Here is a 114,018-nt window from a genome sequence, read left to right as displayed (position 1 = left end):
ACTCCCCGATCTCGTCGAGGAACAGGGTGCCGCCATCGGCCGCTTCAATCTTGCCTATCTTGCGGCTCTGTGCACCGGTGAAGGCGCCCTTGACGTGGCCGAACAGCTCGGACTGGATCAGCTGATGGGGCATGGCGCCGCAGTTGACGGCCACAAAGGGACTGTCTTCGCCGAAGGTGCTGTAGTGCAGCTCCCGGGCCACCAGCTCCTTGCCGGTTCCGCTGGGCCCGGTCACCAGCACGGGCAGGCGACAATGTTGCAGCCGCATGATCTGCTCGCGCAACTGGCGAATGGCGCTGCTCTCACCCTGGATGAAGCGCAGCTGAGCCGGCATCTTGGGGCGATGGCGCCGGATGAGCTGCGCCATCCCCAACGCATGACCCAGGCAGTGGGAGAGTCTTTCCTGATCGAGCGGGAAGGTGTGGAAATCATGGAAACAGGCTGCAAGCAGGTTGCGCAGGGCCTCGCTGGCCAGGCAATCACGCTCGATCAGGCCAATCCACAGGCTGCTGGAGTGTTGGCCAATCAGGGAATACAAGGCGTCATGCTGATCCGGCTTGATGGCCACCAGCACCAGGGGATAAGTCTTTTCCTGCAATTTCTGTTCTGCCACCGCCAGGGAACTTGCCTGCTCCACTTGCCATTCGCTTTTTATCAGCAGGCTTTCCAGCACGGCACATGAATTGATGAGTAACAATGCTGTTTCTGTCATAGGGAAAACTCCTTGTTATAGCCTCTGCACGAGAGAGTCTGACCATTGCTCTTTGAGGCTCACTCCTTCATCTGGACAGAGCATGACGTTCATCAAATGACGCCAACTCAAGGTAGCCAGACGATGATAACTATAAACCATCCCGCATTTAGACTGATGACACCACAATAATGAGACAGCAAAATTAACGGTGAGAAAAAATAAAGTCATTGATAAACAATGTGTTGATGAATCATATAAAAGTTCATTATCAAAGCTGAGACTTAAACACAAATAACTCAAATACAAAAACAATACATATCAACAAGTTACCAATTGGCACACTCATTGCTCTCTCTAATAAGCCCTCCTGGCATATGGAGACAGAGAATGAAAACATATATTGCACTGGCAATTATTCCTCTTTCCGCATTCGCACCTCAGTCACAAGCAGAGAATCGGGTTGATCTCGGCTCGCAAGCACTCAGCAACATTCGTGGCGCCATGGGTGTCAATATGGTTGCCGGTAATAACAACCAGCAGGGCAACCTCGCCGCCATCGCCCTATCAGGGCCGGCCATCGTTCAGTTTAGCCAGCAGAATCAATCCACTACCAATCTCAATGGCAACCAGAGCGTGGCCATTCTGGGCTCGGCGCTGAGCCAGAGCCAGGGGCTGGTCGGGATCAATCAGGGCGCAGGTGAAGCCAACCAGCAGCTGAATGCCTTTGCCTTGTCGCTGGATGACAGCGGCATCGGCGTGGTGACCGACATCAACCTCAGCACCAGTGTTGCAAAGACACCTTCAGGCAAGGTGCCCTCCAACACCACCACCAGCATCTATCTGGATGACAACGCCCTGACGGGCAGCAAAGGCGTCATCCAGGTGAACCAGGTCACGGGACAGGGAAACCAGGCAGTCAACATGGTCTCCCTGCCTCTGGCTGGCGCAGTAACGACATCCCCATGATGTCGCAGGGATCGGAAGCCGAGTCCGGGGGCTTAGATTCAGCCGATGGGCAAATCTTCCACAGAAAGTTCAATGGAGAGACTCATTATGCGTGGACTTATTTATAGCTCATTAGCCGCTGCGGTTGTCATGGCCATGTCGGGCACCGCCTCCGCCGATTACCGCGGTGACAGGGATGAGACAGGGGCAACCTTGACCAAGAAGGTCAAGGCAGAGGTCGATGTGGAGTACGAAGGCAGAGTCAATGTCGGCGGCTACATCAACGTCAACAAACTCGGCATGGCGGTGGTGGACAACCAGCAATCCAGCTCCATGATCGGCACTGCTAACTCAAGAACAGAAAACACGAGCAAGATTGACGGCTCGTTCAAGGGTGCATCCGGTAACGTCGGCGCCAACGTGGCGGCCGGTGACTCCAACGTACAAGGCAACAGCGCTTCTCTGGCAGCCTATGACGAAGTCGATGCCGAGTTCATCATGGGTCGTGGCCAACAACATGGCATGGCCGGTGGTTCTTCGGATGCCGAGATCTTCTCCTCCCAAAGCGCCAGCAATAACTGGACTGCCAACCACGGTCATCAGAACAAGGCCGGGATCGGCGATGGGGCATTCAAGGATGCCGCTGGCAACATAGGTGCCAACGTGACGTCTGGCTCGGGTAACGTTCAGGCCAACAACATGGCGGCCTCGGTGTCCACCGGCAACATGGCCGTGGCCACGGTGGCAAACAGCCAGAGCGTGACCCAGAACATGACAGAGAACAAGAGCCTGAGCGCCACCAAGACCGTGGACTACAACCCCATCTTCCTCAAGCTCAAAGCCGAGGGTGAGTACGAAGGGACGAGCAAGCAGACCAACAACGTCTATCCGGAAATCTGGAAGGATGGTGATCATCCCAATGGCGGCAGTCTCTGGGGCCACATCGACTATGACAATCAGGACGATGATGGCAGCAAGGACTCCAAGTTCAAGTTCGAGGAAGAGGGTGATATCAAGCTGAGCGGTTATGCCACTGGCTTCATACCCGTGGTCAATACCTACACCAGCCGCGAAACCTTCAACCGGGCAACCATCGATGGCGGCGCCTTCAACGGTGCCGTGGGCAACATCGGGGTGAACGTGTCGTCGGGCACCAACAACCTGCAAGCGAACAACCTCTCGCTGGCCGCAGGCTTTGCCAAGTAATGCACTTCAGAGGGGGCCTTTGCGCCCCCTTTTTTTCAGGACATGGAGGTCTCAATGCGCTGGCTACTGCTGTTGTTATTCTGCCCTGCTGCCTGGTCGGCCAATATGCCATTGGGAGAACATCTCCCGGCACTGGGGGATCTCAACAAGCCGGTACAGAGCATTCTGGAGCGCCGTTATGCCAATATCGAGCGCCAACATACGGATTTCAGCTGTGGGGCCGCCGCAGTCGCCACCATCTTGCGCTACGCCTACGGCCATGCAACCAATGAACGCTGGGTCATGGATGGCATGCTTGCCATGGCAGACCCGGAGCAGGTCAAGCACTACGGCTTCTCCATGCTCGACATGAAGCAGTACCTGCAAATGCTCGGCATGCGGGTCAGAGGGTATCGACTGGGCGATGAAAAACTGCGCCAGGTGAGGGTGCCCACCATCGTCCTGCTCAACATTCGCGGCTATCAGCACTTTGCCGTGCTGCGCGCCATCGATCGCCACGACCGTGTCTATCTGGCAGACCCCGCCCTCGGCAATCGAGTGATCACCTTCAAGGAGTTCAAGGAGAGCTGGAACGGCATACTGCTTGCCGTGATCGGCGCTGGCTATCGGCCTGATGCGCCCCTTGCCAACCCCTCTCCCCCGCTCTCTGTCAGAGGCAAGGATGGGCTGTTCGCCCCCCTCAATGAAACATCCCTGCTGGAATTTGGTTTTCAGCACAAAGAGCTAATGTGAGGTCATCATGAATACCCGACCCGCCATATGCCTCATCTGCAGTCTGGGTGGCTTTGCCTCTCCGCTGCTGGCCGCCTCGGATCCTCTGGCACTGCTGTCAGACAGCTTTGCCCCCGAACTGGCCGATGGGGAACTGGCCCATCTGCGTGGCCGCTACGTCAGCAGCCACGGGATCAGCTACTTCGGCATCGAGTTCATCTCATCCCTGACCACGGCCCAGGCCCAGCAAACGGCCGCCATGAACCTGGCGCTGAGCGTGGTGCAAAACAAGCCCAAGCTGGATGTCCGCATCAAGGATGAGGTCAAGACTGTCACAACGACGCCCCAGAGTGCCTCCGTACAAGGCGCAGGCCTGGTGCAGGTCGTGCAACTGGAGGGGAGCGGCAACAGCTCGGTGAACCAGGCGGGTATTACACTGACGCCCCCCGCAATGACGGGACAGATTGTCTCCGCGGGCAATTACGAGCACCAGGGGGATCTTGGCACAGCCAGTTACCGCGTGTCAGGCAATTATGCGGGGTTGCAACTAAACTCCTCCGACGGACGAGTCCTGCTGGAACAGAGCCTGAGAGGCACCGACTTCAGCCGCGGTCTGTTGCAGTTCAACAAGGTCAGGGGAGACGGATTGCAGACCCTGAATCAGACCCGGATCTGGTTCTCTCGCTAACAGCAGGTGAATCCCATGGGTTGAACTATAAAAAAGGATAATAAACAACAAGGACGTATCTAGATGAAACAGTCGACCATGCTGTTGATTGCACTGACCCCCTTCACCTGCTGGGGCGCAACTGCAGAAGAAGAGGCCCTGCAACAACAGCTGGATCAGTTGCGTCAGCAATTGATCCAGCAAAACCAGGCACTCCATCAGTTACAGGCTCGCCTGGAGGCCGTCAAGGCCTCGGGAGCCACGCCTGCCGCCACAGCAGGAGGAGCAAGCGGGGCCGCCGTCGCAGCCTCCTCCCAACCCGATACGGCACGGCGCACGCCGGAAGTCGGTCGCAGTACCGAAGACCTGATGATCGAACAGCACAATGTGTTCGACCGCGCCCTGACCGTCGATGTGGGCCTCTCCTACCAGCACTACAACCGCAAGGATCTCGCCCTGCGCGGCTTCCTCGCCCTGGACGCCATCTTCCTTGGCGAAATCAACCTGGATCGGGTGCGCTCCGATCAGTGGACGGCGGATGTCATCACCCGCTACACCCTCAACGATCGCTGGCAACTGGAGCTGGCCCTCCCCTACATGTTCCGCAACACCAACTACCAGAGCACCGGCAAGGAGAACTCCAGCCGCGACTTCGAGGAGCAGAGCGTCAGCGATGGCGGTCTGGGGGATCTCAGCCTCGCCATCTACTACAGGGTCATGGCAGAGAGCGAGGATTGGCCGGATCTGGTGTGGAACTTCCGGGCCAAGGCGCCGACCGGCAAGGATCCTTACGGCATCGAGATCAACACCTCGGAATCGGGCAACCTGGTGACCCCCAAGGAGCTCGCCACCGGCAACGGGCTCTGGCAGCTCTCCACCGGCTTCTCCCTGGTCAAGACCATGGATCCCGCCATCCTGTTTGCCAGCCTCAACTATGGTCACAGCCTCAAGCAGGACTTTGACGATATCTCCTACCAGCCCGGCAACCAGCCCGGCAGCATCCAGCTGGGAGACTGGTATGAATATGGCCTGGGGGTCGCATTCGCTCTCAACGAACGCTTCAGCCTCTCCTTCAACATCAACCAGCGCGTCACCATGGAGTCCGAGCAGGGGTCCGAAGGCTTTGCCATGGAGAAGGTCACCGGCTCCGATGCCAACGCCGCCAGCTTTGGCATGGGGTCGACCTGGGCCATCACCGACAACCTCTCCATGGCGGTCAACTGGTCTGCCGGGCTCACCACGGACGCACCGGACTACACCATCGGGATCCGCTTCCCCTACCGCTTCTAGCCCCATCAGGGCCCCGGCAGGTTGACGACAAAAAAACGAGGGAGGCATAACGCCTCCCTCTTCTTGTTGCCGCCAGCCTGCCTGGCGGGCCACCTTGTCATCACACCCCCAGGCGATCGCGCAGGGTGTACCAGGCGGCGCCGGCGGCGGTGAAGGGGATGCGCAGCAGGCGGCCACCCGGGAAGGGGTAGTGCGGCAGCCTGGCGAACGCATCGAAGCGCTCCGCCTGACCGCTCAGCACCTCGGAGAGCAGCTTGCCCGCCAGATGGGTACAGGTGACGCCGTGGCCGCTGTAGCCCTGCATGTAGTAGATGTTGTGACCGATGCGGCCAAACTGCGGCAGGCGCGACAGGGTGAGCAGGAAGTTGCCGGTCCAGGTGTACTCCACCTTGACGTCGGCCAGCTGCGGGAAAGTCTTGAGCATCTTGGGGATGATCAGCCGCTCGATGTCCGCCGGATCCCGCGCCCCGTAGACCACGCCGCCGCCATAGATCAACCGGTGATCGCCGGAGGTACGGTAGTAGTCGAGCAGGTAGTTGCAATCCTCCAGACAGTAGTTCTGTGGCAAGAGTGAACGGGCCCGCTCCTCTCCCAGCACCTCGGTGGCGATCACCTGGGTGCCGCAAGGCATGCTCTTGCCGGCGAGCTCGGGCACCAGATTGCCGAGGTAGGCGTTGCCGGCCACCACGATAAAGCGTGCCTTCACCGCCCCCTTGGCGGTCTTGACCAACGCCGGCTGACCCGGAGTAATGCTGGTGACGGCGGACTGCTCGAAGATAAGCCCCCCCTGCATGCGGATGGCTTCCGCCTCCCCCAGCGCCAGGTTGAGGGGATGGATATGGCCGCCGCTCTTGTCCAGCAGGGCGCCGACGTAACGATCGCTCGCGACCACCTCGCGCACCCCGTCGGCATCGAGCAGCTCCAGCTGGTCGTTGCCCCACTTCTCCCAGCGCGCCTTCTGCGCCTTGAGTTCGTGAAGCTGCTTCTCGGTCTCGGCGGCAAAGACCCCGCCCTCTTGCAGATCGCACTGGATATTGTAGCGTTTGATCCGCTCGCGGATGATCTGGCCCCCCTCAAACAGCATGGAGCCGAGCAGCCTGGCCTGATCCGGCGGGCAGTTCGCTTCGATGGTGTCGATGTCGCGGCTGTAGGAGTTGACGATCTGGCCGCCGTTGCGGCCGCTGGCGCCAAAGCCGACCCTGGCCGCCTCCAGCACCACCACCTTGTACCCCTTCTCCACCAGATGCAGCGCACTGGAGAGGCCGGTGTAGCCTGCGCCTATGACGCAGACGTCGCACTCCAGCTGCTCGGTGAGCGTGGGATAGGGCGCGTGTTTGTTGGCACTGGCTGCGTAGTAACTCTTTACATGTTCGGTCATGATCCCTGTTTCCTTACCGGTTCGTTTCCAACACAACGGGTTGTTCACATTAAAAGCTGGCCGGGGTGTGGGCGCTGACGATGCGGCAGACCTGCCCCGAGGGATTGCTGAAACTGTGGGGCTCGCCGGTGTCGATGACATAACTGTCCCCGGCGCACAGTTCATAGGTCTGGCCGGCCAGGGTCAGCAACACCGACCCTTCCAGCACGGTGCCCACCTCCTCCCCCTGATGCTTCACCACGCCGCCGGTGTCGGTGCCGGGGGCATAGGTCTCCAGCATGAAGCCGAGCTGGCGCCGATTGTTGCCGTTGTGCACCAGCTTCATGGAGACCCCCTGGCTGCCAAGCTCGATGAGCTGCTCCGCCTTGATCACCACGCTGGGCGTGCTCGCCACCTCCTCTTCGGCGAAGAAGCGCGACAACGGCAGCTCGTAGACGCTCAGCAGCTTTTGCAGGGAGGCCACCGAGGGGCTCACCTTGTTCTGCTCTATCATGCAGATGGCGCCGTGGGTCAGGCCGCTCAGCTCCGCCACCCGGCGCTGGGAGAGCCCGAGCTCCCTGCGGATCCGGGCAAGCCGCTCCCCCATGTTTCTCTCGTGCTCCGCCAGGGGATTGTCCGTCATGGTCCGCCACCGGACCTCGCCACGGGATTGCTCCATCGCCCACCTCCTTCCATGGTCATTCGAATACCTGGGGCCGACTGGTCAATATAGTGCGTCAGACACGTCAGCCCCGTTCACTATCCTGCACAACCCAGAGCGTTCATTATTTTGCACACCCTGCGCAATGAAAACCGCTACAATCGCGCTAATAGCCCCATTTCTAGCATGTGACGCCCAGTTCACTCAAATATATTTAACACTTGAAAAACATTTCGGCTCATTTTATGGTCGTTACGTGCTTATTATTCTATACGGCGGTGCCCACATAAACGCGCCACCCAGACCCACTATCGAGGCCCCTTACTTATGTCAGCATCACAACCTGCTCTCTCCCTGATCAAATCCCTGGCCTATGTCGACGGCCGCTGGTGCGAGTCCCTGGGCGGGCGCCGGTTCGAGGTCCTGAACCCGGCCACCGGCCAGGTCATCACCCAGGTGCCCGACATGGACGGGGAGGATACCCGCCTCGCCATCGCGGCCGCCCACGCGGCGCAACCCGCCTGGGCGGCCCTCACCGCCAAGGAGCGCAGCAGCAAACTCTACGCCTGGTTCGAGCGCATCATGGCCAACCAGAAGGAGCTCGCCCGTATCATGACCTGCGAGCAGGGCAAGCCGCTGGCGGAAGCCAAAGGAGAGGTGGCCTACGGCGCCAGCTTCATCCAGTGGTTCGCTGAAGAGGGCAAGCGTGCCTATGGCCGCACCATCCCCGGCTTCTCCGCCGATCGGCGCCTGGCCACCATCAAGCAGCCGGTGGGGGTCGTGGCCGCCATCACCCCCTGGAACTTCCCCATCGCCATGATCACCCGCAAGGCGGGTCCGGCGCTGGCCGCCGGTTGTACCATCGTCATCAAGCCCGCCGCCGAAACGCCCCTCTGCGCCCTGGCGCTGGCGGTACTGGCGGAGCAGGCGGGCATTCCCGCCGGGGTCATCAACATCGTCACCTCCCATCAGGCGAGCGCGGTGGGCAACGAGCTGTGCAGCAACCCCGTGGTGCGCAAGCTCTCCTTCACCGGCTCCACCCGCATCGGCAAACTGCTGATGCGCCAGTGCGCCGACACCATGAAGCGCCTCTCCCTGGAGCTTGGCGGCAACGCCCCCTTCATCGTCTTTGACGACGCCGACCTCGACGCCGCCGTGGCCGGGGCCCTGGCGTCCAAATACCGCAACGCCGGCCAGACCTGCGTCTGCGCCAACCGCATCCTGGTGCAGGCCAGCGTCTATGACGCCTTCGCCGAGAAGCTCGCCGCCGCGGTCAAAGCCTTCAAGGTGGGGGACGGCATGGGCGAGGGCGTCCAGATCGGGCCCCTCATCAACCCGGCCGCCGCCAGCAAGGTGGCCGAGCTGGTGCAGCAATCGGTCGCCGCCGGTGCCCGGGTGCTGGTGGGGGGCGACGCCCACCCCGCCGGTCCCCTCTTCTATCACCCCACCATCCTGACCGGGGTCACCCGGGGCAACCCCATTCTGGACGAGGAGATCTTCGGGCCCGTCGCCCCCCTGGTGCGCTTCGAGACGGAAGCCGAGGCCATTGCGCTTGCCAACGACACCCCCTATGGCCTGGCCGCCTACTTCTATGGCCGCGACATCGCCCGGGTGTGGCGGGTGGCCGAGGGGCTCGAATACGGCATGGTGGGGATCAACGAGGGGATCATCTCCACCGAACTGGCCCCCTTTGGCGGGATCAAGGAGTCGGGACTGGGCCGGGAAGGGGCGGCCGAAGGGCTGGAGGAGTACCTGGAGACCAAATACCTCTGCTTTGGCGGCATTCGCTGAGGGAAATGAAAGGGCTATCGCATCGTTAAAACAGATGCGTTATGACCTAGCCTATCGCTTTTACAGATAGAAACAGGGGGTCGCCGGTCACGACCGAGCGCCTTGTGGGCCCTGAGGACACGCCCGGGGCCCCCTTTTGCGAACAGGCCGCCCTGCCCGAGGGCAGTTGGCGGCACACATATGGCCAGATGGCACAGGAACAGCGGGGGCCCATGCCCCTCAGGGAGGAAAGATGAGTCATTCAAGCAACAACCAGCAGTGGCAGGCCCGCCGCGAAGCGGCCGTGGTCCAGGGGGTCGGCACCCTGCTGCCGGTCTTCATCGACCGGGCGCACAACGCCGAGCTGTGGGACGTGGAGGGCAACCGCTACATCGACTTTGCCTCCGGCATCGCCGTGCTCAACACCGGCCACAACCACCCCAAGGTAGTGGCGGCGGTGCGCGAGCAGCTCGAGAAGTTCAGCCACACCTGCTTCCAGGTCACCCCCTACTCCGGCTATATCGAGCTGGCGGAGAAGTTGAATGCCCTGGTGCCCGGCCCCACCCCCAAGCGCACCCTCTTCCTCTCCACCGGCGCCGAGGCGGTGGAGAACGCCATCAAGATCGCCCGCGCCCACACCGGTCGCAGCGGCACCATCGCCTTCAAGGGGGGCTTCCACGGCCGCACCATGATGGGCATGGCCCTCACCGGCAAGGTAGTGCCCTACAAGACCGGCTTCGGCCCCTTCCCGGGGGAGGTCTATCACCTCCCCTTCCCCGCCGACTACCTGGGAGTGAGTGAAGACGATGCCCTGGCCGCGCTGGATCTCTGCTTCAGCGCCGACATCGAACCCACCCGGGTAGCCGCCATCATCATCGAGCCGGTGCAGGGGGAAGGGGGCTTCTACCCCGCCTCCGCCAGCTTCATGCAGCGCCTGCGCCAGGTGTGCGACCAGCACGGCATCCTGCTCATCTGCGACGAGATCCAGACCGGTTTCTGTCGCACCGGCAAGACCTTCGCCACCGAATACAGCGGTGTCGAACCCGACATCATGACGCTGGCCAAGAGCCTGGCCGGCGGCTTCCCGCTCTCTGCCGTGGTGGGCAAAAGCGAGGTGATGAACGCCGCCAAGCCCGGTGGCCTGGGGGGCACCTATGCGGGCTCCCCCATCGCCTGCGCCGCCGCCCTGGCGGTGCTGGAGGTGATCGAGGAGGAGCGCCTGAACCAGAAGGCCCTGGCCCAGGGGGAGCAGATCAAGGCACGCCTGCACCAGCTGGCGACACGGTTTGACTGCATCGGCAACATCCGCGGCCCCGGCGCCATGGTGGCCATGGAGCTGGTGAAGGAGGGAGATGCCGCCAGACCGGACCCGGATCTCACCAAGCGGCTGGTGGCCGAGGCGGGCAAGCGGGGGCTGGTGCTGCTGGCCTGCGGCGTGCGTGGCAACGTGATCCGTTTCCTCGCCCCCCTGACCGCCCCGGCGGCCATCGTCGACGAGGGGCTCGACCTGCTGGAGCAGGCCCTGTCCGCCTCCCTGGCCTGATCCGGAAGACCGCGTTCGCCCACGTGCAAAAAAATGCGTTTTTGCTCCCTTGATATGCTTGTCAAGGGGGCATCACGAATGCACAATGCGCCGCCGTATTCAAGGACCGTCCGCTCATCGGAGCCCGGTTCTTTTTTTGCGCCAAACAAATCCATAACGAGGCCGGAACAGACCGGAAATGATAACGAGGTGGCACGCCATCTCACGACACCCGCTTCTTAGTGAGGAACTCCATGGGGCATATCATCGCTTTCCTGCCGGCCCGCGCCGGTCTGCGCCATCCGTCCGCATCCCGGACTGGCGCCCCCACCGTGCAGGATGACCTCACCGTCAGCCTGATCCCGTCAGCCTGCCTGCGGGGGATCGCCTGATGCACCCGCACCCCGCCGGTCTGAAAAAAGGTTCTTCGCGGGATCTTGGGGAAGTGGAAGTTGACAGACAGGGTGCTGGTAAACTGGCTGTCTCCAAACACACCACCACCATCACCCTGCTGTCGCCGTGCATCATATTGATATTGCCTCCTTCTGGCCAGGTTATACCGTCATCGCCCAAGCGCTTTCTGCCAACCATCACACCCTGTTTACCCTTGAGCCTCGCGCCGACCTGTTGCCCCGTTGTCGCCGATGCCTGCAACCCACGCCATTGATCCACGACCAACGTATCCGCCGGGTGCGTGAGCGAGACCTATTTGACCGACAAGTCTGGTTACAACTGCCTGTTCGCCGCGTCGACTGTCTGCGCTGTGGTCGCGTCAGTGAACATATCGACTGGCTCCCCTCTGGCTCCCGCCTCACCCGGCGCATGCAGTGCTGGATTGAAGCGCTCGTTCAGTACCTCCCCATCCGCCATGTCAGCCAGCTCACCGGGGTCGGTTGGCACACCATCAAGGAGATCGACAAGCGCCGTTTGCAGACCAGTGTGGGCACCATCGAACTTGGGGAGGTGCGGCGGCTGGTGATGGATGAGTTTGCCCTGCACAAGGGACACCGCTATGCCACCGTGATCATGGATGCCGAGCGAACCCGCGTCCTGTGGGTGGGGCACGGCAACAGCCGGGCCGCTATCCGTCCCTTCTTCGAGCAGCTCGGCGAGCGATGCCAGCAGATTGAAGCGGTGGCGATGGACATGAACACGGCGTTCGACCTGGAGGTGAAGCAACACTGCCCGCAGGCGGAGGTGGTCTACGACCTGTTCCACGTGGTGGCTCGCTATGGCCGAGAGGTGGTGGACCGGGTGCGAGTGGAGCAGGCGAATGCACTGAAAAGCGATAAACCGGCGCGAAAAGTGGTCAAAAGTGCGCGTTGGTTGCTGCTACGTAATCGGGCGAAGTTGAGTGAAAAACAGGATGTGAAGTTGCAGGAGCTGTTGGCGGCGAATCAACCGCTGGCGATGGTGTACGTGCTGAAAGAGGGGTTGAAGGGCATCTGGTATGCGCCGAGCGTGTGGGAAGGATGGCGACGATGGCGGAGCTGGATGCGGCAGGTGAAGGAAAGCGGGCTAGCGCCGCTGCAACGATTTGGTCGAAATTTATCGAAATATATGCGGGGGATCCTGGCGAGTGCAAACTACCCGATGCACACGAGTGTGCTGGAAGGGGTGAACAACAAGATCAAAGTGATAAAGCGTATGGCATATGGATTTAGGGACTCAGAATACTTTTTTCTGAAAATCAAGGCGGCCTTCCCCGGAAAGCCGCGATGAACCTGAAAAAAAGCCTGAAACTCTGGCACGTGGTCATCATGGGGCTGGCCTATCTCACCCCCATGGCGGTGTTCGACACCTTCGGCATCGTCACCGAAATCACCGAAGGCCATGTGCCGACCGCCTACCTGCTCGCCCTCATCGGCATGCTGTTCACCGCCATGAGCTACGGCCACCTGGTGCGCAAGTTCCCCTCGGCAGGCTCCGCCTACACCTATGCCCAGAAGGTGTTCCACCCCTATGTGGGTTTCATGGTGGGCTGGGTCTCCCTGCTCGACTACATGTTCATGCCCATGATCAACATGCTGCTGGCCAAGATCTACATGGAGGCTCTCTTCCCCGGCGTGGCCCCCTGGACCTACATCCTGGCCCTGGCCGCCGTCATGACCTTCCTGAACCTGCGGGGCATCAAGCTGGTGGCGAACTTCAACAGCCTGATCGTCATCATGCAGTTCAGCATCATCGCCGTCTTCATCGGCCTCATCGCCTGGGGCGTGAGCCACGGCGAGGGGCTCGGCACGGTGGCGAGCAGCCGCCCCTTCTTCTCCGAGCAGATGCACATCAATCCCCTGCTGACCGGCGCCTCCATCCTCTGCCTGTCGTTCCTCGGGTTTGACGCCATCACCACCCTGTCGGAGGAGACCCCGAACGCGGATCGGGTGATCCCCCGCGCCATCGTGCTCACCGCCCTCATCGGCGGCGTGCTCTTCATCTCGGTCTCTTACTTCCTGCAGCTCTTCTTCCCGGACATCTCCCGCTTCCAGCAGCCGGATGCGGTGCTGCCGGAGATCGCCCTCTATGTGGGTGGCAAGCTGTTCCAGGCGGTGGTGCTGGTCTGCACCACGGTGGCGGTGCTCGCCTCGGGGCTCGCCTCCCACGCCGGGGTGTCGCGCCTGCTCTACGTGATGGGCCGGGATCGCGCCCTGCCGAGCCGCGTCTTCGGCTACATCCACCCCACCTGGCAGACCCCGGCTCTCAACGTGCTGCTGGTGGGCATGCTGGCCCTCTCGGCGGTGGCCTTCGATCTGGAGATGGCGCTGGCGCTCATCAACTTCGGCGCCCTGGTGGCCTTCACCTTCGTCAACCTGGCGGTGATTGCCCACTTCTATCTCAGGCTGGGTCACAACAAGACCCTGAAGGATCACCTGCTGTTCCTCGCCTTGCCCCTGTGCGGCGCCGCCTGCATCGGGGTGCTCTGGCTCAACCTGGAGCCCGCCTCCTTCGAGCTGGGGCTGATCTGGGCCGCCCTCGGCGCCATCTACCTGCTGCTGCGCCTCACCGTGTTCCGGGTCCGCCTCGGCCGCCCCGAGCAGGACGCCTCCTGAGCGAAACCGGCGCCCCCAGGGCGCCGGTTTCACATGGCGGCAAAGCAGGGCCCCGCCTGATGACAAGGTTGTCATCGACTTTCCGGCAGCGGTGGCGAAGTGATCGCTCACGGGGGGAACAAATTCCCCGCTGGCGGCCTTTTTCGCTTGTCTCCTCCCCCCCCTGAGGGCACAATACGGCGCCCCTTGAGAGCCGATGTTTCAACAACATCGGTTCTTTGCTTTTCTGGGGCACACCACCATTCACCAAGAGGCCGGCCATGTGCCGGAATTGATACCCAGATTGCCAAGCAATCTCCCGACGTTGTGAGGAAAAACATGGGGCATTTCACTGCTTTCCTGCCGGTCCCCGCCGGCGTGCGCCACGCATCTGTGCCACAGATGGGCGCCCCCTGTGTCCAGCGACGCGTTCCCGCGTCCCTGATCCCGTCCCATCTCGCCCACGGGGCCTGTGCAGAGGAGAAAGCGTGATGGCCGGTGCCAAGCTGCTCAAGACCCTCACCCTGTTCCAGGTCGTGGTGATGGGTCTGGCTTACCTCACGCCCATGGCGGTATTCGATACCTTCGCCATCGTCGGTGACATCACGGATGGTCGCGTGGCCACCGCCTACCTGCTGGCGCTCGGCGGCATCCTGCTGACCGCGTTCAGCTACGGCCACCTGGTGCGCCGCTTCCCGTCCGCAGGCTCCGCCTACACCTATGCCCAGAAGGTGTTCCACCCCTACGTGGGCTTCATGGTGGGCTGGTCTTCCCTGCTGGACTACATGTTCATGCCGATGATCAACATCCTGCTGGCCAAGATCTACCTGACCGCCATGTTCCCCACCGTGGAGCCCTGGATCTTCATCTTCGGTCTGGTGACCGTGATGACCTTCCTGAACCTGCGCGGCATCAAGCTGGTGGCGAACCTCAACGGCTTCATCGTCTTCATCCAGATCGCCATCATCGTCACCTTCCTCGGCCTCATCGCCTGGGGCCTGAGTCACGGTGAAGGGGCCGGCACCCTGATGAGCAGCCGTCCGTTCCATGTGGAGTCTGCCAGCATGCTGCCGCTGTTTACCGGCGCCACCATCCTCTGCTTCTCGTTCCTGGGCTTCGACGGCCTGAGCTCCCTCTCCGAAGAGACCCCGAATGCCGGCAAGGTGATCCCCCGCGCCATCGTGCTGACGGCCCTCATCGGCGGCATCATCTTCGTCACCGTCTCCTACAGCCTGCAGCTCTTCTTCCCGGATCTGGCCCGCTTCAAGGAGCCGGACGCCGTGCTGCCGGAGATCGCCCTCTACGTGGGTGGCACCCTGTTCCAGAGCGTGGTGCTGGTGTGCACCACCGCGGCCGTGCTCGCCTCCGGCATGGCGGCCCACGCCGGCGTGTCGCGCATCCTCTACGTGATGGGGCGCGATCGCATGATCCCGGAGCGGGTGTTCGGCTATATCCACCCCACCTGGCGCACCCCGGCCATCAACGTGCTGCTGGTGGGGGCCCTGGCCCTCTCCGCGGTCTCCTTCGATCTGGACATGGCCCTGGCCCTGGTGAACTTCGGCGCCCTGGTGGCCTTCACCTTCGTCAACCTCTCGGTGATCGGCCAGTTCTGGGTGCGCGAGAAGCGCAACAAGAGCCTCAAGGAACACCTGCTGTTCCTGGTGCTGCCGCTGCTGGGGGCCGCCACCATCGGCGCCCTCTGGATCAACCTGGAGCAGAGCTCCCTAGAGCTTGGCCTCATCTGGGCGGGGATCGGGGTCACCTACCTCTTCCTGCGCCTCGCCGTGTTCCGCATCCCCTTCCGTCAGTACGAGGAAGCGGCCGACGGCCAGTAAGTCGGCACACACGCCCAAACAGAAGGGGAGCCCATGGCTCCCCTTCTTGCATTCAGACGTCCGGTGCGCGGACCCTCACCCCTGATTGAGCACGGCCGTGGCGGCCGCCTTGACCGGATCCCTGGTCACGGCGTTGACATCCTTGCGGGTCTGGTTGACCTTGTCCTGCGCCTGCTTCACACCGGCACTCTGCTTGTTCAGGGCCGCATTGGTGTGCTGCCTGGTCTCTTTCAGTCCCGCCGTCTTCTTGTCCAGCACGTCCGTGGTGTGTTTCTTCACCTCGGCATTGGCCTTCTCCTTCTGCTTGCGCACCAGCTTGTCGGCATCGCAGTTGCCCTTGACCCCCAGGGTGGCGTTCATCGCCTCGTTCCTGACCGCCTTGTCGAGGTTGCACTCGGACTTGAACACGCTGGCCTGCGCACCGGCAGACAGCAGACCCAGGGAGAGGCACAAAACCCATGCACGCATCATCGCTTCCTCAGTTTCAAGACAGGAAAGTCCGGCAGCATATAACCCTGGGATCCCAGTGCAAGGGCGGGGGCCGGTGATGAGCCGGATGGCGTCATATCGGCGTTTGCTCCGACACCTTTTGTCTGCGACGCCCCCTGCCGCCCTGTCACCAAAGCATCATAAAAGTGTCACGTTGTCATATTTCTGTCATGGAGCCTTGTTGTAATGCGCCCGTCCATTTTCAACGCAGAACGACCCCAAGAGGCCATATGCACAGCACCGCATCTTCCGCACCCCAGCAGATCCGTCGTCCCGGCCCCCTGTTCAACTGGCTCGCGGTGATCACGCTGATCTACCTGATCCTGGTCGCCGTTGGCGCCGTCTCCCACGGCTTCAAGGGCTTCTCCGGCGGCGCCGAGGGCGCGGCCCAGATCTTCGCCTTTGCCAACAACCCCTTCGTCGCGCTGCTGCTCGGCATCCTGGCCACCGCCCTGGTGCAATCCTCCAGCACCGTCACCTCGGTGATCGTCGGCCTGGTGGCAGGGGGCCTGCCCATGGCCATGGCCATCCCCATGGTGATGGGGGCCAACCTCGGCACCACCATCACCAACACCATCGTCTCCCTGGGGCACATCCGGGACAGAGGCGAGTTTCGCCGCGCCTTCGCCGCCGCCACCGTGCACGACTTCTTCAACCTGCTGGCGGTCTTCATCTTCCTGCCCCTGGAGCTGATGTTCGGTCTGCTGCAAAAGAGTGCGGAAGGGATTGCCAGCCTGCTGCTGGGCTCCGCCGACATGTCGATGAAGGGGATGGATTTCATGAAGCCCCTCATCTCCCCGTCCCTGGATCTCATCGACGGTGCCGTCGCCTTCCTGCCGGGCAAGGGGGGCGCCATCGCCACCATTCTCATCGGGATTCTGCTCATCCTGTTCTGCGTCACCGCCCTTGGCAAGGTGCTGCAACAGGTCATGGTGGGCCGTGCCAAGGAGCTGCTGCACAAGGCCCTGGGCCGTGGCCCGCTCACCGGCATCGCCTCCGGCACCCTGGTCACCGTGATGGTGCAGTCCTCCTCCACCACCACCAGCCTGATGATCCCCCTGGCGGGCGGCGGCGTGTTCAGCACCCGCCAGCTCTACCCCTTCACCCTGGGGGCCAACATCGGCACCACCATCACCGCCCTGCTGGCCGCCACCGCCATCAGCGGTGCCGGTGCCCAGCTCGCCCTGACCATCGCCCTGGTCCACGTGCTGTTCAACCTCTTCGCCGTGGTGCTCATCTACGGGGTACCCTTCCTGCGGGAGCTGCCCATCAAGGCCGCCGAAGCCCTGGCCCGGGTCGGCAGCGAGAACAAGCTGCTGGCGCTGGGTTACGTGGCCGGGCTTTTCTTCGCCCTGCCCGCCCTGATGATGGTGGCCGTCAAGTAAATCCGAACCGGGGGCATCATGCCCCCGGTGCCTTGCTCGTCCGGTCACATCCTCCGGCATCCCCCCTCGCCCTCTCCCCCTGGCTGGGATAAGATGCCCCTTCATTGCACTCTGATTTCAAGGAACAGGAAAACCCGATGAAATTCATTCTGATAGCCCTTCTTATCGCCGGCGCCGCCTACTACTTCTACTCCAGCAGCAACAACCGGAAGCTGGCGGAAGAGAACGTGCGCAAGGGGGCCGAGTTCCTCGCCAGCAACCAGGAAAAACCCCTGGTGACCACCACCGCCTCCGGCCTGCAGTACGAAGTGCTGACCCCGGGCACCGGCACCGTTCACCCCACCGCCACCAGCAAGGTGAAGGTGCACTACGAGGGCAAGCTGCTGGACGGCACCGTGTTCGACAGCTCCGTCGCCCGTGGCGAGCCCATCGAATTCGGCCTCAACCAGGTGATCAAGGGCTGGACCGAAGGGGTGCAACTGATGGTGGAAGGGGAGAAGACCCGCTTCTACATCCCCGCCAACCTGGCCTATGGCGATCGCGCCGCCGGCAAGATCCCGCCGGGCTCAGTCCTCATCTTCGACGTGGAGCTGCTGGGCATTCAATAAACCCGCCCGGGGCCCGCGTTGAGCTTGGAGGTGGCGCTGCGGGGCATCCCGTCAGAGGCCACGTCCGACGGACCCTGATCACAACGCCGGCGCACTGCGCCGGCGTTGTCGTTTCTGCCCCGGTCTCCCTCGCCCTGACGCCAGACTATCAACCAAAAGTGAAGAGTGCTTATCCTTAAAGCCTGATTGTTAACCCATCAATAGGGGCAGATAATGACCACATCGTCAGCGGCATGTCGCCCTGGCCTCGGGTTGTCGGTGCGCCGCGCGCATCGGCACAACGCATATGGAGTCTGTCATGTCTATCGCCCCTGTCTGGTTCATCTCCCACGGCGCCCCGGATCTGGTCCTGCGCGATCAGCCCGCGACCCGGTTCCTGAAGCAACTGCGCCTCGAGGATGCCAGAGGGCTGGTGGTGATCTCGGCCCACTGGTTCAGCCGAAGCGAGCTGCAGATCAACGTCGAGCCCAGCCCGGCCCTGATGTACGACTTCTACGGCTTCCCCGAGCCCCTCTACCAGATCCGCTGGCCCGCGACGAGCCCGCAATGGTTGCAGGAAGCGGTGAGCGATCAGCTGCTGCTGGCCGGCCTGCCCGCCACCCCGGTGCGCCGCGAGCTGGATCACGGAGTCTGGTCCCCCCTCTCCCTGATGGATCCGGACAGTGAACTCCCCCTGGTGCAGATCGCCATCCCGGCCAGCTTCACCCCGGCCCAGCTGTGGCAACTGGGGGAGGCATTGCAGGGGCTGCGCGAGCAAGGGATCGGCATCCTCGCCTCCGGCGCCATCACCCACAACCTGCGTGCCCTCGGGCCGGACGGCTCGCCGGTTCCCCAGTGGGCGAGCCAGTTTGCCCGCTGGCTGGAGCAGACCATGGCAGAGGGAGACAGGGGGGCGCTGGAAGAGTACCGTGCCCGGGCGCCGGGCGCGGTGGAATCCCATCCCCACGACGATCACCTGCGCCCCCTGTTTGTGGCGCTCGGCGCGGCGGGGGCCGACAGACCCCGAAAGCTGCACGACAGCTGGGATTACGGCAGCCTCTACATGGGGGCCTACCAGTTCGGTTGAGGGCGGGGCGGCCAGGCCGCCCTGCTTGCCGTGCTGCCGCCGACGCGCGTGGAGAAATAGCGGACTCGTTATAGCCATTTTCCGGTAGAATGGCCGCCATTGGATGAGGCTTGGCAGGGATGGCTGTCGCGTCGGGTGGCTAGATGAACCTATATCGAACACTGATCCTGCTCTGTCTGCTCTGCCTTCAACCTGTGCAGGCCCTGACCCTGCATAGCCGCTACGATCCCGCCCCGCTGCCTCCCCGCTGGTCGGAGGCGGAGCTCGGATGGCTGCGCCAGCAGTCCCAACTGCGGGTCGGCATCCTGCAAGAGGACTACCGCCCCTTCACCATGATCGCTCGCCAGCGCGTCGAGGGGCTCAGTGCCGACTACATCGACCTGCTGGCCCGGATGCTGGACAAACCCGTTGCCCTGAGCGCCTTCCCCGACAAGGCGCACCTGCTCCGGGCCCTGGCACGGGGGGAGATACACCTCGCCAGCCTCGGCAATCTCACCTTGGCGGACAGTGACACCCGGGCGATCCGCCTGAGCAACCCCTATTTCAGCAGCCCCCTCGTCTTCTCCGTGCCCAGACGTTATCGGGGGGCCCTGCTCACACCGGGACAGCGGGTAGCCGCCGTCCAGGATCAGATAGACAGGGCGCGCTTTGGCCGCTACTACCCCACTCTCACCCTGGTGACCTATCCCTCCAACATGGAGGCGTTCGATGCGGTCTTCTTCGGCCGCGACGACATCCTGCTGGGGGATGCCCACGCCACCCACTACCTCAACAGCGAGCGCTTCGACAACCTTCGCCAGCGGGGCGAGGCCCCGCCCGAGCTGGCGCCTGCCGAGTTCCGCTTTGCCGTCCCGGCCACCGAGCCCGCCCTGCTCAGCCTGGTCAACCGGGGGCTGGCGGCCATCGACGACCGGGCGCGCAACACCCTCTTCACCCAGTGGAACGGGCCCATCCGCGACATGAACGAGCGAAGCGCCGATCTCTATGATGCCGCCGAGCGGGCCTGGATGCGGCAAGCGCCCCCCATCAGGGTGTGGCTGATGGACAACCTCTACCCCTATGGCGCCCTGGATCATGACGGCCAGCTGGTCGGCATGACGGTGGACATGCTGGACAAGATCCGCACACGCACCGGCCTCACCTTCGAGTTCGTGCGGGCAGACTCCGAGCGTCAGCTGGCAAAAGCCATGCAGTCAGGCGCCATCGACCTCATCGGCGCCATCTCCCAGCAGGTGGCTGAACACTACGGGCTGCGCACCTCGGTGCCCTACGCCACCGACAACATCTATGTGATCCTCACCCGCCAGGAGGGACAAGGGATCGACACCATCCGGAGTCTGGCGGGCAAGACGGTGGCGATGACGCGCCATGTGCCCCTCGCACAGAGACTGGAGGGCAGCCGCATCACCGAGGTGGAGAGCGCCGCAGAAGCGATGGAGGTGCTCGCCCAGGGACGGGTGGATGCCGCCATCGTGCCCCTCTATTTTGCCCGCCATGCGCTGGACAATGATCCCCAGAGCCCGCTGCGCATCGCCGGCCCCGCCGATGACGAGCCGATCCGGATGGGGTTTGCCAGCCTCCCCGGACAGGGGATGCTGATGGGGATCCTCGACAAGACCATCCTCGCCATCCCCCCCAACGAGCTCGCCATGATGAGTTACGAGTGGCGCAATCGCAAACTGCCGGTGCCCGGCTTCATGGATCGCCACGCCCACATCGTCTACCTGGTGTTCGTGGGGCTCCTCACCCTGGCGCTGGTGCTGCTCTATCGCAACCGCATGTTCAAGCGGATGGCCAGCGCCGAACAGGCTTCCCGCCAGCAACTGGAGGCCCATGTCAGGTTCATCCGGGCGCTGGGGGAGAGCCTGCCCCACCCCATCGTCGTGCGGGACAAGAGCGGCAAGGTATTGCTGTGCAACAGCAAATACCTGACCCAGCTCGACGCCGAGCCAAAGGCCATCCTGGGTCAGCCCTTCGCCCAGGGGCTGTCAGGGGTGCTCGATGCAGACAGCATCGCCGTACTGGAGCAGGACTTTGCCAGGGTATTGCAGGAGGGGCAGCCCATCTTTGCGGATCGCCTCTTCCATCACAGGGGCACCCAGAGCGACATCTATCACTGGATGGTGCCCTATTTCGACGGGGAGGGGGCCATCAGCGGGGTGATCGACGGCTGGATAGACATCACGGACCGCAAACGGCTGGAAGAGGCGCTGCGCGAGGCCAAACAGCAGGCCGACAGCGCCAGCCGCGCCAAGAGCGACTTCCTCGCCACCATGAGCCACGAGATCCGCACCCCCATGAACGCCATCCTCGGCATGCTGGAGCTGGCCACCGAGGATCCCGCTCTCAGCCGTCACAGCGGCGAGCTGCTGCGCATCGCCGCCGACTCCGCCAACGGCCTGCTGGATCTGCTGGGGGACAGCCTGGATATCGCCTCCATAGAGGCGGGCCAGATGACCCTGACTCCCACCCCCTGCGATCTCGCTCCCCTGCTCTCGTCCGTCACCCGGGTCTTTGCGGGCATGGCCGAGCAGAAGGGGCTGATCTATGAGGTCAGGCTGCCCGACACCCCCATGCCAAGGGTGCTGATCGATCCCCTTCGCCTGCGCCAGATCCTCTTCAATCTCATCGGCAACGCCATCAAGTTCACCGAGCAGGGCCGGGTCGCCATCACCGCCACCCTGACCGGGGGCGAGCAGCCTCCTGTGCTGCACCTCACCATCACCGACACCGGAGCCGGCATTCCCGCGGACAAGCTGCCCCGGCTCTTCACCCCCTTCTATCGCGCCCACGGCCAGGGCCAGTTCCCCGGCAGCGGGCTGGGCCTCAATATCGCCCGCATCCTGTGCCAGATGATGGGGGGGGAGATAGCCGTTCACAGCCAGGTCGGCGAAGGCACCCGCCTCGAGATAAGGCTGCCCCTCACGCTCGCCCAGCAACCCCCCGCCCCGATCACGGCAATGCCGGCGCCCCAGCCCCACCAGGCTCAACCCCTCCCCCATCGGCTGCATATCCTGGTGGTCGATGACAATCACGCCAACCAGATCCTGCTGCGCCAGCAGCTCAAGCACCTGGGACACGACGTCAGTGTACGCAGCAATGGCCTGGAGGCCCTGCGCGCCCTCTCCAGCCACCCCTTCGATCTGGTCATCACCGACTGCCAGATGCCGGTGATGGACGGCTTCGAGCTGACCCGCAGCCTGCGTGCCCTTGGCCATGGCCTGCCCGTCTGGGGCTTCACCGCCCATGCCCAGCCTCGCGAGCGGGAGCTTTGCCTCGCCGCCGGCATGAACGACTGCCTGTTCAAGCCCATCGGCCTCGCCCGTCTGCGCGCGGCGCTGGCCACCCTTGGGCCTGCGCCCTGAGTACCGCCAGCCCTTCCTCCCGTCATGTCGCACGGGCGCGGCTGAGAATGCGGCTGAGAGTGCGGTTGAGAGTGCGGCTGAGAGTGCGCCGGCGTTTGCCGCATAAAGGGTCGCCCACAGGGACAAGAGACAACGTGGACCAGCCATGGATACAAGGCCGGTGGCGGTTCGAGCCCCATAAAAAAACCGACACCAGGGTGTCGGTTTTTTTATATCGGGAGGTGCGCCCTGCCTGTCACGCCAGTCTGGCGCCGGGTGAAGCGGGCGTCACGGGGAGGATCAGTAGAAGATCCGCTCCCCTCGCTCGCTCATCTTGAGCCAGACCGGCTTGGTGCTGGTCTTGCTCCAGATGCGGTGCAGGTAACTGTAGAAACGGGCGCGATCCCGGCGAAACAGCATCACCGGGAAGGCGAGCAAACCCGCCACCAAGACGAAGATGCGGCGAAGGATTATCTGAGTCAGGGAGAAGGGATGAAACATGATGTAACGCCTCACTGGTAAGACCACTGAACAAAGATTACGCCAATCATTGTAGGATTACTACACCGACAGCGCCATTTTTTGATAAAAAATGGGGCTAAAAGCCTAAAAATGAAACCGGGTTACATTATTTAACTAAAAAACAACAAAGGTGGCAAAACGCGGCCCCTGTTCCAGAGTTAACGAGGACTGGACCAGAACGGGGGAACACAGGATGAAACTTGCAGATGCAGCGCTGCTGGGGGCATTGGGCGTGCTCGCCTGGAGCCAGTGGCAGGAGTGGCGGCTCAATCGTGACGATGCCATCGACATCCCCTATCACGGGGTCCCCACCGCCAGCCTGTGGCAATGCGGTTTGCTGATAAAGGAGATGGCCGCGCTGGCAGAACAGGGGGGCGAAGAGAGGTCCGGATCCAGGGGCGAGGCATTGGCCGAGATGGATCAGCATCTGCACAAGACGTGGCAACGGGAGGGTTGTTCACGGCTGACTGACATGCAATGAAGCATCATCCTGGGCCGCCATGTCGGATGGACAACGTCAGTGATGTGGATAACAGGGAGAAGATGGAGGCACGTTCCGGAGTCGAACCGGACTAAACGGATTTGCAATCCGCTGCATAACCGCTTTGCTAACGCGCCATGCTGACAAGGCATTGCCTTGAGAGTGATGTCCATGGTTGGTGCCATGAAGTATTGGAGCGGGAAACGAGACTCGAACTCGCGACCCCGACCTTGGCAAGGTCGTGCTCTACCAACTGAGCTATTCCCGCATTACTGCTTGCGTGCCAGTTGCCTGACAACGAGGCGCATTATACGTACCCCGAGCCCGGGCACAACCCTTTTTTCTCACTTTGAGCCCTTTCCCGTGCTGTTTGCTCACCCTTTAGACGCCTTGGTCGAAAATCCCCCCGCGCCCTGTGACCCGACGAGCGAATTTAAGATAAAGCCATTGAAATAGTTAGCCTTTAGTCAGAAACTCATCGCGCTTAGTAACTGGATTCTCAATTGAAAATCATGCGATGAAATGGAACTTCAGGCCTCGGGGGCTCAGACCGCAGCTGATGCTGGCTTTTTTCATGTTGGGCCTGGTGCCCTTCCTGGTCGTCACCCTGTTTTTCCTCTATAGCCACGGCAAGGATCTCACCACCCAGACCTCCAACCATCTGGTCTCGGTGCGCAACATCAAGAAAAACCAGCTGCAAGACTACTTCGGCAACCTCAAGGAGCAGATCATCAACTTCTCCCAGCAGGACTTTGCCGGCAACAGTATCGGTCGCTTCTACGGTTTCACCGGTGCCTTCGAGAAGCTCGGCACCACGCCGCAGGAGGCCCGCGCCCGCGCCCAGGCCCGCTATGTGCCGGGCTCCTGGGACAAGCTGCAACAACCTGACAGTCAGGTGGAGATAGAGCCCTCCATCAGCGCCCTCATCCTGGCGGACGAGATGTATGGCCGCGTCCACCAGCGCTTCCATCGCGGCTACGCCGACATGGTGCGCAAATCGAACTACAGCGACATCTTCCTGGTCGACCTCAACGGTGACGTGGTCTACTCGGTCACCAAGCAGGCCAACTTCGCCACCAACCTGCTCTCGGGCCCCTACCAGTCCAGCGGTCTTGGCAACACCTTCGCCAAGATCAAGCGCCGCCTCGATGGCGGCCAGAAGCCCCAGCAGATCTTCGAGTTCACCGATTTTGGCCGCAACGAGCTGACCGGCCAGGTGGTCGCCTACCTCGCCGCTCCCGTGATGCAGTACGACTATGTGCGCGGCGTGGTCATCTTCGAGCTGCTGCCGGACAAGCTCAACCAGATCATGGCGGAGCGGGAGGGGCTCGGCGCAACCGGCGAGACCATTCTCATCGGCCCGGACAAGCGGATGCGCGCCAACGCCTGGCTCGCCCCCGAATTCAGCGTGGAGAACAGCTTCAGCCCCGACTTCCGACCGCTGCAGACCCCCCTCATCATCAAGGCCCTCTCCGGGGAGCAGGGGGTCGGCCCCTTCCTCTCCTACCACGATGACGAGGTGCTGGCCGCCTATACCCAGGTGAAGGTGTTCGATACCGAGTGGGCCTTCATCGCCGAGATCTCCACCAGCGAGGCCTATGCCCCCATCCGCCAGCTCGAGACCCTGGTGATCCTGCTGGGAGCTGGCTCACTGCTGCTGCTGATCCTCTTCTCCCGCTGGCTCTCCCACTCCATCACGGCGCCCCTGCGATCCCTCACCGCCGCCGCCGAACAGGTGGCGGACGGCGCCCTGGATCACCCCATCACCATCCCCCGCACCGACGATGACATCGACCGGCTGGCACAGGCATTTCGCCACATGCAGCGCTCGGTGAAGGACAAGATCGAGCTCATCGAACGCCAGACCCAGGAGCTGCAACAGCAGGTCAAGCTGACCCACAAGCAGAACCTCAGCCTGCAACAGGCGGACAAGCTCAAAGACGAACTCCTGGCCAACACCTCCCACGAGCTGCGCACCCCCATCCACGGCATCAAGGGGATGGCCGAGTCCATGCTCGCCAGCCAGCAGGACCTGACCGAAGGGCAGCAGAAACAACTCGGCCTCATCATCAAGAGCGCCGACGGTCTGGCCCGCCTCGTGGACGACTTGCTCGACTACCACCAGATGCGCTACGGCCAGCTGGAGATCCACCCCCAGCCGGTCTCCTCCAAGGGGGTCATCCGGCTGGTGCTGGATCTCTGCCAGCACCTGGTGCAGGCCAAGCCCCTCACCCTGGTGGACAAGAGCCCCGCCGAGCTGCCCCCTGTGCTGGCGGACGAGCAGCGCCTCGAGCAGGTGCTCTACAACCTAGTGGGCAACGCCATCAAGTACACCCCCCAGGGCAAGGTGGTGCTGAGCGCCCTGGTGGAGGGCAACTTCCTGCGCATCAAGGTGACCGACACCGGCATCGGCATCGCCAGGGACCATCTGGAGCACATCTTCGAGCCCCTGGTGCAGATGAGCCCGGAAGTGAGCAAGCAGGGAGCAGGCCTCGGTCTCTCCATCACCCGCCAGCTGGTGCACCTGATGGGGGGGGAGCTGTTCGTGGAGAGCGAGCCGAGCGTCGGCTCCACCTTCGCCTTCACCCTGCCGCTGGCCAGCGGCAAGGCGGGCAGTCTGACCCTCGACAGCCGCCAGATAGAGCACCAGCTGGTGCGCCAGCAACCCGTCATCCTGCCGGACTGGGAGAGCGAGGATCTGCCGCCCCCGCCGCAAGATGCCCCCGTCATCCTGGTGGTGGATGACGAGCCCATCAATTTGCACATACTGCGCCACCTGCTGCAGCCCTGCGGTTATCGCATCCTGCCCAGCAGCGACGGCCACGACGCCCTGACCAAGCTGGCTCAGGAGCCGGTGGATCTCATCCTGCTTGATGTGATGATGCCCACCCTCTCGGGCTTCGACGTCTGCCGCCGTCTGCGCCAGCAGCACCCCAAGGAGAAGCTGCCGGTGCTGCTGCTCACCGCCCTCAACCAGCCCAAGGAGATTGAAGAGGGTTTCAACGCCGGGGCCAACGACTATCTGGTGAAACCCTTCTGCAAGGAGGAGCTGTTCGCCCGGGTGAGAGCCCTGCTGGAGGCCAGCGCCGGGCGCGCCTCCCTGGTGGAGAACCGCCTGCTCAAACAGGAGATAGAGCACCGTCTGCTGCTCCAGGAGCAACTGCACCAGGATCAGGAGCGGCTCCTCGCCCTGCTTGGCGAGGGGGCCGACCCCATGGTCTTCCTCGATGAGCAAGGAGGGGTGCTGTTTGCCTCCCGGGCCCTGGCGCGCCTGCTGGGTCAGGAGCCGGAAGCCATGGAGGGGCAGATGCTGGACGAGTGGCTGGCCGCCCCGCTGGCAAGCCAGTGGCCCGACATGACCGCGCAGCCGGAGCGGGAGCTGGACTTCCTGGTGGCGGGCCAGCGAGACACCCTCAACGCCCGCGCCCTGCCCATCAACCTGGGGGGGCAGCACGCCTATGCGCTGACCCTTGGCACCGAACCGCGTCAGGACGACAATCGCATGGCTGCACTGGAGAACGCCCTCAAGAGCCTCTCTCGCCAGGCCATCATCGAGGATGGCCAGTTGCTGGGGGAACTGAGCCGGCTGGGAGGGGAGTTCAGGTCGCTGGCGGACGATCTCATTCGCCAGCAGGATGACGAACCTCTGCGCCGCGCCCTGGTGGACACCATGCGTCTCACCCTGGAGACCTGGCAGCAGAGCACCGGCAAGGGCAAGATAGTGCTGGCGGAGAAGAGCAAGCTGTGGCGGGTCTACATGGACCGCTCCAGTCCCCAGACCCGCACCCTCGACAAGTACCTGAACCTCGACACCCTGCCCAAGGCACCGCGCTGGAAGACGGTGGTGGCCAGCGCCGAATACGTGCTCAAGCACTGCCCCCTGAACGAGGTGCAGCACCAGAGTCTGCACCAGAGCACCCAGCGCCTTCGCCAGCTCGCCAGCCGCAAGGCATGAGTCTCCAACTCGCAGCCACGTTGCTCTGATGATGGCTGCGGGGTAGAAAACCAAGCACCAATAGCGAGCTCTGGACACATCTACTCGCAGGCTTTCTGCGCCTATCAGGGGGATCGCGATGGCTGAGCTCGCGGGGGCGGCCAGATGACCCTGCAGGTGCGGGCCTATTCCCCATCACCATGTTGGTGATGAGCCCGGGAGATCTGTCTGGGCCGGCAAGTGGCTAATCAGGTGAATAGACATTCGAGAGAATGGGTGAGGCTTCGCGACCCCGTGACCACTGGCCCCAAATCGGAAAAGACATTGGGAGATGGCTGAGGCGGGGGATGGACAGAGATGAGATAGAAATGACAAACCCGCGACGGACGCGGGCTTGAGGGGAATAAATGGCGGAGAGACAGGGATTCGAACCCTGGGTGGCATTGCTGCCACAATTGATTTCGAGTCAATCCCGTTCGGCCACTCCGGCATCTCTCCACGGGCACTCATATTGACCCAACCCTAGCCGGGAAATCAATGTAAATCTCGTTGCAGATCAGACGACTGGCGATAAAACCGCCATCCGGCGATCCCGCCCCTCCCAACGCCAGTGACTTTCACCCGGCAGCGCCTCCTCGCTCACTGTCTCCACCCTGTACCCGGTTCCCGGCGGGTGAATACGGCGAGCCTGATGGGCCAGTGACACCCTGTGACGCGCTCGCCACCGCCCTCCCGGCAGTCATGGTGCCGGACTGGTAATCCCCGCGGGATTCGTTGACAATCTCTGCTCATTTTTTGGAAGGGAACCCGTCCCTCGCCCCAGCCGATAGGAACAACCATGCTCAACACTCGTATCGTCTCACTGCTGCTGGCCGCCGCCAGCCTCTGGGCCGCACCTGTCTGGTCCAACACCTATCCCCTGCCGCCAGCGGACAGCCGTCTCATCGGCGCCCTGGAAGATTACATCGTACAGCCTGGCGATCATCTGGAACTGGTCGGCAAGCATACCCGGACAGGCTTTCTGGCACTGCTCGAAGCCAATCCCGGCGTAGACCCCTATCTGCCCACCCCGGGCACCCGGCTCACTCTGCCGACCCAGATGCTGCTGCCCGACGTGCCGCGAGAAGGCATCGTCATCAACCTGCCTGAACTTCGCCTCTACTACTTCCCCAAGGGCAAGCAGGAGGTGATGGTGCTGCCCATCGGGATCGGTGACATCGGCCGCGAGACGCCGGAGATGACCACCACCGTCATTGCGAAAAATCCCAACCCGACCTGGGTGCCCGGCCCCATGGTCCGCAAGTCCTGGCTGGAGCAGAAGGGGATCGATCTGCCCGCCGTGGTCCCCCCCGGCCCCGACAATCCCCTCGGCAAGTTCGCCATGCGTCTTGGCTATGGCAACAAGGACTACCTCATCCACGGCACCAACAAGGATTTCGGGGTCGGTCTGCGAGTCAGCGCGGGTTGTATCCGGCTGCGCCCGGATGACATCGAAACCCTGTTTGGTCTTGTTCCCGTCGGCACCCCGGTCCGGGTCATCAACCAGCCGGTCAAGATGGCGGTGGAACCCGACGGTCGTCGCTGGCTGGAGGTACACTCCCCCCTCTCCCGCACCGAAGCGGAGATGGCACAAGGGGCGCCGCTGGTGCTCTCCCCCGAAGCCGAGCAGTTCATCGCTGCCCCCGACATCGACAGTGCCCGGGTGACCGCCCTGCTCGAGCGCAAGAGCGGGCTGCCCAAACCCGTGAGCGGCTGAAGGCCTGACCACCATGAACAGAATCAGTCATGTGGTTTGCCTGTTGCTTCTGCTGCCTGGCTCCGCGGCGATGGCGGACATCCTCTGGATGCACAACGGCGATCGCCTGAGCGGGACCATAGAGGAGATCACGGACGAGCAGATCCGCATCAAGCCCGCCTACAGTCAGGCCATGACGGTCCCGCGCCGCGCCATCAAACGATGGCGTCTGGACAAGCAGGAAAAACCCAAGCCGCTCACCAAGACGGGGATCCCCCTGCTGGACTCTCCTGACGAGGCCAATGCCTGGCTGCTGACAGGGAACGGGGATCTCAACATCAAGCTCAAGGAGAACACCAAGAAGACCAACAACGTCAATCTCAAGGTCTCCACCGAGTTTGCCAATCTGGACTGGCGTTACAGCCTGGATGGCGAGTACATCTACGAAACGGCGAACAACATCACCGACAGCCACGAATACAAGCTCAAACCCAAGCTCGACTTCTTCTTCGACGATCACTGGTTCCTGCGCTCTTCCGTCGACATCGATTACAACATGATCGAGGCAGGCTATCTGGAGATTGACTATGCTTCCGGCCCCGGCTACCGCTTCTGGAATGACAGGCAACGCCGGCTGGAGCTCATTACCCAGCTCGGTCTGGAGCGGGCCTATTTCAGGCCGGAGGTGTGGAGCAATTCCGACCTGTTTGACGACAGGATCATCAATTACCCCTTCGTCAGCCTGGGTTGGGACTACCGGCAGCCCTGGACCCTCTGGGAAGAAAAATTCGAGCTGTTTGGCAAGGGCAGTTATGAAAAATTCGTCGATCAACCCTCCCCCTACCTGACCAGAAAACAGTCCGTCAGCGGCAGCCTGGGCCTCAGGTACTATTTCAACGATCACCTGCGCCTCTCCTGGTCAAGCGAACTGGATTGGGACGATGCCTGGCTCGACTACCACGGTCTGCAAAGGGATGTGAGCGAGAAAGAGTGGCGTCACCTCATCACCCTGGGAGCGAGTTTCTGACCCGCCAGAAACGGCACAGGCCCACCGAAGTGGGCCTGTGTTCATGGACGCAAGACGAGCGCGTCAGAAATAGATCCGGGTGACCGACTCGATGACGCAGCCGGGGCGACGGATCCCCTCGATCTCTATCTTGATCTCCTTGAGGAGCTCGATCCCCCCCTTGATGGGCGTGACACGCGACAGCTTGGTGCGGGCGCGGATGTTGCTGTCCACCTTGATAGGATAAGGGAAGCGGACCTGCTCCAAGCCGAAATTCACCACCATGCGAGCGGTCGGGAACTCCGGCGTGCTCTCGTCCACCGAACCGGTCAACTGGGGCAGCAGGGCCAGAGTCAGGAAGCCGTGGGCAATGGTGGTCTTGAAAGGAGACTCGGCTGCCGCACGCTCGGGATCGGTGTGGATCCACTGATGATCGCCGGTCACGGTCGCGAACTGGTTGATCAACGCCTGGGTGACCTGCAACCACTCACCCACATGGGTCTCTTCACCGATGCGGGTCTGCAACTCGGCATAGAGTGCCGCCGCTTCACCTTCGAGCTCCACCACGGGATCCTGCGCCAGGGCAGGCTGGCCATTCGCGACCTGGGTGACTCTGGCAGCCTCTTGCTGGCGGGCATCCTGGGACTCCCCCTGCAGATCCAGCACTCTTCCCAGCAAGGGATGAAGGTGTGCCTTTTGCTGAAACTCACGCCAGTAGTCGCGGATCGCCGGAGAGAGCCAATCCTTGAGCTCAAAGGGGTGTTGCGCCAGAATTTCGCGCTTGTGCTTCAGAAAATCGACAACTTTCATTTACCGATCCCTATTCGATTCAAAGCCTGTAAAGAGGTCTAACCAGTCCTATTTTATGAAAGTTTCATCAGCAAGTACAAAAAAATCTCGGCGTACACCTGTACCAGGCGCGAAAGTGGTCACTAACATGCGAGCAAACACGGGCAGGAAAACGATTGAATGGAAGGCTGCAAACGAATCAACATCTGATCCGAAAAAGAGACGGGGCCCGTGTCGCCACTGAGCCCCGTCCTCGATCATCTCCCCTGGGCGGTCCACCAGCTCTTGCGCTGCCCATCGTCCAGGAAACTCCAGGCGAGGATCCGGCTCACCTTATTGCCTTGCGCCATGTCGAGCACGCGAACCTCCCGCGCCCCCACCCGAGCCAGCGCCTTTCGTGCGGCAGGCAGATTTTCCTTTTTCGACACCAGCGAGCTGAACCAGAGGCATTGGCTGGCAAACTCCTTGCTCTGCTCTATCATGGCCGCCAGAAACGCCGCCTCGCCCCCCTCGCACCAGAGCTCAGCCTTCTGACCGCCGAAATTGAGCACGGGCGCCCCGGCCACTGCCTGGCCCTTGCCCAGGTTGCGCAGCTTGCGTTCCGTCCCCTTGCTCGCTTCCGCCAGAGAAGCATGAAACGGCGGGTTGCACAGAGTCAGGGCAAAGTGCTCCTTCGGCCCCAGGATCCCGTGAAAGACATGCTTGGGGTTACCCTGATGACGGCATGTGATCTGGTTGCCCAATCCATTGCTGGTGGCCAGCAGGGTTGCCGCCTTCACCGACACAGGATCGATGTCTGAGCCCACGAAGCGCCAGCCATACTCCCGGGCGCCCAGCAAGGGATAGATGCAGTTGGCCCCGACACCGACATCCAGCACTCGAACCTGCTTGCCCGTCGGTACGCATCCCGCGCTCTCGGCCAGCAGATCCGCGGCTCGATGCAGGTAGTCTACCCGGCCCGGAATGGGCGGGCAGAGATAGCCGGGGGGCAGATCCCAATGCGCAATGCCATAGTGCAGTGCCAGCAATGCCCGGTTGAGCGTCTTGACGGCGGCCGGATCGGCAAAGTCCAGGGTTCGGGTGCCGTGCTCGTTGGTGAACACGAAAGGCGTCAACGCCGGGGTACGCTGGCAGAGCGCGTCGAAGTCGTAGGGTGCCTGATGGCGATTGCGCGGGTGCAATCCGGTTTTCTGCTGGGGTGTCATGCTGGACCTGCCGAGGATCAAGGGGGCCACACTATAGAGAGTCGACCAGGGAAAGTCTAAACGAGGGTCATAAAAAAACCGGGCCCTGAGGGCCCGGTTCAAGTGAGGTTGGAAAAACAGTCCGTACTGCGAGCCGTTTGTCCAGCCTGACTCAGATGTCTATCCGGCGTGCCTGCCAGAATTTGCTGCGCCAGTAACTGCTGTCGAGCTTGGAGCGTGTCACCCCGGCGCGGGTGGAGGCATGGATGAATTCGCCATTGCCGACATAGATGCCCACGTGATTGAGGCGGCGGTTGATCTTGAAGAAGACCAGGTCTCCTTCGACCAGATCCTGTTTGGAAACCCGGGTGCCTTCATGGACCTGGGAGCGGGTATCACGGGGTAATTCGATGCCGACGGCATTGCGGAACACTTCACGGGCAAAGGCGGAGCAATCGATGCCTCGCTGGCTGCTGCCTCCCATCCGGTAAGGAACGCCGCGCCACTCTTTGTATACGGTCAGGATTTCGTTGACGTCAGGGGTTGGTGAAACTTCGGGTTCAATCACGGGTTCCATCATGGAAACCTCGATCTTGCTCGCGACCTCGGGTTGGGGTGCCGATGCACAACCCACCATTCCGAGCGCGACCAGCAGTAGCATCAGGTGGCGCAATCCTTTATCCCCGCAAAAAGAGTGAAACTTGTTAAAATGCAGCCCGAAAGGGCAATTTATAAGGCAACAGCACCCGACTATATCCAAGAATTCTATCGAGGCAAGCGAAAATCCCAATCGACCTCACATTTTTGCAAGGAAATGCTCTGTTTAGCGCAATTTATGTGATCATGCCCAAACAATATACAATCTTGAAAGCATCGGTTTTGAGCGCATCAAACGGACTGTTATCGCTATTTCACCCCCATTTTTAAGTGAAATATTATGCTATCTGCGGATCTCTATTTGTTAAATACGGCAAGCGTTGATGCAGACCTGGTGATCAGGCTGGCATCCGAACTCGCCCCGGATGAACGCCGTCACTGGCACGAGATCCACCAGGCGGGTCGCCAGCATGAGTACCTGCTCGGCCGGGTGCTGCTGCGCCGCCTGCTGGCCGAGCGACTCCACTGCCGGGCCGATGCCCTGACTTTTGGCATCGGTGCGCATGGCAAGCCGACACTGCTCAGTCATTGCTGGCAGTTCAACCTCAGCCACAGCGGAGAGTGGCTGGTGATCGCCCTCTGTGAGGAGGGCCCCCTCGGGGTGGATATCGAGATGGGCTTGCGTGACCGCCCCATACTGCCGTTGGCCAAACGCTTCTATGCGCCAAGCGAATACCAATGGTTGAGCGCCCAGCCCCTAGAGGAGCAACATTCGGCCTTCTATCGGCTATGGTCTCGCAAGGAAGCTGTGCTCAAGGCGCATGGCGACGGCATTGCCGCCGGACTCGACAAGATCAGCTTCCTTCCGGAGCAGGCATGGCAGCTCAATAATCACCTCGACAATCGCCACTATGAAATCCGTGACTGGCCCGCGGGCAGCGGATGGCTCAGCCTGGCTGCCCCGACCCGCCGGGTCGATGCCCATCTGCTGGATGCGCGCTTGAATTCCACCCCGCTGGACCCCATGTTGATCCACACCATTTTTCGAGAGTCAGCCTCATGATCGTCGACATCACTCCCCAGAACTTCCACGCAGAATTGCTCGATGCGTCCATGAAAAAGCCGGTCGTCATCTATTTCCACGCGCCCCAGATGCCGGAGTGCCAGGCCATGACCCCGCAAGTGGAAGCGCTGGTCGGCCCGGCCAATGCGGCGGTGACCCTTGCCAAAGTCGACATGAACGACCCCCAGTTGCAACCTCTGGCCAGCCAGCTTGCCCTGCGCGCACTGCCCGCGCTGGTGCTGTTCCATCAGGGGCGCCCGGATGAACAGGCCATTCTGGAAGGGCCGCAGGATGAAGCCACATTGCGCCAGTATTTCGCCGCCTTTGCCCCCAAAGAGGAGGAGTTGCTGCTCGATCAGGCAAAGCAGGCGCTGGAGAACGGGCAAGCCGATGTGGCGCACACCCATCTTGGCCAGGCCCATCGCCTCGCCCCCGAGCGTCACGACATCACGCTCTGGCTGATACAGGCCACGCTGGATCTCAATCTCCTTGACGAGGCGCAGAGCCTGCTTTCGACCATCCCCATGGTGGCACAGGATGATCATTACCAGACCCTGAGCTCCCGCCTCTCGCTGGCGCTGCAGGCCAGCGACAGTCCTGAGCTGCGCGCCCTGGAGCTGCGCCACGCTGAACAGCCGGATGACCATGCCCTCGCCCAGGAGCTGGCGGTGCTCTACAGCCAGGTTGGTCGACAGGAAGAGGCATTGGCCCTGTTGTTCACCATCCTCAAACGTGATCTCGCCTTTGGCGATGCCAAGAAGATCTATCTCGATGTGCTGGCAACCATGGGCGCGCACCCGGCGGCGCAGAGTTATCGTCGCAAGCTCTACAGCCTGCTCTATTGAGCGACAGGAAAATCAGAAGAGGGGATGCCGATTCGTCGGCATTGCCTTGTCAGGCGGGTTTCAGCGGGGAAACGCGGTAATTTGATGAATTTCAGGCAAAAAAAATGGCGCATTGAAATGCGCCATTTTTTCGCATGGATTACTTCTTGTAGGAAGTAGCCATGTTGTCGATGCGCTGGTTAGCACGCATAGCTTCTTGCTTGGCTTCTGCAACATCAGCAGCGATCTTGGACTGATCAGCACGAACAGCGCTAACATCTTGAGCCAGTTGGTCAACTTTGTTAGACAGATTCTGAACGGAAGTTTCCAGTTCGCTGGTGTTTGCACAACCGCCCAGCAGAGCGGACAGACCAACAACACCTACCAACAACATTTTTTTCATTTTTAAAAGCTCCCTTTAACTCGCCAGACGTTTAGCAAGCGGCGTGATTATGGCACAAAAAAATCATAGTTTGGATAGGCCTCATCACAGATAAATGCGTTAAAACCCTCATTTTTTTTTAGTTGCACACTTTACGTACAAACTTTAAGCAAAAATGAGTGTCCCTGGATGAGGTTCGCACAAAGCGTAACCAAAATTTGGGCTTATTACAATTTCGTATGAGGCTCAGGCTGAACGTTCTGACAGCAATTGACGATATTGCACCAGATCTTCGATGGTCAGGACCGGCATCCGGTGCTGGCGACCGAAGGCCACCAGGTCCGGCAACCTGGCCATGGAGCCATCTTCCTTGGTCAACTCGCACAAAACTCCGTAAGGTTTGAGCCCGGCGAGCTGCATCAGATCGACGGTCGCTTCGGTGTGACCACGGCGGGTCAGTACCCCACCCGTACGGGCGCGCAGCGGGAAGACATGGCCGGGTCGATGCAGATCGGAGGGCCGGGCTCCGTCGGCGATGGCCGCGCGGATGGTGGTGATGCGATCGGCAGCGGACACCCCGGTAGTCACCCCCTGCGCCGCTTCGATGGTCACGGTGAAGGCAGTCTGATAGTGGCTGGAGTTGGCCTCCACCATCATCGGTAGCTCGAGCTGGCGAACCCGCTCGTCGGTCAGACAGAGGCAGACGATGCCGGAGCACTCGCGGATCATCATGGCCATCTGCTCGTTGGTCATGGTTTCTGCGGCAAAGATGAGATCGCCTTCGTTCTCGCGATCTTCATCATCGGCCACCAGCACACCCTGACCGGCACGCAGGGCGGCCAGCGCGGCTTCGACGCGAGCAATGGGATCACCGAATTCACTGAGTAGAGACTGATTCATGGTAAGACTCCTAAAAAAGACAAGGACCAGAATCAGGGCATGGAAAGGCAGACAGAAGTAGCCATGCGGCAGCCAACCCGGCAGGGTCTGGACAGCAATATCTGTCTTATCCTCTTTCATCCGGACTATGACCGTCGGCTCCGGCATCTCACCGGATCTGCTGACCCCGTCCCGGATGAATGCCGGGTCGGGCGCTCGCGGGCTCCCCGAGTCACATCGGGATACCGCCGGTGGGGAATTTCGCCCCGCCCTGAGAATAAGCGCAGACAGCCTAAAGAAAAAAGACGCAGGATGCCAGCCAAAAACCCATCAAAGACAAACCGGGTGCTGGCTGCACGGCAATTTTCGCGCGAGCACCACCCGATACACGGCGCGCTGTCCTTTCTGATTTCGTTTGTGGCATAGTGCCAGCAAAAACGCGCGCGCCCGCGCAGACCGCGGTGCCAACATCACAAACGGAATCATGACAGAGATGGAAAAGAAAATACTGCTGACCGATTGCCCCGACGCCAAGGGTCTCATCGCCAAGATCACCAACATCTGCTACAAGCACCAGCTCAACATCAACAAGAACGACGAGTTCGTGGATCACGAAAACGGCCGCTTCTTCATGCGCACCGAGCTGGAAGGGCGCTTCAACGACGAGACCCTGCTGGCCGACCTCGATGATGCCCTGCCTGCCGGCGCCCAACGTCGCCTCGTCAAGGCGGGCAAGAAGCGCATCGTCATCCTGGTGACCAAGGAGACTCACTGCCTCGGCGACATCCTGATGAAAAACTATGCCGGCGCCCTGGACATGGACATCGTCGCTGTCATCGGCAACTACGACACCCTCGCCGAGCTGACCGGCAAGTTCGACATCCCCTTCCACTGCGTGAGCCACGAGGATCTCAGCCGCACCGAGCATGAGGAGCAAGTGCGCACGCTCATCGATGGCTACCAGCCGGATTACGTCATCCTGGCCAAATACATGCGTGTGCTGACCCCAAGCTTCGTGGAAGCCTATCCGCGCAAGATCATCAATATCCACCACTCCTTCCTGCCTGCCTTCATCGGCGCCCGCCCCTATCGTCAGGCCTTCGACCGCGGGGTCAAGCTGATTGGTGCCACCGCCCACTTCGTCACCGACGATCTGGATGAAGGCCCCATCGTCGAGCAGGACGTGATCCACGTCGATCACACCTTCAGTGCCGATGACATGGCCAAGGCCGGACGCGACGTGGAGAAATCCGTGCTGAGCCGGGCGCTGGAACTGGTGCTGAACGAGCGGGTCTTCGTCTACGGCAACAAGACCGTCGTGTTCAAATAAGCGGCTGCGCGCCCCCAGAAAAAAGGCTCCCGAGGGAGCCTTTTTCATTGCGCGGCACTCACGGGTGCAGCGGCAGACCATTGACGGTCACGGCCCCTTTGTCGAGCTTGAGCTCGGCCTGAAGCTGTGACTCCTGCGCCTTCAGATATCCCATGGCAGTGAATTGCTCCAGCATGGGGGCCAACTGGGGTACGGCCTGGCCCAGCTTCTCCCCAAGGTGGGCATGCAGCAGACCGGAGAGTGCCTGCATCCCCTCCTCGCTGCCCATCAACTGTGCCAGGGTGGTGGGCGCCAGCTTGGCCTCCCCTTGCAGGCTGACAAGCTCACCGTTCAATCGCGCACTCAGATCCGCCAGTTCCAGTGTGGCCCCTCTCTGGAGCATCTTGTCCAGCGCTTCCTGGATGGCCGCTTCGTCCACCCGTTTGCTGCTGGCCTCTTGCAGCGTCTGATACCCCTCGAGATCCAGCCCCTTGAGGGAGAGATCCAGATTTCCCTGGGTCAGCGCGAGCCGGTCTTCCTCGCTCTCCATGTTGAGGGTCGCCACCTTCATCTGATAGCGAGTGGAGAGCGTCTGAAGATCGTCCCCCGCCAGCTCGGTGGCCGTGGTCAGCCCCTCCAGCGTGATCTTGACGTTCCCCGGCTGGGTCAGGGAGAAGGCCGTGAGGGTCGCATCGCTGCGGGGAGAGAGCCAGAGCCCGCTGATCTCGGCCATGTCGGCACTGCCCTTGAGATCCGCCAAAGCCAGATCTGTCTTGCTCTGGGCATCGTGGACCGTCATCCCCAACCAGTGGGCGGTGAGATGGCCATTGCCGTCGAGATCCCCGCGATAGTCGCCGTTCAAGGGCAGGAAGGTGAACTCGTTGAGCCCCTCCTTGACCTTGAAGTCACTCACCCAGAAGCGGGAACTGTTGCTCATGGTCCAGAGGCTGCTCGCCGATTCGGCCCCCAGTTGCCACTGCTGCATCCCCAGAGAGGTCAGGATGGGCGCCAGCGTGCCCTGTGCGGTATCAAGCTGGAGGTGACTCTTGATATAGAGCGGCAACAGGCGGCTGTTGAACGCGAACTGCATCTCGATGGGTTCGCTTCCCGCCAGCTGGGGATCAAAACTCGCCAGCGTCTGGGGCGGCACCACCACCTTGAGCACGCCGTCGCGGGTAAACAGATTCTCCGTCTCCGGGCTCCAGGTGACTTCGATTCCGCTCTCCTGCTGCGCCCTGGCGATCTGCTCGGCCAGGATCCGGTCGAACGTATTGCCCGTGTACCAGCAGGCGCCAAGCCCTCCCACCACCAACACGGCTCCGACGGCCAAGGCCACTTTTTTCTTCATCAGTTCTGTTTCTCCACAATGGTTCAATGGCGGGTGCATGGGCGCACTCTACGGGGAGGATGGGCATCAACACAAGCCAGACAACGGCTTGGGTTCCACGCTCTGGCTGTCACAGCAGGGGGCTGAACAGGTAGAAGATGTTCTCAAGCAATTTTTTGTACCAGGGGCGGGCACGCCACCTGGTCAGTGACATGGGGGTCGCCTCCAGCATGTAGCCCTGCACCAGCTGGTTCATCTCGGCGACAAACACCGGGTTGTCGATGAGCAGGGTGATCTCGAAATTGAGCCAGAGACTGCGCCGGTCGAGGTTGACCGTGCCCACCAGGGCGAAATCATCGTCCACCAGCACGCTCTTGGTGTGCAGCAGTCCGGCATCATAGCGGTATATCTCCACTCCTGCCGCCAGCAGATCCTCCATGAAGGAGTTGCTGGCGTGGTTGGCCATCAGGGAGTCGTTGCGCGCAGGCAGAACTAACTGCACCAGCACGCCGCGGGCCGCCGCCGAAGAGAGGGCCGCAGCCAGCGGATCGTCCGGCACGAAATAGGGGGTGGTCAGCACCAGATGATGACGAGCCTGGTAGATGGCGAGCAGCAGGCTCTGCTGGATGCAGTCACCGCCGACGAAGGGGCCGGAGGGAATGAGCTGGGCCCGATAGTTGGTCTGTGGCCAGGCTTCCGGCTCATGTTGCAGACTGTCGAGCAGCCGTTCGCCGGTCTCCATCTCCCAGTCCCAGACGAAGGTGGACCACATCAACGGCACCACGGGGCCCTGCACCCGGATCATGATGTCGACCCATTGGCCGACCCCGGCATCCTGCTTGAAGAAACGGGGATCCACCATGTTCATGGAGCCGGTGTAACCAACCTTGTCATCGATCACCACCAGCTTGCGGTGCATGCGCAAGTCCTGACGCTGGAAGGGGATTCGCCAGGCGCCGACCGGCAACACTTCCACGACTTTGACACCAGCGGCACGCAAGGTTTTGGGCCAGGAGGAGCGGAAGAAGGTCTTGCTGCCGATGGAGTCGAGCAAGACACGACAATCCACGCCGCGTGCCGCCACCTCCATCAACGCCTCGCACACCTCGTCCACATCCCCGCCGGGGTGCCAGATGTAGAACTCCAGATAACAGGATTGGGAGGAGCCCCGGATGTCGCGCACTATCTCCTCTACGATGCTCTTGGGCTTGTGCAGCAGGGTCATCCGGTTGCCCGAGAGCATGGGCATGGCCAAGCGCCCCTGGATCAGATCGTGGAGCGGGCGTGCCTTGCTGCCCACCTCGCAGCAGTGCTGGGGGAAGAGGCGCGCGAGCTGGCGGATCCAGATGGCGTAAGGACGGTACATGGCCTGGGCCCGCTCCGCCCGCTTGCGACCGAGGCGTATCTCGCCAAACAGCACGTAGAAACCGACCCCGGCGAAGGGGATGGCATAGATGAGGGCCAACCAGGCGAGGGATACCCCGATGGGACGTCGCTTCATCACCACCCGCAGGGAGATCCCTGCCACGATCACGGTGTGAAACAACAGCAACAACCAGCCGAGAAAGCGGGAAAACAGCAACTGAATGTCGTATTCCAGACCGTCGAGCAAGGCAACTCCTTGGTGTATTGGACAGATGGCACGGGCAGACCCCACAGGGTCGGGATGGTATGCTACGGGGCACACCCATTCTATCAGGTCGTTAGCATGATCCTGCAATCTATGCTGCTGAGTCTGGCCATGCTAGGTCAAGGCTCATATGACATCAATGAGCAGCAGATAAATCAGTACCTGCAATCCCAGGTGCAAGTGGACAAACAGCTGGAATTGCCCGGCATCATCAAGGCCCATGTGCAACTCGAGCAGAGCGATGTGCAGATTGGTCGCCAGAGCCCGGATACCGCCAGGGTGTTTGGCAAAGGCAAGTTGAAAATCGCGCTCCCGGATCAGACCGAGTACGACGCGCGCCTCAACATGACCTATGAGGCGAGGCCCCGCTACGACAAGGCCAGGAGTGCGCTCTTCCTCGACAACATGAAGCTCATCGATTACAAGCTGGAGCCTGCTGCGGCGGAACAGAAGTTTGGTTTCATGCTGAGGATGCTGCTGCAGAGCATGGAGAAACGGCTGGAGACCCAGCCTGTCTACAAGCTGGATGACAAGGACCCCAATCAGGCCTGGCTCAAGGAAAATCTGCTGGGGCTGGAGCTGTCACCAGGCAAGATCCACCTGCTGACCAAACCCCAATAAGACGTCAGTTGAAAACAGGCGCCTTCGCCTGACGCACCAGCAGCTCGATCTGATAACCCTGTTCGTGCTGCTGGTGATAGTGGGAGTGAAGGGGTCCGTCGAGTTCATGCAGGGGAAGGTGGTCAAATCCCGCCTTGAGGTAGAAGGGTTTCTCGAACGGCAGGGCGTGACAGATCACGGGCTTGTCGGAAAGATCGCGGCAGGCATGCTGCAGCAGGCGGGACCCCAGCCCCAGAGACTGGTAGTGAGGGAGCAGACGAAAGCCGCACAAGTGGTAGTAATCCTGTTCATCGCGCAGGCGCACCGCCCCCACCAGCCAGTGTGCATCACGAACCACAAAAATCCGTTCTGCCAAATCCGGCACATAGTGGGAAAACGTCGTCTCGTAATAGTCTCTGATGAGGGAAAGATCCGCATCACAGTACTCTTCGAATCTGAGCTCCATCGCTCGCCTGCTTGTCATGCCCATTTCGCTCTGGCCATACCGGCCCCCTCCTGCTCGCTCTCTGGCTCCACGAAGAGATCTGACCAGAGTGGAGCAACAGCAAGATAACACGCCTTTAACTTACAAAAAAGCCAATAACTAGATGGAAAAGACGAGGTTGCGATCATGCGTCCCTTGACGCCATGAGCCGCGCCCCTTGTCCTGAGTGAGCACACAGGTGGGACGTCCCTCTGCCATCACATTTCCAGCCTCCCCTGTTCACGGGCACTTGTTCTGCGCCATCCCGAATGCTTTACTCAACGTGGCTAACGAGGCTTAAGGAGCAAGCCGTTGAAAGCATGGATGTTGCTGGGCATGATGCCGCTGTTTTCCCACGCAGCCCCGGCTCAGATACCGCCACCGGCAGAGGTGGTGATCCTGACCCCGGAGACGGCTGTCTCCTCCCCGGTTCCCACGCCGCGTACCGTGGCACTCACCACGGCGCCGCTCCCCTCCCCTGAACCCGCTAAGCCTGCAAGCCGTCAGATCCAGGTCTACAAGTCGGTACAAAAGAACGGGGTCATACGCTATTCCGACATGATGCCGGAGCAGGGTCACTACGAACTGCTGCTGTTCAACGACTGCTATGCCTGCGATCCGGCGTCCAAGGTCAACTGGCACACGACAGGCCTCTTCCTCTATGACTACGCCAGCACCATACAGGCGGCAGCCAAGGCTTATCAGGTCGAGCCTGCCCTCATCCGGGCGCTGATCCATGCCGAGTCCGCCTTCAATCCCCTGGCCGTCTCCCGCAAGGGCGCCATGGGACTGACCCAGCTGATGCCCGCCACGGCGCGCGAGCTCGGGGTCGGCAACGCCCTGCTGGCGGAGCAGAACATCTTTGGCGGGGTGAAATACCTGGCGGGTCTGCTCAAGCAGTATGACGGCAATGTGGCCCTGGCCACCGCCGCCTACAATGCAGGCGCCGGTGCGGTGCAAAAACACGGCGGCATACCGCCCTATGCCGAAACCCGGGCTTATGTGGAACGAGTCAAGCTGCTGCATCAGCGCTACAAAGAGATGCTGAGCGCCAAGGGGTTGTAGGACCGGTACGGTACAAGCACGGCGGCATCCCTCATTGGCCGAAACCCGGGCTTATGTGGAACGGGTCAAGCTGCTGTATCAGCGCTACAAGGAGATGCTGAGCGCCAAGGGGTTGTAGGACCGGTACGGTACAAGCACGGCGGCATCCCTCATTGGCCGAAACCCGGGCCTATGTGGAACGGGTCAAGCTGCTGCATCAGCGCTACAAAGAGATGCTGAGCGCCAAGGGACTGTGATCATGCCGCACCCTATCGTCAGCATGGCGCCCTGCCCGGTATTCCTTCAGACATAAAAAAACACGCCCGGGGGCGTGTCGATACCACACGTTAACTAGCAACACATCACTCTTTCGTGGCGATCACACGATAGGCCAATGCACCCAGAATGGCACCGACAATGGGGGCAACCCAGAACAGCCAGAGCTGGCCCACGGCCCAGTCACCGACAAAAAGCGCCACCCCAGTGCTGCGCGCCGGGTTGACCGAGGTGTTGGTCACCGGAATGCTGATGAGGTGAATGAGGGTCAGGCACAGACCGATGGCGATGGGAGCAAACCCGGCCGGCGCACGGCTGTCGGTGGCACCCATGATGACAAACAGGAAGAAACCGGTCATCACCACTTCACACACCAGCGCGGCCAGCAGGCTGTAACCACCGGGGGAATGCTCGCCATAGCCGTTGGAAGCAAAGCCGGCGCTCACATCAAAACCCGCCTGTCCGCTGGCAATGACATAGAGCACGCCACCTGCCACGATCCCGCCAAGCACCTGGGCCACGATGTAGGGCAGCACGTTGGAGGCCGGGAAGCGGCCACCGGCCCAGAGCCCGACGGTCACGGCCGGGTTAAGGTGGCAACCCGAGATATGACCGATGGCATAGGCCATGGTCAGCACGGTCAGACCAAACGCCAGGGCGACGCCCAGCAGGCCGATCCCCACATTGGGGAAGGCGGCAGCCAGCACGGCGCTCCCGCAGCCTCCCAGTACCAGCCAAAAGATTCCCATAAATTCAGCAGCAAAAGGTTTCACTCTTGTCTCTCCCATGATGATTAACACGAGAGCCAGAAAGGCTCATACGGACACTGTTATTGAACAGGCGCCATATTATGGGAGTGTGGCGGAGCAAGACGAAACCGACCCGGCTCATCGCGGATATGTGATGAAGGTCACAAGTTATTGATAAAGTAGAAAGATATTCACCCGCCCGGTACGCTTCTCCACGGGAGTCCCATCGAGGGACGCGACAGATTGTGACCCGACCAGCGATTCTGTCAGCAGCTCCGGCCCCCGGCGCTCCCCTGCCAACACCGATAGCCCTCCTCCAGGGATCAGCGATAACGGCCGCGCACCGATCCGCTGGCCCGCCCGGCCATGCGAATGAGGCTCTGGCGGGTATGGAAGTGGCAGAGCGCCACCCCGAGGGCATCCGCCGCATCCGCCTGGGGGGTGGCAGAGAGCTTGAGCAGGTGAGTCACCATGTGTTGCACCTGCTCCTTGGCGGCGCCACCGGTGCCCACCACCGCCTGCTTGATCTGGGTGGCCGAGTACTCGCTCACCGGCAGCAGGGCGTTGACCGCCGCGACGATGGCGCTGCCACGGGCCTGGCCGAGCTTCAGGGCAGAGTCCGCGTTGCGCGCCATGAAGACCCGCTCTATGGCGAACTCGTCCGGCTTGAACTGGGTAATGATCTCGCTCACCCCGTCATAGACCTGCTTCAGGCGAGACGGCAGCTCCCCCAGATCGGTGCGGATGCAGCCCGATCCCAGATATTCCGCCTTGCCCGCGACGATGCGAATGACCCCGTAACCGGTGATGCGCGAACCGGGATCAATCCCCAGAATGATGCTCATGAACGGAATACCCCGCCCACTGCGGTCAGCCATCTCATCTTCGACACCTTCTTCATTGCGATCTCTTGCCCTGCAGCTCTTGATGGCCGCCAAGATAACAAACCCGCCTTCGCTTGGCTCGCTCGCTGGCACCTTTCCCGGCTGACTGCGCAAGGAGCCACCATCTCATACAGTGCTCTGCCGATTCTCTGGCCAGTGATGCCTGCCGGTGTCACCCAGCCCCTTGCATTCGGGTCATCCCTTTGCCAGGGCGACGAGGCGCTCTGCCAGTCGATGGCTTTGCAGGTAGCTCTCGACCAGCGCCCCGTCTGTCCGCCCGGCGTCAATCTGCCCATACCAGTGCTCGAGCATGGCGACAAAGCCTCGGCTCGCCAGCACGGGCTGCCAGTCGCCCGGAGCCAGAGTCTGCACTGTGTTGTCTCGCGCAAGCAGGCCACGGGTGCAATTCTCGATATGCAGAGTGAGGTTGTCGCCATAGGCATCGATGCGCTCCTCGGTCATGCCGGCGCTGCGATTCATGCTGCCGCTCACCGCCATCTGCCCGCTCTGCCAGGCGATGCTCACCCCGGCCAGCAGTTCGGGCTGCTCACTGCTGCGTCGCAGCACCGTATGCAGCTCCCCATCCGGCTCGCCGCCATAACAGCAGAGGCTGTCGAGCACATGGATAAAGTCGTCGAACAAGAACTGACGAGGCGCCCCTGGCATGGCGTGCCTGTGCTTTTGCCAATGGAGCTCGGTCAGCGGCTGGCCGCGTGCGGCGGCCATGGCGGGCAGATAGCGACGGTTGAAGCCCACAAACAGCGGGCAGTCCCTGGCGATGGCGAGATTGGCGAGCGCCTCCACCTCTCCTGCGTTGTCACACAGCGGCTTGTCCACAAAGGTGGGAATGCCGGCACGCAGGCACAGCTCCGCCAGTTTGCCGTGCACGGCGGTGGCAGCGTGGATCATCACCGCATCAGGTCGGCTCGCCAGCAGCGCATCGACCTCGGTAAAACACTCGCCAATCCGGTACTGGCGCGCCAGTTTGCCGAGCACCGAGGGACTCCGGGTACAGAGCAGCGGGGTGACTCGCTCGTCGTTTGCCAGCAGCGGCAGATAGGCCTTCCGGGCGATATCGCCAAGGCCAATCAGGGCAATGCGCATGGGCACTCCTCTCAAGGGGATAACCAGATAACTGCCTGCACGATCTCAGGATTTCCCTCGCAGATCCAGCCTTGGCGCCATCTCGCTCCAGGCGCCTTCTGATGCAATGCGGCATCGCCCCGCGACACCCTGGCCACCTTCCTCCATCTAAGCGACCCCCGGCGGCGCGGCGCTTGAGCGGCAAACCGCGATAGCAAAACAGGCAGGGCGACAACTGTCGCCCTGCCTGTTACACCCGCACACACCGCCGCACTCGGGCGATTGGCGCTCTTCTCACGTCGAGTTACTCTGCCGATCCGGCCTGCTCTTTGGCATCCCACCACTTGCCAATCCTGGCGCCCAGCTCGGCGCAAAGCATGGCGCTGACCATGGCACCTATCATCCGGGTCATATCTGACATCTCTGTTGCAACCGGAAGCAGGAGCACGATCAGGTTAAAGGCGATGAGCCCCATCACCAGCCCGAGCCCGCTGCCTACCTTCTCTCTTCGGGATCGCGTTGTTATCGCCATCTGATTGCTCCTGACTTGAACGTTCCACGTGACTCGCCCTTGCCAACGTATCCAGCAAGATAACAAAGCCTTTCTTCATTTGGGACAGCCATCTTTGTGTACGAATTGTTCCATTGGAGGAACCATATCACCCACTCTGTTTCACTGATGCAAAAATCACCTGCTCAAGCAACACCCACGGTGTCGCCGCATTGTGAGAAAGGGCCTGTTGACAAAGGACCGATAGCCCCTCTTCCCCAACCCGCCTTATCAGGACTGCCATCTTTTGGAGAAAGCCCTCATCCAGCGCCCAGCACAATTCGTCATCCAGTATTTGCGATGGCATTTGTGAAACTCGGGGGATTAAAGAGAATGTCTTGGCATCGATGACGCCAATTCAGATGCGATCACACAGGCGGGGAGCTGGCGCGATACCGGACGTTGTTATGATGCGAGCATTCATCACTCAAAGGGATGGTTGATGACACCGTCGCTGGCCACAGTGCCAGGCAAACTGCTGACAATGCTCTTTGTCACCCACCACTCTGATGCCCTGGCGCCGAAACAGCGTCACTTGCTTGAGCCAGCGCACCTCGTCCACCCCCAGCCGCGTCAGGATGGGGGCAAGACAAACTGGGATATGGCCCCGTTTGTCCACTCGGATGGCGCGGCCTGTCCAGTCCACCAGCATCAGGTAATCCGCAAAGGTATATAGCAGGCTATCGGGTCGCGCTTCGTGCGCGAATGGCAACAGCAACGGCGGCAATGGGGCGGCGGACTGCTCGCCATCGAGACGCTGCTTGAGGCTGGTGTAATCGCTCTGCTCGGGCCGGTCGGACAATCCCGCTCGTATCGGATTGAGATCAACATAGGCCATGCAGGCCAGCAGGGCTGATTCGGTGAGCAAGGCCTGGCTCTTGAAGCGCCCTTCCCAGAAATGGCCCTTACAACCATCTTCCCGATTGGCCTGCCGAGCCAGGTTTTCGTTGAGCAACCGCACAAACCAGCTGATGGAATGTAACCGCTCCCGCCACTGCCCTATCAGTTGTTGCACCACGGCCAGTTCGGGCTCAATCAGGGATTCCCCCTGATACCAGCGTCGTACCAGCAGCGGCCACTGGAACAGCGCAGCCCAACGCTCGGCCACCTCCCGCTCGCTCCAATTGGCAGCGGTATCCGACTCGACCTTGAGCACCAGGTGATAGTGATTGCTCATCACCGCATAGGCACAAACAACGATGGCAAACAGTCGCGACAATTGGCCTAACTTGTCCACCACCCACTGGCGCCGATGCTCGTAACTCTGGCCGGTGTGGGCATCTTCCCCGCACAGAAACGCCCGCCGCACACAACGACTGACCACATGATAGTAAGGCGTATCCTGCAAACTGATTTGACGTGAACGGGCAATAGTCATGGCTCACCCCCTGGGCAGTGACACCTCAAGCCAAGTACAGGACTACGCCGCTGTCAAAAAGGTGGGTGTCCCAGATCCCCCGCCTCAAGCCAAGTACAGGGCTACGTCGCTGTCAAAAAGGTGGGTGTCCTAGATTTCCCGATTCGGTGAGCAGGGCCTGGCTCTTGAAGCGCCCTTCCCAAAAATGGCCCTTGCAACCATCTTCCCGATTGGCCTGCCGAGCCAGGTTTTCGTTGAGCAACCGCACAAACCAGCTGATGGAATGCAGGCGCTCCCGCCACTGTCCTATCAGTTGTTGCACCACAGCGAGTTCAGGCTCAATCAGGGATTCCCCCTGATACCAGCGTCGTACCAGCAGCGGCCACAGGAACAGCGCCGCCCAACGCTCGGCCACCTCTCGCTCGCTCCAATTGGCAGCGGTATCCGACTCGACCTTGAGCACCAGGTGATAGTGATTGCTCATCACCGCATAGGCACAAACACCGATGGCAAACAGTCGCGACAATTGGCCCAACTTGTCCACTACCCACTGGCGCCGATGCTCGTAACTCTGGCCGGAGTGGGCATCTTCCCCGCACAGAAACGCCCGCCGCACACAGCGACTGACCACATGATAGTAAGGCGTATCCTGCAAACTGATTTGACGTGAACGGGCAATGGTCATGGCTCACCCCCTGGCAGTGACACCTCAAGCCAAGTACAGGGCTACGTCGCTGTCAAAAAGGTGGGTGTCCCAGATTTTCTTTCCTGCAAACTGATTTGACGTGAACGGGCAATGGTCATGGCTCACCCCCCTGGGCAGTGACACCTCAAGCCAAGTACAGGGCTACGCCGCTGTCAAAAAGGTGGGTGTCTCAGATTTCCTTTGTGATCAGATCCCCACATCCTCAGTTAGTTCCATTCAAGCCGCATCGATTTGGGAAGCAACGCCTCAGATCACTGGTATCAACAGGTTAACTAGTGTACGCTTCTGATGTTTTCTAATGGCACTTTATGATTTTTTTTGTCAAAAAATGCCAATCAAAGGAATTTTCATATGTTCTTATCACTTTCCATGCAAAACTTTCGATCTTTTAAAGACGAAACCAAGCTTAATTTCAGTGTTACAACCCCTAAGTCGCACATGCCTAAATAACTGATCCCAATAGTGCTACACCTTCGCTGTGCCATAGCCATTCCCCGGGAAAGGAGACACGGTATCCATGAAGTGTTTCACTCGGGCCAGCAGGTTTGCCATCCCTCTGCATTGATGATTGCGCGTGATGGTTTCATGTAACTTGTGCCATAGCCGTTCTATGTGATTAACCCAAGGGCTGTAAACTGGCTGGAACACCAGGCAGAACTTGGGATTCTTCTTCAACCATCGCTCGGTCTGTTTGCTTTTGTGAATGATGTAGTTATCGAGGATCAACGTGATGGTTTTGGCTCGTCGGTAGTGGTGGCGCAGCTTTTCCAGCATGGCAATAAACAGCGATGAGTTTTTCTTGATCCCGCTGACGTAAAGTACCCTTCCGTTGCCTGCGTGGAGAACGCCTGCCAGATAATGCTTGGCATTCTGCCCCGGTGTGACAACCCGCTTTTGCTGCGCTCTGAACATCCAGTCGGCTCCTAATTTGGGATTGAGGTCTATATCGACTTCATCCTCATAAAACACCGGATTATCGGCATCACAGCGGGCCAGCGCGGCGTCGATATTCGCCATTTTTTCCTGATAGGCTGGGTCTTTTATCCGCAAGGTCGGCACGGGCCTGCGCCAGACAATGCCCATACGAGGTAACCATCGGCGGAGCGTGGAGGCTGCCACATTGAGCCCTGTTAACCGATTGATTTTTATAGCCAATAGTTCAGTACACCAACGGCTGCGCTGATAACCAAAATCTTGCGGAGAAAACTGCATGAGCAGCACCAGTAAGGTGACAATCTTGGCGATAGGTAAGACTGGGGCACGGCCAGCCGGTAAGGCTTCTAGCGCATCTATGCCTTCATCTCGATACCACCGAAGCCAACGACCGATGGTCGAGCGCGCAGCGCCGGTAAGGTGATGAACATCGGTGATCGTGCGTCCTTCATGTAACAGCAAGATGGCCATCAAGCGACGAGCATGTCCTTTATCACGGGTGGCATGGATGATTTTGTGAATGCGGCGCCGTTGTGGTCGTGGCAGAGGTGGTAGGATAGGCATCAACTCAGTCCTTTGGGTGTGGCTTGTTTTGTTTAGCGACTAATCAGATCGCACAAACTGGACTGAGTTCCCTTCCTCCGGTGATCTACTATTCGGAACAGCTATTTAGCCATGTATCTATGCTTGATAACGCAAGTATTGGAGCACTGAGGTCTGTTGGATTTTATGGTGCTAATGCATCTGGAAAATCCAATGCGCTCATGGCATTAACTGCTATACAGTATTTGGTTTGTAGTTCAGGTGATTTAAGAGATGGTAAGAATATACCATGCTATGAACCTTACCGCTTATGCTCTGATACAATTGATGCTCCGATAAAATTTGGTGTCGAATTTATCATTGATGGCACAAGGTATGTTTACAACATTTCCTTTAAAAAAAATGAAATCCTGAATGAAAGTTTGGATTATTACCCATCAAGGGTTAAAGCAAACTTATTTACAAGAAAAGAAGGGGACTCTTGGCAAGATATTAAGTTTGGTAACTTATATAAAGGCGGAACTAGAAAAATTGCATTTTTTGCAAACAACACATATTTATCAAAAGCTGGTAACAATGCATCCTCACCGCAAATAATTAGGGATGTATATAACTTTTTCAACGATAACATAGAATTTATTCGCGTAGGGCAATGGATCGGATGGAATAAATACATTGATGACCTAGACATGATTGAAAAGGCGTCAAAAATAATTTCCTGCATCGATATTGGCATATCTAAAATCATAAAGGTTGATGCGGAGAGAGAATTGAATCTTAGTCAGGAAATACCTGATGAAATAAAAGACATGATTATTTCTGAAAATTCATTTTCCTTCGCTCATCTATCCGAAAATGGCAATGAAGAAATTTTCAAAAAATCAGAAGAATCCGAAGGTACAGGACGGTTCTTTGATATGATACCAATGCTTGTCGAAGCATTTAGAAAGCAATGTGTTATTGTATTTGATGAATTAGACAATAACATTCATCCACATATGGCTGATGTGATTGTTCGACTTTTCAACGATGGAGAAGTTAATAAATATAACTCGCAGTTGATTTTCACGACACATAATATGCAATTAATGTCTCCAGAGAAGATGAGAAGAGATCAATTATTTTTCTTTGAGAAAAGACAAGGAAAATCAATAGGATACTCTTTGAATGATTTTGATAAAACTCGGGTTAAGTCGACTACGCCATTTGGCGTTTGGTATGATCAAGGGCGCTTTGGTGGTGTGCCGAAAATAAATTACCCAGAAATTGTCACTCTACTTTCTGGTGAAAAATTTATAGAGCAGTCTACATTTGACGATTTATTCGGTGAGTATAATGACGATGAGGTAAAGTCTGATGAGTAAAAAGGTTTTACCTAAAATCTTCATATTTTGTGAAGGCGAAAAAACTGAACCTTATTATATTAAGGATTATGTTGCTTCTTGTTGCCCGCAAAAAGCAAGTGTAATCATCATTCCTCCATCTAAAAAAAACACTCCCGTTCAATTAGTTGACGAAGCAATACAAAAAAAGAAGAGTAAAGATGTATCTCCTGACGATCATTTTTGGGTCGTTTATGATAGAGAAAGCAAAGCAAAATATAGCGATAAACTTCATGATCAAGCACTAAAAAAAGCAAAGTCAAACAATATTAACGTTGCACTATCTAATATTTGTTTTGAATATTGGCTATTGCTTCATTTTGAGAGTACAACTAGGCCATATTCATCATTTGATAATTTAATGGCAGAATCAAACTTTAAAAGCCATTTAACGAAGATTGGAATAAAAAATTACGATAAAGGTTTTGATGGGTTATTTAGAAAAATCCAACCTGGAGTGAAAAGGGCACGGAGTAGAGCAGAGCAATTAAATATATCCGAAGAGCAAAGCTCTGCATTCCCCATCAAGGATAAACCATACTTGGCTGGGTGTTATGTTCAGATACATAAACTGCTGGATGCAATTGACAATCTCTAGATTGTCGCAATTTTAGATAAATGTATCTCGTAATACTCAAATAAAAATAGCGACCATCTGGTCGCCATTTTTATTTATCGCCCTCCCCCGGGAAATATCACCGAGCCGGTCGCTTGGCGCCATTGCCTTTGGCAGCAGGCTTGCCGCCCTGAGTGGCAGGTTTGGTACCCGGCTTGGCTGAACCCGCGCGGGTTGGGGCTTTGCCCTTGTGAACGGGTTTCCCCTGCCCTGCCGGTTTTCCATGTCCAGCACCCTGTGCAGCAGACTTGCCGTTGGCACCTGCCCCTTTGCTGAGCTGGGAGCCTACTGGCTTGCCATTGCCCGCCTTGCCGCCAGCGGTCTTGCTGTCCGCCCCATTGCTGCGCTGATGGGTGATGGCGCTGTGGCGGGTCAACGCGGGCTTGAGGCCCTTGCTGCGGCTGCGCTCGGCCTTGGCTTCGCCACGGCCTTCCGGCGGCACCAGGCAGTCGGGGCCGTTACCGATGAGGTGGCCTTTGCCCATCTCCAGCAAGGCTTCGCGGATCATCGACCAGCCGGCCGGATCGTGATAGCGCAGCAGCGCCTTGTGCAGGCGACGGCGACGCTCCCCTTTCACCACGAACACGTCCCCGCCCTGGCGGCTCACCTTGTTGAGCGGGTTTTTCTCGGTGTAATACATGGTGGTGGCATTGGCGAGCGGCGACGGGTAGAAGTTCTGCACCTGATCGAGCTTGAAGCGGTTTGCTTTAATCCAGAGCGCCATGTTCACCATGTCTTCATCCGTGGTGCCCGGGTGGGCGGAGATGAAGTAGGGGATCAGATACTGCTGCTTGCCCGCCTCTTTGGAATACTTGTCGAACAGCTCCTTGAAGCTGTAGTAGCTGCCCATGCCCGGCTTCATCATCTTGGAGAGCGGGCCCTCTTCGGTGTGCTCCGGCGCGATCTTGAGGTAGCCGCCGACGTGGTACTTGGCCAGCTCCTTGATGTAGCGCGGATCTTCCACCGCGATGTCGTAACGCACCCCGGAGGCGATCAGGATCTTCTTGATGCCCTTGAGGTCGCGCGCCTTGCGATAGAGGTTGATGGTCGGGCTGTGGTCGGTATCCATGTGCGGGCAGATGGTCGGCCAGACGCAGGAGGCGCGCCGACAGGTCTGCTCGGCCTTGGGGCTCTTGCAGCGGAGCTTGTACATGTTGGCGGTGGGGCCGCCCAGATCCGAGATGACGCCGGTAAAGCCCGGCACCTTGTCGCGGATCTCTTCGATTTCTTTCAAGATCGACTCTTCCGATCGGCTCTGGATGATGCGCCCTTCGTGCTCGGTGATGGAGCAGAAGGAGCAGCCGCCGAAGCAGCCGCGCATGATGTTGACCGAGGTCTTGATCATGTCGTAGGCCGGGATCTTCTCGTTGCCATAGGCCGGGTGCGGCACCCGCTGGTACGGCAGGCCGAACACCCCGTCCATCTCGTCGGTTTCGAGCGGGAAGGCAGGCGGGTTGACCCAGATGATGCGATCGCCGTGGGCCTGGGAGAGGGCGCGGGCGCAGCCCGGGTTGGTCTCGTGGTGCAGGATGCGGGACGCATGGGCGTAGAGCACCTTGTCCTCCTTCACCCGCTCGAACGCCGGCAGCTTGACGTAGGTCTGCTCCCACGGCTTTTGCTTGGGCGGCTGCACCAGGATGGGCTTGGCCTCCTGCGCAGCCGGCGCGGAACCCTCGTCATCGCTGCATGGCGCCCCTTCCATATAGGGGTTGGGGATGGGATCGATGCGGCCAATCTGGTCGAGCTTGCTCGAATCCACCCCGCGCCAGCCCGGCAGCGGCTCCTTGCGGATCACGGCGGTGCCGCGAATGTCCTGCATGGTGTCGATGGTCTCGCCGCCTGCGATGCGGTGAGCCACTTCCACCAGGGGGCGCTCGGCGTTGCCGTAGATGAGGATGTCGGCCTTGGCGTCGATGAGGATGGAGCGACGGATGGTCTCGGACCAGTAGTCGTAATGAGCGATGCGGCGCAGGGATGCCTCGATGCCACCGATGACCACCGGCACCTCTTTATAGGCCTCTTTGCAGCGCTGGGTATAGACCAGGGTGGCACGGTCCGGCCGCTTGCCGCCCACATCCCCCGGGGTGTAGGCGTCGTCGTGACGCAGCTTCTTGTCGGCGGTGTAGCGGTTGATCATGGAGTCCATGTTGCCCGCCGTCACCCCGTAGAAGAGGTTCGGCTTGCCCAGACGCATGAAGTCATCTTTCGATGACCAGTCGGGCTGGGCGATGATGCCGACCCGAAAACCCTGGGATTCGAGCATGCGGCCGATGACCGCCATGCCGAAGCTCGGGTGATCCACGTAGGCGTCGCCTGTCACCAGCACGATGTCGCAGCTGTCCCAGCCGAGCTTGTCCATCTCCGCACGAGACATGGGCAGGAAGGGCGCTGTGCCGTAGCACTCGGCCCAGTAACGGGGATAGGAGAAGAGGTTGGTAACCGGCTGCATTTTGACCACCTGGAACAATTCGGGTCGCGCATTATACCGGCAGAGCAAGGCGGGGGCGACGGCTTTTTGCCCCTACAGAACGCGAGGGGAAGGGGCGCCTTCGAGCGGGCCCGACGGGCCGGCGTGACAGACTCCGATCTCATCAACAAGCAGGGCGCCCATTGGCGCCCTGCTTGCTGTCATCCGGGTCGGCACGCTAGGCCGCCGGTTTGTCACTCCCCTCGGGGGCCACCGCCCCCGGCACCGTGGAGGGACTGGCCGGGATTGCCGTGGCCAGTACCTCGTCCACCAGTCGGTCCCGCGCCCCCGTCATCCCCGCGCGTCTGGCGATCAGGTGATAGATGGCGGGCACCACCAGCAGGGTCACCAGGGTCGCCAAGGACAAGCCGAAGAAGACCACGGTTCCCACGGCCATCCGGCTCTCGTACCCCGCCCCCATGGAGAGCATCAGGGGCACGGCGCCGATGATGGCGGTGAGCGAGGTCATCAAGATGGGGCGCAGGCGGCGCACCGACCCCTTGATGATCGCCTCCTCGAACCCTTCACCCCGCTGGCGCAACTGGTTGATGAACTCGACGATGAGGATGCCGTTCTTGGTCACCATGCCGATGAGCATGATCATGCCTATCTGGCTGTAGATGCTGAGCTCCTGCCCCGTGAGCCAGAGGCCGAGCAGGCCGCCGAAGATGCCGAGCGGCACCGTCATCATCACCACCGCCGGGGTCAGCAGGCTCTCGAACTGGGCTACCAGCACCAGATAGACCACCAGCAGGGCCAGGCCGAACACCAGCGCCATCTCCCCCTGGTTGTCGCGATAGTCCTTGGACTCGCCAGCATAATCCACCGACATGCCGGTGGGCAGGTGATCCGCGGCCCAGCCATCCAGGAAGTCGAGCGCCTCCCCCAGGGTGTGGCCGGGGGCCACGTCCGCGGTGAGGGTGACCGCCTTCTGGCGCTGGTAGTGGTTGAGGCGCTGGGGACTCGCCACCTGGGTGACGGTCGCCAGGGTGGAGAGGCTCACCATCTCGCCGCTCGCGGCCTTCAAATAGATGCGGCTGATGTCGGAGATGCCATTGAACTGGGTCTGGTTGGCGCGCAGGTAGACGTCATACTCTTCGCCCCTGTCCACATAGGTGGTCTGGCTGACGCCACCGAGCAGGGCCTGCAGGGAGCTAGCGATGGTGGAGACCGGAATGCCGAGCTGGGTGGCTCGCTCCCGCTCTATGGTCACCTGCAGCTCCGGGGTCTTCTCGGCATAGTCGAGATCCGGGCTCTGCATCAGCCCGCTTTGGGCCGCCGCCTCCTTGAGCGCCAGCCCCTGCTGGTTGAGCTCGCCGTAATCGGAGCCTTGCAGCACGAACTGCACCGCCGCGGTGGAGCCGCCTCTGAACCCCGGCTGGAAGGTGCGGATCATCACGTCGGGGATGCCGGCGAGGCGACCGCTCAGGGAGCGGCCAAACTCGGTGGCCGTTTCGTCCCGCACCGCCCAGTCACTGAGCTGGATGATGGCCATGCCGGTCTGATCGCCGCCGCGCCCGAAGGCCGGGGTGCTGAAGCTCATGGCCTGCACCACCCCCTTGCCGAGCAGCGGCAGGATGGCGGCCTCCACCTGCTGCATGTTGCGCTTCATCCGCTCGATGCTGGTGCCCTCCGCTCCTTTCACGAACACATAGAGCACGCCCCTGTCCTCGGTCGGGGTGAGGCTCGCGGGCAGCTTGCCAAAGAGGGCGCCAATGCCGCCAAGGCAGAGCAGCAACACCAGGGGCATCCAGACGGCGCGGCGCAGCACGGCCCCCAGCACGCGGCGATAACGCTCCTCCACCCAGCCAAGTCCCTTGTCCAGGGTGGCGGTCAGGGCGTTGGGCTTGTCCACGGCACGCATCAGCCAGGAGCCCATGGCCGGGGTCAGGGTGAGCGCCACCAGGGAGGAGAAGAGCACGGCCAGGGAGAGCAGGATGGCGAACTCGGTGAAGAGGCGCCCCACCATGCCATCCATGAAGGCGATGGGCACAAACACCATCACCAGCACGGCGGTGGTGGCGATGACGGCAAAGCCCACCTCCCGGGTGCCGTGCCAGGCCGCCATCAAGGGGGACTCGCCCCGTTGCAGGTGGTGGTGGATGTTCTCCACCACCACGATGGCGTCATCCACCACCAGGCCGATGGCGAGGATGAGGGCCAGCAAGGTGATGAGGTTGATGGAAAAGCCCAGATACCAGGCACCGATGAAGGCCGAAATCAGGGAGACGGGCACCGTGATGGCGGGAATGAGGGTAGTGCGCCCCTGCCCGAGGAAGAGATAGAGCACGGCGACCACCAGCAGGGCGCAGATGGCGAGTGTCTCGTATACCTCGTCGATGGCCTGCTTGATGAAGATGGTGGAGTCGTAGTCGACCTCAAGGGTGGCCCCCTCCGGCAGGAAGCGCTGCATCTCCACGAGCTTCTTCTCGATGCCCTGGGCCACCGCCAGGGGATTGGCGGTGGACTGGGCGACGATGCCAATCCCCAGGCTCTCGCGGCCGTTGCGCTGATAGGCGCTGTCTTCGTTCTTGGCCCCCACCTCCACATCCGCAATGTCCGCCAGATAGATGCTCTGACCATTGGTGGCGGTTTTCACCGGCAGGGTGCGAAAATCTTCTGCACTGTGATAGAGCCGTGCGATCTGCACCGCCATGGTCATGGTGTTGTTGCGGATCTCGCCGCCCGGCAGCTCGATGTTCTCCCGCTTGAGGGCATCCTGCACGTCGGCCACCGTGATGCCGCGGGCCGCCATGTCGGCGGGGCGCAGCCGCACGTACATCACCTGGGTCAGGTCCCCGGAGAGAGACACCTCGCTCACTCCATCCACCAGGCTCAAGGGGTCTACCAGCATGCGATTGGCGTAATCCGTCATGGCGGTACGATCCATCTGGGTGCTGCTGAAGTTGAGCCAGATGGCCACATCCCCGTTGCCGTTGTCCTTGGTCACCATGGGCTCGTCCGCCCCGTCTGGCAGCTTGGGTCTGGCCCGGGAGATGGCGTCACGCACGTCGGAAGTGCCCTCCAGCATGTTCCAGCCGAGCTTGAACTCCACCGTGATGGAGGAGCGCCCCTTGCGGGTCACCGAGTTGATGTTCTTGATGCCGCTGATGCCGGAGAGCTGATCCTCGATGGGCTTGGTGACCTGGCTCTCCATCACCTCGGGGGCCGCCCCCTCATAGGTGGTGGTGATGGAGACGGACGGGGTCTGCACATCCGGCATCTCCCGCACGGTGAGTTTGCTGAAGGCCACCAGGCCGAACACGGTGAGCAGGGCGCTGATGACCACCGCCACCAGGGGACGGCGTACTGAGATATCGGAGAGCCACATCAGCCTTTCACCTCGCCCAGATCACGTACCTGGGCGCCGTCGCGCAGATTGACCAGCCCCTCCACCGCGATGCGATCGCCGACGTTCAACCCCTTGAGCACCCAGACGGCCTCGCCATGGGTGTCGCCAAGCTCCACCGGCACGCGCTTCACCCGTCCGTCCGCCTCCAGGCGATAGACGAAGCGCTGCTCGCCGGCATACTCCACCGACTGGGCGGGGATCAGGGTCATCTTCTGGGGTGGCAGAGAGAGATCCACGTTCATCAGCATGCCGGGACGCAGCTGGCCACCGGTGTTGGGCAGGATGACGCGGGCCTTGATGTTCTGGGTGTCGCTGGAGATCCGGCTGTCGAGGGTCTCCAGCACGCCGGAAAAGGATTGATCCGGCCAGGCCGAGCTGGTTGCCGTCACCGCCATGCCGGGGCGCAGCAGGGAGAGGTAGCGCTCGGGCACCGCCAGATCGAGCCGCAGTTTTGCCAGCTCGTCCAGATGCAAGAGCACGTCGCCGCTGTTGACCAGGGCTCCTTCGCTGAGATCGATGAGGCTGACGGTGCCGTCGAAGGGGGCGGCCAGGGTGCGCAGGGAGAGCTCGTAACGGGCCGCATCGACTCGGGCCTGGGCCTGGGCAACAGTCGCCTCCTGCCCCTCCAGCTCCGAGGTGGTGACGGCGCCTCGCGCCACCAGCTTGCGCATGTCCCGCAGCTTGCGAGCCTCGTCGCGCACGCTGGCGCTCTGCTCGGCCAGCTCCGCCTGCTGCTTGCCCGCATCCAGGGCGATCAGGGTCTGCCCCTGTTTGACCTGCTGGCCGGAACTCACCGCGATGGTGGCAATTCGGCCGGTCACCTCGGGGCTGATGGCCACGGAGCGATTGGCCGCAAGCTTGCTCACCAGCTTGATGGAGGGCTCGGCCAGACTCTGCCTGACGGTTTCGGCCCTGATGTTGATCTCTCTTGGTGCTGGCTTGCTGGCGGGTTCAGCCTGCCGCAGATGCCAGGCGCCCGCCGCCAGCAATAGAAGAAGAGGGAAAAGCCACAGCCACACGCGCGTTTTCATCACAAGATCCATGCAGTCAAAGAGAGAGGAAGAAGAGATAGCTTCATCAAGGATGGCACCATGTTACCCCCTGACTATGCCGTGACTATGTATAAATGTGACAAAACGTAACAGTCCGGTGAGAAGATCATCAAAAACGCATCTTGTCGGCACGCGCGTCAGGGTTCTGCCTTACACTGATGCCGACTCTCGCCATCTTCCGGTACGCCCATGTCCATTCCCTCCCCCGCCTTTGCCAGATACCGATTGCAGTGGCTGCTGCTGGGCCTCGGCCTGCTGCTGTTGCTGCTCGCCCTGCAACATGCGTTTCGCCAAGTTACCGAGATCAACAAGCGTGACACCATCAACGCCGCGACCCAGCTCAGCAGCCAGCACCAGCGGATGGAGACCTTCCTTGAGGCCATGCGCGGCCAGGCGGAGGAGCGCCTGCGCAGCAATCCCCAGTCCGTGCTCTCTCGCCAGCTCTATCAGGCGCTGCAATCCGACGGGGAGCACGGCATCAATCTGGATCGCATCCCCGTCGATCTGCCCCCCGCCCTCATCGGTAACCTGACCGGGCAGGGCCCGCTGCCCCATGACGGCAGCGAGCGGCAAGCCAGAATACATCTCGCACTCAGCCTCTCCCCCCTGCTCGCCACGGCCAGCAAGCTGTTAGACAGGGACGTGGCCTGGATCTACTTCACCGGTACGGACAATTTCATCTACCTCTATCCCTGGGTGCCATCCAGCCAGTTTCGCTTCGATCCCGTGATTTACAGCAAGGCCTACTGGCAGGAGGCGATGGCCAGGCATCCCCACCTGGAGCACGCCATGCTCTCGCGCCCCTATCAGGATTTTGCCGGACGGGGACAGATGATCACCCTCTCCCAGCCCATTACCCAGGGCGGCCAGATCATTGGCCTGCTCAGCATCGACATCCAGACCGTCACGCTGGCGCAGACCCTGCACCGCCTCGCCCCCCGGATTGGCACCCTGTTCCTGCTCAACGCCCATCAGCAGATCCTCGCCAGCAGCCAGTCCGGTACCGCGCCGCCCCCGGTCAGGACGGCGCAGTCAGCGGAATATGAGTGGCAACAGGGCGCCTTGCAGCTCGTCTATCCCATCCCGGAGACACCGCTCTCCCTCATCCATCGCATCCCGCTGCTGCCTCTGCTGCAGACACTGTTGTGGCAATCGGCGACGGCGCTCATCACTATTCTCTGTCTGGTGGTGGCGACCGTCTCCAGCCTGCGTGCCCAGCGCCTCAACCGGCGCCTCAACTACCTGTCGCGCCACGATGCCCTGACCGGCGCCTTCAACCGCCACTACTTCGATGCCTTCGAACACCGCCAGGCCCTGGCAGGCCGCCAACGCATCGGCGCCATCATGTTTGACTGCGATCACTTCAAACAGGTCAACGACCGTTTCGGCCACGGGGTGGGCGATCAGGTCCTCATCCGTCTGGTGCAGCTCTGCCAGTCCCTGCTGACACGGGAGTGCCACCTGATCCGCTGGGGCGGCGAGGAGTTCCTGCTGCTCGTCGCCGATGAAGCGATCCCTCTGGCCCCCTTGGCCGAGCGGCTTCGCCTGTGCATAGCAGAGCATCCCTGGAGCGCGATTGCGGCCGAGCTGAAGGTGACCGTCAGTCTGGGCCACTGTCGCCAGTCACCGGCCATCTCCTTGCAGGAGGTGATCCGCCGCGCCGATATCGCCCTCTATCAGGCCAAGGCCAACGGCCGCAATCGCAGCGAAGCGTGGCGGGATGACGGACAGGAGAAGCCGGAGTAAGCTGGACTCCCACTTCATGTCAGGAGACGCAACTGTGTCACGAAAACCCCGTCTGGGATTGGCCCTGGGTAGCGGTGCGGCCCGAGGATGGGCCCACATCGGCATCATCCGTGCCCTGGAGCGACTCGGCGTCAAGCCGGATCTGGTGGCTGGCTGCTCCATCGGCAGCTTTGTCGGCGCCGCCTATGCCGCTGGTGAACTGGACAAGCTGGAGAGCTGGGTGCGCGGCTTCAGCCGCCTGCAGGTCATGGGGCTGCTCGATCCTGCCCTCTCCGGCGGCCTGTTTCGCGGTGACAAGGTGTTTGGCATCGCCGCCGGCCATCTGGGGGATCCCGCCATCGAAAGCCTGCCGCTGCCCTTTGCCTGCGTCGCCACCGAACTCGATACCGGCCGCGAGATCTGGTTGCAGGAAGGGCCGCTTCGCCAGTGTGTGCGCGCCTCTTGCGGCATGCCCGGCCTGCTCACCCCGACCCGGGTGGAGGATCGCTGGCTGGTAGACGGGGCCGTGGTCAACCCGGTCCCCATCTCCCTGGCCCGCGCCATGGGAGCCGAGGTGGTGATCGCCGTCAACCTCAACACCGACATGCACCAGCCCTGGACCGACGAACCGGACGAGCCCGTGCAGGGGGGGCTGCTCAGCCAGTGGTTGAACCGGGGCGAACGCGAACCCAGTACCCCCGGCATGTGGGGGGTGATGACGGGCTCCATCAACATCATGCAGGAGCGCATCACCCGTGCCCGGATGGCCGGGGATCCCCCCGAGATCCAACTCTGCCCGCGCCTTGGCAACCTCTCCATCATGGATTTCCACCGCGCGAGCGACGCCATCAACGAGGGGGAAGCCTGTGTCGAGCGCAACCTGGAGCAGCTCAAGGAGGAGCTGTCACGACTCTGCCTGATATGAAGGCATATCGGGGTAAAAGACAAAAAGAGCGCCAATAGGCGCTTTTTTGTTTCGGGTTACGCGGCTCAGAACAGCCCCAGCCCCTTGAGCATCACCACCAGGATCAGCAGCGGCGACACATAGCGGATGATGAAAAACAGGGGGCTGAGGATGGGCAGCGCCAGCTTGCCTCCATTGGTCAGCGCCGTCGTCATCCGCTCGAATCCCCATACCCAGCCCACAAAGAGGCAGAGGAAGATGCCGCCAAGGGGCATCAGCACGTTGGAAGAGACGAAGTCGAACAGATCGAAGAAGGTTTTCCCACCAACCTGCACATCCGCCAGCGTGCTGCTCGAGAGCGCACAGGTCGAGCCGACCGCCCCCAGCACCAACAGGTTGATCAGGGTCGCCCTTGTGCGGCTCATGTGAAAGCGCTCGGAGAGCACCGAGACCGGCACCTCCAGAATGGAGAGCATGGCCCCGGTGGCTGCGATGGCGGAGAGCACGAAGAAGAGCACCATGAAGAGGTGTCCAAACGGGATGCTGGCAAACACCGCGGGTATGGTGATGAACAGCAGGGAGGGGCCTGCGCTCGGCTCGAAGCCAAAGGCAAACACCGCCGGGAAGATGGCGATCCCCGCCAGCATGGAGACGAAGAGATCCGCGCACATCACCCGTACCGTGGTGAGAGGGATGTGCTGATCATCGCGAAAATAGCTGCCATAGGTCATCATGCAGCCCATCCCGATGGAGAGCTTGAAGAACGCCAGCCCCATGGCCGTCAGCACGACGCCTGCGGTCACCTTGGAGAAATCCGGCGAGAACAGGAAATGCAGTCCTTCGCTCGCTCCGGGCAGAGTCAGGCTGCGCACGCCTATCACCAGCAGCAGGATGAAGAGCAGTGGCATCAACCGCTTGGTGACCGCTTCGATCCCCCTGGAGACCCCCATTAGCAAGATCCCCCCCATCAGGGCCAGCACCAGCCACTGCCAGAGCAGACTCTGCAAGGGATCCGTGATGAGTGAATTGAAGGCAGCCCCCGTGACGGCGGGATCGGTGGAGAGGATCTCGCCGCTGGCCGCCTTGAAGATGTAGGCAAACACCCAGGCCGCCACCTCGGAGTAGAACGACATGATGAGGAAGGCCGCGCTCACCCCCATGGCGGCGATCAGCCACCAGGGTTGCCCCTTCGGAGCCAGCTTGATGAGCCCGCTGACCGCATCCGTCCTGGCCTCACGCCCCAGCATGATCTCGGAGATCATCACCGGCAATCCCACCAGCAGGGTGGCGATGACATAGACCAGCAGAAAACCGGCGCCACCGTTCTCACCGGTCAGATAGGGAAACTTCCAGATATTGCCGAGCCCGACGGCAGACCCCAGGGTCGCGGCCAGCACGCCAAAGGTGCTGGTAAACCCATCTCTGGCTTTGGTAATGGATTGGCTCATCGTTGTCTCGCTGTGTGGATCACCGCCTGAATTAAAAGGGTCGGAGTGTTCCGTGGATTAATCCAGCCCGACAAGATGATTTAGTGAAAATCGCCGCTGGCCGCACACAACGCATTATTTAATTAAATAATCATCCATTTTGATAAATAAAAAATGCCGCCTCGAGGGCGGCATTTTTATCAAGGTTGAACTGAATCAAGCCTTGGCAATATCGTCCGGACCGATCTGGCCGATTTCGGCGACTTTCTTGTCAGCCAGCAGCCAGAGGGTGAACTTGTGCAGATCGGGGTGGTGGGCCAGGGCAACCAGGAAGGCGCCTCCGACTTCACGGTAACCCAGTTCATAGTTCTTCAGGGTGGTTGGGGGGACGCCCAGCAGATCGGCAAACTTGGGACGGCTCAGGCCTACCGCTTCGCGGATCTGACGGATCTTCTTGCCAACAGTTACGATATTTGAATTCATGTGTTCCATACTCCGTTCGGCGGATTGACTCCACCTTTATTTTTCGCGACGACTCGTAGTCAAGTGTATCAGTTTTGAACGGACTCGTTATGGTCGAGCCTCTATCTATAATCAGCGTCTTTCGACGACAACCCTTCACAAACCTCGGGGATGGTAATCGCTGCGTCGCCTCAGGTAAACAGTCTCGAAAAGAAACCTTTCTTGTTGCCCGGCCATCCCTCGTATAATTCGCCGGTTATTTCCAAGAGAGTCATCAACATGGCATTTCCCGGCATCATTTCCCGTCTTCATTCCGACCCGGACTCCCTCCCCCGTCAGCTCGCCCAGGGTCTGCAGACCCGGGCCGAAGCGTTCTGGTTGCCCATGGCCATGCAGGGGGACGCCACCACCGTGCTGGCGGCCCTCCCGGACAGCTGCAGCCTCTATCTTGAAGGCCAGGCGACGCTTCCCCTGCGCAGCCACGACGGCGTCGTGGCAGAAAACGGCACCCTGGCACTGGGCAATGGTCATACGATGACGCTGGCCAGGGAGAAAGGCGATGGCGGCATCGTGCCGGAAGAAAGCCTCGCCGAGATGGCCCAATGGCTGGAAGCGGGTCATCGGCACTTCATCTGCTCCACCGCCGTCCAGCCCGTGGCGCGGGCCATCCTCAACATCTGGCCTCTCGATCCCTACCTCGCCCGTCACTTCTTGCTCAGTTTCACACCCTTGCTGTGCGAAGCAACTGAGGCGGACTATCTTGCTGTCCTCTCGGTCAGGGCGGGTGACGCCACCCCGCGGCACGCTTGGGCTGAGGCTTATATGAAGCTTGAGAAGAAACTGCATCGCGCCTACTTGGATCACTAATAAATCCCAAGAAACAGCCAGTTATCCCTACGACACAATTTGCCCCATCCCTTATCTGTGAGCTTGATCATGTTTTGAAATGGGCATAAAGTGCGCCACGTCATCGGAATGACGTCGGCTGTTCGTGGCGGAGTATGCATTGTCGACAGTGCAACCCGCGCACTTGTGCACCCAGATACGTGCCTCCTGGATGGATCTAGGATCCCTGTTCGCACCAACGTCGTTGGTCGACAGAGCCAGCAGCTTACATAAATTACAAAGTGCGAAGCACGTGAACAACGTGCCATCTCAACGAGGATTATTTTATGATGAAAATGGCTCCTTCCCTGATCGCCATCGCTATGGCCACCATGGGTGCAACTGCAGCTCACGCCGCTGACGACATCTACTTCGGCGCCGGTGTTGGTGCAACTCACTTCAACGGTCTGAACAAGATCGAAGGCGTGAACGTTGGCGAAGAAGATGCGGCTGCTGCCAATGCCTTCGTTGGTTACAACTTCAACGAATACTTCGGTTCCGAGCTGGGCTACCAGTACACCGGCCGTGGCAACACCGACGGCAACCGTTACGAGAGCCAGGGTGCCACCCTGTCCGGTATCGCTCGTCTGCCGCTGGGCAACGATTTCTCCCTGTTCGGTGAAGCTGGCGCCTACTGGGGCCACACCGACGGTCTGGGCACCAGCGATACCAAAGTATCCCCGCTGGCCGGTGCCGGTGTGACCTACAAGGTCAACGACGCGCTGGATCTGCAAGCTCGCTACCGCTACATGTGGGACGTGGCTGACCTGCACGCCGACAACGTACGCTACAAGTCCAACCAGAGCGTTGCGACCCTGGAAGCCGTTTACCACCCGTTCCGTACTTCCTACGTAGCGCCTGCACCGGCCCCGGTTGTTGAAGAAGCACCGGCCCCGGCTCCGCAAATCGTTGAGAAGAACTTCGCCCTGAACTCCGACGTGCTGTTCGCCTTTGGCAAAGACAGCCTGAAGGCCGAAGGCGTGCAAGCCCTGAACGCTCTGTACCAGCAAATCGTTGAGTTCCAGCCGAAAGACGGCAACGCCGTTGTTGTTGGTTACACCGACCGTATCGGTTCCGACGCTTACAACCAGAAGCTGTCTGAAGCTCGTGCCCGCACCGTTGCCAACTTCCTGGTCAGCAAGGGTATGGCTGCCAGCAAGGTTGCCATCGAAGGTCGCGGCGAAGCCAACCCGGTCACCGGCACCAAGTGTGACGGCGTCAAGGCCAAGGCTCAGCTGATCTCCTGCCTGGCTCCGGACCGTCGCGTAGAAGTTCGCGTATCCGGCGTACAAGAAGTTCAAAAGTAATCTGACTTCGCTCAGGTAACGTAAAAAAGGGGATGCCACGGCATCCCCTTTTGCTGTCTCTCTCCTCCCCCCAGCGACACTCTCTGTCTCACCTTTTCTCCCCTTTACCCCCGTATTGCGGCCCCGCGACACCGGTGTCGGCGCTGCATATCTGTGCAGAAACTTGATCACGCTGATTCAAAAGAATACAGTAGCAACGCTTGTAAGACATTGGATGAACTATTAAAAGTGCTCAGTGCCCGGTTAGTTGTCCATGGAGAAACAGCTTCATGAGAATCCAGGTTTCCATCCATTTTTTATTCAAGCCGTCCGTGATCCGCTCACGGTGTCGCACATGAAGTGTCATCTGCGACCGGTATAACAAAGAGTGCGCAGTACGCCCATAGCACGGCAACTCAACGAGGATAAAACGATGAAAATGAAAATGGCACTAGATTGGCCCCTTGAAGATCCAGACACTTCGCCCCTCTTAATTTAAGAGGTAGTCTTGGAACTATGTTCAGTACTAGTCGCAACGAGAAAATGGTCGAAGTGTTAACAGGGGCTGAGCGCCGTCGACGCCGGACTCCGCAGGAAAAGATCTCCATCGTGCAGCAGACCTTTGAGCCCGGAATGACCGTATCTCATGTCGCTCGCTTGCACGACGTCAACGCCAACCAGCTTTTCAAATGGCGTAAACAATTCCAGGAAGGCTCTCTCACGGCGATCACCGCCGGTGAGGATGTTGTTCCAGCCTCCGAGTTGGCTGCTGCCATCAAGCAGATCCGAGAGCTCCAGCGTCTGCTCGGGAAGAAGACCATGGAGAACGAGATCCTCAAAGAAGCCGTGGAGTATGGTCGAGCAAAAAAATGGATTGCGCATGCGCCCTTGTTGCCGGGGGACGACGATTAAGTGCTGTGAGCCAGGCCCTTAATGTATCGCGTGCGCAGCTATCCGTTCGTGTTCATCGCAAACCAGGTTGGCAAGATGGTCGTCATCATCGCCAGCGTGATGATGCAGCCTTACTTGGCCGTATCATGGAGGCGATGGCAGAACTTCCCTCCTATGGCTATCGCCGGGTCTGGGCGCTGTTACGGCGTCAGTCAGAGGCAACAAGACAGCCTGTAGTAAACGCCAAACGGGTATATCGCGTCATGAGAGAGCATGGCCTGCTGCTGGAAAGAAAACCGGCTGCACCATTGGCCCAGCAGGCACATAAGGGGCGTGTTGCCGTCAAAGATAGCAATCGACGTTGGTGCTCGGATGGCTTCGAGTTTCGCTGCGATAACGGTGAAAAACTACGAGTCACGTTCGCCATGGACTGCTGCGATAGGGAGGCGTTGGACTGGGCTGCCAGCACCGGGGGTTACGACAGTGACACGGTGCAAGATGTCATGCTGAGATCTGTCGAACGACGCTTCGGGGATGCGTTGCCGGCATCACCGGTGGAGTGGCTGACTGATAATGGCTCGGCGTATCGAGCCCATGAGACCCGCGCGTTTGCACGAGAAATCGGGTTGGAGCCCAGAACGACGGCGGTGAGAAGCCCACAGAGCAACGGTATAGCGGAGAGCTTCGTGAAGACGATGAAGCGAGACTATATCGAGATGATGCCGAAACCAGATAGCCGAACAGCGGTAGGCAATTTGGCCATCGCGTTTGAGCATTATAACGAACACCACCCGCACAGCGCCTTGGGATACCGTTCACCTCGGGAATTTCTGCGCAGTCGGGTATCACAACCCTAAGCGGGAAAAAGTGTCTGGATCTATGGGGTCAAATCCAGCTTCCCGAACCCCGAGACCAAGGTCGATCTCTCCAAGAAGTTCGGCTGCACCCCGGAGCAGGCACTGCCGTTGCTGCAACTGGCCCAGGCCAAGGGGATCAAGGTGATGGGGCTGTCGTTCCACGTCGGCTCCCAGGTGCCCCACGCCCGTCGCCACGTGCAGGCCATCGACGCCTGCCGCGAGATCATGGAGCAGGCCTGGGAGCTCGGGCTCAAGCCCTGGGTGCTGGACATCGGCGGCGGCTTCCCGGTCGACTATGACGGCGGCGAGTTCGACATCGACGGTTTCTGCGCCCCGATCCGCGAGGCCCTGGCCAAGCTGCCCGCCACGGTGCAGAAGATTGCCGAGCCGGGCCGCTTCATCAGCGCGCCGGCCATGACCTCGGTCTCCAGCGTGATGGGCAAGGCCCACCGCGGCGACAAGATCTGGTACTACCTGGATGACGGTCTCTACGGCAGCTACAACGGCCAGCTCTACGACCACGTCACCTACCCGGTGAGCACGCCCTATGCCCACGGCGAACTGCACAATGCGGTGCTCTCCGGCCCCACCTGCGACAGCGTGGACGTCATCCGCGACAGCATCATGCTGCCGGATCTCGAGATCGGCGAGCTGGTGGTGGGTCGGGTGATGGGGGCCTACACCTGGGCCTCCGCCTCCACCTTCAACTTCTTCCCCAAGGCGAGCATCCTGATCCTTGACAGCGCCCAGAAGCAGAAGCTGGTTGCCGTGGCCTGAGACCAGGACCCGCGCACAAAAAAGAGGGGACGCCGCGGCGTCCCCTCTTTCATTTCATCGTCAGACTAGATGAACTGGCTCGTCAGCAGCCAGCCTGTGTAGGCGACGAAGCAGGCGAGCAGCACGCCCCCCTCCAGCCGGTTGATGCGCCCCTGCCCCTTGCGGCCCAGACACATCACCAGCAGCAACAGGGTCAGCCCCATCATGATGCTCCAGTCGCGGGAAAGCACTTCGGGCGCCACCTCGAGCGGGTGGATGCCAGCGGCGATGCCCACCACGGCCAGGGTGTTGAACAGGTTGGAACCCAGCACGTTGCCAAGGGCCAGATCGTGCTCGTTCTTGCGAATGGCGATGAGGGACGATGCCAGCTCCGGCAGGGAGGTCCCCACCGCGACTATGGTCAGGCCAATCACCAGATCGCTGATGCCAAAGCCCTGGGCGATGGTCACCGCCCCCCACACCAGCAGACGGGAAGCCCCGATCAGCAGCACCAGGCCGACGATGAGCCAGAGGATGGCGCTCTTGAGAGACATCCCCTCGGAGACGATGTCCTCCTCGGTATCCGTATCCAGCGCATCCCCCTTGCCGTTCATGCCGGCCCAGATGGACCAGCCCATCAGCACTGCGAACACGGCCCCCAGAATGGCGGCATCCATCCGGCCCAGATTGCCATCGATGAGCAGGGCGCCGGAGAGCAGGGTGATGCCGAGCAGGATGGGGATCTCCTTGCGCACCACCTGGGAGGCGACGGCGATGGGGCTGATCAGGGCGGTCAGACCCAGGATCAGGGCAATATTGGTGATGTTGGAGCCATAGGCATTGCCGAGCGCGAGCCCGGGATTGCCCTGGGAAGCCGCCAGCGCGGAGACCACCATCTCGGGGGCCGAGGTACCAAAACCGATGATCACCATGCCGATCAGCAGCGGCGGCATACCGGCGTAACGGGCGGTGGCGGCGGCGCCGTCCACGAACTTGTCGGCACTCCAGACCAGCAACGCCAGTCCGGCAATCAGGGCAACAAAAGCCAGGGTCATATTGTTCTATCTCATCCACGGCAAACACGAGAGCCAGGCAAGTTGCCTGGCTCCATCCAAACGCGGCCTCAGTGTAACGGGGCCGCTTGCTATTTCAAGGTGTAATCAAACACCGATTAATCTTTCACAGCGCCGCCAGCAGGCTCTGGGCATCCGACACCTCGAACTTGCCCGGCGCCTCCACGAAGAGCCGCTCCACCACACCGTCGTTGGCGATGAGGGCAAAACGCTGGGCCCGCACGCCGCCGAAGGCCCCGGTCTCCTTGGCAAGACCCAGTGCCCGGGTCCAGCTGCCGTCGCCGTCCGCCAGCATGGTGATGTCAGCGGCGTTCTGTGCCTCCTGCCACGCCTTCATCACGAAGGCGTCGTTGACCGACAGACAGCACAGTTCCACCCCCTTGGCCTTGAACTGATCGGCCAGCACCACGTAGCCCGGCAGGTGGGCGTTGGAGCAGGTGGGGGTGAAGGCGCCGGGCACCGCAAAGAGCACCACCCGCTTGTCGGCAAACAGGGCCTGGGTATCCTTCACCTGCTTGCCCTCGGCGGTGATAAAGGTAAATTCCCCTGCGGGCAGGGATTGACCGACCGTGATCATGATGACGCATCCTTCTGTGGTTCAAAGAGGCCCAGTCTACCCCATTCCACCAGAAGGCGAAGGGGTCCATCGAGCAGCAACAACGCGATTGGGGAGCGAACGCCTGTCGCCCCTATTTCTGGCCTGATGGCAGGCGCCTTGCCTGCCAGGTGGCGATGGCGAGCAGGGAGTCAGGCGTGAACTCGTCCGCCCGATCGGCTATCTCGCCCAGGCTCATCCAGTGCACCTCGCTCACCTCTTCGGCCTGCAGTTGCAGCGGCCCCTGATAGTGACAGCTGAACAGGCCGCCCCAGACTTGGTAGCGGCTGCCGCTCGCCTCCCCTTCGGCATAGAAGGTGCCGTAATCCTGCAGGGGCACGTCGCGGATCCCCAGCTCCTCGGCCAGCTCCCGCCGGGCGGAAAGGGCCATGGCCTCCCCCGTGGTCACCACGCCACCGGCGCAGGCATCCAGCATGCCGGGGCAAAAATCCTTGCTCGGGGTGCGCCGCTGCACCAGGATGCGCTCAGCCTCATCCAGCACCAGGATGTAGCTGGCACGATGGCGCAGGTTTTCCTGACGCACCCTGGCGCGCTCGGCCACCCCGATCACCCTGTCCTGCTCGTCTACTATGTCCACCCACTCCACGTGCGGCACCTTTGTCATGTCTGCAATGGCCGCAGTATATCGGGCCCCGGACCCGGACTCTCACTACTTTTTCAACGCCGGGGCTGCACGCCAGTCGATCACAAGACAGATTCATACAAATCTTTATCAAGTGTCACATCAGTGTCACGGTCCGTCGGCATAGTGTGCCCTGTCCAAACAACAGGGTCTCTTGCCATGAAGGTGTTCAAGCAGTGGTCTCCCCGTCGAATTGCTCGCTATATCAAGAGCTTCCATCATGGAAGCTTCATGGTTGAAGCACTGGGGCGGTTTGAGTTTCAAGGGGGGATCATCGATGTGAAGCCGTTGAGCTGTCATCAGGCGCTGAGCCTGGCCCGGCAGATCAACCTGGCCGTGCGCGATCTGCGCACCACCACCCTGTTGCCGGGCTGACATACTCCTTTCTGTCTGTCGTCGACTTCCATGTACACATTTGCCCGCCGCTCATTCGAGCGTGCGGGCTGTTTTTCTGAAGGTTGTGCCCTGCCTCAGTGCTGCAGGATCTGGGAGAGGAAGAGCTTGGTCCGATCGGACTGGGGGTTGTCAAAGAACTGATCCGGCACGTTCTCTTCGATGATTTGCCCCCGGTCCATGAAGATCACCCTGTCCGCCACCTGCTTGGCAAACCCCATCTCGTGGGTGACGCAGAGCATGGTCATCCCCTCGTGGGCCAGCTCCACCATCACATCCAGCACCTCCCGCACCATCTCGGGATCCAGCGCAGACGTCGGCTCGTCAAACAGCATGACCTGGGGATTCATGCACAGACTGCGGGCGATGGCGACCCGCTGCTGCTGGCCACCGGAGAGCTGCCCCGGATACTTGAGCGCCTGTTCGGGGATCCGCACCCGGCGCAGGAAGTTCATGGCGATCTCCTCGGCCTCCTTGCGCGGCAACTGCTTGACCCAGATGGGCGCCAGGCAACAGTTCTCCAGCACGGTCAGATGGGGGAAGAGGTTGAAGTGCTGGAACACCATGCCCACCTCCCGGCGCACCGTCTCGATGTTCTTGAGATCCGAGGTCAGGGCCGTGCCCTTGACCAGGATGTCTCCGCTCTGGTGCTCTTCCAGCCGGTTGATGCAGCGGATCATGGTGGACTTGCCCGACCCCGATGGTCCGCAGATGACGATCTTCTCCCCTCTGCCCACCTGCAGGTTGATGTTGCGCAGCACGTGAAACTCACCGTACCACTTGTTGACCTCTTTCAGTTCGACAACTGCGTCCGTTTTCATATCAGAACGACTCCTAATGCTTGTGGCCCGTGTTGAGTTTGCGCTCCAGATAGATGGAGTAGCGGGACATGCCAAAACAGAACATCCAGAAGATCATGGCGATAAAGACATAAGCTTCGGTGGAATACCCCAGCCAGGCCGGATCCGCCAGGGCCACCTTGGAGATGGCCAGCAGATCGAACAGCCCGATGATCAGCACCAGGCTGGTGTCCTTGAACAGGGAAATAAAGGTGTTCACCAGGGAAGGAATGGTGATCTTGAGGGCCTGGGGCATGATGATGAGGCCCATCACCTTCCAGTAGGAGAGCCCGAGGGCATCCCCCGCCTCATATTGCCCCTTGGGGATCGCCTGCAGCCCCCCTCTCACCACCTCGGCCACATAGGCCGCCTGGAACAGGATGATGCCGATGAGCGCCCGCAGCAGCTTGTCGAGCTCCACCTCGGTACTCATGAACAGTGGCAGCATGACGGACGCCATGAAGAGCACAGTAATGAGCGGCACCGCCCGCCAGAACTCGATGTAGACGGTACAGAGGCTGGAGATGACCGGCATGTGGGAGCGACGCCCCAGTGCCAGCAGGATGCCGAACGGCAGTGCTACGACTATGCCCACCACCGCCAGCACCAGGGTGAGCATCAGCCCGCCCCAGCGGTTCGTTTCCACCACCTCCAGCCCCGCTCCCCCATGGATGAGGAAGAAGGCGATGACAGGGAACACCAGCAGGGTGAAGAGCGCCAGCCACCCCTTGCGCGGGGTCTTTGGCCAGATGAGCAGGGCCAGCAGCGCCGCCAGACCGGCGAAGGTCAGGTTGATGCGCCAGTACTGATCAGCCGGGTAGAAGCCATAGAGATACTGCCCCAGCCGGCTCTCGATGAAGATCCAGCAGGCACCGCCCTGGACGCAGGCCTCGCGGCTGCTCCCCTGCCAGGTGGCCGAGAACAGCGCCCAGTCCAGTGCAGACCAGATGAGTGGCAGCAACAGATAGGCCAGCACCAGGGTCAGCAGGCCGTTCCACCAGTTGGGGAAAAGGTTCTGCCTGATCCAGGCGAGCGGCCCCCGACGGTGGTTGGGAGGCGGCAGCGCCTCCTGCAATTCATTCACGAACATGACAGCTCCCTAGCGCTCAACCAGCGTCATTCTGCGGTTGTAGATGTTCATCAGCACCGAGGTGGTGATACTGATGACGAGATAGACCCCCATGGTCATGGCGATGACCTCGATGGCCTGCCCTGTCTGGTTGAGAGTCGTCCCCATGAACACCGAGACCAGATCCGGGTAGCCGATGGCGGTCGCCAGGGAGGAGTTCTTGGTGAGGTTCAGATACTGGCTGGTCAAGGGAGGAATGATGACCCGCATGGCCTGGGGAATGATCACCAGCCGCAGCGTCTTGGTGGGCGAGAGCCCGAGGGCGGAAGCCGCCTCCGTCTGCCCCTTGCTGATGGCCAGGATGCCGGATCGCACTATCTCGGCGATGAAGGCCGCCGTATAGATGGTGAGCGCCAGCAAGAGGGCCGCGAGCTCCGGCAACACCGTCAGCCCGCCCCGGAAGTTGAACCCTTGCAGCGCAGGCACGCTCCAGCTGAGCGGGCTGCCCGCCAGCAGGAAGGTGATCCCCGGGAGCAGCATGACCAGGGCGGCCACACAGCGCCAGAACGGGAAGATCCTGCCGGTCAGGGCCTGACGGCGGCGAGCCCAGCGGCCCAGCCCCCAGCTCAGCAGCACCGCGAGCACCAGTGCCCAGAGCACGTAGCCGAATCCCTCTTCGAACAGGGGCTTGGGCAGATAGAAGCCCCGCACGTTGAGGAAGGCGAGCCCGCCAATATCCACGCTCTGACGCGGGGAAGGCAGGGTACGCAGCACCGAGAAATACCAGAAGAAGATCTGCAGCAGCAGCGGGATGTTGCGAAACGTCTCTATGTAGACGGCCGCTATCTTGGCCACCAGCCAGTTGCGCGACAGGCGCGCGACCCCGAGTGCGAACCCGAGCAGGGTGGCAAACAGGATGCCGAGCACGGAGACCAGCAGGGTGTTGAGCAGACCCACCACGAAGGTGCGACCGAAGGTATAGGTCTCGTCGTAGGGGATGAGGCTCTGCAAGATGCCGAAACCGGCCGTGTTGCCCAGAAAATCAAAGCCTGTGGTGATGCCACGGGTGGCCAGATTGGTCAGGGCATTGTTGACGATGTAGAACAGAAACCCGATAACCGCCGCGATGGCCAGGCACTGGAAGAGCAGCGCCCGCACCTTGGCGTCATACCACCAGCGGCCCTGTTCTTTCCTATGGTTTGATGCGTGTAACGCCATGAGGATGACTCCGACAAAGCCAGGGAAAACATGGGGGGCCAGGCCCCCCGGTGACTGTCGACTCAGCGGATGGGTGGCGCGTACATCAGACCGCCCTTGTTCCAGAGGGCATTGATGCCGCGATCAATCTTGAGGGGGGAACCGGCACCGACGTTGCGATCGAAGGATTCACCGTAGTTGCCGACCTGTTTGACGATGTTGTAGGCCCATTTGTCATCCAGCCCCAGCACAGTCCCTTTGGGCTCTTCCAGCCCCAGCAGGCGACGGATGTCAGGGTTGGTGGACTTGAGCATCTCGTCCACGTTGGCACTGGTGACCCCGGCCTCCTCGGCATTGAGCATGGCGTTGAGGCTCCAGCGCACCACCTTGAACCACTGATCGTCACCCTGACGCACGGCTGGGCCCAGCGGCTCCTTGGAGATGACCTCCGGCAGCACCACGGCTTCCTCTGGCTTGGTGAGCTTGATCTTGAGGGCATAGAGCTGGGACTGATCCGAGGTCAGCACGTCACAGCGGCCGGCTTCGAAGCCCTTGACGGTCTGATCCGAGGTATCGAACACCACTGGGGTGTACTTCATGCCGCCATTGGCGCGGAAATAGTCGGCCAGGTTGAGCTCGGTGGTGGTACCGGACTGGATACAGACGGCGGCACCGTCAAGCTCCTTGGCGCTCTTGACCCCGAGGGACTGCTTGACCAGGAACCCCTGCCCGTCGTAGTAGTTCACCCCGGCGAACGTGAGGCCCAGCGACCCATCCCGGGTCAGGGTCCAGGTGGTGTTGCGCGAGAGCAGATCCACCTCCCCGGACTGCAGGGCAGTAAAGCGCTCCTTGGCGGTGAGGGAGACATACTTGACCTTGCTGGCGTCCCCCAGTACCGCGGCGGCCACGGCGCGGCACACGTCCACGTCGAGCCCGGTCCAGGTTCCCTTGGCATCCGGGTTGGAGAACCCGGGCAGGCCGTCACCGACCCCGCACTGCACGAATCCCTTCTTCTTGACGGCATCCAGCGTACCGTCCGCCCACGCATTGGCTGCCATCAGCGACAGCGCCATCACCATACCTGCCTTGTGTATCTGCTTCATGTCACTCTTCCCTGTGGTTTGATTCGAACAGGCATCAAAATCTAGCGAGATGCCATCGTTTCCCTGCTTTTTGGCAGCTTATCCAGCCGCAGAAAAACCTGTCAATCGGTGCAATCCGGCCCAACCATGGTGCAACAGAACAAAATATCTGAACGGGGGAATATGCACTCTCAGAATCAAAAGTAGACCCTTATTTGCCAAATAGCCTGCTGCTTAAAACCCTTCTTGGCATGAGGATTATTTTTCGAAAATAAATCGGCTGCACCGCATTGGGGCAGCCATTTCTGCTGACAACTGACTCATCAGATTCGGTTTTATGCCAAAAGCACCAGAGTGAGGCAGCATGACCCCATATGGAAAAATGGCGATAACAGGCAGGGAAAAGAAACAGAAAAAGAGGTAAAAGGCGGGGAAATGGCGACCTTATCTCCCGCAGGCTGGGCTTCAGAAAACCAGGAGGTCATCCTCCCCGTGGACCATCCGCAATGTCGGTGATCACGCCGTTTTCGACGGTGACAAACTGCATGAATTCCCGCTTGCCGAAGTTGTAGGTCCAGCGCTCGGCATACTTGACCGTCACTCTCGCCCCGAAGCCGTTCTCCTCGAAGCGGGTGAGATCTTCCTTGAGCATCGGCTGGCCGCAGCGAACCAGCAGCTCTGCCGTGGTGTCTCCCTCGGTCAGCAAGGCGTTCTTGCAACGCAGGGTACCTGCCTGCACAGGCAAGGCCGCCACCAGCAACAACCACAGAACAGGTTTCATTTTGCACTCCATTTGAACAGCATGGCTCCCAGCGAGATGCACACCAGGGCGAACACCATGACCTGACCCAGAGGGCCTGCCACCTCCTGCCATCCCGCCCCTTCCAGCATCACGGCGCGGGCTGCTTCGATGATCTGGCTGAGGGGCAGCCTGGCCGCAAGCTGCTGCAGCCAGGCGGGCGCGCCTTCCAGCGAGAACCAGACACCGGATAAAAACATCATGGGCAAGCTGATGAGATTGAGCAAACCGCTCGCCAGCTCCTCGTTCTGCAGGCGAGCGGCGATGAGCAGGCCAAGGGAGGCCATGGCCGTTCCTCCCGCCAGAGCGATCACCAGCAGCAGCCACCCCGGCCCGATGAGGGGCACATCCAGCAGCCAGTAGGCCGCGCAGAAGACCAGCAGGCTCACCACCAGGGTGATCAGCACCCGTGACAGCAACTGGGCGAAGAGAAACTCCAGCGCGCCGAGCGGCGTGGCTCGCAGCCGTTTCAGCACCCCGTTCTTGCGATAACGCACGATGACAAACCCGACCCCGAACAGGCCGGAGAACATCAGGTTCATGCCGATCACCCCGGGCAGCAGCCAGTCGCCGTAGCGAATGGCGCGCCCGCTCAGGGTCTCTCTTTGCAAGGGCCCCTGCACCGCCTGGCGCAGCAGATACTCGGCCATGGCCCCCTGAGGGGCGTCCGGATTTATCCAGTAACGCCCCCCGGCGGGTGAGAGCAGCAGGTCCAGCTGATGGTGACGGACCTTGAGCTGGCCTCTCGACGCCTCGTCATAGGGGATGATCTTGAGCAGCGGCACGGCGCGCAGCGGGGCATAGGTTGCGGGCAGTGCCCCCACCACCCCGATCTGCACCAGCGGCTTGGGCGGGCCGGAGAAGATAAGGGAGAAGCCTATGACCAGCAGGAGCGGGAAAAGCAGGTTCCACACCAGGGCCGCGCGATCGCGTATAAACTCGAGAGTGCGGGCATAGAAGAGCGCCCCGATGCGCTTGAGGGATCCCTTCATCGTCCACTCCCGGGATTGCATGTCGGCAAGGCGTACCGCAGCCCGGGGGCCACGGTCAGACAGAACTTGGTCATCCCTCTCATGCGCCGCTCCGCAGGCTGTGGCCGGTCAGATTCAGGAAGAGATCTTCCAGATTGGGGGAGCGCACCTGCATGCCGGTGAGCGGCACACCAAGATCCAGCAAGGCTGGCAGCAGGGTCGCCACGTCGGGGCAACAGAGCTCCACCTGATCGCCGACCGGACGCAGGGGATAGCCGAGCCCAGCCAGGGCCGGGTGCCCCCCAAGGCGCACCAGCACGCCGTCGAAGTGTTGCGCCAGCAAGGCAGCCGGCGTATCCAGACTGAGCAGGTGGCCGTGATCGACGATGGCAATCAGATCGCACAGCTGCTGCGCTTCGTCCATGTAGTGGGTGGTGAGCACCACCGTCTTGCCCTGGGCCTTGATCGCCTCTATTCGCTGCCAGAAGTGGTGGCGCGCCTGGGGATCCAGTCCTGTGGTGGGCTCATCCAGAAACAGCAGTTCGGGATCCCCGAGCAGGGCCAGAGCCAGCAGCAGGCGCTGACGCTGGCCCCCCGAGAGCTTGCGACTGTCCCTGTCGATGAACTCGCCCAAGGCGCACAGATCGATGAGCAGCTCCCGTGGCAAGGGATTGGGGTAGAGGCTGGCGAACAGGCGCAGGGTATCGCGCACCGTCAGGAAATCCTGCAGCGCCGTGTGCTGGAACTGGATGCCGATGCGGGAGCGATAATCCGGGCCGCGCGGGGCGCCGTGAAACAGGATCCGGCCGCTGTCCGGGGTAAGGATCCCCTCCAGCAACTCAATGGTCGTGGTCTTGCCCGCCCCGTTCGGGCCGAGCAGGCCGAAACAGCTGCCGGCGGGAATGGCAAAGCTGAGCCCGTCCACCGCCTTGACGCCGGGGAAGTGCTTGACGAGATCGACGACCTCGATGATGGCTGCCATGGCGTGTCTCCCTCACATGGCCGGAATGGACGACGCTCTGACTATATCCAAATCCCCGCCGAAGGCACATGGCCCGTTTGGGCGGTCCAAAAACAAACGGCGACCTCAGGGTCGCCGTTTGCATCACGCCAGCCGGATCACAGGATGTCCAGCAGCTCCACTTCGAATACCAGAGCGGAGTACGGCGGGATGGAGCCGGCGCCACGGGCACCGTAGGCCAGATCCTGCGGAATGTAGAGCTTCCACTTGGAGCCAACCGGCATCATCTGCAGCGCTTCCACCCAACCGGCGATCACGCCGGTCACCGGGAACTCGGCCGGTTGGCCGCGCGCAACGGAGCTGTCGAACACGCCACCGTGGGTGAAGGTACCGTGGTAGTGCACGCGCACGGACTGACCGGCAACCGGCACGGCGCCATTGCCTTCGACCATGACTTCATATTGCAGACCGGAGTCGGTGGTCTTCACTTCGGCGCGCTTGGCGTTGTCGGCCAGGAAGGCTTCGCCTTCGGCGGCAGCGGCCTTGGCGGCCGCTTCCTGCTCTTCCTGCATGCGGGCGGTGATCACCTGGAAGGCATCGTTGATATCGTCACGGCTGACCGCGAACTCCAGGCCGTTCAGGGCATCAGCCAGACCTTGTTGCAGGGCCGGAATATCCAGACCGGCGAAGGCTTGCTGAGCCAGTTGGTCGCCCATGTTGCGGCCGATGCCGTAGCTGGCCTTCTGTTCGATAGAGTCGTATTGGGACATTGAGAGATTGCTCCGGGTCCTGATGGTAAAAGAGACGGGATGATAACAGACTTTTTTGCACCGTGCTGCCAAGACGCCCCTCAATTGCCCGCCGGTGGGAGACGCCTCACATCGGCCCCCTCATCCCCGTCCCTTCTCCCGCAAGGGGAGAAGGGAGCAAAACAGAGCACCATACCGCCGCACGGCCTGTATCAGGCCCTGTCCAGCAACGCCCGCACCGCTGCGACCTTGGCGCCGTCGGTGATGTTGACCCGGCCATCGTCCGAGGTGCCCATGTTGTCGTCACAGAGAGAGGCACCATGGCGCCGCACGGTCTGCATCAGGCCCTGTCCAGCAGAGCCCTCACCGCCGCGACCTTGGCGCCGTCGGTGATGTTGACCCGGCCATCGTCCGAGGTGCCCATGTTGACACCATGGGGTACCATGCCGCCGCGCCAGCCCATGCCGGACATGTGCACTTCATTGACGCCGGTGAATTCGATGATGGTGCGCACGTTGTCGGCGTTGACCCCGGCCCCCGGCATCAGGCTGGCCCGTCCCGCCAGCGCCTGGTGCATGGCCTGCAGGGTTTCGAGTCCCGCCAGCGCGGTCGGCGCATGGCCGGAGCTCAGAATGCGCTCGCAACCCGCCGCGACGATCGTCTCGAGATCCAGCCGCCAGTCGGAGGAGAGATCGATGGCCCGGTGGAAGGTGACGCCGAGCGGCCCCGCCGCCTCGACCAGTTGCCGGAGCTTGCCTTCGGGTACCCGTCCATCTTCATCCAGCAGACCGACCACCACCCCTTGCAGGCCGGCGGCACGGGCGGCGGCGATATCCAAGAGCATCATCTCGAACTCGCCGTCGTTGAAGCAAAAATCTCCGGCGCGTGGACGGATCATGGCGTACACCGGCACAGTGGCGTGGCGGGCAGCCAGCTGCATGAAACCATAGGAGGGAGTCAGGCCACCCAGCCCCAGCGCAGAGCAGAGCTCGATGCGATCTGCGCCGGCCGCCTGGGCGGTGAACAGGGATTCGAGGTTGTCGATACAGATTTCAAGACGGGTCATGATGACTCCTTGTTCGGGGAGATCAGACCCTCTGTCCGATCTCACAGATTGAGCAGGGCTGCACCGCGCACACCGCCGGCACCACCGAAGCGGGCCTCGCGGATCGCCGGCAGGGCGACACCGGGCAGCAGGTGGCCGGGCAGACGTTTGGGCAACTCCTCATAGAGGGCTGGCAGGGCGCTCAGGCCGCCCCCCAGCACCACCACATCGGGATCAACCACCGAGATGGCGGTGGCGAGGCCGGCGGCGATGATCTCGAGCCAGCAGTCGATGGTCGAGAGGGCCGCCGCCTCACGGGCATCGGCACGGGCGACGATCTGGTGGCCGCTCACCCGTTCCCCATGAACATGGTGGTATAGCCGCTCCAGGCCCGTGCCCGACGCATAGGTTTCGAAACAGACCAGGCGCCCGCAGCCACAGCGGGGACGGGGCAAATCCGGGTATTTCATCAGGATGGTGGCAGGCAGCGGGTAGTGACCTATCTCCCCCGCCAGCCAGTTGCGCCCCTGGATGAGCTTGCCCGCCAGGTAGACGGCGCCGCCGATGCCGGTGCCTATGGTGACGCCGAGGGCGCTGCCAGCACCGTCTGCGGCCCCCTGATGCACTTCCGACCAGAGGAAACAGTTGGCGTCATTGTCGACCTTGACCGGTCGGCCCAGCAGTTCGGCCAGATCCGCCCCCAGATGGCGGCCATGGATGGCGGGCAGGTTGGCCGCCACTATGCTCCCGTCGAGGCGATTGAGGATCCCCGGAAACCCGATGCCGACGGCCCCTTTCACCCCGAAGCGCGCATCCGCCGCCTCGACCCGCTCGCGGATCAGCTGCTGCAACCCTTCGTAATCATTGCCGGGAGTGCTCATGCGCTCCTCGTGACAGAGATTCAAGGCGCCGTCATACACAGCGAACGCTATCTTGGTGCCGCCAATGTCAAATCCGTAGTACATGCCACACTCCCTTGCGGTGGACCCGGCCACCTCAGTCTGTCCAGATGGGGCACATTGTATTAATTCGCAAAAAAAATAAAGTGACCGAGGGCGAAAAACGGGAGCCAGCTCAAAGCAAACGGAACATTTGTCGCTGTTGGCAAGGTTGTCCGAGGCTCATCAGGGTGCGCTCCTGACCGTCGAACATGAAGCCGCGGCGCAGGTAGAATCCCTCGCCGATGTGATTGCCATCCAGCAGCCAGAGCCTGACGCACTCGCAACCGGCCCGGCGCATCTGCACCGCCACCGCCTGCCACAGCCGTTTGCCATGACCCTGACGCCAGTGATCGGGATGAAGGTAGAGCGCCCGGATCCGCGCCGTCATCAAGCCTTCCTCCAGGGAGGGCTGCCAGTAGAGCAGGCCGATGACCACGTCGTCCTGGCAGACCAGCATGGGAACGGGGCCGGGCTCGGCGAGCCGATGTCGCCAGATCTGCAGGTGGTCGGTCACCGCCAGCTGGGCCAGCATGTCGGCCCCCAGCACCTCCCCGTAGGCCGCCAGCCAGCTCGCCCGCTGCATCACCGTCATAGCGGCGGCATCGGCGGGACGCGCCAGGCGCAGGCTTACGCCTGGCACTGGGGAACCAGTCCTGATGCTTTCGCCTGCTGGTACAGGGGCTGCACTTCGGCCTGCTGGGCCTGCAGGTTGGCGATCCGGCTCTGGTCGCTGGGGTGGGTGGAGAGCAACTGGGGCGGTGCCTTGCCACCGGAGGCGGCGCTCATGTTCTGCCACAGGGTGACGGCTTCGGCCGGGTTGAACCCGGCGCGGGCCATCAGCTCGAGACCGAGCCGGTCCGCCTCGCTCTCCTGGGTTCTGCCATAAGGCAGGGCTATCCCCACCTGGACCCCGAGGCCCAGGGCGGCCATGGTGGCAGCGCCCCCGAGGCTGTCGCTGCTGCCGATGGCGGCGTCCGCCACCGCCAGCCCGATACCGGTCAGCTGATCCCGGGAGAGGCGCTCGTTGGAGTGCTGGGCCAGCACGTGGGTCAGCTCGTGACCGATGACGGTGGCGAGCTGGTCCTGATTCTTGGCGACTTTCAGCAGGCCGCTGTAAACGCCTATCTTGCCGCCGGGCAGGGCGAAGGCGTTGATCTCCTTGGAGTCGAACACCACCACCTCCCAGCTGGTGATGCCATAGCTGGCAGGCACCTGGGCGGTCACCGCCTTGGCCACGCAGCCCACATAGGCATTCATCCTGGCATCCGTGCTCACCTTCTCCTGCTGCTTCATCTGGGTGAAGGAGTCGGCGCCCAGCTGGTTCATCTGCTGGGGGGAGAAGAGCAGCATCTGGTTGCGACCGGTCGGTGACTGGGCGCAGCCGGCCAGCAGGGCGCTGCACAAGGCCGTCAGGGCCAGTCTGGAGAGGGAAGATGCGCGCATGAGAGGGTCCTTTGCCGTGAAGTTGCCCTATTCTCGGAAATGCCGCCGCCCGGCGCAAGCCGGGCGCTGCGCCCTGCGACCAAAAAGATCCTGGGGCGCACCAATGAAAACGAGCCCGCATGGGGCTCGTTTTTCTGCAAGGGCATGTTCTGTTACATGATGCCCAGCTTCTTCAGGTCGGCCTGAACCACCTTGGCCGGGACCGGCACATAGCCGTCCTTGGCAACGATGGTCTGGCCCGCCTTGGAGAGCATCATCTTCACAAACTCCTGCTCCATCGGGGAGAGCGGCTTGTTCGGATGCTTGTTCACATAGACGTACAGGAAGCGCGACAGCGGGTACTTGCCGGTGATGGCGTTGTCGGAGTTCGCCTCGATGAAGGTCTTGCCATCCTTGGAGAGCGGAACGGCACGTACGCCGGAGGTGACGTAGCCGATACCGGAGTAGCCGATGCCGTTCAGGGAGGAGGAGACGGACTGTACCACGGAGGCGGAGCCCGGCTGCTCGTTCACGCCGCTCTTGAAGTCACCGTTGCACAGGGCGTGTTCCTTGAAGTAACCGTAGGTGCCGGACACGGAGTTGCGACCGAACAGTTGCAGATCCTTGCCGGACCAGCTGCCGTCCAGACCCAGATCAGACCACTTGGTGGCCGCCTTGGCTTCGCCGCACTTGAGGGTGCTGGAGAAGATGGCGTCGATCTGCGACATGGTCAGCCCCTTGATGGGGTTGTCCTTGTTGACGAACACGGCCAGGGCATCGACGGCGACGCGGATGGCGGTCGGCTTGTAGCCGTAGCGCTTCTCGAATGCCTCCTCTTCACCGGCCTTCATGGCGCGGCTCATGGGGCCAAACTGGGCGACGCCCTCGGTCAGGGCAGTCGGTGCGGTGGAAGAACCGGCGGCCTGGATCTGCACGTTGACGTTGGGATACATGCGCTTAAATTCTTCGGCCCACAGGGTCATCATGTTGGCCAGGGTGTCCGAGCCGACAGAGGACAGGTTGCCCGAGATGCCGCTGGTCGGTGTGTATTCCGGCAGGTCTTTATCCACACCGGCAGCCAGAGCGCTGACAGAAAACAGGGTTGCTGCGGTGAATCCGATGACACCAGCCAGTTTGTTGAGTTTCATCCAATCTCTCCAAGTCCAAGGTTGCAGAAGGCAATCGTCAGGTTGACGTCTAACGTGGTTGACACCCGATCGCAATGATCCGTGGGCCAGCACCACTCCTTCTCCAGTGTTACAGAAGGTCCGTTCTTTAAGACGGCGCCAGTATCTGGCCTGGCAGTGACAAATTTATGGAATTTATATGACACTTTGATGACATGGGCCGAGAGTGGCCCGGATGAAAAAAGGGCTGCGATGCAGCCCTTCTCTCGTTGCTAACACATTGACACAAAATATTATTTCACCAGCACCATGCGGGCGGGAATGAGAAAGCTGAAGCGGCTGCCCGCACCGACCCGGCTCTCGATATCGAGATGGGCATCGTGATGACTCAGGGCGTGCTTGACGATGGCAAGGCCGAGCCCGGACCCTCCGGTGTGGCGCGAGCGGGCCTTGTCGACCCGATAGAACCGCTCGGTGAGCCGCGCCAGATGCTCGGGGGGGATCCCCTCCCCCTCATCCTGCACCGCAAACAGCGCCATGCTCCCCTGCTTGCGCCACTCCACGGTGATCTTGCGCCCCGCCGGGGTGTAGTGGATGGCGTTGTAGACCAGGTTGGAGACGGCGCTGCGCAGTTGATCCTGATCCCCGCGCACCAGCAGATTGGGCTGAACCATGAAGACGATCTCGTGGGCCCGCTCCCCGGAGAGCGCCCGCGCCTCCTGCTCCAGCAACCCCAGCATGGCGGGCATGTCCACCAGATGGGAGAGATCCACGGTGGGCGCCGCCTCGATGCGCGACAGGGTGAGCAGCTGGTTGACCAGATTGTCCATGCGGATCGTCTGCTCCATCATCACCTTGTGCGCCTTGGCCCACATGGCGGGGGGCGGCGGCTCCTCGGTCATCTCCAGATACCCCTTGAGCACGGTAAGGGGGGTGCGCAGCTCGTGAGAGACGTTGGAGACGAAGTGCTTGCGCGTCTTCTCCAGGCTGCGCAGCCGGGTCACGTCCCGCACCACCAGCATGGCCTGGTCCTCCGCATAGGGCATGATGCGAAATTCGAGGAACTTCTCCTCGTTGATGGGGGAGTGCATCTCGAACGGCTCGTCATACTGCCCCTTGCCTAGATAGGCGACGAAGGCGGGGTGACGGATCAGGTTGCCGATGTGCTGGCCGGCATCCTCGGGCCAGCGAAAGCCGAGCAGTTGCTCCGCCAGCCGGTTGCACCAGAGGATGCTGCCGTCGGTGCGAAACACCACGGCCGCATCGGGCAGCGCCTCCGCCCCTTCCCGAAAACGGCGGATGAGGCCCGCCAGCTCCCGGCGCCGGGCCCGGTGACGCTGCTGCAACTTGTAGATGCCGTTGAAGATGTGCTCCCAGCTGCCGCTGCCGTGAGGCGGCACCAGGCTGCGATCGTGCCACAGCCAGTCCGACAGCCGCTTCTGGAAGCGGTAGTGCCAGACCAGGTGCAGCACCGTGGCCACCAGCAGGCAGAGAACGAGATGATCGATTAACCAACCTACCAAGACGAAGGGGCTGTAGAAGAACGCCATTCGCCACAACTGTCGCCGCCAGGCGTAAGGTTGCAACATTAAGATCTCCTAGAGACAGCAAAGAGCCGGGTCCAATGCCCGCCGGCAGGCGCTGGCGGCACTGGCCCTGACCTAGAGACGGGTCGAGAAGCGGTAGCCGGCCCCGCGCACCGTCTGGATCAATCTGTCGTGCCCCGTCTCTTCGATGGCCTTGCGCAGGCGGCGAATGTGCACGTCCACCGTCCTGTCCTCGACATACACGTTGGTACCCCAGACGTTGTTGAGCAACTGTTCGCGGCTGTAGACCCGCTCGGGGTGGGTCATGAAGAAGTGCAGCAGCTTGAATTCGGTCGGCCCCATGTCGAGCGCCTTCTCCTCGGCACTGACGCGGTGGGAAACGGGATCCAGCTTTAGCCCCTGCACCTCGATCACCTCGTCCACCGAGGTGGGAGAGACGCGGCGCATCACGGCGTGCAGGCGGGCGGTGAGCTCCTTGGGGGAGAAGGGCTTGGTGATGTAGTCGTCGGCACCGGCCTCGAGCCCGCGCACCTTGTCCTCTTCCTCGCCCCGGGCGGTCAGCATCACCACCGGGATCTGGCGAGTCATCTCATCCTGCTTGAGCTGCTTGAGGAACTGGATACCACTGCCACCTGGCATCATCCAGTCCAGCACGATGAGTTCGGGGTAGGGTTCGCGCACCTTTGCCAGTCCATCGGCGTAATCTTCAGCTTCTACTGTTTCATATCCCTTCTGCTCAAGCACGAAGCAGAGCATTTCGCGGATCGGTGCCTCGTCCTCGACCACCAGAATTCGCTTAGCCATATCCCTTCTCTCTCCTCTGTGAAGATGGGTGCGCCAATTATTAGAACTTTCTGTGACACTTTTATGACTTTATGACGGGCGGGATGATAAACGTTTTCAGATTCAGTTGGCAGCAGCGAGTTGCAGCAGGTCCCAGCGATTGCCACTGATGTCCTCGAACACCACCACGGTGCCGTAAGGTTCGAGGCGCGGCTGTTCACAGAAATGAACACCATAGGCCTGCATCCGCTCGTAATCGCCCCAGAAGTCGTCGGTCTCGAGAAACAGGAAGACCCGACCGCCCCCCTGGCGACCGATGGCGGCGCGCTGCTCCTCGTTGGCCGCGCGGGCCAGCAGCAGGGCGGAACCGGGAGCCCCCTTGGGAGCGACCCGCACCCAGCGTTTGCCCGGTTTGCCCGGCTCGTCGAGGGGGGTGTCTTCCAATAGCTCGAAGCCCATTCCCCGGGTGAAGAAGGCGATGGCCTCGTCGTAATCCGCCACCAGCAGCGTCAGGGCGCCAATGTGTTGTGCCATGGCATCTCTCCTCGGATAAATGATGGGGCGCATGATAGCCCCGCCCGGCCATGGGCTCCAGCGCCGGATCAGTCGGGCGCCACCTCCACCCGGTTGCGACCATTCTGCTTGGCCTGATAGAGCGCCTCGTCGGCCCGCTTGAGCGCCTGCTCCAGGCTATCCTTGCGCCGCTCGGCCACCCCGAAGGAGGCGGTGATCCCGAGCCCCAGCGGCCAGTGCCTGTACCCCTCCAGCGCCCCTCTCAGCCGCTCCGCCAGGGCGGCGGCCCGTCCCTCGTCGTAATGGAGGCAGACCAGCACGAACTCCTCCCCGCCCCAGCGCACCAGTCGGCACAGGCTGTCACAATGGCGCAGCAGCTCGCTCACCATGTGCTTGAGCACCTCGTCCCCCACCGGGTGGCCGTGACCGTCGTTGACCCCCTTGAAGTGATCGATGTCGATATAGATGAAGGAGAGCGGCATCTCGCCGAGCTCCCCGAGCAGCTTTTCGCCGCCGAGCCGGTTGAGGGCCCCGGTCAGGGGATCGTAGCGGGCCTCCTCCTCGGTGCGCCGGTTCTGCTCGCACAGGCTCGCACTCAGGGCTTCAGCCGCGAGGCGCGCCTCCCTGGCCTTGCGCAGCCGATCCCCGAACATCAGATTCTGGACCAGGAAGAGCAGCACGCCGTAGGCAAGCCACCCCAGCAGCAGATAGCGATAGAAGTCCCCCGGCTTGCACCAGCGGCCATAGAACTCCAGCCGCTCGAGCCGCAACCGGTACTCTCCCGGCAGCATCTTGTCATCGGAGGCGATCTCGATGGCATAGACATGGTGCAGATCCGGCCCCTGCTGGACCAGCGGAATGTCGTACTGCTGCACCCACCAGGAGCTGGGGGCGAAGACGTTCAGGGGGACATCCTGCTCGCGGCCAAAATCCCTGGCGGTGAAGAGCACTTCGTTGAACTTGTGGGAACTCTCGTCTTCCCGCGTCGAGTAGACGGGATCGTAGTTGCGCAGATAAAGGCGCCAGGCCTGTCCCCCCTGCCCTTCTACATCCAGCCTCACCCGCACCCCGGTGAAGCCGGAGAGATCCAGCCCCCGCTCGGGGTCGGTCAGGGTCAGAACCAGCTCGCAGAAAGGATAGGCATATTGGCTTCGCAGGGTGCACTGGATGGCGGGTCTGTCGCCCCCCTGACTCAGGGTGGCGACGGAGGAGCCCTTGTGGGCCCTGTCATCCTGGGCACGCACGGACAAACCGGCCTGGCTCAGGATGTCGAGCCGCCGCTCGGGTCCGAATTCGAATAACACCATGGCCAGCAGGCTCGCCGCCAGCAGGCACCAGAACAACAGCGTCGTCATGCGGGAATAGGAAGGGATCATCGGTATCACACCTGAAAAAGGGCTTTTACCCTACACCTTGAAGCGCCGGACCGCGCTGATCCAGATCCAAGGTTATTACACGCGCCGCACCGGGCGCAGACGAGTGCCGACTAGCCGGCACGGGCCCCATGGGGCGCAAGCGGCATCGGCCAGCAGCCGGGAGAGAGGCGGGGGGCCTCGTCGGTCGTAAGATGGCTCATTGCGCACTCCCTGCGATGGAAACATAACGAAAAAACGTCCTTGCCACCGCAGTCTACACAAGCGCTGGACGGCGCGACACCCTTCACCCCTCCTCCCGCAGCGCCCGATAGAGGGTGGTGCGACTGATGCCAAGACGGCGCGCCGCCTCGCTCACGTTGCCGCCGCACTCTGCCAGGGTCTGCTGCACCCGCTGCCGACTCTGCTCGCGCAGGGTACTCCCTCCCAAAGGTGAGCTCTGCCCCCCCGCCACGGCGGGCAGATGCAGATGGGCAGGTTCAATCCAGCCCTGCCCCTCTGCCAGCACACAGGCCACCTCCAGCGCCTGTTTGAGCTGGCGTACGTTGCCGGGCAGAGGGTGGGCCAGCAACCGCTGCTCCGCCTCCCGGCTCAGTTGTAGCGCCGGGTCCATCTGGGCGAGCAGGTTCAGGATCAGCCCCTGACGCTCGGGCACCGACCAGGCCCGCAGGGGTGCCAGTTGCTGGCGCCAGCCGCAGATGCGGTAGTAGAGATCTTCGCGAAAGGTGCCGGCCGCCACCATGGCTGCCAGATCCCGATGACTGGCGCTGACCAGCCAGAAATCCACCGCCTCGGGTCTGTGGCTGCCCACCGGGGTGACGACGCGCTCCTGCAACACCCGCAGCAGCCGGGTCTGGGCCTGGAGCGGCAGCTCGCCAATTTCATCCAGCATCAGGATGCCGCCGTGGGCGGCGCGCAGATAGCCCTGGCTGCCCTGGCTGCGGGCACCGCTGAAGGCCCCCCCCACGTAGCCGAACAGCTCGGCCTCCACCAGCTCCGCCGGCAGGGCGCCGCAGTTGACGCACACCAGAGGCCGCTCCCGACGGCTCGATCTGGCGTGCAGGGTGCGCACCAGGTGCTCCTTGCCGCTGCCGGTCTCCCCCTCGATGAGCAATGAAATGCCCCGCTCCAGCATCTTGAGCGGCACCTGCTGCGCCTGCGATCCCCCCTCCTCAACCGCGCTCGGCAGGGGGAGCATGGCGGCGCGCTCCCCCGCCTCCGGCACCAGCCGCAGGCCGCGGCGCTCGCGCAGCAACTGCTGGCCGTCGAAGGGGTGCTGGCCGAGCCAGAGCCGACCGGCCCGGTTGGCCCCGAGCAGCTCGCCCCCCTCCCCCAGCAGCAGGCGGGCAGACCAGAGGCTCTGGGGATCGAGATCCACCAGCCAGCCCGGCTGGCGGGCCAGCAGGGCGTTTTCCAGGGTCATGGCCAGGAGGCGCACGGTGCCCAGCATGTCGCCCCCGTGGTGGGCCGCATCGGTGGAGATGTCGAGCACGCCGAGCAGTTGCCCGTCCGGCCCGAGCAGGGGGCAGGCGCTGCAACTGAGAAAACTGTGCTGGGCGAAGAAGTGCTGCGCCCCCAGCACCTGCACCTCGCTCTGCTCGGCCAGCGCGGTGCCGATGGCGTTGGTGCCCTTGCTCGCCTCCCCCCAGCGGGCGCCGCTGCGCAGGAAGATCCGCTCGGCATGGCGGGCAAACCGGTCGTCTCCGCTCACCGCGAGGATGGCCCCCTCGCCGTCACACAACAGCAGACGACAGGGTCTCCCCGCCAGCAACTGGCCAAAGAGCGGCAGCACGAAGCGCTGGAAGCAGGCGATGAGCGTCCTGTGCTGCTCCTGGCGAGCCGACAGCTCCCCCTGGGGCAGCAAGTCCAGCTCGGCGCTCTGCTGGCGGCTCAGCCCCTGATGCAGGCAGCGCTCCCAGGAGCGCTGGATTGGGCTGGCACCGGATTGAGGCAACTCGCTCATCACACCTCCTTCTACACACTCGCAAATAGGGCCGCCTTGGGGGAGCGCCTTCATCACGTCTCCTGTTCACAAACGGCACAGTGTCACACCCGATGTTCAGAAACGGCACAGTTCGGGGGCCGTCCTGGGGGGCACTGGTTAACCAAGATACCCCTTGGCACCCCGTTTGATAACGTTTTTGCAACCTTTTTCTGTAGAGCGCCACCCGCTGGCACGCCCCTTGCGATGACAGGAAGCAACCGGACTGCCCGCCAGGCCGGTCAGGACCACACACACATAAGGATGATGAGATGATTTATACCGCTCCCGGTCAGGCAGGTGCCCTGGTCAGCTTCAAATCCCGTTATGACAACTTCATCGGTGGCGACTGGGTGACCCCGCGCGCCGGCCGCTATTTCGAGAACATCTCGCCGGTAGATGGCCGGGTATTCTGCGAGGTGGCCCGCTCCGACGCCGCCGACATCGAGCTCGCCCTGGACGCGGCCCACAAGGCGTTCGCCAGCTGGAGCAAGACCAGCGTCACCGAGCGCAGCAACCTGCTGCTGCGCATCGCCGATCGCATCGAACAGAACATTGAAGTGCTCGCCGTCGCCGAGACCTGGGAGAACGGCAAGGCGGTGCGCGAGACCCTGGCCGCCGACCTGCCCCTGGTGGTGGATCACTTCCGCTACTTCGCCGGCTGCATCCGCGCCCAGGAGGGCTCCGCCGCCGAGCTGGACCAGAACACCGTCAGCTACCACTTCAAGGAGCCCATCGGCGTGGTCGGCCAGATCATCCCGTGGAACTTCCCCCTGCTGATGGCCGCCTGGAAGCTGGCCCCGGTACTGGCGGCCGGCTGCTGCAGCGTGCTCAAGCCCGCCGAGCAGACCCCGGTCACCATCATGCTGATGATGGATCTCATCAAGGACATCCTGCCCCCTGGCGTGGTCAACGTGGTCAACGGCTTCGGCGCCGAGGCGGGCCAGGCGCTCGCCACCAGCAACCGGATCCAGAAGCTGGCGTTTACCGGCTCCACCGAGGTGGGCGCCCATATCCTGCGCTGCGCCGCCGACAAGCTGATCCCCTCCACCGTGGAGCTCGGTGGCAAGTCCCCCAACATCTACTTCGCCGACGTGATGCAGCACGAGAGCAGCTACATCGACAAGGCGGTGGAAGGGATGCTGATGACCTTCTTCAACCAGGGAGAGGTATGTACCTGCCCCTCCCGCGCCCTGGTGCAGGCCAGCATCTATGACGACTTCATGGACCGGGTGCTGGCCCGCGCCCGCACCATAGTGCAGGGCAACCCCCTCGACACCACGACCCAGGTGGGGGCCCAGGCGTCCCGCGAGCAGTTCGACAAGATCCTGAGCTACATGGAAATCGGCCGCGGCGAAGGGGCCAAGATGCTGCTGGGCGGCGGCCCGGCCAAGGTGAGCGGGCTGGAGGGGGGCTTCTACATCCAGCCCACCATCTTCTCGGGCCTGAACAAGATGCGGGTGTTCCAGGAGGAGATCTTCGGGCCGGCGCTCGGGGTCACCACCTTCAAGGACGAGGCGGATGCCCTGGCCATTGCCAACGACACCCAGTACGGGCTCGGGGCGGGCCTGTGGACCCGGGACAGCAACCTGGCCTGGCGCATGGGGCGCGGCATCCAGGCCGGCCGGGTCTGGGTCAACTGCTACCACGCCTACCCGGCCCACGCGGCCTTTGGCGGCTACAAGAAGTCGGGGATCGGTCGAGAGACCCACAAGATGATGCTGGACCACTACCAGAACACCAAGAACCTGCTGGTGAGCCACGACATCAACCCCCTCGGCTTCTTCTAAGCCCATCCCGTGATCCACAAGGGCGCCTGCGGGCGCCCTTTTTCATGCGGTTCAGGCCACGGGTTGGCCCAGTTGCTGGCGATAGCGCTGGGGGGCGCAGCCCTGTTCGCGCTGGAACATGGCGATGAAAGCCGAGGTGGAAGCGTAACCGAGGCGCCAGGCGATCTCCTGCACCGGCATCTCGCCCCGCAGCCAGTCCAGCGCCTTCACCAGCCGCAGCCGGGTGCGCCACTGGCCGAGGCTCATGCCAAGCTCCTTCTGGCAGCGCCGCGCCAGGGTGCGCTCCGTGGTGTGCAGCGCCCTGGCCCACTCCACCAGCGTGCGGTTGTCCTCCGGCGCCGCCTGCAATGCCGCCAGCAAGGGGGCCAGCAGGCGATCCCGGCTCTGGGGCAGGTAGCTCGGCTGGCAACGGGTGCGGGCCAGCTTCTCGATGAAGAGTTCACCTTGACGGGCATCCCACTCATCCTCCATGTGCCCGACCCGGCGCTGGGTGAAGTCCTCCAGCAGGGCCCGCAGCAAGGGGGTGAGCGCCAGCAGCTGGGGTTCCCGTGGCAGGCGCGGGGCCAGGGCGTGGCTCACGTAGATGGAGGTGTAATCCAGGGTCTGCTCGTTGAAGGCGGTGTGGGGAAGGTCCGCCGGCACCCAGATGAGGTAGTCCGGGGGCGCCACCAGCCGCTCTCCCCCCACCTCCACCACCATGACCCCCAGGCTGATGAGGCTGAGCTGACCCCAGGGGTGGGCGTGCTCGGCGCAGGCGTTGCCCCCCTGGATCTGGCTGTAGCGAAAGTAGAGGGGGTCGGGGTCGGCCAGCAGGCGATCCTGCTCGGCCAGGGTGAGGGTGCCCATGCAGATTGTCCCAAAGCGGTTATGACATGTCTTATTTACGCTACTTACCTCGTTCAAGACAAGGCTAGACTCTCCCCATCGTACCAAGGAGTGCCTATGCCTTTTCTCTTTCCCCTGCTCGCCATCCTGATCTGGGCCGCCAATACCGTGGTCTCCAAGGCCGCCGCCGGCGTGCTGGATCCCGCTGCCATCTCCTTCTATCGCTGGGTGATCGCCGCCCTCGCGCTCTCCCCCTTCTGCCTGCCGCAGCTCTGGCGCCGCCGGGCCGACATCCGCCCCTGGCTCGGCAAGCTGCTGGTGCTCTCCCTGCTCGGCATGGTGCTCTACCAGTGCCTCGCCTACTACGCCGCCCACAGCACCTCGGCCACCAACATGGGGGTCATCGGCTCCCTGCTGCCCCTGCTCACCCTGCTCATCGGGGCCTGCTGCTTTGGCCAGAAGCCGGGCAAGCAGGCGCTGCTCGGCATGAGCCTCTCCCTGTTCGGGGTGCTCTGGCTGCTGGGTCAGGGCAACCCCCTGGCACTGCTGCACAGCGGCATCAACCCGGGCGATGGCATGATGCTGCTGGGGGCGGCCAGCTATGCCCTCTATGGCCTGCTGATCCGCCGCTGGCAACTGCCGTTCGGCCCCTGGCTCAACCTCTACCTGCAGATCCTGCTGGCGGTGCTGCTGCTCATCCCGGTGGCCCTCTCTGCCGACTCCCTGGCCATTCCCGCCCAGGGCTGGAGCATGGTGCTGTTCGCCGGCCTCGCCTCCTCCATCTTCGCCGCCTACTGCTGGATGCGCGGCCTCGCCACCCTGGGGGCGGAGCGCACTTCGGTCTTCATGAACCTGATGCCCCTGTGCACGGCCCTCATCGCCGTCATCACCCTGGGGGAGCCCATCCACGGCTATCACCTGCTGGGGGGCGGCCTCATCCTGACCGGGGTCATGCTCTCCCAGCTCAAGCCGAGGGTACGCCGTCCTCTGCCGGAAGGGGCTTGAGCCCGCCAGCACCATGAAAGAAGGGAGCTTCGGCTCCCTTTGTCATTTTCTCGCCCAGGTGGTGCCCTCAACGGAGCGAGCAGGCCAACCCGGGGCGGGCTGAGTGCGAGCCGCTCATGCGTTCACCCCCTTCATCCCCTCGGCGGTATAGCGCTCCCCCGCCACCGGCAGGGTCCGGATGGCCTGTCCCAGGGCCCCTAGCTCCGCAGGCGTGAGGCGCACCGAGAGGGCGCCGAGGTTATCCGCCAGGTGGGTCAGGCGCCGGGTGCCGGGGATGGGCACTATCCCCTCCCATTGCGCCAGCAGCCAGGCCAGGGCTATCTGCGCCGCCGAGCATCCCTTCTGCTGCGCCAGGGCCATGACCGCCTGCACCAGGGTGCGGTTGGTGGCGAGGTTGTCCCCCTGAAACCGCGGCAGGCCGGCCCGAAAATCCCCCTCCTCGAACACCGCCTCCTGCTGGTAGCGCCCGGTCAGAAACCCGCGCCCCAGGGGGGAGTAGGCCACCAGACCAATTCCCAGCTCCCGGCAGGCGGGCAGCACCGCCGCCTCCACCTCCCGCGTCCAGAGGGAGTATTCGGTCTGCACGGCCGCCACCGGGTGCACGGCATGGGCGCGCCTCAGGGTGGCCTCGCTCACCTCGCACAGACCGATGCGGGCTATCTTGCCCTCCTGCACCAGCTGCGCCAGCCCGGCCATGGTCTCCTCGACGGGATGGGCCGGATCGAGGCGGTGCACATAGTAGAGATCGATCTGCTCGATGCCGAGGCGGCGCAGGGAGCCCTCGCAGCTCTGGCGCGCATAGCGGGCGCTGTTGTCGAGGGTACGCCTGTACTCCCCGTGCTGGCGCACGATGCCGAACTTGGTGGCGACCTTCACCTGCCCCCGCCGGGTCGCGAGAAAACGCCCGATCAGCGCCTCGTTGTGGTGGGGGCCGTACATGTCGGCGGTGTCGAGCAGGTCGATGCCCCGCTCCACCGCCTCCGCCAGCACCCGCAAGGACGTCTCATCGTCCCGCGGCCCGTAGAATTCGCTCATCCCCATGCAGCCCAGCCCCAGGGCAGAGACCTGCAGGTTGGCTCCCAGTGTTCGTCGTTGCATCGCATTTTCTCCCTGACAAGTTGCAGGGGAGTATGGTCTTCCGAAAATGAATGAGATATAGAGATAACTGGCAACCTATCTTCCGATTATGGAAAAATCATGCACGATCTCCTGCTCTGGGACGACGCCCGCGTCTTCCTGGCCATCGCCCGCAGCGGCACCCTGAGCGGTGCCGCCCACGCCCTTCGCATGGGAGTGGCCACCGTCTCCCGGCGCCTGGACAGGCTGGAGGCGGCCCTCGGCCTGCCCCTGTTCAGCCGCCACCAGCAGGGCTATCGCCTGACCGACGACGGGGAGGCCCTGCTTGAGCGAGCCGAGGCGCTGGAACATGCGGGACTGGCCTTTGGCGAGGCGGGGCAGTTGCAGGGACAGGTGGCCGGCACAGTGCGCCTCGCCACCGCCGAGAACCTGGCCAATCCCCTCATCATCCCCTCACTGCCGACGCTCTTTGCCCAGCACCCCGAGCTGAGGGTGGAGCTGGTCACCGGGGTGCAGACGGTGAACCTGCACCGGCGCGATGCCGATCTCGCGGTGCGCATGGTCAAGCCCGATGCCGGCCACCTCACCCTGCGGCGCCTGGGCACCCTGGGCTTTGGCCTCTACGGGACCGGCGCCTACCTGGATGCCCGCAGCCCCGGGGTGGATGCCGCCAGCTTCGATCAGGATGACTTCATCGGCTGGAACGAAACCCAGAGCCACCTGCCCGCCGCCAGATGGATGACCCGCATGCTGCGCGGCCGCCCCTGTCGGGTGGAGACCGGCACCCTGGCGGCCCAGCTCGCCGCCGCCCAGGCCGGTCTGGGGCTCGCGGTGCTGCCCCACTACCTCGCCCGCCAGACGGATCTGGTCTGCCTGCTGCCGGAGCTCGGGGTGGATCAGCCCATCTGGCTGGTGCTCCACAGCGATCTCGCCCACTCCCGGCGGGTGCGGGCCGTGGCGGATCACCTCATCGCCCTGTTCGAGCGCGCCCGTACCGCCCTGCACCCCTTCTCGGGCGACCCCAGATAGAGGGGCCGGGTCGCATCGGGGCAAAACAAAAGGGAGCTCAAAGACTCCCTTTTATCTGCGCAGCATGGTGTGCGCGGCCTCTTCGGCGTTGTGCCTGCGGCGGGGTCACGACTCCCGGCGCCAGTGGTAGCGCCGCTCCGGGCGGCCACGCTGGCCGTAGTTGAGCTCCACATCCAGCCGATCTTCTGACTCCAGAAACTCCAGGTAACGGCGGGCCGTAGTGCGACTCAGGGAGAGGCGCAGGGCCACGGTGTCGGTGGAGAAGGTGTTGTCCGGCTCCCCCGCCAGCAGGTCCAGCACCTGGCGCAGGGTGATGGCGTCGATCCCCTTGGGGGTTTCCCGCGCCTCCCGCCCCTGGTTGCGCGCCTTGCCCATCAGGCGGTCCAGATCGCTCTGGGCCAGCTCCCCCGGCTCGCACAGGCGGCGATGCAGGACCAGGATCTCCTCCAGGCTCTGCTGGATGCGAAACAGCCGCAGCGGCTTGATGACGTAATCCTGGACTCCCAGGTTGAGGGCCTGCTGTATGGTCTCCACGTCGCAGGAGGCGGTCACCATCATCACCATCACCTCCCGGTTGTGGCTGCGCAGCCGGCTCACCCACTCCAGGCCCGAGCCATCGGGCAGGGAGATGTCGACCATCAGCAAGCGGGGCTCGCTCCCCGCCATCAGGCGATCCGCCTCGGCCAGGGTGCCGGCCCGCCCCATCAGGGAGAACCCGGCCGTGGAGGAGACCAGCTCCCCCAACATGGCGCCTATCCGCTCGTCATCCTCGATAATCAGCGTGAAGATTGGCTTCATGACTTACACCAATTGGTTTTTATTCAAATAGATACCGAACAGGGTCGTCTGCTCGGCGGTGCGGCGCCATTCTATCACGCCCCCCCGCCTGGCCACCGTCTTCTTGACCAGGAAGAGGCCGACCCCGTGATCCCCGGTCTGGCGGCTGACACCGTAGTCGAACAGGTGATCCGCCAGCGCCTCGTCCACCCCCTCGCCACTGTCCTCCACCTCGATCACCAGCCGCCGCCCCAGATCATCGAGGGAGAGCAGCACCCTGGGCGCGGCGTGCTCGCGGTTCCCCCAGGCGGCGCGAATGCCGTTGTCCAGCAGGTTGCCGATGCAGGTGATGAGATCCGCCGACACCTCGGCCGGATACTCCCCGAGGGCCGACCCCGCATCCAGCACCAGCTCCACCCCCAGCTCCCGCGCCCGGCTGAACTTGCCGAGGATGAGCCCGGCCACCGGCTTGTTCTCGATGACCCGCAGCAGATCCTGCAACATGTTCTGGCAGGCTTCGTTCTCCTGCTGGATGAGGTCTACCGCCTGATCCACGTGGCCGAGCTGGAGCAGGCCGGAGAGGCTGCTGAGCTTGTTGGCGAATTCATGGGTCTGGATGCGCAGCATCTCGCCGTACTGGCGCAGGTGGGTCACCTGCATGCCCAGGCTGCCGGTGCCGTCTGGCCGGCTGAAGATGAGCATGCGCCCCGGCTCGCGACCGCTGAGCTCCTGCCAGTGGCCGACGAAGTCATCCCCCTGCACGGTGAACCTGACCGCTCCCCCTTGCTGCAACGTGGGCACGAGGCCGGGGGCCAGCTCCGCCAGGGAGCGGCCCAGCAGGGCGTGGCGCCCGGTGCCGGGCAGTCGCAACTGATAGAAGGCGGCGCTGTTGAGCATGGTGATCCTGTGCTGGTTGTCCAGGGCCACAATCCCCTCCGAGATCCCCTCCAGCACCAGATCCTGCTGGGCGAAGCGATTGGCGATGGTCTCCGGCTCCAGATCCAGCAGGGTGCGGCGCAGCAGGTGCTGCACCCAGAGCGCCAGCAGCAGACCGCACCCCAGCACCGCTGCGATGGCACCGACCAGCAGGGCGATCCGCTCCTGATAGGTGCCCTCCACGGTGCGCATCAGATAACCCACCGCCACCGCGCCGATGGCCTGGCCATCGGGCCCCACCACGGGAGCGAAGCAGCGGATGGCGGGGCCCAGGGTGCCCACGTCCCGGGAGCAGTAGCTCTCGCGCGACTGGAGTGCAGGCCAGATGTCCTCCCCCCGGAAGGTCTGGCCCACCAGCTCGGGTGAGGGGTGGCTCAGGCGCCTGGCATGTTCGTCGGTCACCACCATGTAGGCGGCATCGGTGCGGCTGCAGATCCCCTGCACATAATCCCGCAGCCCGGGATCGCTCCCCTTCTCCAGGGCCTGGACCACCCGGCTGTCCGCCGCCAGCACCCGGGCCAGATCGCTCCCCTTCTCCTTCAGGTTGTTCTCCAGCAGGTGGCGCATGAAGAGGGCGAGCAGACAGCCCAGGATCAGGATCAGCAGCAGTGACAAGCCAAGCGAGAGGGTGACTAGCTGGTGGCGCAGTTTCATCGTTCAACCTTGCAGCGGACGGGGAAGCCCAGGGTGAGGGTGTCCCCCGGCCGGGTCAATGGCCAGCCTGGCGCACCTCAAAGGTGGCCACTCTAACGCCTCCTCCGGCCGTTGTCGGTTAGCTGGCCCGCAAAGCCATATAAAAACTTAAACACCACGGCCCGGGCAAAAAACCTGAACGTGAGCTGTATCACACTATTTACTTAGCCTGCGAAATAAATATAATGCTTCGCAAGCTAAGTAATTGAGGTGCCCGTCATGAAAAAGGATCTGGAGATGTTGCGAGAACTCTCCCTCGCCGAGCAGCTGGGGCGATTGCACCGGCTCTGGCGCACCGTGGCCGATCTCGAGCTGGCACCTCTGGGGCTCACCCATCCCCGCTGGACCGCCCTGTGGAAACTCAGCCGCCTCGGCGGCCACCTCAGCCAGAAGACCTTGGCCGAGGCCCTGGAGATAGAGCTCCCCTCCCTGATGCGGACCCTGGGTCAGCTCGAGGAGCAGGGGCTGATCGAGCGCCATTGTTGCAGCCAGGACAAGCGGGCCCGCATCGTCACCCTGACCCCGGCGGGCAAGGCGCTGCTCGATCAGATCGAGGGCCGCATCATCGCCGTGCGCCGGGAGCTGCTCACCGGCATCAGCCAGCAGGAGCTGGCCCAGTTTGAAGACATTGTGCACCGCATCTCCGCCAACGCCCTTGGCAAGATAGCCGCACAGCATGAAGAGAGAGAATAAGATGACACCGGATCAACAATTCAAGCGCTGGATAAAGTGGGCCATCGTCTGCTTCGTCCTGGTGTTTGGCTACTTTCTGCTGGCCGACATCAAGATGCCCCTGACCCCCCAGGCCATGGCCACCCGGGTCGTCACCCGGATGGCCCCCCAGGTCAGCGGCAAGGTGGTCGAAGTCGCCGTCGCCAACAACCAGCACGTCAAGCAGGGGGATCTGCTGTTCGCCCTCGACCCGGAACCCTTCCAGCTCGCCGTGGATCAGGCCAGGCTCGCCCTGGATCAGGCCAGGCAGCAGAACCGCCAGCTGGACGCGACCCTGACCGCCTATGAGGCGGAGTACAGCTCGCTGCGCACCCAGGCCGACCAGAAACAGCGGGAAGCGGCGCGCATCGACGCCCTCTACCGCCGTCACATGGTCTCTGAACAGCAGAAAGATGACGCCGACAGCGCCGCCCGCACCGCCCGTGCCAACCTGCTCGGCAGCCAGGCCCGGGTAGAGCAGGCCCGCGTTAACCGCGGCTTGCCAGGGGAAGACAACCTGCTGCTGCGCCAGGCCCGCAACCGCCTCGCCCAGGCCGAGCTCAACCTCGCCTACAGCCGGGTTCATGCGAGCCAGGACGGCATCATCACCAACCTGCAGCTCAAGCCTGGCAGCGTGGCCAATGCAGGCTCCCCCCTGCTGGCCCTGGTCTCCGAGCAGGTGGACGTGATCGCCGATTTTCGCGAGAAGAGCCTGCGCCACGTCAGCGCCGGCAGTCAGGCCCTCGTCGCCTTCGACGGCGAGCCCGGTCGCCTCTATCCGGCCCGCGTCGCCAGCCTGGATGCCGGGGTCAGTGCCGGCCAGTTTGACGCCAACGGCCAGCTTGCGAACCCCGTCGAGTCCGATCGCTGGGTGCGGGATGCCCAGCGCCTGCGCTTGCACCTGACCCTGGAGCAACTGCCCGCCCACCTGCCGGCCGGGGCTCGCGCCACGGTGCAGCTGCTGCCGGACAACACCCTGACCGGGCTGCTGGCCCGCGGCCAGATCCGTCTGCTCAGCCTGCTGCACTACATCTATTGAGATGATGACCATGAACCTGTGGCACAGACCCCTCACCCCCAACGAACTGCGCCAGTGTCTGCGCATCGCCTTTGGCTGCACCCTGGGGTTTGTGCTGTGCAAGATCTTCGGCTGGAGCAACGGGGTCTTCTTCACCGTCACCCCGGTGCTGCTGCTCGGCCTGGTGCCGGTGATGAACGGTCACGCCGCCCGCCAGCTCATCGCCTCCGCCGCCATGTGCGGTCTGGAAGTGGGACTGCTCGGCGGCCTGTTTGGCGGCCACCCGGGGCTCATGACCCCCCTGGTCTTTTTGCTCTTCCTCTACCGTTTCGCCGCCATGTCCCGGGGCAGCCTGTTCCTGTTCGGTGCCAACGGGGTGCTCAGCCTCAGCATCATGCTGCACTTTGCCAGCTACCCCGGGATTGATCTGAACGACCTCATCTTCAGCAACCTCTGGGCCAGCGTCCTGTCGGTGCTCATCGCCTATCTGATGACGGCCCTCATTCCGGATGTGGAGGAGCGCCCCAGGCCGGCCCCCTCCCCCAAGGCGCCGCACCGGATGCGCCACGAAGCCCTGCTGGGGGCGTCCATCGCGACCCTCTCGTTCCTGGTGTTCCAGATCTTCGATCTGCGCGACTCCATGTCCGCCCAGGCCACCACCCTGCTGCTGCTCTTCCCCATGCACTGGAACGGCGCCCTGGACTATGCCCGCAAGCGGGCCATGGGCACCCTGCTGGGGGTGAGTTTCGGCATCCTGGGGCAACTGGTGCTCTATGACTGGTCCGGCTTGCTGCTGCTGGTGACCCCGGTGCTCTGGCTCGGTGCCATGCTGTTCAGCTATGCCCATGTGAAGGAGGCGAGCGGCTCCGGAGTCGGCTTCGGTGCCCTCACCACCCTCGGCATCCTGTTCGGCCAGTACCTGACCCCGGGCAACGACCTGGTGTTCAGCGCCCTCTATCGGGTGAGCAGCATCCTCTTTGCCATCGTGGTCACACTGCTCGCCTGCTACCTCATCCACCGGCTGCTCAATCGCTTCGAGGCGACACGGTTCGGCCACTGACCCTTTTCTGCAGCCATTGGATGGCTCCCTTTCGCCCCGCTTGCCTGCCGGGGCGTTTTTTTGCCTGCCCCACGGACCAGAGGGAGACGGACGCATCCCGACGCAGGGCTCCCGCCACGAGGTTGCAGTTGTGCCTCATCCTGTTAGGCTCAAGGCCATATGACACCGTTGTGAGGATCAAACATGAAACACGCCAAGCTCTTTCTACTGGGGGCGGGCGCCATCACCCTGCTCGGCGGCTGCGATCTGGGCAGCGGCAAGCTGGGAGTGACCGGCGGCGATCCCGTCACCTATCTGTGTGAACAGAACCAGAAAGTGCAGGTTCGCTACTTCTCCCTCTCGGACGAGAGCCTGAACTTCGTCAAGCTCTCCCTCCCCGATGGCAAGGATTACACCCTGCCCCAGGCGGTTTCCGCCTCCGGCGCCCGCTATACCGACGATCACGAGGTGGTCTGGTGGAACAAGGGCAAGGAGGGGTTCGTCGAGATGCGTGATGACGCCGGGGAGTGGCAGAGCCGCTACAACGACTGCAAGGAGCAGTGATCCGCGCCGTCATGGCACACAGCCCACACGAAACACCCCGGCCTGGCCGGGGTGTTTGTCATTTCACTTCCACTTCAAATCGGGCCACAACCCGAGCCGGAATGGCTTGCTGATTCTGCTCCGATGGCCGGTAGCGCAGCTGCGCCAGCCCGGAGATGGCGATGAGATCCAGCACGCCGGGAGGCTGGGACTCCAGTACCTCTGGGCTGAACAGCGTGCCATTGGAATCGATGAGGTAGCGAAGGGTCACATACCCCTTGACCGGCCTCTTCGCCGGCAGCCCCCCGACCGGGTTAAAACTGATGGCATCCCCCACCAGCACCCAGTATTCGGGCAGCGTTTCCCAGGTGACATCCACCGGAGGCTGATTCAGCTTGGCGGTGGGGCTGGCACAGCTCCCGAGCAGGGCCAGGGCGGCCCACAGAAACAACCCTTTCACTCGCACTCGGCATTCCCTCTTCGTTGTATCGCTCGACTCCATGAGCGACGCGCCAGTGTCAGGCAAAGGGGCTCATCCGGGAAGCCCCTATCTGGCAGGCAAAAAAAAGCCAACCCCGGAGGGTTGGCCTTGTGACTTGTCACGACTCAGGCGCGCTTGTCGCTTACCACCAGCCAGAGGGCATGAACCATGCCGGGCAGACCGCCCAGCAGGGTCAGCACTATGTTGATGAGGAAATGGAGGCTGAAGCCTACCTGGATAAAGGCGCAGACCGGGGGGAGAAAGATGGCCAGCAGGATCTTGAGCAGATTGTTCATCGGGATTCCTCGTGTAAACAGCGCTTGGGGTTGGCCTAACCATAAACACCCAAGGCCTCAACTGCAAACCAGACAGGGGATCCGCTCTCCTCCTTTCCGCCAGGCGTTGAGGTCGTGAACCATCTGGTTGCTGCTGCCGCGCCAGAGCAGACCGGGATCCGCCAGGGCCTTCTCGAACCTGCCATCCACCAGCACGTCCAGCAAGGCCACCAGCTCCCGCTGGGCCGGGCTGAGATCGGCCAGCAGATAGCCGGTCCAGCACCAGATGTCCTTGCCGGGGCACTCGGCCCGCACCCGCTTCACCAGCGCCAGCACATGCGGCACGTTGGCGGGGTGGAGCGGATCGCCGCCGGAGAGCGACAGTCCGCGCCGCTTGATGCGGCTGTCGTTGAGATCGTGAATGATACGATCGCTCATCGCCTCATCGAACGGCTTGCCCCCATCGAGCCGCCAGGTGCTCTGGTTGTAGCAGCCGGGACACTGGTGCTCGCAACCCGACACGAACAAGGTGGCGCGGGTGCCTGGGCCGTTGATCACATCGACCGGGTAGTACTGGTGGTAGTGCATTCGAGTTCTCTGGGTTAACGGCCAACCCCCTCCCAACCTCCCCCTTCGAAAGGGGGAGGAGCTTCTTTGCCCCCCCTGCCAAGGGGAGGGCTGGGGTGGGGTCTGCTCGCTTACATATGCTTGACGCGGCGTTTGACCTCTTCCTGCTTGCCCGCGTTGAAGGGGCGCGCATCCGGGCTGCCGAGATAGCCGCACACCCGGCGGGTCACCGACACCTTGGCCGGGTCGTGGTTGCCGCAGCGCGGGCAGGTGAAGCCCTTGGAGGTGCACTCGAACTCGCCGGTGAAGCCGCAGTCGTAGCACTCGTCGATGGGGGTGTTGGTGCCGTAGTAGGGCACCTTGTCATAGCTGTAGTCCCAGACGTTCTCCAGCGCCTCCAGGTTGTGCTGGATGTTGGGGTACTCGCCGTAGCAGATGAAGCCGCCGCTGGCGATGGGCGGATAGGGCGCCTCGAAGTCCAGCTTGTCGTAGGGGTTCACCTGCTTCTCCACGTCCAGGTGGAAGCTGTTGGTGTAGTAGCCCTTGTCGGTCACCCCGGCCACCACGCCAAACTCCTTGGCGTCGATGCGGCAGAAACGGGTGCAGAGGTTCTCGCTCGGGGTGGAGTAGAGGCTGAAGCCGTAGCCGGTCTCCTCCTTCCACTCGTCGGTGGCCGCCTTGAGCCGCGCGATGATGGCGATGGCCTTCTGGCGCAGGGTCTCGCTGTCGAACAGGTGGACGTCTGTGCCATAGAGGGCGTTGATGGTCTCGTGTACCCCGATGTAACCCAGCGAAATGGAGGCGCGGCCATGTTTGAAGATCTCGCTGATGTTGTCATCGGCCTTGAGGCGCACCCCGCAGGCCCCCTCCATGTAGAGGATGGGGGCGACCCGGGCCTTGACCCCGTCGAGGCGCTTGATGCGGTACATGAGCGCTGTCTTGGCCACCCGCAGGGCGGCGTCCAGCTTGTCCCAGAAGTCCGCTTCATCGCGGGATTTCAGGGCAATGCGCGGCAGGTTGAGGCTCACGACCCCCAAGTTGTTGCGCCCTTCGTGGACCAGCTCGCCATTCTCTTCAAAGGCACCGAGGAAGGAGCGGCACCCCATGGGGGTCTTGAAGGAGCCGGTCACCTTGACCACCTGGTCGTGGTTGAGGATGTCCGGGTACATCCGCTTGGAGGCGCACTCCAGAGCCAGCTGCTTGATGTCGTAGTTGGGATCCCCCTGCTTGTGGTTCAGGCCATCCTTGATGGCGAACACCAGTTTCGGGAAGACGGCGGTCTTCCTGTTCTTGCCAAGGCCGGCGATGCGGTTGCCAAGGATGGCGCGCTGGATGAGGCGCGATTCCCAACTGTCCCCCAGGCCAAAGCCGAAGGTGACAAACGGCGTCTGACCGTTGGCGGTGTGCAGGGTATTGACCTCGTATTCGAGGGACTGGAAGGCGTCGTGGCACTCCTTCTCGGTGCGGGCCATGGCATAGGCATCCACGTCCCTGATCCCCCACTCCTCGGCCACCTCCCGGTGCTTGTGCCAGCTGATGGTCACATAGGGTGCCAGCACTTCGTCGATGCGGTTGATGGTGGTGCCGCCATAGATATGGCTCGCCACCTGGGCGATGATCTGGGCGGTCACCGCAGTGGCGGTGCTGATGGATTTGGGAGTGTCTATCTCCGCGTTGCCCATCTTGAAGCCGTGGGTCAGCATCCCCTGCAGATCGATCAGCATGCAGTTGAACATGGGGAAGAAGGGGGAGTAGTCGAGATCGTGGAAGTGCAGGTCGCCGCTCTCGTGGGCCTGCACCACGTCACGGGGCAGCATGTGACTGATGGCGTAATGCTTGGCGACGATGCCCGCCAGCAGGTCACGCTGGGTCGGGATCACCTTGGAGTCCTTGTTGGCGTTCTCGTTGAGCAGGGCCGCGTTGGTCTGCTCCACCAGGCCGCGGATCTCCTGGGCCAGGCGACCCCGGGCCTCGCGAGCCTGATCACGGTCGTGACGGTATTCGATGTAGGCACGGGCGATGGCCTTGTCGTCGGAGGCCATCAGGTGGTTCTCGACCCGGTTCTGGATCTCGTGGATGTCTACCTCCCCTCGCCCCTCCAGCTCCTGGCTGACGGCGGCGGCAATGCGCTCGGCCAGCGCCGGACTGGCCTGATTGACCGCGGCCGCAGCCCGGCTGACCGCATCGCGGATCAGTTGGCCATTGAATGGTGCACGACATCCATCGCGTTTGATCACTACCGGTTTCATCGATTTTCCCCGTATTGAAAGACCTGGTGGCCACCCTCGGCTCACCCTCGTTGAGTCCCCTTCTCCACGCCCGTCCCCGGCGCAAACAAGGTCAGCCAAGGCTTGAAACACCTGGGCTGACACTGAGAGGGCGACCACTTATGCACAGCTTTATAATACTATATATGGGTGTTTTTTTTATGCTTGCCCCTATATGTGGGGTCTATTAGGCACCAAAGCGGTACCCTGTTTCTTGATCCAGAACAGGTTTTGGAAGGAGTGGGGCAGTTCACGACCAGCGCCAAAAGGCGCTCTTTTTGCTCACCCCAGACGGGATGCGGGCTCCCGCCCGGCAAGGGATAAAAAGAGAGGGGCACGCCTTCCGACAACAATTGACCGAGGCGCCAAAGAGCGGGAGAGCACATACTGGGGAACAGTCTGTCCCTTGCGGAAAACACACGTGACCAAGGTCTTGCTCCTGCTCTCCCTCCTCTCCCTCCTCTCCCTCCCGCTGCTGGCCGCCGATATCCTGGTGATCAGCAGCTATCACCAGAGCAACCAGTGGGATCAGAGCTACAGTGCCGGCCTCGAGCAGCACCTCAAGCAGGCGCATCACCTCGGCTATCTCTATCTGGACACCAAGCGCCAGCCCGGCCAGACCCGTGACGAACTACTCGCCAAGGGAATGGCCGCCTACCGGGCCCACCAGCCGGCGCTGGTGATCCTGGGGGATGACAACGCCATCAACGCCCTCGCCCGACCCATCGCCGCCCGGGGAACGCCCGTGGTGTTTCTCGGGATGAACGAGAATCCGCGCCCCAAGGGGCTGGTCGGCCACCCCCTGATCACCGGCGTACTGGAACGCCCCCTGCTCAAGCGCAGCATCAGCGAGATGAGTCAGTTGATGGGAGGGCTTGAGCGTGCCCTGGTGCTGTTTGACGAAAGCGAGGTGTCCCGCACCGCCGTCGCCCACGAGTTCAAGGGGCGAGGCGAGCTGACGATAGGCCAGACCCAGGTCAGCAGCCGCCAGTTCACCGACTACGGACGCTGGCAGGAGGCAGTGCTCGCCAGCCGGGAAAATGGCTATCAGGCGCTCTTCCTCGGCCTCTACCACACCCTCACCGACGCGCAGGGCCAACATGTGAGCGAGCAGCAAGTGCTGGCATGGACCAGTGCCAACAGCCCGGTGCCACTGTTCTGCTTCTGGGCCTTTGCGGTGGGCAGGGGAGCCGCCATCGGCGGTCTGGTGCTCGACGGCCACAGCCAGGGAGAGAGAGCCGCCGAACTGGCCAATGCCATCCTCTCGGGCACGGCGCCCGGCGCCCTCTCCCCCCGCGCCGCATCCCGCGGGGAATATCTGTTCAGCAAGAGTGAACTGGCACGCTGGCACCTGACGGCTCCCGATGCCTGGCAGGACAAGGTGAGCTACGTCGAGTGAGCCCACCAACGACAAACCCGGCCAGTGGGCCGGGTTTGTCTGCTCAAACGTGCATCCTCAGGGCTGAATGGCCGCCTGCAACTCGGCTTCGGTCCAGATGGTGATCCCCAGCTCCTGGGCCTTGGCGAGCTTGGATCCCGCCGCCTCGCCGGCCACCAGCACATCGGTCTTGGCCGACACCGAGCCCGCCACCTTGGCCCCCAGGGCCTGCAGCGCCGACTTGGCGTCATTGCGGGACAGGGTGGTGAGAGTGCCGGTCAGCACGAAGGTCTTGCCGGCAAAGGGCTGCTCGGTGGCGGCTTTCTTCTCGATGACCGGCCAGTGGATGCCGGCGGCCAGCAGGGCCTCCAGCACCTCTATGTTGTGGGGCTGGCGCAGGAAGTAGTAGACGTGCTTGGCCACTATGTCCCCCACGTCGGGTACCTCGAGCAGCTGCTCCACCGAGGCGGCGCGCAAGGCTTCCAGGGTGAGGAAGTGGTTGGCGAGGTTGAGCGCCGTCGCCTCCCCCACCTCGCGGATCCCCAGGGCGAACAGGAAGCGCGGCAGCGTGGTGCTGCGCGCCTTGTCGATGGCCGCCACCAGATTGAGGGCGGACTTTTGCCCCATTCGCTCCAGACCGGCCAGCTGGATGGCGTTGAGGCCGAACAGGTCGGCCGGGGTCTTCACCAGCCCCTTGTCCACCAGCTGCTCCACTATCTTGTCGCCGAGGCCGTCCACGTCCATGGCGCGCCGCGCCGCGAAGTGCTTGATCGCCTCCTTGCGCTGGGCCTCGCAGAACAGGCCGCCGGAGCAACGGGTCACCGCCTCCCCCTCCAGCCGCTCCAGGGCGGAGCCGCACACAGGGCACTGGCTGGGGAAGAGGATAGCGCGGGCATCCGCCGGGCGCTGCGCCTCCACCACCGCCACGATCTGCGGGATCACGTCCCCGGCCCGGCGCACGATCACGGTGTCGCCGATCATGACGCCGAGGCGCTCGATCTCGTCGGCATTGTGCAGGGTGGCGTTGGAGACGGTGACGCCGCCGACGAACACGGGCTTGAGTTTGGCCACCGGGGTCACGGCGCCGGTGCGGCCCACCTGGAACTCGACGTTCTCAAGCAGGGTCATCTCCTCCTGGGCCGGGAACTTGTGGGCGGTGGCCCAGCGCGGGGCCCGCGCCACGAAGCCGAGCTCCTCCTGCAGGGGGATGGCATCCACCTTGTAGACCACGCCGTCGATTTCGTAGGGCAGATCGCCACGGCGGGCCAGGATGTCGTCGTGGAATACCTGGCAGCCGGCGGCGCCCTCTTTCAGCTTCACATCGGGGCTAAGTGGCAGGCCCCAGACTTTCAGCTGGTTGAGGCGCTCGAAGTGGGAGTCCCCCAGTTGCTCGCCGCCTACCCCGACGCCATAGGCATAGAAGCTCAGGGGGCGGCTCGCGGTGATGCGCGAGTCGAGCTGGCGCAGGCTGCCGGCGGCGGCGTTGCGCGGGTTGACGAACACCTTCTCCCCCGCCGCCAGCGCCTTGGCATTCATCGCCTCGAACCCGGCCCTGGGCATGAAGACCTCCCCCCTCACCTCCAAACGGGCAGGCCAGCCCTCGCCCCGCAGGGCGAGCGGTATGGCCTTGATGGTGCGCACGTTCTCGGTGATCTCCTCTCCCGTGGCGCCATCTCCCCGGGTGGCGGCCTGCACCAGCTGGCCGTCCACGTAGAGCAGGCTCACCGCCAGACCGTCCAGCTTGGGTTCGCAGCAGAAGGTGAAAGTCACCTCCCGCTTGAGGCGATCACGCATGCGCTGCTCGAAGGCAAGCAGCTCCTCGTCGCTGAACACGTTGTCCAGGCTCAGCATGGGGATCTCGTGGCGCACCTGCTTGAAGGCGGTCAGCGGCTGGCCTCCCACCCGCACGCTCGGCGAGGCCGGGGTCTTCAGCTCGGGATGCTCGGCCTCCAGCGCGATCAGCTCGCGCATCAGGCGGTCGTATTCGGCGTCCGGCACGGTCGGATCGTCCAGCACATAGTACTGGTGGCCGTACTCGGTCAGCAGCTCACACAGTTGACGGTGGCGGGAAAGGATATCGCTCATGGGGAAGTCTCGGACTGTGATTGAAGTAGGCAGGGTAAGAATACAAACAAAAATGCGGTACCTGGGTACCGCACTTTTCATTCATTCGACCCGCATGGCGTATTAGTCGCGGCTCGCCTCGTAGGCCGCCAGCTCGTGGCGGTAGCGGGCGATGGTATCGTCGCTCAGCGGGCTGCGCGAGGCGTCGGTCAGCATGGCGTCGAGATCGCTGGCCAGCTGATCGGCGGCCTGCAACATGTGCTCGAACGCGAAGGCGGCATTGCTGCGCAGCGGCAGCTGCATGAAGAGCGACACACCCGGGGTGCTGAACTGCTCCATGCGATAGGGGTTGAAGGTGCCCGGCTTGACCATGTTGATCATGGAGAAGAGCACCTCGCCCTTGCCGCCCAGATCCTCGTGGCGGTGGAAGATGTCCATCTCGCCAAACTTGAAGCCGAGCGCCAGCAGGGAGGAGAGCAGGGTGGCCCCTTGCAGGTCGTGACCGGGACGCGCCATCAGGTTGATGACATAGACATCCTGCCAGATCTTCTCGACCGGGGCCGGGGCTGGTTCTGGCTCGGCTGCGTGAACCGGCTCTTCATAGGCTGGCTCGTCATCGTAAGCGGGCTCTTCATAAGCCGGCTGGGCGTAGCGGGGAGCCTGCTGGGCAACCGGTGCCGGCTCGCGTGCACCGAAGGTCGGCGCCTGGGCATAGGCCGGCTCCACCAGCGGCTCTTCGTCCAGCGGCTGCATCATGGGCTCGCGCTGCGGACGGGAACGGTGTACCGGGGTACGGCGGATCACCTGGGCAGGTTTGCGCACCGGCGCGGCAGGGGCCTCTTCAACAGGGGCGGCAACCGGCTCGTCATAGTCCTCTTCTTCCTCATACACAGGCTGAGGGGGGACAGGGCGAGCGGCAGGCTTGCGCACCACGGGAGGCGGCAGATCGGCGTCGTCATCTTCATCATCGAAGGCGGGAACGGGGGCGACACGGCGGGGTTCGGGCTGACGGGCCTCGTCGCTGCGCAGTTTGGGCTCGGCACGACGGCCACCGCTCACCACACGCACCTGACCGATGCCATCGCTGTCGAAGGCGTCGTTGTCACGCTCACGGGACTTGGACTCCATCCGACCCAGGGGTTTCTCCTTGATCGGTGCCTGACGATTCTTTCTGTTGCTCCACAACCCGTGAATGAGCAATGCCGCGATGGCAATACCGCCCAGGGCAACCAAGATGTAACGCAATTCCTGCATTAGCTGCTTCTCTTTCTAGTTTTGCTCAGCCAAAGCGACGGCTTCACCGATATCGACCGACACTATGCGCGAAACCCCGGGCTCTTGCATCGTGACGCCAACCAGCTGCTCGGCCATCTCCATGGAGACCTTATTATGACTGATGTAAACGAACTGTACTGTGCTCGACATCTCTTTGACAAGAGAACAGAAGCGACCGACGTTCACTTCATCGAGCGGTGCATCCACCTCATCCAGCAGACAAAATGGTGCTGGATTGAGTCTGAAGATGGCAAAAACCAGCGCAAGGGCGGTTAGCGCCTTCTCCCCCCCGGAAAGCAGGGCAATGGTAGCATTCTTCTTGCCCGGAGGTCTTGCCATGATGCTCACTCCGGCCTCCAAAAGATCATCCGAGGTCAGCTCAAGCCAGGCACTGCCCCCCCGAACACTTTTGGGAACAGGGATTTTAAATCTTCATTGACCTTATCGAAAGTGTCGCGGAAGCGTATTTGTGTTTCTTTATCAATTCTTTTAATGGCTTGGCTCAAGGTATCGAGGGCCTGCTCCAGATCCTGGCACTGATTTTCCAGGTAGCTTGAACGGGTTTTCGCCTCCTCATACTCCTCCAATGCCGCCAGGTTGATGGCGCCAAGCGCCCCCACCTGCGCCTCCAGCGTCTGGATCTCCTGGCGCAGCTTGCCGCGATCAGCGGCAATCAGCACCGCCTGATCGAGGTCCACCAGGCGCACGCCCAGCTCTTCGAACTGCTCGTGCAGTCCCTGCCTGCGCGTCAGGTTGCGCTCGCGCTCGAGCCGCAGAGTCGCCAGCTTCTCTTGAATTTTCACCAGCTGCTTGTGATCGGCGCTTCTGGCCTGCTCCAGCTCGGTCAGCTGACGATCCAGCTCCGCGAGCCGCTGGTGACAGGCCAGTTGCTGCGCCTCAAGATTGCGCTGTTCGACCAGCAGGGGCGACAGATCCTGACTCGGAGCGGCCCCTGGCTCCTTGAGTTCCGCCAGCTCCAGGCCGAGACGGGCCAGCTCCTGCTCGCGCAGCGTGATGAGCTGGCGCTGGTTCTGCTGCTCCAGTTGCAACCGCTGGCAGGCCGCCTGCTGCTGCTCCCGGCGAAGGCGCACCTCTTCCAGCGCCCGCTCCGCCCCGCTCACCTGCTCCTGGGCGAGCAGCAGCGCCTCGGCGAGTACCTCCCCCTGCTCCTGCAGCTCGCCAAGGGCCGCTTCATCCTGCTCAAGCCGCTCCCCGGCCGACGCCAGCCGCTGCGCCTCCTCAGCCTGCTCCTTGTCCAGCCGGGCCAGCTCTTCCCCCAGCTGGCCCAGGCGCTGCAAGCGCTCCTGGCGCTGCCCCTCGCGCAGACTCCAGGCTTCGCGCAGTTGCTGCCACCGCAGCTCCTGCTCTCGCAGGGTGTGCTGAGCCAGCTCATGGGCACTGTGCAGCTGGGCCCGCGCTGCATCGGCGGCGGCAAGCTGCTCGTCGAGTCTGTGCAGCGCCTCCCGACCCGCGGCCAGCTCGGTGTGCAGCCGCTCACGCTCACCGAGCAGCGCCAGCGTACCGAGGGCCATGCCCTCCCCCAGATCCGCCCAGTTGGGGCCGAACCAGTCGCCGGCGGGAGTGAGCAGCGACTCACCGGCAGAGAGGATGTGCAGGCGGGACAGCGCCTCCTCCCTGCTCTCTGCCAGCCAGATGGCATTGAGGAAAGCCGGAATGTGCTCGCCCCCCAGTTGCGCCGCCAGGGTACCGGCCCTGGCTGGCTGGGCCGGGCCAATCCAGAGTCCGGGTTGCGCCAGGTTGCACTCGTCCGCCGGAATTGCGGTGAGCCAGCGGCCGAGCACCTTGTCCAGCCCCCGGGCCCACTCGGGGGGAACCTGCAACCGATCCGCCAGGGTCGCGCCCGCCATCTGCTCCCCCAGGATCTGATCCAGGGTGGCGAGGCGCGCCTCCAGCTCGCGCAGCAGGCCCTGCTGGCGACCCTGCTCTGCCTTGAGCTCTTCATGGCGCGACACACCGGCCTGCCACGCTGCATCGGCTTCCTCATGGCGGGCGCGGGAGAGCGAGAGTTCCGCCGCCAGGGCATCGAGCGCCGGTTGCAGGTTCTCCCCCTCCCCGCCAAGGGGCCCGGCCTGTTCGTCTTCCAGCTTGAGGCGGGCAAGCCGGGTCTTGGCCTGCAGCTCCTGCAGGCCATTCACCTCGGCGCGGGTCTGGTTGAGCCGCCCCTGCAACTGGCCCAGCTGCTGCTGCCACTGCTGCTGCCGCTGGCGCGCCTGCTCGAGCCGATCGCCCGCTACCGCACGCACGCTCTGCTGGTCGGTAAGCAACTGCTCACACTGCTCGAGGCGCGCCGACGCCACCTCCCCCTGCAACGTGCTGTCGCTCAGCTGTTCCAGCTGGCCGGCCAGCTGGGCCTTGAGGCCGTCGATACGCTCGCCGAGGGCCTGCCGTCTCGCCTGCCAGTCGCGGCCAAGCTCGCTCTGGTGCAATTGCTGCTGCTCGAGGCGGGCGATGGCTTGCCCGCCGAGAAAAATCTGTTGCTGGCGGCTGGCCTGCTCGGCCTGCGCCTCCTGGCGGGCCACCGACAGGGTGACGTGACGCCCTTCGTCTGCAGTGCGCTTGGCATCGAGGGCCGCCAGCGCCTGTTCAGTCTGGGCCAGTTCGGTCTTGGCTTCGCCAAGACGCGTCTCCAGCGCCCACAGTTCCGAGCCGATCAGTTCGCTGCGGGCCGCGCGACTGCGGCTCTTGAGCTGCTTGTAGCGCTCGGCGGTCTCGGCCTGGGCCTTGAGATGTTCGAGGCGCGAGCCCAGTTCGCTACGGATATCGCCAAGGCGTTCCAGGTTCTCCTGGGTATGGCGGATGCGCTGCTCGGTCTCGCGGCGCCGCTCCTTGTAGCGGGAGACCCCGGCGGCCTCTTCCATGAACAGCTTGAGATCGGCGGGGCGGGACTCCACCAGCCGGCTGACGGTGCCCTGTTCGATGATGGCGTAACTGCGGGGCCCAAGGCCGGTGCCGAGGAAAAGATCGGTCACATCCTTGCGGCGGCACTTCTGGCCGTTGATCTGGTAGTGATTGGAGCCGTCGCGCAGCACTTCGCGGCGCACCGAGATCTCGGTAAAGCGGCCGAACTCGCCGGGTACCCGGTTGTGGGGATTGTCGAACACCAGCTCCACCGAGGCGCGGCCATGGGCGCTGCGGTTGATGGAGCCGTTGAAGATGACGTCGGTCATGTTCTCGCCGCGCAGATGGCGGGCGGAGCTCTCCCCCAGCACCCAGCGCACGGCGTCGATGACGTTGGATTTGCCGCAGCCGTTGGGGCCCACCACGGCGGTCATGTCGGCGTTGAGTTCGATGCGGGTCGGCTCGACAAACGACTTGAAACCGGCGAGTTTGATCAATTTCAGACGCATGGCGGCCTATGTGGGTAACGAAATAAAGAGGAGGCGGGCAGGCGACTTTACCAAATCAAAGGCTTGTTTGTAATATGCTGGCACTTTCCCCATTCACTGATGGAGCTCACATGAGCCAATCACCCCACATGGTCAAAGATTCGGTCAGCGGTGCAGACTACTTCCTGCGCGGCTTCTCACTCATCCGCCAGCCCGGCATCCGCACCTTCGTGCTGATCCCCCTGCTGGTCAACTTCGTGCTCTTTGCCGGTGCCTTCTACGCCCTGTTGCTACAACTGGACGGTCTGTTCGCCTGGCTGCACCAGCAGATCCCGAGCTGGCTCTCCTGGCTTGATTACCTGCTCTGGCCCATCGCCCTCATCACCATACTGGTGGTCTTCTCCTTCATCTTCAGCTCGGTGGCCAACTGGATAGCCGCCCCTTTCAACGGCCTGCTGGCAGAGAAGGTGGAACAGATCCTCACCGGTGAAGCCATGAATGACACCGGCATGCTGGATGTGGTGAAAGATGTGCCCCGTACTTTCGGCCGCGAATGGACCAAGCTGAAATACTATCTGCCCAAGGCCATCGGCTGCCTGATCCTCTTCCTGATCCCGGTAGTGGGCCAGACCCTGGCACCCGTGCTCTGGTTCCTGCTCAGCGCCTGGATGATGGCGATCCAGTATGTCGATTATCCGTTCGACAACCACAAGATCGGCTTCATCACCATGCGCGACGCCCTCAAGCAACGTCGTGGAAAGTGCCTGAGCTTCGGCGCCCTGGTAACCCTCTTCTCCGCCATCCCGGTGGTGAATCTCTTCGTGATGCCGGTGGCCATCTGTGGCGCCACCGCCATGTGGGTGGACCAATACCGCAGCGAGCAACTTGGACGCTGAACCGCGTCATCATGATCAAAAGAGGGGGCGAAAGCCCCCTTTTCATTACTTAATCTAATGCATAACCAAGATAGCTTGTCGCCCCAGCGCAGGGTTGTTAGGATGCGGGCCTTTCTCGCACCCTGGGATATCTCATGTTACATGCACTCTTCTTGCTCGGCCTGGTGGCCGAAGGGATGACTGGCGCGCTGGCAGCGGGTCGGCGACGAATGGATCTGTTTGGCGTCGTGATCATCGCCTCGGCGACGGCCATCGGTGGCGGTACCATTCGGGATGTGCTGCTGGGCCACTATCCCCTGCTCTGGGTCGAGCACCCCGAATACGTGCTGCTGGTGGCGGGCGCCGCCATGGCCGGGGTCATCTCGGCCCCGCTGATGCGCTACCTTGGCAAGCTGTTCCTGGCGCTCGATGCCCTGGGGCTCGTGGTCTTCTCCATCTTCGGGGCTGCCCGGGCGCTCGAGATGGGCCACGGGGCCGGCATCGCCTGCATCATGGCCGTGGTGACCGGCGTGTTCGGGGGGGTGCTGCGGGACTTGCTGTGCCAGCGCATCCCGCTGGTGTTCAAGCGCGAGCTCTATGCCGCCGTCTCGCTGATCACCGCCGCGCTCTACTGCTTTGCGCTGCACCATGGGCTGCCCAACGACTGGGCCGCTTTCGGTGCCATCGGCATCGGCTTCGTGCTGCGGCTCCTGGCGGTACGCTTCAAGTGGGGACTGCCCACCTTCAACTATCAGTACGCCACCCATTGATCGCGCCAGTTCCTGGCCATATAGCACGGATAACGAGCAACAAAAAAGCGCCATACGGCGCTTTTTTGTTGGGCATCGGCAAGGGAGGAAAGGGTCAGTTGATCCCTTCAGAGCTGAAAAAGGTCGCCTTGTCGGCGATGAAACGCACCTTGATGTTCTTGCCTTCCCCTCCCCAGACACAGCTCGTGGTGCCGAGAGCATCGTCGCAACGCTCGGCCTTGCCGAGGATGGCACTCGCTTCGGCATAGCTCATCCCGACTTTCAGCTTGTCGTAGCTCTCGCGGTTGAGCTTCCCGCAACCAGTCAACAACAGGGCGATGAGCCCCCCGATCACAATCTGCTTCATCTTTCTCTCCTCTGGCTGGAGTCCAGAGCCTAGCAGCTTGGTCCCCCTCAATGCCAGCGGCAAAAAGACACAATCGGCACTCAACCCTTGAGGAAATCCCGACTCACCAGCTGCGAACGGGGCCTGTGTCCAGGTGCACGAAGTTGTCGGAAGGGTAATAACCCACACCGCCCACCTTGAGGTTCAGGGCGGCCTTGCGCAGGTGCGCCAGCTGCACGCCGGGGATGCGCACGTCAACCGCCTGCCCCAGGGTGTGGTAGCTGTGCTTGGCGACGCCGCGACTCTTGCGCCGCTTCTGCTGATTGGTGGCCGGGGAGC

The 114,018-nt window shown here is 62.1% G+C and carries 99 protein-coding genes, 3 tRNA genes, 4 pseudogenes and 1 riboswitch (2 of these 107 only partly in view); of the genes and pseudogenes, 43 read left to right on the top strand and 63 right to left on the bottom strand.

What is annotated here, in order from left to right; translation table 11 throughout:
• Positions 1-712 carry the 5' portion of a sigma-54-dependent transcriptional regulator gene (locus tag C2U30_RS21230; RefSeq protein WP_103244479.1) on the bottom strand. Its footprint begins 590 nt before the window's first position, so only the first 712 of its 1,302 coding nucleotides appear in the window; the start codon lies at positions 710-712; the stop codon falls past the left edge of the window.
• 369 nt (positions 713-1,081) lie between these two features.
• Between C2U30_RS21230 and C2U30_RS21225 the strand changes: the two genes are divergently transcribed.
• The 5 genes from C2U30_RS21225 to C2U30_RS21205 all read left to right on the top strand — a co-directional run bounded on the left by C2U30_RS21225 (position 1,082) and on the right by C2U30_RS21205 (position 5,513).
• Positions 1,082-1,660, top strand: a complete 579-nt coding sequence (locus C2U30_RS21225; RefSeq protein ID WP_233721003.1) for a hypothetical protein — start codon at positions 1,082-1,084, stop codon at positions 1,658-1,660.
• A gap of 192 nt (positions 1,661-1,852) precedes the next feature.
• Positions 1,853-2,845, top strand: coding sequence for a hypothetical protein (locus C2U30_RS21220; protein WP_103244747.1), 993 nt, complete (start codon positions 1,853-1,855; stop codon positions 2,843-2,845).
• Positions 2,846-2,899: 54 nt separating this feature from the next.
• Positions 2,900-3,577, top strand: a complete 678-nt coding sequence (locus C2U30_RS21215) for a C39 family peptidase (RefSeq protein ID WP_103244477.1) — start codon at positions 2,900-2,902, stop codon at positions 3,575-3,577.
• 7 nt (positions 3,578-3,584) lie between these two features.
• The gene (locus C2U30_RS21210; RefSeq protein ID WP_103244476.1) at positions 3,585-4,244 is read left to right on the top strand and encodes a hypothetical protein; all 660 of its coding nucleotides are present in this window, start codon (positions 3,585-3,587) and stop codon (positions 4,242-4,244) included.
• 63 nt (positions 4,245-4,307) lie between these two features.
• Positions 4,308-5,513 (top strand): transporter, encoded by a 1,206-nt coding sequence (locus C2U30_RS21205; RefSeq protein ID WP_103244475.1) that lies wholly within the window; start codon positions 4,308-4,310, stop codon positions 5,511-5,513.
• 100 nt (positions 5,514-5,613) lie between these two features.
• Here C2U30_RS21205 and C2U30_RS21200 read toward each other — a convergent pair whose 3' ends face one another.
• Both C2U30_RS21200 and puuR read right to left on the bottom strand, forming a co-directional pair.
• A complete protein-coding gene (locus C2U30_RS21200; RefSeq protein ID WP_103244474.1) occupies positions 5,614-6,891 on the bottom strand; it encodes an NAD(P)/FAD-dependent oxidoreductase in 1,278 nt (425 codons plus the stop codon).
• Between the two features lie 49 nt (positions 6,892-6,940).
• The gene (gene puuR / locus C2U30_RS21195) at positions 6,941-7,549 is read right to left on the bottom strand and encodes an HTH-type transcriptional regulator PuuR (protein ID WP_029314011.1); all 609 of its coding nucleotides are present in this window, start codon (positions 7,547-7,549) and stop codon (positions 6,941-6,943) included.
• 309 nt (positions 7,550-7,858) lie between these two features.
• Between puuR and C2U30_RS21190 the strand changes: the two genes are divergently transcribed.
• The 6 genes from C2U30_RS21190 to C2U30_RS21170 all read left to right on the top strand — a co-directional run bounded on the left by C2U30_RS21190 (position 7,859) and on the right by C2U30_RS21170 (position 15,684).
• Positions 7,859-9,322 carry an NAD-dependent succinate-semialdehyde dehydrogenase gene (locus tag C2U30_RS21190; protein ID WP_103244473.1) on the top strand — a complete coding sequence of 488 codons (1,464 nt, stop codon included), beginning with the start codon at positions 7,859-7,861 and terminating at the stop codon, positions 9,320-9,322.
• Positions 9,323-9,554: 232 nt separating this feature from the next.
• Positions 9,555-10,844, top strand: coding sequence for a 4-aminobutyrate--2-oxoglutarate transaminase (gene gabT, locus C2U30_RS21185; RefSeq protein WP_042014742.1), 1,290 nt, complete (start codon positions 9,555-9,557; stop codon positions 10,842-10,844).
• Positions 10,845-11,077: 233 nt separating this feature from the next.
• Positions 11,078-11,215, top strand: a complete 138-nt coding sequence (locus C2U30_RS22830; RefSeq protein ID WP_010673549.1) for a hypothetical protein — start codon at positions 11,078-11,080, stop codon at positions 11,213-11,215.
• 127 nt (positions 11,216-11,342) lie between these two features.
• Positions 11,343-12,545, top strand: coding sequence for an ISL3-like element ISAeme19 family transposase (locus C2U30_RS21180; RefSeq protein ID WP_076611394.1), 1,203 nt, complete (start codon positions 11,343-11,345; stop codon positions 12,543-12,545).
• Positions 12,542-13,870, top strand: coding sequence for an APC family permease (locus C2U30_RS21175; protein WP_103244472.1), 1,329 nt, complete (start codon positions 12,542-12,544; stop codon positions 13,868-13,870). Before C2U30_RS21180 ends, C2U30_RS21175 begins: the two co-directional genes overlap by 4 nt.
• 470 nt (positions 13,871-14,340) lie before the next feature.
• Positions 14,341-15,684, top strand: a complete 1,344-nt coding sequence (locus C2U30_RS21170; RefSeq protein WP_039039328.1) for an APC family permease — start codon at positions 14,341-14,343, stop codon at positions 15,682-15,684.
• 75 nt (positions 15,685-15,759) lie between these two features.
• Here the strand turns inward: C2U30_RS21170 and C2U30_RS21165 are convergent, their stop codons facing one another.
• Entirely contained in the window at positions 15,760-16,152 is a 393-nt protein-coding gene (locus C2U30_RS21165; protein ID WP_029314009.1) for a hypothetical protein, read from the bottom strand.
• A 251-nt stretch (positions 16,153-16,403) separates the two neighbouring features.
• Between C2U30_RS21165 and C2U30_RS21160 the strand changes: the two genes are divergently transcribed.
• The 4 genes from C2U30_RS21160 to C2U30_RS21145 all read left to right on the top strand — a co-directional run bounded on the left by C2U30_RS21160 (position 16,404) and on the right by C2U30_RS21145 (position 22,597).
• On the top strand, positions 16,404-17,558 hold the full coding sequence (locus tag C2U30_RS21160) for a Na/Pi symporter (protein ID WP_042881131.1): 1,155 nt from the start codon (positions 16,404-16,406) through the stop codon (positions 17,556-17,558).
• Between the two features lie 137 nt (positions 17,559-17,695).
• On the top strand, positions 17,696-18,166 hold the full coding sequence (locus C2U30_RS21155) for an FKBP-type peptidyl-prolyl cis-trans isomerase (RefSeq protein ID WP_010673545.1): 471 nt from the start codon (positions 17,696-17,698) through the stop codon (positions 18,164-18,166).
• 298 nt (positions 18,167-18,464) lie between these two features.
• Positions 18,465-19,232, top strand: a complete 768-nt coding sequence (locus C2U30_RS21150; RefSeq protein ID WP_103244471.1) for a DODA-type extradiol aromatic ring-opening family dioxygenase — start codon at positions 18,465-18,467, stop codon at positions 19,230-19,232.
• A 143-nt stretch (positions 19,233-19,375) separates the two neighbouring features.
• On the top strand, positions 19,376-22,597 hold the full coding sequence (locus tag C2U30_RS21145; RefSeq protein ID WP_103244470.1) for an ATP-binding protein: 3,222 nt from the start codon (positions 19,376-19,378) through the stop codon (positions 22,595-22,597).
• 279 nt (positions 22,598-22,876) lie between these two features.
• Here the strand turns inward: C2U30_RS21145 and C2U30_RS21140 are convergent, their stop codons facing one another.
• Entirely contained in the window at positions 22,877-23,077 is a 201-nt protein-coding gene (locus tag C2U30_RS21140; protein WP_045523888.1) for a YbfA family protein, read from the bottom strand.
• A gap of 214 nt (positions 23,078-23,291) precedes the next feature.
• Here C2U30_RS21140 and C2U30_RS21135 point away from each other — a divergent pair, with 214 nt between their 5' ends.
• Complete coding sequence (locus C2U30_RS21135) at positions 23,292-23,579, top strand: hypothetical protein (protein WP_010673542.1); 288 nt, start codon at positions 23,292-23,294, stop codon at positions 23,577-23,579.
• Positions 23,580-23,642: 63 nt separating this feature from the next.
• Here C2U30_RS21135 and C2U30_RS21130 read toward each other — a convergent pair.
• A tRNA-Cys gene (locus C2U30_RS21130) sits at positions 23,643-23,716 on the bottom strand.
• A gap of 55 nt (positions 23,717-23,771) precedes the next feature.
• A tRNA-Gly gene (locus tag C2U30_RS21125) sits at positions 23,772-23,847 on the bottom strand.
• A gap of 249 nt (positions 23,848-24,096) precedes the next feature.
• Between C2U30_RS21125 and C2U30_RS21120 the strand changes: the two genes are divergently transcribed.
• Positions 24,097-27,534, top strand: a complete 3,438-nt coding sequence (locus C2U30_RS21120; protein ID WP_103244469.1) for a hybrid sensor histidine kinase/response regulator — start codon at positions 24,097-24,099, stop codon at positions 27,532-27,534.
• Between the two features lie 387 nt (positions 27,535-27,921).
• On the opposite strand, the gene C2U30_RS21115 is transcribed toward C2U30_RS21120, so the two are convergent.
• Positions 27,922-28,011, bottom strand: a tRNA-Ser gene (locus C2U30_RS21115).
• A 340-nt stretch (positions 28,012-28,351) separates the two neighbouring features.
• On the opposite strand from C2U30_RS21115, the gene C2U30_RS21110 reads away from it, so the two are divergent.
• Both C2U30_RS21110 and C2U30_RS21105 read left to right on the top strand, forming a co-directional pair.
• Positions 28,352-29,269 (top strand): L,D-transpeptidase family protein, encoded by a 918-nt coding sequence (locus C2U30_RS21110; RefSeq protein WP_042878776.1) that lies wholly within the window; start codon positions 28,352-28,354, stop codon positions 29,267-29,269.
• Positions 29,270-29,282: 13 nt separating this feature from the next.
• Positions 29,283-30,275, top strand: coding sequence for a DUF481 domain-containing protein (locus C2U30_RS21105; protein ID WP_103244468.1), 993 nt, complete (start codon positions 29,283-29,285; stop codon positions 30,273-30,275).
• Between the two features lie 63 nt (positions 30,276-30,338).
• Here C2U30_RS21105 and C2U30_RS21100 read toward each other — a convergent pair whose 3' ends face one another.
• The 3 genes from C2U30_RS21100 to C2U30_RS21090 all read right to left on the bottom strand — a co-directional run bounded on the left by C2U30_RS21100 (position 30,339) and on the right by C2U30_RS21090 (position 32,888).
• Complete coding sequence (locus C2U30_RS21100; RefSeq protein ID WP_010673529.1) at positions 30,339-31,064, bottom strand: MaoC family dehydratase; 726 nt, start codon at positions 31,062-31,064, stop codon at positions 30,339-30,341.
• Between the two features lie 236 nt (positions 31,065-31,300).
• Positions 31,301-32,248: a 23S rRNA (adenine(1618)-N(6))-methyltransferase RlmF gene (gene rlmF, locus C2U30_RS21095; RefSeq protein WP_041213322.1), complete on the bottom strand. Its 948-nt coding sequence runs from the start codon at positions 32,246-32,248 to the stop codon at positions 31,301-31,303.
• Positions 32,249-32,399: 151 nt separating this feature from the next.
• A complete protein-coding gene (locus C2U30_RS21090) occupies positions 32,400-32,888 on the bottom strand; it encodes a C40 family peptidase (RefSeq protein WP_039039319.1) in 489 nt (162 codons plus the stop codon).
• A 276-nt stretch (positions 32,889-33,164) separates the two neighbouring features.
• On the opposite strand from C2U30_RS21090, the gene C2U30_RS21085 reads away from it, so the two are divergent.
• Entirely contained in the window at positions 33,165-33,887 is a 723-nt protein-coding gene (locus C2U30_RS21085) for a 4'-phosphopantetheinyl transferase family protein (protein ID WP_041213323.1), read from the top strand.
• The gene (locus C2U30_RS21080; protein WP_103244467.1) at positions 33,884-34,732 is read left to right on the top strand and encodes a tetratricopeptide repeat protein; all 849 of its coding nucleotides are present in this window, start codon (positions 33,884-33,886) and stop codon (positions 34,730-34,732) included. The genes C2U30_RS21085 and C2U30_RS21080 overlap by 4 nt, the downstream gene beginning before the upstream one ends.
• A gap of 139 nt (positions 34,733-34,871) precedes the next feature.
• On the opposite strand, the gene C2U30_RS21075 is transcribed toward C2U30_RS21080, so the two are convergent.
• On the bottom strand, positions 34,872-35,114 hold the full coding sequence (locus tag C2U30_RS21075) for an Lpp/OprI family alanine-zipper lipoprotein (protein ID WP_010634682.1): 243 nt from the start codon (positions 35,112-35,114) through the stop codon (positions 34,872-34,874).
• A gap of 225 nt (positions 35,115-35,339) precedes the next feature.
• The gene (ribB, locus tag C2U30_RS21070; RefSeq protein ID WP_010673523.1) at positions 35,340-35,993 is read right to left on the bottom strand and encodes a 3,4-dihydroxy-2-butanone-4-phosphate synthase; all 654 of its coding nucleotides are present in this window, start codon (positions 35,991-35,993) and stop codon (positions 35,340-35,342) included.
• A 104-nt stretch (positions 35,994-36,097) separates the two neighbouring features.
• Positions 36,098-36,255, bottom strand: a riboswitch (FMN riboswitch).
• Between the two features lie 210 nt (positions 36,256-36,465).
• On the opposite strand from ribB, the gene purU reads away from it, so the two are divergent.
• Complete coding sequence (gene purU / locus C2U30_RS21065; protein ID WP_029313992.1) at positions 36,466-37,302, top strand: formyltetrahydrofolate deformylase; 837 nt, start codon at positions 36,466-36,468, stop codon at positions 37,300-37,302.
• 58 nt (positions 37,303-37,360) lie between these two features.
• Here the strand turns inward: purU and C2U30_RS21060 are convergent, their stop codons facing one another.
• Together C2U30_RS21060 and cls are read right to left on the bottom strand one after the other, a co-directional pair.
• Positions 37,361-38,629, bottom strand: a complete 1,269-nt coding sequence (locus C2U30_RS21060; protein ID WP_103244466.1) for a DUF945 family protein — start codon at positions 38,627-38,629, stop codon at positions 37,361-37,363.
• Positions 38,630-38,738: 109 nt separating this feature from the next.
• Positions 38,739-40,220: a cardiolipin synthase gene (cls, locus tag C2U30_RS21055; protein WP_010673520.1), complete on the bottom strand. Its 1,482-nt coding sequence runs from the start codon at positions 40,218-40,220 to the stop codon at positions 38,739-38,741.
• A 96-nt stretch (positions 40,221-40,316) separates the two neighbouring features.
• Here cls and C2U30_RS21050 point away from each other — a divergent pair, with 96 nt between their 5' ends.
• Entirely contained in the window at positions 40,317-40,859 is a 543-nt protein-coding gene (locus C2U30_RS21050) for a DUF1439 domain-containing protein (RefSeq protein ID WP_029313991.1), read from the top strand.
• A 4-nt stretch (positions 40,860-40,863) separates the two neighbouring features.
• Here C2U30_RS21050 and C2U30_RS21045 read toward each other — a convergent pair whose 3' ends face one another.
• Positions 40,864-41,304, bottom strand: coding sequence for a GNAT family N-acetyltransferase (locus tag C2U30_RS21045; RefSeq protein WP_223919618.1), 441 nt, complete (start codon positions 41,302-41,304; stop codon positions 40,864-40,866).
• A gap of 342 nt (positions 41,305-41,646) precedes the next feature.
• On the opposite strand from C2U30_RS21045, the gene C2U30_RS21040 reads away from it, so the two are divergent.
• Positions 41,647-42,387 carry a lytic transglycosylase domain-containing protein gene (locus C2U30_RS21040; protein WP_042864220.1) on the top strand — a complete coding sequence of 247 codons (741 nt, stop codon included), beginning with the start codon at positions 41,647-41,649 and terminating at the stop codon, positions 42,385-42,387.
• Between the two features lie 341 nt (positions 42,388-42,728).
• Here the strand turns inward: C2U30_RS21040 and aqpZ are convergent, their stop codons facing one another.
• From aqpZ to C2U30_RS20995, 7 genes and pseudogenes are all read right to left on the bottom strand, one after another.
• Entirely contained in the window at positions 42,729-43,415 is a 687-nt protein-coding gene (gene aqpZ, locus C2U30_RS21025) for an aquaporin Z (RefSeq protein ID WP_103244465.1), read from the bottom strand.
• A 299-nt stretch (positions 43,416-43,714) separates the two neighbouring features.
• Positions 43,715-44,236 carry a crossover junction endodeoxyribonuclease RuvC gene (ruvC, locus tag C2U30_RS21020; protein WP_010673515.1) on the bottom strand — a complete coding sequence of 174 codons (522 nt, stop codon included), beginning with the start codon at positions 44,234-44,236 and terminating at the stop codon, positions 43,715-43,717.
• 234 nt (positions 44,237-44,470) lie between these two features.
• Positions 44,471-45,379 carry a Gfo/Idh/MocA family protein gene (locus C2U30_RS21015; RefSeq protein WP_103244464.1) on the bottom strand — a complete coding sequence of 303 codons (909 nt, stop codon included), beginning with the start codon at positions 45,377-45,379 and terminating at the stop codon, positions 44,471-44,473.
• A gap of 283 nt (positions 45,380-45,662) precedes the next feature.
• The gene (locus C2U30_RS21010) at positions 45,663-45,890 is read right to left on the bottom strand and encodes a hypothetical protein (protein WP_103244463.1); all 228 of its coding nucleotides are present in this window, start codon (positions 45,888-45,890) and stop codon (positions 45,663-45,665) included.
• A gap of 445 nt (positions 45,891-46,335) precedes the next feature.
• On the bottom strand, positions 46,336-47,286 hold the full coding sequence (locus C2U30_RS21005; RefSeq protein ID WP_039039311.1) for a transposase: 951 nt from the start codon (positions 47,284-47,286) through the stop codon (positions 46,336-46,338).
• A 130-nt stretch (positions 47,287-47,416) separates the two neighbouring features.
• Positions 47,417-47,950, bottom strand: a pseudogene (locus C2U30_RS21000) (alpha-amylase family glycosyl hydrolase); the annotation flags it as partial.
• A 486-nt stretch (positions 47,951-48,436) separates the two neighbouring features.
• On the bottom strand, positions 48,437-49,468 hold the full coding sequence (locus tag C2U30_RS20995) for an IS630-like element ISAhy2 family transposase (protein ID WP_001809438.1): 1,032 nt from the start codon (positions 49,466-49,468) through the stop codon (positions 48,437-48,439).
• A 119-nt stretch (positions 49,469-49,587) separates the two neighbouring features.
• Between C2U30_RS20995 and C2U30_RS20990 the strand changes: the two genes are divergently transcribed.
• Together C2U30_RS20990 and C2U30_RS20985 are read left to right on the top strand one after the other, a co-directional pair.
• Positions 49,588-50,811 (top strand): AAA family ATPase, encoded by a 1,224-nt coding sequence (locus C2U30_RS20990; protein WP_103244462.1) that lies wholly within the window; start codon positions 49,588-49,590, stop codon positions 50,809-50,811.
• Complete coding sequence (locus tag C2U30_RS20985; RefSeq protein ID WP_103244461.1) at positions 50,804-51,427, top strand: RloB family protein; 624 nt, start codon at positions 50,804-50,806, stop codon at positions 51,425-51,427. The genes C2U30_RS20990 and C2U30_RS20985 overlap by 8 nt, the downstream gene beginning before the upstream one ends.
• 97 nt (positions 51,428-51,524) lie before the next feature.
• Here the strand turns inward: C2U30_RS20985 and C2U30_RS20980 are convergent, their stop codons facing one another.
• From C2U30_RS20980 to C2U30_RS20970, 3 genes are all read right to left on the bottom strand, one after another.
• Complete coding sequence (locus tag C2U30_RS20980; RefSeq protein WP_103244745.1) at positions 51,525-53,894, bottom strand: YgiQ family radical SAM protein; 2,370 nt, start codon at positions 53,892-53,894, stop codon at positions 51,525-51,527.
• A 196-nt stretch (positions 53,895-54,090) separates the two neighbouring features.
• Complete coding sequence (locus C2U30_RS20975; protein ID WP_103244460.1) at positions 54,091-57,243, bottom strand: efflux RND transporter permease subunit; 3,153 nt, start codon at positions 57,241-57,243, stop codon at positions 54,091-54,093.
• Positions 57,243-58,295 carry an efflux RND transporter periplasmic adaptor subunit gene (locus C2U30_RS20970; protein WP_039039307.1) on the bottom strand — a complete coding sequence of 351 codons (1,053 nt, stop codon included), beginning with the start codon at positions 58,293-58,295 and terminating at the stop codon, positions 57,243-57,245. Before C2U30_RS20970 ends, C2U30_RS20975 begins: the two co-directional genes overlap by 1 nt.
• Positions 58,296-58,505: 210 nt before the next feature.
• On the opposite strand from C2U30_RS20970, the gene C2U30_RS20965 reads away from it, so the two are divergent.
• Together C2U30_RS20965 and rssA are read left to right on the top strand one after the other, a co-directional pair.
• Positions 58,506-60,062: a sensor domain-containing diguanylate cyclase gene (locus tag C2U30_RS20965; protein ID WP_041201458.1), complete on the top strand. Its 1,557-nt coding sequence runs from the start codon at positions 58,506-58,508 to the stop codon at positions 60,060-60,062.
• Positions 60,063-60,096: 34 nt separating this feature from the next.
• Positions 60,097-60,966, top strand: a complete 870-nt coding sequence (rssA, locus tag C2U30_RS20960) for a patatin-like phospholipase RssA (protein WP_029313973.1) — start codon at positions 60,097-60,099, stop codon at positions 60,964-60,966.
• 65 nt (positions 60,967-61,031) lie between these two features.
• Here rssA and C2U30_RS20955 read toward each other — a convergent pair whose 3' ends face one another.
• Positions 61,032-62,393, bottom strand: coding sequence for a sodium-dependent transporter (locus C2U30_RS20955; RefSeq protein ID WP_102948779.1), 1,362 nt, complete (start codon positions 62,391-62,393; stop codon positions 61,032-61,034).
• A 195-nt stretch (positions 62,394-62,588) separates the two neighbouring features.
• Positions 62,589-62,855 (bottom strand): helix-turn-helix domain-containing protein, encoded by a 267-nt coding sequence (locus C2U30_RS20950; RefSeq protein WP_010673503.1) that lies wholly within the window; start codon positions 62,853-62,855, stop codon positions 62,589-62,591.
• A 258-nt stretch (positions 62,856-63,113) separates the two neighbouring features.
• Here C2U30_RS20950 and C2U30_RS20945 point away from each other — a divergent pair, with 258 nt between their 5' ends.
• From C2U30_RS20945 to C2U30_RS20930, 4 genes and pseudogenes are all read left to right on the top strand, one after another.
• Entirely contained in the window at positions 63,114-63,701 is a 588-nt protein-coding gene (locus C2U30_RS20945; RefSeq protein WP_103244459.1) for a hypothetical protein, read from the top strand.
• Between the two features lie 305 nt (positions 63,702-64,006).
• Positions 64,007-65,026: a porin OmpA gene (ompA, locus tag C2U30_RS20940; protein ID WP_010673501.1), complete on the top strand. Its 1,020-nt coding sequence runs from the start codon at positions 64,007-64,009 to the stop codon at positions 65,024-65,026.
• Positions 65,027-65,548: 522 nt separating this feature from the next.
• Positions 65,549-66,753 (top strand): IS3 family transposase gene (locus C2U30_RS20935; RefSeq protein ID WP_103243716.1). Its coding sequence is split into 2 segments (ribosomal slippage): positions 65,549-65,867 and positions 65,867-66,753, totalling 1,206 coding nucleotides; the frame shifts between segments, so codons are not numbered across the junction.
• Between the two features lie 27 nt (positions 66,754-66,780).
• Positions 66,781-67,530 (top strand): annotated as a pseudogene (locus C2U30_RS20930) (type III PLP-dependent enzyme); the annotation flags it as partial.
• A 65-nt stretch (positions 67,531-67,595) separates the two neighbouring features.
• Here the strand turns inward: C2U30_RS20930 and C2U30_RS20925 are convergent.
• The 3 genes from C2U30_RS20925 to yfcD form a co-directional block, all read right to left on the bottom strand.
• The gene (locus tag C2U30_RS20925) at positions 67,596-68,564 is read right to left on the bottom strand and encodes a calcium/sodium antiporter (protein ID WP_010673489.1); all 969 of its coding nucleotides are present in this window, start codon (positions 68,562-68,564) and stop codon (positions 67,596-67,598) included.
• Between the two features lie 124 nt (positions 68,565-68,688).
• Positions 68,689-69,159, bottom strand: a complete 471-nt coding sequence (locus C2U30_RS20920) for a peroxiredoxin (RefSeq protein WP_043152381.1) — start codon at positions 69,157-69,159, stop codon at positions 68,689-68,691.
• 112 nt (positions 69,160-69,271) lie between these two features.
• The gene (yfcD, locus tag C2U30_RS20915) at positions 69,272-69,802 is read right to left on the bottom strand and encodes an NUDIX hydrolase YfcD (protein ID WP_103244458.1); all 531 of its coding nucleotides are present in this window, start codon (positions 69,800-69,802) and stop codon (positions 69,272-69,274) included.
• A 177-nt stretch (positions 69,803-69,979) separates the two neighbouring features.
• Between yfcD and C2U30_RS20910 the strand changes: the two genes are divergently transcribed.
• Entirely contained in the window at positions 69,980-70,195 is a 216-nt protein-coding gene (locus C2U30_RS20910; RefSeq protein ID WP_010673486.1) for a DUF1107 family protein, read from the top strand.
• Between the two features lie 95 nt (positions 70,196-70,290).
• Here the strand turns inward: C2U30_RS20910 and C2U30_RS20905 are convergent, their stop codons facing one another.
• From C2U30_RS20905 to C2U30_RS20815, 19 genes and pseudogenes are all read right to left on the bottom strand, one after another.
• Positions 70,291-71,034: an amino acid ABC transporter ATP-binding protein gene (locus C2U30_RS20905; protein WP_010673485.1), complete on the bottom strand. Its 744-nt coding sequence runs from the start codon at positions 71,032-71,034 to the stop codon at positions 70,291-70,293.
• A gap of 13 nt (positions 71,035-71,047) precedes the next feature.
• Complete coding sequence (locus C2U30_RS20900; protein ID WP_010673484.1) at positions 71,048-72,142, bottom strand: amino acid ABC transporter permease; 1,095 nt, start codon at positions 72,140-72,142, stop codon at positions 71,048-71,050.
• Between the two features lie 9 nt (positions 72,143-72,151).
• Positions 72,152-73,339 carry an amino acid ABC transporter permease gene (locus C2U30_RS20895; protein ID WP_048208147.1) on the bottom strand — a complete coding sequence of 396 codons (1,188 nt, stop codon included), beginning with the start codon at positions 73,337-73,339 and terminating at the stop codon, positions 72,152-72,154.
• 62 nt (positions 73,340-73,401) lie between these two features.
• Positions 73,402-74,421, bottom strand: coding sequence for an amino acid ABC transporter substrate-binding protein (locus C2U30_RS20890; protein ID WP_010673482.1), 1,020 nt, complete (start codon positions 74,419-74,421; stop codon positions 73,402-73,404).
• 460 nt (positions 74,422-74,881) lie between these two features.
• Positions 74,882-75,193 carry a DUF2845 domain-containing protein gene (locus tag C2U30_RS20885; RefSeq protein ID WP_029313965.1) on the bottom strand — a complete coding sequence of 104 codons (312 nt, stop codon included), beginning with the start codon at positions 75,191-75,193 and terminating at the stop codon, positions 74,882-74,884.
• Positions 75,178-76,191 (bottom strand): ABC transporter permease, encoded by a 1,014-nt coding sequence (locus C2U30_RS20880; protein ID WP_103244457.1) that lies wholly within the window; start codon positions 76,189-76,191, stop codon positions 75,178-75,180. Before C2U30_RS20880 ends, C2U30_RS20885 begins: the two co-directional genes overlap by 16 nt.
• A gap of 79 nt (positions 76,192-76,270) precedes the next feature.
• Entirely contained in the window at positions 76,271-77,152 is an 882-nt protein-coding gene (locus C2U30_RS20875; RefSeq protein WP_045523520.1) for an ABC transporter ATP-binding protein, read from the bottom strand.
• A gap of 137 nt (positions 77,153-77,289) precedes the next feature.
• Positions 77,290-77,901: an FKBP-type peptidyl-prolyl cis-trans isomerase gene (locus C2U30_RS20870; protein WP_010673478.1), complete on the bottom strand. Its 612-nt coding sequence runs from the start codon at positions 77,899-77,901 to the stop codon at positions 77,290-77,292.
• Positions 77,902-78,092: 191 nt separating this feature from the next.
• Positions 78,093-78,179 (bottom strand): annotated as a pseudogene (locus C2U30_RS20865) (copper homeostasis protein CutC); the annotation flags it as partial.
• Positions 78,180-78,220: 41 nt separating this feature from the next.
• Positions 78,221-78,946 carry a copper homeostasis protein CutC gene (locus C2U30_RS20860; protein ID WP_043152365.1) on the bottom strand — a complete coding sequence of 242 codons (726 nt, stop codon included), beginning with the start codon at positions 78,944-78,946 and terminating at the stop codon, positions 78,221-78,223.
• Between the two features lie 41 nt (positions 78,947-78,987).
• Positions 78,988-79,890 carry an ROK family protein gene (locus C2U30_RS20855; protein WP_103244456.1) on the bottom strand — a complete coding sequence of 301 codons (903 nt, stop codon included), beginning with the start codon at positions 79,888-79,890 and terminating at the stop codon, positions 78,988-78,990.
• Positions 79,891-79,999: 109 nt separating this feature from the next.
• On the bottom strand, positions 80,000-80,506 hold the full coding sequence (locus C2U30_RS20850; protein WP_103244455.1) for a GNAT family N-acetyltransferase: 507 nt from the start codon (positions 80,504-80,506) through the stop codon (positions 80,000-80,002).
• The gene (locus C2U30_RS20845; protein WP_103244454.1) at positions 80,494-81,309 is read right to left on the bottom strand and encodes a M48 family metallopeptidase; all 816 of its coding nucleotides are present in this window, start codon (positions 81,307-81,309) and stop codon (positions 80,494-80,496) included. The genes C2U30_RS20850 and C2U30_RS20845 overlap by 13 nt, the downstream gene beginning before the upstream one ends.
• Before the next feature lie 152 nt (positions 81,310-81,461).
• Positions 81,462-82,436, bottom strand: a complete 975-nt coding sequence (locus C2U30_RS20840) for a PstS family phosphate ABC transporter substrate-binding protein (RefSeq protein WP_010673473.1) — start codon at positions 82,434-82,436, stop codon at positions 81,462-81,464.
• Positions 82,437-82,708: 272 nt separating this feature from the next.
• The gene (gene phoR / locus C2U30_RS20835; RefSeq protein WP_042014623.1) at positions 82,709-84,004 is read right to left on the bottom strand and encodes a phosphate regulon sensor histidine kinase PhoR; all 1,296 of its coding nucleotides are present in this window, start codon (positions 84,002-84,004) and stop codon (positions 82,709-82,711) included.
• Positions 84,005-84,076: 72 nt separating this feature from the next.
• Positions 84,077-84,766, bottom strand: coding sequence for a phosphate regulon transcriptional regulator PhoB (gene phoB, locus C2U30_RS20830; RefSeq protein WP_010673471.1), 690 nt, complete (start codon positions 84,764-84,766; stop codon positions 84,077-84,079).
• A gap of 102 nt (positions 84,767-84,868) precedes the next feature.
• Positions 84,869-85,279: a VOC family protein gene (locus C2U30_RS20825; protein ID WP_010673470.1), complete on the bottom strand. Its 411-nt coding sequence runs from the start codon at positions 85,277-85,279 to the stop codon at positions 84,869-84,871.
• A 68-nt stretch (positions 85,280-85,347) separates the two neighbouring features.
• A complete protein-coding gene (locus C2U30_RS20820; protein ID WP_103244453.1) occupies positions 85,348-86,634 on the bottom strand; it encodes a GGDEF domain-containing protein in 1,287 nt (428 codons plus the stop codon).
• A gap of 283 nt (positions 86,635-86,917) precedes the next feature.
• Complete coding sequence (locus C2U30_RS20815) at positions 86,918-88,594, bottom strand: sigma-54-dependent Fis family transcriptional regulator (RefSeq protein WP_103244452.1); 1,677 nt, start codon at positions 88,592-88,594, stop codon at positions 86,918-86,920.
• 290 nt (positions 88,595-88,884) lie between these two features.
• Between C2U30_RS20815 and exaC the strand changes: the two genes are divergently transcribed.
• Positions 88,885-90,402, top strand: a complete 1,518-nt coding sequence (gene exaC, locus C2U30_RS20810) for an acetaldehyde dehydrogenase ExaC (RefSeq protein ID WP_103244451.1) — start codon at positions 88,885-88,887, stop codon at positions 90,400-90,402.
• A 51-nt stretch (positions 90,403-90,453) separates the two neighbouring features.
• Here the strand turns inward: exaC and C2U30_RS20805 are convergent, their stop codons facing one another.
• A complete protein-coding gene (locus C2U30_RS20805) occupies positions 90,454-91,248 on the bottom strand; it encodes an AraC family transcriptional regulator (RefSeq protein WP_103244450.1) in 795 nt (264 codons plus the stop codon).
• 96 nt (positions 91,249-91,344) lie between these two features.
• On the opposite strand from C2U30_RS20805, the gene C2U30_RS20800 reads away from it, so the two are divergent.
• Positions 91,345-92,232: a DMT family transporter gene (locus tag C2U30_RS20800; protein ID WP_010673465.1), complete on the top strand. Its 888-nt coding sequence runs from the start codon at positions 91,345-91,347 to the stop codon at positions 92,230-92,232.
• Positions 92,233-92,346: 114 nt separating this feature from the next.
• On the opposite strand, the gene C2U30_RS20795 is transcribed toward C2U30_RS20800, so the two are convergent.
• Positions 92,347-93,330 carry an aldo/keto reductase gene (locus tag C2U30_RS20795; RefSeq protein WP_103244449.1) on the bottom strand — a complete coding sequence of 328 codons (984 nt, stop codon included), beginning with the start codon at positions 93,328-93,330 and terminating at the stop codon, positions 92,347-92,349.
• Between the two features lie 99 nt (positions 93,331-93,429).
• Between C2U30_RS20795 and C2U30_RS20790 the strand changes: the two genes are divergently transcribed.
• The gene (locus C2U30_RS20790; RefSeq protein ID WP_103244448.1) at positions 93,430-94,338 is read left to right on the top strand and encodes a LysR family transcriptional regulator; all 909 of its coding nucleotides are present in this window, start codon (positions 93,430-93,432) and stop codon (positions 94,336-94,338) included.
• A 105-nt stretch (positions 94,339-94,443) separates the two neighbouring features.
• Here the strand turns inward: C2U30_RS20790 and C2U30_RS20785 are convergent, their stop codons facing one another.
• Together C2U30_RS20785 and C2U30_RS20780 are read right to left on the bottom strand one after the other, a co-directional pair.
• Positions 94,444-95,136: a response regulator gene (locus tag C2U30_RS20785; RefSeq protein ID WP_039039279.1), complete on the bottom strand. Its 693-nt coding sequence runs from the start codon at positions 95,134-95,136 to the stop codon at positions 94,444-94,446.
• 3 nt (positions 95,137-95,139) lie between these two features.
• A complete protein-coding gene (locus C2U30_RS20780) occupies positions 95,140-96,705 on the bottom strand; it encodes an ATP-binding protein (RefSeq protein WP_041213369.1) in 1,566 nt (521 codons plus the stop codon).
• A gap of 258 nt (positions 96,706-96,963) precedes the next feature.
• Between C2U30_RS20780 and slyA the strand changes: the two genes are divergently transcribed.
• The 4 genes from slyA (at position 96,964) to C2U30_RS20760 (ending at position 100,076) form a co-directional block, all read left to right on the top strand.
• Complete coding sequence (gene slyA, locus C2U30_RS20775) at positions 96,964-97,437, top strand: transcriptional regulator SlyA (RefSeq protein ID WP_010673459.1); 474 nt, start codon at positions 96,964-96,966, stop codon at positions 97,435-97,437.
• A 1-nt stretch (position 97,438) separates the two neighbouring features.
• On the top strand, positions 97,439-98,494 hold the full coding sequence (locus C2U30_RS20770; protein ID WP_010673458.1) for an HlyD family secretion protein: 1,056 nt from the start codon (positions 97,439-97,441) through the stop codon (positions 98,492-98,494).
• A gap of 10 nt (positions 98,495-98,504) precedes the next feature.
• On the top strand, positions 98,505-99,533 hold the full coding sequence (locus C2U30_RS20765; RefSeq protein ID WP_010673457.1) for a DUF2955 domain-containing protein: 1,029 nt from the start codon (positions 98,505-98,507) through the stop codon (positions 99,531-99,533).
• A gap of 183 nt (positions 99,534-99,716) precedes the next feature.
• Positions 99,717-100,076 (top strand): MliC family protein, encoded by a 360-nt coding sequence (locus tag C2U30_RS20760; RefSeq protein ID WP_010673456.1) that lies wholly within the window; start codon positions 99,717-99,719, stop codon positions 100,074-100,076.
• A 58-nt stretch (positions 100,077-100,134) separates the two neighbouring features.
• Here the strand turns inward: C2U30_RS20760 and C2U30_RS20755 are convergent, their stop codons facing one another.
• The 4 genes from C2U30_RS20755 to nrdD all read right to left on the bottom strand — a co-directional run bounded on the left by C2U30_RS20755 (position 100,135) and on the right by nrdD (position 103,627).
• The gene (locus C2U30_RS20755) at positions 100,135-100,515 is read right to left on the bottom strand and encodes an energy transducer TonB (RefSeq protein WP_103244447.1); all 381 of its coding nucleotides are present in this window, start codon (positions 100,513-100,515) and stop codon (positions 100,135-100,137) included.
• 146 nt (positions 100,516-100,661) lie between these two features.
• Positions 100,662-100,832, bottom strand: a complete 171-nt coding sequence (locus tag C2U30_RS20750) for a YqaE/Pmp3 family membrane protein (protein ID WP_010673454.1) — start codon at positions 100,830-100,832, stop codon at positions 100,662-100,664.
• A gap of 57 nt (positions 100,833-100,889) precedes the next feature.
• Positions 100,890-101,399, bottom strand: a complete 510-nt coding sequence (nrdG, locus tag C2U30_RS20745; protein ID WP_010673453.1) for an anaerobic ribonucleoside-triphosphate reductase-activating protein — start codon at positions 101,397-101,399, stop codon at positions 100,890-100,892.
• A 110-nt stretch (positions 101,400-101,509) separates the two neighbouring features.
• Positions 101,510-103,627: an anaerobic ribonucleoside-triphosphate reductase gene (gene nrdD, locus C2U30_RS20740; protein WP_041213375.1), complete on the bottom strand. Its 2,118-nt coding sequence runs from the start codon at positions 103,625-103,627 to the stop codon at positions 101,510-101,512.
• Positions 103,628-104,066: 439 nt separating this feature from the next.
• Here nrdD and C2U30_RS20735 point away from each other — a divergent pair, with 439 nt between their 5' ends.
• Positions 104,067-105,044, top strand: coding sequence for an ABC transporter substrate-binding protein (locus C2U30_RS20735; protein WP_103244446.1), 978 nt, complete (start codon positions 104,067-104,069; stop codon positions 105,042-105,044).
• Between the two features lie 57 nt (positions 105,045-105,101).
• Here C2U30_RS20735 and ligA read toward each other — a convergent pair whose 3' ends face one another.
• The 3 genes and pseudogenes from ligA to C2U30_RS20720 all read right to left on the bottom strand — a co-directional run bounded on the left by ligA (position 105,102) and on the right by C2U30_RS20720 (position 111,730).
• Entirely contained in the window at positions 105,102-107,108 is a 2,007-nt protein-coding gene (gene ligA / locus C2U30_RS20730; protein WP_103244445.1) for an NAD-dependent DNA ligase LigA, read from the bottom strand.
• A gap of 102 nt (positions 107,109-107,210) precedes the next feature.
• On the bottom strand, positions 107,211-108,341 hold the full coding sequence (zipA, locus tag C2U30_RS20725) for a cell division protein ZipA (RefSeq protein ID WP_103244444.1): 1,131 nt from the start codon (positions 108,339-108,341) through the stop codon (positions 107,211-107,213).
• A gap of 15 nt (positions 108,342-108,356) precedes the next feature.
• Positions 108,357-111,730, bottom strand: a pseudogene (locus C2U30_RS20720) (AAA family ATPase).
• Between the two features lie 110 nt (positions 111,731-111,840).
• On the opposite strand from C2U30_RS20720, the gene cysZ reads away from it, so the two are divergent.
• Together cysZ and C2U30_RS20710 are read left to right on the top strand one after the other, a co-directional pair.
• Positions 111,841-112,605: a sulfate transporter CysZ gene (cysZ, locus tag C2U30_RS20715; protein WP_010673447.1), complete on the top strand. Its 765-nt coding sequence runs from the start codon at positions 111,841-111,843 to the stop codon at positions 112,603-112,605.
• 134 nt (positions 112,606-112,739) lie between these two features.
• On the top strand, positions 112,740-113,354 hold the full coding sequence (locus C2U30_RS20710; protein WP_010673446.1) for a trimeric intracellular cation channel family protein: 615 nt from the start codon (positions 112,740-112,742) through the stop codon (positions 113,352-113,354).
• Positions 113,355-113,448: 94 nt separating this feature from the next.
• On the opposite strand, the gene C2U30_RS20705 is transcribed toward C2U30_RS20710, so the two are convergent.
• Together C2U30_RS20705 and C2U30_RS20700 are read right to left on the bottom strand one after the other, a co-directional pair.
• Positions 113,449-113,700, bottom strand: coding sequence for a hypothetical protein (locus tag C2U30_RS20705; protein ID WP_010673445.1), 252 nt, complete (start codon positions 113,698-113,700; stop codon positions 113,449-113,451).
• Positions 113,701-113,803: 103 nt separating this feature from the next.
• Positions 113,804-114,018 carry the 3' end of a DUF882 domain-containing protein gene (locus C2U30_RS20700; RefSeq protein WP_039039271.1) on the bottom strand. 331 nt of this gene lie beyond the right edge of the window, so the window shows 215 of its 546 coding nt (coding positions 332-546); the start codon falls outside the window, past its right edge — the gene reads right to left on this strand; it ends in the stop codon at positions 113,804-113,806.

Source organism: Aeromonas sp. ASNIH5, assembly GCF_002902865.1.
GTDB classification, from domain to species: domain Bacteria; phylum Pseudomonadota; class Gammaproteobacteria; order Enterobacterales; family Aeromonadaceae; genus Aeromonas; species Aeromonas caviae.
This window is presented reverse-complemented; position numbering and strand designations above follow the sequence as displayed.

What these genes read in the sequence shown, in the direction of transcription:
- nrdG (WP_010673453.1), bottom strand. Translation starts at nt 101,399, where the DNA reads ATGCACTACCACCAGTACTACCCGGTCGATGTGATCAACGGCCCAGGC.
- rlmF (WP_041213322.1), bottom strand. Translation starts at nt 32,248, where the DNA reads ATGACACCCCAGCAGAAAACCGGATTGCACCCGCGCAATCGCCATCAG.
- C2U30_RS20840 (WP_010673473.1), bottom strand. Translation starts at nt 82,436, where the DNA reads ATGAAACTCAACAAACTGGCTGGTGTCATCGGATTCACCGCAGCAACC.
- C2U30_RS20880 (WP_103244457.1), bottom strand. Translation starts at nt 76,191, where the DNA reads ATGAAGGGATCCCTCAAGCGCATCGGGGCGCTCTTCTATGCCCGCACT.
- C2U30_RS20955 (WP_102948779.1), bottom strand. Translation starts at nt 62,393, where the DNA reads ATGAGCCAATCCATTACCAAAGCCAGAGATGGGTTTACCAGCACCTTT.
- C2U30_RS20900 (WP_010673484.1), bottom strand. Translation starts at nt 72,142, where the DNA reads ATGTTCGTGAATGAATTGCAGGAGGCGCTGCCGCCTCCCAACCACCGT.
- ribB (WP_010673523.1), bottom strand. Translation starts at nt 35,993, where the DNA reads ATGAATCAGTCTCTACTCAGTGAATTCGGTGATCCCATTGCTCGCGTC.
- nrdD (WP_041213375.1), bottom strand. Translation starts at nt 103,627, where the DNA reads ATGAAACCGGTAGTGATCAAACGCGATGGATGTCGTGCACCATTCAAT.
- C2U30_RS20770 (WP_010673458.1), top strand. Translation starts at nt 97,439, where the DNA reads ATGACACCGGATCAACAATTCAAGCGCTGGATAAAGTGGGCCATCGTC.
- cysZ (WP_010673447.1), top strand. Translation starts at nt 111,841, where the DNA reads ATGAGCCAATCACCCCACATGGTCAAAGATTCGGTCAGCGGTGCAGAC.
- C2U30_RS20875 (WP_045523520.1), bottom strand. Translation starts at nt 77,152, where the DNA reads ATGGCAGCCATCATCGAGGTCGTCGATCTCGTCAAGCACTTCCCCGGC.
- C2U30_RS20905 (WP_010673485.1), bottom strand. Translation starts at nt 71,034, where the DNA reads ATGAAAACGGACGCAGTTGTCGAACTGAAAGAGGTCAACAAGTGGTAC.
- purU (WP_029313992.1), top strand. Translation starts at nt 36,466, where the DNA reads ATGGAAAAGAAAATACTGCTGACCGATTGCCCCGACGCCAAGGGTCTC.
- C2U30_RS20890 (WP_010673482.1), bottom strand. Translation starts at nt 74,421, where the DNA reads ATGAAGCAGATACACAAGGCAGGTATGGTGATGGCGCTGTCGCTGATG.
- C2U30_RS20785 (WP_039039279.1), bottom strand. Translation starts at nt 95,136, where the DNA reads ATGAAGCCAATCTTCACGCTGATTATCGAGGATGACGAGCGGATAGGC.
- zipA (WP_103244444.1), bottom strand. Translation starts at nt 108,341, where the DNA reads ATGCAGGAATTGCGTTACATCTTGGTTGCCCTGGGCGGTATTGCCATC.
- C2U30_RS21175 (WP_103244472.1), top strand. Translation starts at nt 12,542, where the DNA reads ATGAACCTGAAAAAAAGCCTGAAACTCTGGCACGTGGTCATCATGGGG.
- C2U30_RS20860 (WP_043152365.1), bottom strand. Translation starts at nt 78,946, where the DNA reads ATGACCCGTCTTGAAATCTGTATCGACAACCTCGAATCCCTGTTCACC.
- C2U30_RS20985 (WP_103244461.1), top strand. Translation starts at nt 50,804, where the DNA reads ATGAGTAAAAAGGTTTTACCTAAAATCTTCATATTTTGTGAAGGCGAA.
- C2U30_RS21200 (WP_103244474.1), bottom strand. Translation starts at nt 6,891, where the DNA reads ATGACCGAACATGTAAAGAGTTACTACGCAGCCAGTGCCAACAAACAC.
- ompA (WP_010673501.1), top strand. Translation starts at nt 64,007, where the DNA reads ATGATGAAAATGGCTCCTTCCCTGATCGCCATCGCTATGGCCACCATG.
- C2U30_RS21190 (WP_103244473.1), top strand. Translation starts at nt 7,859, where the DNA reads ATGTCAGCATCACAACCTGCTCTCTCCCTGATCAAATCCCTGGCCTAT.
- slyA (WP_010673459.1), top strand. Translation starts at nt 96,964, where the DNA reads ATGAAAAAGGATCTGGAGATGTTGCGAGAACTCTCCCTCGCCGAGCAG.
- C2U30_RS21150 (WP_103244471.1), top strand. Translation starts at nt 18,465, where the DNA reads ATGTCTATCGCCCCTGTCTGGTTCATCTCCCACGGCGCCCCGGATCTG.
- C2U30_RS21040 (WP_042864220.1), top strand. Translation starts at nt 41,647, where the DNA reads ATGTTGCTGGGCATGATGCCGCTGTTTTCCCACGCAGCCCCGGCTCAG.
- C2U30_RS21010 (WP_103244463.1), bottom strand. Translation starts at nt 45,890, where the DNA reads ATGGCGATAACAACGCGATCCCGAAGAGAGAAGGTAGGCAGCGGGCTC.
- ruvC (WP_010673515.1), bottom strand. Translation starts at nt 44,236, where the DNA reads ATGAGCATCATTCTGGGGATTGATCCCGGTTCGCGCATCACCGGTTAC.
- C2U30_RS20795 (WP_103244449.1), bottom strand. Translation starts at nt 93,330, where the DNA reads ATGCAACGACGAACACTGGGAGCCAACCTGCAGGTCTCTGCCCTGGGG.
- C2U30_RS20760 (WP_010673456.1), top strand. Translation starts at nt 99,717, where the DNA reads ATGAAACACGCCAAGCTCTTTCTACTGGGGGCGGGCGCCATCACCCTG.
- C2U30_RS20820 (WP_103244453.1), bottom strand. Translation starts at nt 86,634, where the DNA reads ATGATCCCTTCCTATTCCCGCATGACGACGCTGTTGTTCTGGTGCCTG.
- phoB (WP_010673471.1), bottom strand. Translation starts at nt 84,766, where the DNA reads ATGGCTAAGCGAATTCTGGTGGTCGAGGACGAGGCACCGATCCGCGAA.
- phoR (WP_042014623.1), bottom strand. Translation starts at nt 84,004, where the DNA reads ATGTTGCAACCTTACGCCTGGCGGCGACAGTTGTGGCGAATGGCGTTC.
- C2U30_RS20765 (WP_010673457.1), top strand. Translation starts at nt 98,505, where the DNA reads ATGAACCTGTGGCACAGACCCCTCACCCCCAACGAACTGCGCCAGTGT.
- C2U30_RS20965 (WP_041201458.1), top strand. Translation starts at nt 58,506, where the DNA reads ATGTCCATTCCCTCCCCCGCCTTTGCCAGATACCGATTGCAGTGGCTG.
- C2U30_RS20975 (WP_103244460.1), bottom strand. Translation starts at nt 57,243, where the DNA reads ATGTGGCTCTCCGATATCTCAGTACGCCGTCCCCTGGTGGCGGTGGTC.
- C2U30_RS20790 (WP_103244448.1), top strand. Translation starts at nt 93,430, where the DNA reads ATGCACGATCTCCTGCTCTGGGACGACGCCCGCGTCTTCCTGGCCATC.
- C2U30_RS21085 (WP_041213323.1), top strand. Translation starts at nt 33,165, where the DNA reads ATGCTATCTGCGGATCTCTATTTGTTAAATACGGCAAGCGTTGATGCA.
- C2U30_RS20995 (WP_001809438.1), bottom strand. Translation starts at nt 49,468, where the DNA reads ATGCCTATCCTACCACCTCTGCCACGACCACAACGGCGCCGCATTCAC.
- C2U30_RS20845 (WP_103244454.1), bottom strand. Translation starts at nt 81,309, where the DNA reads ATGCGCGCATCTTCCCTCTCCAGACTGGCCCTGACGGCCTTGTGCAGC.
- C2U30_RS21155 (WP_010673545.1), top strand. Translation starts at nt 17,696, where the DNA reads ATGAAATTCATTCTGATAGCCCTTCTTATCGCCGGCGCCGCCTACTAC.
- gabT (WP_042014742.1), top strand. Translation starts at nt 9,555, where the DNA reads ATGAGTCATTCAAGCAACAACCAGCAGTGGCAGGCCCGCCGCGAAGCG.
- C2U30_RS20980 (WP_103244745.1), bottom strand. Translation starts at nt 53,894, where the DNA reads ATGCAGCCGGTTACCAACCTCTTCTCCTATCCCCGTTACTGGGCCGAG.
- C2U30_RS21005 (WP_039039311.1), bottom strand. Translation starts at nt 47,286, where the DNA reads ATGACTATTGCCCGTTCACGTCAAATCAGTTTGCAGGATACGCCTTAC.
- C2U30_RS20895 (WP_048208147.1), bottom strand. Translation starts at nt 73,339, where the DNA reads ATGGCGTTACACGCATCAAACCATAGGAAAGAACAGGGCCGCTGGTGG.
- C2U30_RS21080 (WP_103244467.1), top strand. Translation starts at nt 33,884, where the DNA reads ATGATCGTCGACATCACTCCCCAGAACTTCCACGCAGAATTGCTCGAT.
- C2U30_RS21120 (WP_103244469.1), top strand. Translation starts at nt 24,097, where the DNA reads ATGAAATGGAACTTCAGGCCTCGGGGGCTCAGACCGCAGCTGATGCTG.
- C2U30_RS20970 (WP_039039307.1), bottom strand. Translation starts at nt 58,295, where the DNA reads ATGAAAACGCGCGTGTGGCTGTGGCTTTTCCCTCTTCTTCTATTGCTG.
- C2U30_RS21210 (WP_103244476.1), top strand. Translation starts at nt 3,585, where the DNA reads ATGAATACCCGACCCGCCATATGCCTCATCTGCAGTCTGGGTGGCTTT.
- C2U30_RS20710 (WP_010673446.1), top strand. Translation starts at nt 112,740, where the DNA reads ATGTTACATGCACTCTTCTTGCTCGGCCTGGTGGCCGAAGGGATGACT.
- C2U30_RS21160 (WP_042881131.1), top strand. Translation starts at nt 16,404, where the DNA reads ATGCACAGCACCGCATCTTCCGCACCCCAGCAGATCCGTCGTCCCGGC.
- C2U30_RS21060 (WP_103244466.1), bottom strand. Translation starts at nt 38,629, where the DNA reads ATGAAGAAAAAAGTGGCCTTGGCCGTCGGAGCCGTGTTGGTGGTGGGA.
- C2U30_RS20780 (WP_041213369.1), bottom strand. Translation starts at nt 96,705, where the DNA reads ATGAAACTGCGCCACCAGCTAGTCACCCTCTCGCTTGGCTTGTCACTG.
- C2U30_RS20705 (WP_010673445.1), bottom strand. Translation starts at nt 113,700, where the DNA reads ATGAAGCAGATTGTGATCGGGGGGCTCATCGCCCTGTTGTTGACTGGT.
- C2U30_RS20925 (WP_010673489.1), bottom strand. Translation starts at nt 68,564, where the DNA reads ATGACCCTGGCTTTTGTTGCCCTGATTGCCGGACTGGCGTTGCTGGTC.
- C2U30_RS20825 (WP_010673470.1), bottom strand. Translation starts at nt 85,279, where the DNA reads ATGGCACAACACATTGGCGCCCTGACGCTGCTGGTGGCGGATTACGAC.
- puuR (WP_029314011.1), bottom strand. Translation starts at nt 7,549, where the DNA reads ATGGAGCAATCCCGTGGCGAGGTCCGGTGGCGGACCATGACGGACAAT.
- C2U30_RS20815 (WP_103244452.1), bottom strand. Translation starts at nt 88,594, where the DNA reads ATGAGCGAGTTGCCTCAATCCGGTGCCAGCCCAATCCAGCGCTCCTGG.
- C2U30_RS21140 (WP_045523888.1), bottom strand. Translation starts at nt 23,077, where the DNA reads ATGTTTCATCCCTTCTCCCTGACTCAGATAATCCTTCGCCGCATCTTC.
- C2U30_RS21170 (WP_039039328.1), top strand. Translation starts at nt 14,341, where the DNA reads ATGGCCGGTGCCAAGCTGCTCAAGACCCTCACCCTGTTCCAGGTCGTG.
- C2U30_RS21075 (WP_010634682.1), bottom strand. Translation starts at nt 35,114, where the DNA reads ATGAAAAAAATGTTGTTGGTAGGTGTTGTTGGTCTGTCCGCTCTGCTG.
- C2U30_RS21215 (WP_103244477.1), top strand. Translation starts at nt 2,900, where the DNA reads ATGCGCTGGCTACTGCTGTTGTTATTCTGCCCTGCTGCCTGGTCGGCC.
- C2U30_RS20800 (WP_010673465.1), top strand. Translation starts at nt 91,345, where the DNA reads ATGCCTTTTCTCTTTCCCCTGCTCGCCATCCTGATCTGGGCCGCCAAT.
- C2U30_RS20910 (WP_010673486.1), top strand. Translation starts at nt 69,980, where the DNA reads ATGAAGGTGTTCAAGCAGTGGTCTCCCCGTCGAATTGCTCGCTATATC.
- C2U30_RS21105 (WP_103244468.1), top strand. Translation starts at nt 29,283, where the DNA reads ATGAACAGAATCAGTCATGTGGTTTGCCTGTTGCTTCTGCTGCCTGGC.
- C2U30_RS20870 (WP_010673478.1), bottom strand. Translation starts at nt 77,901, where the DNA reads ATGTCCCAATACGACTCTATCGAACAGAAGGCCAGCTACGGCATCGGC.
- C2U30_RS20990 (WP_103244462.1), top strand. Translation starts at nt 49,588, where the DNA reads ATGCTTGATAACGCAAGTATTGGAGCACTGAGGTCTGTTGGATTTTAT.
- C2U30_RS20920 (WP_043152381.1), bottom strand. Translation starts at nt 69,159, where the DNA reads ATGATCACGGTCGGTCAATCCCTGCCCGCAGGGGAATTTACCTTTATC.
- yfcD (WP_103244458.1), bottom strand. Translation starts at nt 69,802, where the DNA reads ATGACAAAGGTGCCGCACGTGGAGTGGGTGGACATAGTAGACGAGCAG.
- C2U30_RS21165 (WP_029314009.1), bottom strand. Translation starts at nt 16,152, where the DNA reads ATGCGTGCATGGGTTTTGTGCCTCTCCCTGGGTCTGCTGTCTGCCGGT.
- C2U30_RS21050 (WP_029313991.1), top strand. Translation starts at nt 40,317, where the DNA reads ATGATCCTGCAATCTATGCTGCTGAGTCTGGCCATGCTAGGTCAAGGC.
- C2U30_RS21100 (WP_010673529.1), bottom strand. Translation starts at nt 31,064, where the DNA reads ATGAAAGTTGTCGATTTTCTGAAGCACAAGCGCGAAATTCTGGCGCAA.
- C2U30_RS21110 (WP_042878776.1), top strand. Translation starts at nt 28,352, where the DNA reads ATGCTCAACACTCGTATCGTCTCACTGCTGCTGGCCGCCGCCAGCCTC.
- C2U30_RS20950 (WP_010673503.1), bottom strand. Translation starts at nt 62,855, where the DNA reads ATGAATTCAAATATCGTAACTGTTGGCAAGAAGATCCGTCAGATCCGC.
- C2U30_RS21205 (WP_103244475.1), top strand. Translation starts at nt 4,308, where the DNA reads ATGAAACAGTCGACCATGCTGTTGATTGCACTGACCCCCTTCACCTGC.
- C2U30_RS21225 (WP_233721003.1), top strand. Translation starts at nt 1,082, where the DNA reads ATGAAAACATATATTGCACTGGCAATTATTCCTCTTTCCGCATTCGCA.
- exaC (WP_103244451.1), top strand. Translation starts at nt 88,885, where the DNA reads ATGATTTATACCGCTCCCGGTCAGGCAGGTGCCCTGGTCAGCTTCAAA.
- C2U30_RS20750 (WP_010673454.1), bottom strand. Translation starts at nt 100,832, where the DNA reads ATGAACAATCTGCTCAAGATCCTGCTGGCCATCTTTCTCCCCCCGGTC.
- ligA (WP_103244445.1), bottom strand. Translation starts at nt 107,108, where the DNA reads ATGAGCGATATCCTTTCCCGCCACCGTCAACTGTGTGAGCTGCTGACC.
- C2U30_RS20945 (WP_103244459.1), top strand. Translation starts at nt 63,114, where the DNA reads ATGGCATTTCCCGGCATCATTTCCCGTCTTCATTCCGACCCGGACTCC.
- C2U30_RS20855 (WP_103244456.1), bottom strand. Translation starts at nt 79,890, where the DNA reads ATGTACTACGGATTTGACATTGGCGGCACCAAGATAGCGTTCGCTGTG.
- C2U30_RS21015 (WP_103244464.1), bottom strand. Translation starts at nt 45,379, where the DNA reads ATGCGCATTGCCCTGATTGGCCTTGGCGATATCGCCCGGAAGGCCTAT.
- C2U30_RS21090 (WP_039039319.1), bottom strand. Translation starts at nt 32,888, where the DNA reads ATGCTACTGCTGGTCGCGCTCGGAATGGTGGGTTGTGCATCGGCACCC.
- C2U30_RS20885 (WP_029313965.1), bottom strand. Translation starts at nt 75,193, where the DNA reads ATGGAGTGCAAAATGAAACCTGTTCTGTGGTTGTTGCTGGTGGCGGCC.
- C2U30_RS21135 (WP_010673542.1), top strand. Translation starts at nt 23,292, where the DNA reads ATGAAACTTGCAGATGCAGCGCTGCTGGGGGCATTGGGCGTGCTCGCC.
- C2U30_RS20805 (WP_103244450.1), bottom strand. Translation starts at nt 91,248, where the DNA reads ATGGGCACCCTCACCCTGGCCGAGCAGGATCGCCTGCTGGCCGACCCC.
- C2U30_RS21145 (WP_103244470.1), top strand. Translation starts at nt 19,376, where the DNA reads ATGAACCTATATCGAACACTGATCCTGCTCTGTCTGCTCTGCCTTCAA.
- C2U30_RS21045 (WP_223919618.1), bottom strand. Translation starts at nt 41,304, where the DNA reads ATGGAGCTCAGATTCGAAGAGTACTGTGATGCGGATCTTTCCCTCATC.
- C2U30_RS22830 (WP_010673549.1), top strand. Translation starts at nt 11,078, where the DNA reads ATGGGGCATATCATCGCTTTCCTGCCGGCCCGCGCCGGTCTGCGCCAT.